Annotated in this window: 113 protein-coding genes, 1 tRNA gene and 1 rRNA gene (1 of these 115 running past the window's edge); 70 read left to right on the top strand and 45 right to left on the bottom strand. The window is 42.5% G+C overall.

Going from position 1 to position 115343, the window contains the following annotated elements; genetic code table 11:
* The 10 genes from BLT41_RS09740 to BLT41_RS09695 form a co-directional block, all read right to left on the bottom strand.
* A protein-coding gene (locus BLT41_RS09740) for a hypothetical protein (RefSeq protein ID WP_092160644.1) crosses the window boundary here: on the bottom strand, window positions 1-256 show its 5' portion. It extends 8 nt beyond the left edge of the window; only the first 256 of its 264 coding nucleotides appear in the window; the start codon lies at window positions 254-256; its stop codon lies beyond the left edge, outside the window.
* Window positions 257-318: 62 nt separating this feature from the next.
* Window positions 319-867, bottom strand: coding sequence for a hypothetical protein (locus tag BLT41_RS09735; protein WP_092160643.1), 549 nt, complete (start codon window positions 865-867; stop codon window positions 319-321).
* Window positions 867-2408, bottom strand: coding sequence for a hypothetical protein (locus tag BLT41_RS09730; protein WP_092160641.1), 1542 nt, complete (start codon window positions 2406-2408; stop codon window positions 867-869). The genes BLT41_RS09735 and BLT41_RS09730 overlap by 1 nt, the downstream gene beginning before the upstream one ends.
* Window positions 2380-2658: a hypothetical protein gene (locus tag BLT41_RS09725; RefSeq protein WP_092160640.1), complete on the bottom strand. Its 279-nt coding sequence runs from the start codon at window positions 2656-2658 to the stop codon at window positions 2380-2382. The genes BLT41_RS09730 and BLT41_RS09725 overlap by 29 nt, the downstream gene beginning before the upstream one ends.
* 45 nt (window positions 2659-2703) lie before the next feature.
* Window positions 2704-2928 (bottom strand): hypothetical protein, encoded by a 225-nt coding sequence (locus tag BLT41_RS09720; protein ID WP_092160638.1) that lies wholly within the window; start codon window positions 2926-2928, stop codon window positions 2704-2706.
* A complete protein-coding gene (locus BLT41_RS09715; RefSeq protein ID WP_342025748.1) occupies window positions 2925-3137 on the bottom strand; it encodes a hypothetical protein in 213 nt (70 codons plus the stop codon). Before BLT41_RS09715 ends, BLT41_RS09720 begins: the two co-directional genes overlap by 4 nt.
* Window positions 3127-3516: a holin family protein gene (locus tag BLT41_RS09710; RefSeq protein WP_092160637.1), complete on the bottom strand. Its 390-nt coding sequence runs from the start codon at window positions 3514-3516 to the stop codon at window positions 3127-3129. Before BLT41_RS09710 ends, BLT41_RS09715 begins: the two co-directional genes overlap by 11 nt.
* Window positions 3513-3722: a hypothetical protein gene (locus tag BLT41_RS09705; protein ID WP_092161606.1), complete on the bottom strand. Its 210-nt coding sequence runs from the start codon at window positions 3720-3722 to the stop codon at window positions 3513-3515. The genes BLT41_RS09710 and BLT41_RS09705 overlap by 4 nt, the downstream gene beginning before the upstream one ends.
* Window positions 3723-3905: 183 nt before the next feature.
* Window positions 3906-4886 (bottom strand): MDR/zinc-dependent alcohol dehydrogenase-like family protein, encoded by a 981-nt coding sequence (locus BLT41_RS09700; protein ID WP_092160636.1) that lies wholly within the window; start codon window positions 4884-4886, stop codon window positions 3906-3908.
* Between the two features lie 59 nt (window positions 4887-4945).
* A complete protein-coding gene (locus BLT41_RS09695; RefSeq protein ID WP_092160634.1) occupies window positions 4946-5698 on the bottom strand; it encodes an N-acyl homoserine lactonase family protein in 753 nt (250 codons plus the stop codon).
* Between the two features lie 426 nt (window positions 5699-6124).
* On the opposite strand from BLT41_RS09695, the gene BLT41_RS09690 reads away from it, so the two are divergent.
* The 6 genes from BLT41_RS09690 (at window position 6125) to BLT41_RS09665 (ending at window position 13875) form a co-directional block, all read left to right on the top strand.
* Entirely contained in the window at window positions 6125-6901 is a 777-nt protein-coding gene (locus BLT41_RS09690) for a DUF169 domain-containing protein (RefSeq protein ID WP_092160633.1), read from the top strand.
* 144 nt (window positions 6902-7045) lie between these two features.
* Window positions 7046-8206, top strand: coding sequence for a sulfite exporter TauE/SafE family protein (locus tag BLT41_RS09685; RefSeq protein WP_092160631.1), 1161 nt, complete (start codon window positions 7046-7048; stop codon window positions 8204-8206).
* A 98-nt stretch (window positions 8207-8304) separates the two neighbouring features.
* Window positions 8305-8952: a hypothetical protein gene (locus BLT41_RS09680; RefSeq protein WP_092160630.1), complete on the top strand. Its 648-nt coding sequence runs from the start codon at window positions 8305-8307 to the stop codon at window positions 8950-8952.
* 57 nt (window positions 8953-9009) lie between these two features.
* Window positions 9010-9972, top strand: a complete 963-nt coding sequence (locus BLT41_RS09675; RefSeq protein ID WP_092160629.1) for a phosphate/phosphite/phosphonate ABC transporter substrate-binding protein — start codon at window positions 9010-9012, stop codon at window positions 9970-9972.
* Window positions 9969-11903: an ATP-binding protein gene (locus tag BLT41_RS09670; protein ID WP_092160627.1), complete on the top strand. Its 1935-nt coding sequence runs from the start codon at window positions 9969-9971 to the stop codon at window positions 11901-11903. Before BLT41_RS09675 ends, BLT41_RS09670 begins: the two co-directional genes overlap by 4 nt.
* A gap of 19 nt (window positions 11904-11922) precedes the next feature.
* The gene (locus BLT41_RS09665) at window positions 11923-13875 is read left to right on the top strand and encodes a PEP/pyruvate-binding domain-containing protein (protein WP_092160623.1); all 1953 of its coding nucleotides are present in this window, start codon (window positions 11923-11925) and stop codon (window positions 13873-13875) included.
* Between the two features lie 17 nt (window positions 13876-13892).
* Here the strand turns inward: BLT41_RS09665 and BLT41_RS09660 are convergent, their stop codons facing one another.
* The 8 genes from BLT41_RS09660 to BLT41_RS09625 form a co-directional block, all read right to left on the bottom strand.
* Complete coding sequence (locus BLT41_RS09660) at window positions 13893-14636, bottom strand: tetratricopeptide repeat protein (protein ID WP_092160621.1); 744 nt, start codon at window positions 14634-14636, stop codon at window positions 13893-13895.
* Window positions 14637-14679: 43 nt separating this feature from the next.
* Window positions 14680-16284 (bottom strand): SpoIID/LytB domain-containing protein, encoded by a 1605-nt coding sequence (locus BLT41_RS09655; protein ID WP_244512241.1) that lies wholly within the window; start codon window positions 16282-16284, stop codon window positions 14680-14682.
* Window positions 16285-16337: 53 nt separating this feature from the next.
* Window positions 16338-18710 carry a hypothetical protein gene (locus BLT41_RS09650; RefSeq protein WP_211477660.1) on the bottom strand — a complete coding sequence of 791 codons (2373 nt, stop codon included), beginning with the start codon at window positions 18708-18710 and terminating at the stop codon, window positions 16338-16340.
* A 5-nt stretch (window positions 18711-18715) separates the two neighbouring features.
* Entirely contained in the window at window positions 18716-20875 is a 2160-nt protein-coding gene (locus tag BLT41_RS09645; protein WP_092160619.1) for an AsmA family protein, read from the bottom strand.
* 32 nt (window positions 20876-20907) lie between these two features.
* Complete coding sequence (locus tag BLT41_RS09640; protein WP_092160617.1) at window positions 20908-21828, bottom strand: hypothetical protein; 921 nt, start codon at window positions 21826-21828, stop codon at window positions 20908-20910.
* A 13-nt stretch (window positions 21829-21841) separates the two neighbouring features.
* On the bottom strand, window positions 21842-23044 hold the full coding sequence (locus BLT41_RS09635) for an S-layer homology domain-containing protein (protein WP_092160615.1): 1203 nt from the start codon (window positions 23042-23044) through the stop codon (window positions 21842-21844).
* 97 nt (window positions 23045-23141) lie between these two features.
* The gene (locus BLT41_RS09630) at window positions 23142-24251 is read right to left on the bottom strand and encodes a hypothetical protein (RefSeq protein ID WP_092160613.1); all 1110 of its coding nucleotides are present in this window, start codon (window positions 24249-24251) and stop codon (window positions 23142-23144) included.
* A 31-nt stretch (window positions 24252-24282) separates the two neighbouring features.
* On the bottom strand, window positions 24283-25200 hold the full coding sequence (locus tag BLT41_RS09625; protein WP_092160612.1) for a hypothetical protein: 918 nt from the start codon (window positions 25198-25200) through the stop codon (window positions 24283-24285).
* Between the two features lie 462 nt (window positions 25201-25662).
* On the opposite strand from BLT41_RS09625, the gene BLT41_RS09620 reads away from it, so the two are divergent.
* Window positions 25663-26139, top strand: a complete 477-nt coding sequence (locus BLT41_RS09620; protein WP_092160610.1) for a hypothetical protein — start codon at window positions 25663-25665, stop codon at window positions 26137-26139.
* A 79-nt stretch (window positions 26140-26218) separates the two neighbouring features.
* Here BLT41_RS09620 and BLT41_RS09615 read toward each other — a convergent pair whose 3' ends face one another.
* Window positions 26219-26710 (bottom strand): YajQ family cyclic di-GMP-binding protein, encoded by a 492-nt coding sequence (locus BLT41_RS09615; protein ID WP_092160608.1) that lies wholly within the window; start codon window positions 26708-26710, stop codon window positions 26219-26221.
* Between the two features lie 319 nt (window positions 26711-27029).
* Between BLT41_RS09615 and BLT41_RS09610 the strand changes: the two genes are divergently transcribed.
* From BLT41_RS09610 to BLT41_RS09600, 3 genes are read left to right on the top strand one after another with little or no spacing between them, the layout of a single operon-like run.
* Window positions 27030-28316, top strand: coding sequence for a multiheme c-type cytochrome (locus tag BLT41_RS09610; protein ID WP_092160607.1), 1287 nt, complete (start codon window positions 27030-27032; stop codon window positions 28314-28316).
* 9 nt (window positions 28317-28325) lie between these two features.
* Complete coding sequence (locus tag BLT41_RS09605) at window positions 28326-29012, top strand: cytochrome c3 family protein (RefSeq protein WP_092160605.1); 687 nt, start codon at window positions 28326-28328, stop codon at window positions 29010-29012.
* Window positions 29002-29802, top strand: coding sequence for a formate dehydrogenase subunit gamma (locus tag BLT41_RS09600; RefSeq protein ID WP_092160603.1), 801 nt, complete (start codon window positions 29002-29004; stop codon window positions 29800-29802). Before BLT41_RS09605 ends, BLT41_RS09600 begins: the two co-directional genes overlap by 11 nt.
* 101 nt (window positions 29803-29903) lie before the next feature.
* Here the strand turns inward: BLT41_RS09600 and BLT41_RS09595 are convergent, their stop codons facing one another.
* Complete coding sequence (locus BLT41_RS09595; RefSeq protein ID WP_092160602.1) at window positions 29904-30233, bottom strand: STAS domain-containing protein; 330 nt, start codon at window positions 30231-30233, stop codon at window positions 29904-29906.
* 154 nt (window positions 30234-30387) lie between these two features.
* On the opposite strand from BLT41_RS09595, the gene BLT41_RS09590 reads away from it, so the two are divergent.
* Window positions 30388-30687 (top strand): YciI family protein, encoded by a 300-nt coding sequence (locus tag BLT41_RS09590; protein WP_092160600.1) that lies wholly within the window; start codon window positions 30388-30390, stop codon window positions 30685-30687.
* Between the two features lie 3 nt (window positions 30688-30690).
* Here BLT41_RS09590 and BLT41_RS17450 read toward each other — a convergent pair whose 3' ends face one another.
* Together BLT41_RS17450 and BLT41_RS09580 are read right to left on the bottom strand one after the other, a co-directional pair.
* Window positions 30691-30861: a hypothetical protein gene (locus BLT41_RS17450; protein ID WP_170830356.1), complete on the bottom strand. Its 171-nt coding sequence runs from the start codon at window positions 30859-30861 to the stop codon at window positions 30691-30693.
* Window positions 30862-30907: 46 nt separating this feature from the next.
* Window positions 30908-31159: a bacteriohemerythrin gene (locus tag BLT41_RS09580; RefSeq protein WP_092160597.1), complete on the bottom strand. Its 252-nt coding sequence runs from the start codon at window positions 31157-31159 to the stop codon at window positions 30908-30910.
* 409 nt (window positions 31160-31568) lie between these two features.
* Between BLT41_RS09580 and BLT41_RS09575 the strand changes: the two genes are divergently transcribed.
* The 7 genes from BLT41_RS09575 to hydF all read left to right on the top strand — a co-directional run bounded on the left by BLT41_RS09575 (window position 31569) and on the right by hydF (window position 38053).
* Window positions 31569-32831, top strand: coding sequence for a [FeFe] hydrogenase, group A (locus tag BLT41_RS09575; RefSeq protein ID WP_244512270.1), 1263 nt, complete (start codon window positions 31569-31571; stop codon window positions 32829-32831).
* A 13-nt stretch (window positions 32832-32844) separates the two neighbouring features.
* Window positions 32845-33183, top strand: a complete 339-nt coding sequence (locus BLT41_RS09570; RefSeq protein ID WP_092160593.1) for an iron hydrogenase small subunit — start codon at window positions 32845-32847, stop codon at window positions 33181-33183.
* A gap of 285 nt (window positions 33184-33468) precedes the next feature.
* A complete protein-coding gene (locus tag BLT41_RS09565; RefSeq protein WP_092160590.1) occupies window positions 33469-33711 on the top strand; it encodes a TM1266 family iron-only hydrogenase system putative regulator in 243 nt (80 codons plus the stop codon).
* Window positions 33712-33726: 15 nt separating this feature from the next.
* Window positions 33727-35154 (top strand): [FeFe] hydrogenase H-cluster radical SAM maturase HydG, encoded by a 1428-nt coding sequence (gene hydG / locus BLT41_RS09560; protein ID WP_092160588.1) that lies wholly within the window; start codon window positions 33727-33729, stop codon window positions 35152-35154.
* Between the two features lie 122 nt (window positions 35155-35276).
* Window positions 35277-35849 carry a hypothetical protein gene (locus tag BLT41_RS09555; protein WP_092160586.1) on the top strand — a complete coding sequence of 191 codons (573 nt, stop codon included), beginning with the start codon at window positions 35277-35279 and terminating at the stop codon, window positions 35847-35849.
* 4 nt (window positions 35850-35853) lie between these two features.
* On the top strand, window positions 35854-36861 hold the full coding sequence (gene hydE / locus BLT41_RS09550; RefSeq protein WP_092160583.1) for a [FeFe] hydrogenase H-cluster radical SAM maturase HydE: 1008 nt from the start codon (window positions 35854-35856) through the stop codon (window positions 36859-36861).
* Window positions 36851-38053: a [FeFe] hydrogenase H-cluster maturation GTPase HydF gene (hydF, locus tag BLT41_RS09545; protein WP_092160580.1), complete on the top strand. Its 1203-nt coding sequence runs from the start codon at window positions 36851-36853 to the stop codon at window positions 38051-38053. Before hydE ends, hydF begins: the two co-directional genes overlap by 11 nt.
* Window positions 38054-38193: 140 nt before the next feature.
* Here hydF and BLT41_RS09540 read toward each other — a convergent pair whose 3' ends face one another.
* The 5 genes from BLT41_RS09540 to BLT41_RS09520 form a co-directional block, all read right to left on the bottom strand.
* Window positions 38194-38853, bottom strand: coding sequence for a PilZ domain-containing protein (locus tag BLT41_RS09540; RefSeq protein WP_092160579.1), 660 nt, complete (start codon window positions 38851-38853; stop codon window positions 38194-38196).
* A gap of 119 nt (window positions 38854-38972) precedes the next feature.
* Window positions 38973-39800 (bottom strand): DUF4198 domain-containing protein, encoded by an 828-nt coding sequence (locus BLT41_RS09535; protein ID WP_092160577.1) that lies wholly within the window; start codon window positions 39798-39800, stop codon window positions 38973-38975.
* Window positions 39801-39914: 114 nt separating this feature from the next.
* Window positions 39915-40238, bottom strand: coding sequence for a hypothetical protein (locus tag BLT41_RS09530; RefSeq protein WP_092160574.1), 324 nt, complete (start codon window positions 40236-40238; stop codon window positions 39915-39917).
* Between the two features lie 26 nt (window positions 40239-40264).
* Window positions 40265-42799 carry a ferrous iron transport protein B gene (gene feoB / locus BLT41_RS09525; protein WP_092160571.1) on the bottom strand — a complete coding sequence of 845 codons (2535 nt, stop codon included), beginning with the start codon at window positions 42797-42799 and terminating at the stop codon, window positions 40265-40267.
* Window positions 42783-43127, bottom strand: coding sequence for a FeoA family protein (locus BLT41_RS09520; RefSeq protein ID WP_092160568.1), 345 nt, complete (start codon window positions 43125-43127; stop codon window positions 42783-42785). The genes feoB and BLT41_RS09520 overlap by 17 nt, the downstream gene beginning before the upstream one ends.
* Window positions 43128-43332: 205 nt before the next feature.
* Here BLT41_RS09520 and BLT41_RS09515 point away from each other — a divergent pair, with 205 nt between their 5' ends.
* A complete protein-coding gene (locus BLT41_RS09515; RefSeq protein ID WP_092160566.1) occupies window positions 43333-44349 on the top strand; it encodes a GGDEF domain-containing protein in 1017 nt (338 codons plus the stop codon).
* Between the two features lie 31 nt (window positions 44350-44380).
* On the opposite strand, the gene BLT41_RS09510 is transcribed toward BLT41_RS09515, so the two are convergent.
* Window positions 44381-44602: a hypothetical protein gene (locus tag BLT41_RS09510; protein ID WP_244512240.1), complete on the bottom strand. Its 222-nt coding sequence runs from the start codon at window positions 44600-44602 to the stop codon at window positions 44381-44383.
* A gap of 112 nt (window positions 44603-44714) precedes the next feature.
* Window positions 44715-45146: a Fur family transcriptional regulator gene (locus BLT41_RS09505; protein WP_092160563.1), complete on the bottom strand. Its 432-nt coding sequence runs from the start codon at window positions 45144-45146 to the stop codon at window positions 44715-44717.
* Between the two features lie 204 nt (window positions 45147-45350).
* Between BLT41_RS09505 and BLT41_RS09500 the strand changes: the two genes are divergently transcribed.
* The 13 genes from BLT41_RS09500 (at window position 45351) to BLT41_RS09440 (ending at window position 57119) form a co-directional block, all read left to right on the top strand.
* The gene (locus tag BLT41_RS09500; protein ID WP_092160561.1) at window positions 45351-45674 is read left to right on the top strand and encodes a magnetosome protein MamC family protein; all 324 of its coding nucleotides are present in this window, start codon (window positions 45351-45353) and stop codon (window positions 45672-45674) included.
* A 266-nt stretch (window positions 45675-45940) separates the two neighbouring features.
* The gene (locus BLT41_RS09495) at window positions 45941-48139 is read left to right on the top strand and encodes a heavy metal translocating P-type ATPase (protein ID WP_092160560.1); all 2199 of its coding nucleotides are present in this window, start codon (window positions 45941-45943) and stop codon (window positions 48137-48139) included.
* Window positions 48126-48434 carry an HMA2 domain-containing protein gene (locus BLT41_RS09490; protein ID WP_092160557.1) on the top strand — a complete coding sequence of 103 codons (309 nt, stop codon included), beginning with the start codon at window positions 48126-48128 and terminating at the stop codon, window positions 48432-48434. Before BLT41_RS09495 ends, BLT41_RS09490 begins: the two co-directional genes overlap by 14 nt.
* 44 nt (window positions 48435-48478) lie before the next feature.
* Window positions 48479-49213: a hypothetical protein gene (locus tag BLT41_RS09485; protein WP_092160555.1), complete on the top strand. Its 735-nt coding sequence runs from the start codon at window positions 48479-48481 to the stop codon at window positions 49211-49213.
* Window positions 49213-49575 (top strand): hypothetical protein, encoded by a 363-nt coding sequence (locus BLT41_RS09480; protein ID WP_092160553.1) that lies wholly within the window; start codon window positions 49213-49215, stop codon window positions 49573-49575. Before BLT41_RS09485 ends, BLT41_RS09480 begins: the two co-directional genes overlap by 1 nt.
* Before the next feature lie 54 nt (window positions 49576-49629).
* Complete coding sequence (locus BLT41_RS09475; protein WP_092160551.1) at window positions 49630-49890, top strand: hypothetical protein; 261 nt, start codon at window positions 49630-49632, stop codon at window positions 49888-49890.
* The gene (locus BLT41_RS09470) at window positions 49887-52016 is read left to right on the top strand and encodes a heavy metal translocating P-type ATPase (RefSeq protein WP_092160548.1); all 2130 of its coding nucleotides are present in this window, start codon (window positions 49887-49889) and stop codon (window positions 52014-52016) included. The genes BLT41_RS09475 and BLT41_RS09470 overlap by 4 nt, the downstream gene beginning before the upstream one ends.
* A complete protein-coding gene (locus BLT41_RS09465) occupies window positions 52016-52729 on the top strand; it encodes a FeoA family protein (protein WP_092160545.1) in 714 nt (237 codons plus the stop codon). Before BLT41_RS09470 ends, BLT41_RS09465 begins: the two co-directional genes overlap by 1 nt.
* Before the next feature lie 217 nt (window positions 52730-52946).
* On the top strand, window positions 52947-53420 hold the full coding sequence (locus BLT41_RS09460) for a MarR family winged helix-turn-helix transcriptional regulator (protein WP_092160542.1): 474 nt from the start codon (window positions 52947-52949) through the stop codon (window positions 53418-53420).
* 25 nt (window positions 53421-53445) lie between these two features.
* The gene (locus BLT41_RS09455; protein WP_211477659.1) at window positions 53446-54105 is read left to right on the top strand and encodes a YczE/YyaS/YitT family protein; all 660 of its coding nucleotides are present in this window, start codon (window positions 53446-53448) and stop codon (window positions 54103-54105) included.
* Window positions 54106-54437: 332 nt separating this feature from the next.
* Window positions 54438-55472 carry a tetratricopeptide repeat protein gene (locus BLT41_RS09450; RefSeq protein ID WP_170830355.1) on the top strand — a complete coding sequence of 345 codons (1035 nt, stop codon included), beginning with the start codon at window positions 54438-54440 and terminating at the stop codon, window positions 55470-55472.
* 53 nt (window positions 55473-55525) lie between these two features.
* Complete coding sequence (locus BLT41_RS09445) at window positions 55526-55789, top strand: hypothetical protein (protein ID WP_092160537.1); 264 nt, start codon at window positions 55526-55528, stop codon at window positions 55787-55789.
* Window positions 55790-56261: 472 nt separating this feature from the next.
* The gene (locus BLT41_RS09440) at window positions 56262-57119 is read left to right on the top strand and encodes a hypothetical protein (protein ID WP_092160534.1); all 858 of its coding nucleotides are present in this window, start codon (window positions 56262-56264) and stop codon (window positions 57117-57119) included.
* 925 nt (window positions 57120-58044) lie between these two features.
* Here BLT41_RS09440 and BLT41_RS09430 read toward each other — a convergent pair.
* Window positions 58045-58121: transfer RNA gene (locus BLT41_RS09430), tRNA-Arg, on the bottom strand.
* Window positions 58122-58383: 262 nt separating this feature from the next.
* Here BLT41_RS09430 and BLT41_RS09425 point away from each other — a divergent pair.
* The 11 genes from BLT41_RS09425 to BLT41_RS09375 all read left to right on the top strand — a co-directional run bounded on the left by BLT41_RS09425 (window position 58384) and on the right by BLT41_RS09375 (window position 70506).
* Window positions 58384-58992, top strand: a complete 609-nt coding sequence (locus BLT41_RS09425) for a TetR/AcrR family transcriptional regulator (RefSeq protein ID WP_092160530.1) — start codon at window positions 58384-58386, stop codon at window positions 58990-58992.
* 21 nt (window positions 58993-59013) lie between these two features.
* Window positions 59014-61149: a squalene--hopene cyclase gene (gene shc, locus BLT41_RS09420; protein ID WP_092160528.1), complete on the top strand. Its 2136-nt coding sequence runs from the start codon at window positions 59014-59016 to the stop codon at window positions 61147-61149.
* A gap of 8 nt (window positions 61150-61157) precedes the next feature.
* The gene (locus BLT41_RS09415) at window positions 61158-61883 is read left to right on the top strand and encodes an acyl-[acyl-carrier-protein] thioesterase (protein ID WP_092160526.1); all 726 of its coding nucleotides are present in this window, start codon (window positions 61158-61160) and stop codon (window positions 61881-61883) included.
* Window positions 61884-62129: 246 nt separating this feature from the next.
* A complete protein-coding gene (thrS, locus tag BLT41_RS09410) occupies window positions 62130-64058 on the top strand; it encodes a threonine--tRNA ligase (RefSeq protein ID WP_092160525.1) in 1929 nt (642 codons plus the stop codon).
* Entirely contained in the window at window positions 64045-64593 is a 549-nt protein-coding gene (gene infC / locus BLT41_RS09405; RefSeq protein ID WP_092160524.1) for a translation initiation factor IF-3, read from the top strand. The genes thrS and infC overlap by 14 nt, the downstream gene beginning before the upstream one ends.
* A gap of 51 nt (window positions 64594-64644) precedes the next feature.
* Window positions 64645-64842, top strand: a complete 198-nt coding sequence (rpmI, locus tag BLT41_RS09400) for a 50S ribosomal protein L35 (RefSeq protein ID WP_092160522.1) — start codon at window positions 64645-64647, stop codon at window positions 64840-64842.
* A 72-nt stretch (window positions 64843-64914) separates the two neighbouring features.
* Window positions 64915-65268, top strand: coding sequence for a 50S ribosomal protein L20 (gene rplT, locus BLT41_RS09395; RefSeq protein WP_092160521.1), 354 nt, complete (start codon window positions 64915-64917; stop codon window positions 65266-65268).
* 2 nt (window positions 65269-65270) lie between these two features.
* Window positions 65271-66320 carry a phenylalanine--tRNA ligase subunit alpha gene (pheS, locus tag BLT41_RS09390; RefSeq protein ID WP_092160520.1) on the top strand — a complete coding sequence of 350 codons (1050 nt, stop codon included), beginning with the start codon at window positions 65271-65273 and terminating at the stop codon, window positions 66318-66320.
* A gap of 146 nt (window positions 66321-66466) precedes the next feature.
* Complete coding sequence (gene pheT, locus BLT41_RS09385) at window positions 66467-68866, top strand: phenylalanine--tRNA ligase subunit beta (protein WP_092160518.1); 2400 nt, start codon at window positions 66467-66469, stop codon at window positions 68864-68866.
* A gap of 225 nt (window positions 68867-69091) precedes the next feature.
* A complete protein-coding gene (locus tag BLT41_RS09380) occupies window positions 69092-69709 on the top strand; it encodes a TetR family transcriptional regulator (RefSeq protein WP_092160516.1) in 618 nt (205 codons plus the stop codon).
* A gap of 107 nt (window positions 69710-69816) precedes the next feature.
* Entirely contained in the window at window positions 69817-70506 is a 690-nt protein-coding gene (locus BLT41_RS09375) for a hypothetical protein (RefSeq protein WP_139167350.1), read from the top strand.
* 122 nt (window positions 70507-70628) lie between these two features.
* Here the strand turns inward: BLT41_RS09375 and BLT41_RS09370 are convergent, their stop codons facing one another.
* Window positions 70629-71828, bottom strand: coding sequence for an aminopeptidase (locus tag BLT41_RS09370; RefSeq protein ID WP_092160513.1), 1200 nt, complete (start codon window positions 71826-71828; stop codon window positions 70629-70631).
* Window positions 71829-72194: 366 nt separating this feature from the next.
* On the opposite strand from BLT41_RS09370, the gene BLT41_RS09365 reads away from it, so the two are divergent.
* From BLT41_RS09365 to pgm, 6 genes are all read left to right on the top strand, one after another.
* Entirely contained in the window at window positions 72195-72383 is a 189-nt protein-coding gene (locus tag BLT41_RS09365) for a ferredoxin (protein WP_092160512.1), read from the top strand.
* A gap of 317 nt (window positions 72384-72700) precedes the next feature.
* On the top strand, window positions 72701-73477 hold the full coding sequence (locus tag BLT41_RS09360) for a YkgJ family cysteine cluster protein (RefSeq protein ID WP_092160511.1): 777 nt from the start codon (window positions 72701-72703) through the stop codon (window positions 73475-73477).
* Between the two features lie 29 nt (window positions 73478-73506).
* Entirely contained in the window at window positions 73507-73854 is a 348-nt protein-coding gene (locus BLT41_RS09355; protein ID WP_092160509.1) for a hypothetical protein, read from the top strand.
* Between the two features lie 44 nt (window positions 73855-73898).
* Complete coding sequence (locus BLT41_RS09350) at window positions 73899-74519, top strand: tetratricopeptide repeat protein (RefSeq protein ID WP_092160508.1); 621 nt, start codon at window positions 73899-73901, stop codon at window positions 74517-74519.
* 190 nt (window positions 74520-74709) lie between these two features.
* Window positions 74710-75210 carry a DUF3795 domain-containing protein gene (locus tag BLT41_RS09345; protein ID WP_092160506.1) on the top strand — a complete coding sequence of 167 codons (501 nt, stop codon included), beginning with the start codon at window positions 74710-74712 and terminating at the stop codon, window positions 75208-75210.
* Between the two features lie 89 nt (window positions 75211-75299).
* The gene (gene pgm / locus BLT41_RS09340; protein WP_092160505.1) at window positions 75300-76949 is read left to right on the top strand and encodes a phosphoglucomutase (alpha-D-glucose-1,6-bisphosphate-dependent); all 1650 of its coding nucleotides are present in this window, start codon (window positions 75300-75302) and stop codon (window positions 76947-76949) included.
* An 86-nt stretch (window positions 76950-77035) separates the two neighbouring features.
* Here the strand turns inward: pgm and BLT41_RS09335 are convergent, their stop codons facing one another.
* The 8 genes from BLT41_RS09335 to BLT41_RS09300 form a co-directional block, all read right to left on the bottom strand.
* Complete coding sequence (locus BLT41_RS09335; RefSeq protein ID WP_092160504.1) at window positions 77036-79510, bottom strand: response regulator; 2475 nt, start codon at window positions 79508-79510, stop codon at window positions 77036-77038.
* Entirely contained in the window at window positions 79507-80574 is a 1068-nt protein-coding gene (cheB, locus tag BLT41_RS09330; RefSeq protein WP_092160503.1) for a chemotaxis-specific protein-glutamate methyltransferase CheB, read from the bottom strand. The genes BLT41_RS09335 and cheB overlap by 4 nt, the downstream gene beginning before the upstream one ends.
* A 128-nt stretch (window positions 80575-80702) precedes the next feature.
* The gene (locus BLT41_RS09325; RefSeq protein ID WP_092160502.1) at window positions 80703-82964 is read right to left on the bottom strand and encodes a hybrid sensor histidine kinase/response regulator; all 2262 of its coding nucleotides are present in this window, start codon (window positions 82962-82964) and stop codon (window positions 80703-80705) included.
* A 76-nt stretch (window positions 82965-83040) separates the two neighbouring features.
* Window positions 83041-83613: a chemotaxis protein CheW gene (locus BLT41_RS09320; RefSeq protein ID WP_092160501.1), complete on the bottom strand. Its 573-nt coding sequence runs from the start codon at window positions 83611-83613 to the stop codon at window positions 83041-83043.
* Window positions 83614-83627: 14 nt separating this feature from the next.
* On the bottom strand, window positions 83628-85184 hold the full coding sequence (locus BLT41_RS09315; RefSeq protein ID WP_092160500.1) for a CheR family methyltransferase: 1557 nt from the start codon (window positions 85182-85184) through the stop codon (window positions 83628-83630).
* Window positions 85177-85662: a chemotaxis protein CheW gene (locus tag BLT41_RS09310; protein WP_092160499.1), complete on the bottom strand. Its 486-nt coding sequence runs from the start codon at window positions 85660-85662 to the stop codon at window positions 85177-85179. The genes BLT41_RS09315 and BLT41_RS09310 overlap by 8 nt, the downstream gene beginning before the upstream one ends.
* Window positions 85663-85692: 30 nt before the next feature.
* Window positions 85693-86295, bottom strand: a complete 603-nt coding sequence (locus BLT41_RS09305) for a lytic transglycosylase domain-containing protein (protein ID WP_092160498.1) — start codon at window positions 86293-86295, stop codon at window positions 85693-85695.
* A 4-nt stretch (window positions 86296-86299) separates the two neighbouring features.
* Window positions 86300-88714, bottom strand: a complete 2415-nt coding sequence (locus BLT41_RS09300; RefSeq protein ID WP_244512239.1) for a tetratricopeptide repeat-containing diguanylate cyclase — start codon at window positions 88712-88714, stop codon at window positions 86300-86302.
* A gap of 207 nt (window positions 88715-88921) precedes the next feature.
* Here BLT41_RS09300 and panC point away from each other — a divergent pair, with 207 nt between their 5' ends.
* From panC to BLT41_RS09285, 3 genes are all read left to right on the top strand, one after another.
* Window positions 88922-89770 carry a pantoate--beta-alanine ligase gene (gene panC / locus BLT41_RS09295; protein WP_092160495.1) on the top strand — a complete coding sequence of 283 codons (849 nt, stop codon included), beginning with the start codon at window positions 88922-88924 and terminating at the stop codon, window positions 89768-89770.
* 122 nt (window positions 89771-89892) lie between these two features.
* A complete protein-coding gene (gene metK, locus BLT41_RS09290) occupies window positions 89893-91062 on the top strand; it encodes a methionine adenosyltransferase (protein ID WP_092160493.1) in 1170 nt (389 codons plus the stop codon).
* Between the two features lie 138 nt (window positions 91063-91200).
* The gene (locus BLT41_RS09285) at window positions 91201-91725 is read left to right on the top strand and encodes a hypothetical protein (RefSeq protein WP_092160491.1); all 525 of its coding nucleotides are present in this window, start codon (window positions 91201-91203) and stop codon (window positions 91723-91725) included.
* A gap of 60 nt (window positions 91726-91785) precedes the next feature.
* Here BLT41_RS09285 and BLT41_RS09280 read toward each other — a convergent pair whose 3' ends face one another.
* Genes BLT41_RS09280 through BLT41_RS09270 form a run of 3 tightly spaced genes read right to left on the bottom strand, consistent with a single transcriptional unit; the run spans window position 91786 to window position 94365 of the window.
* Window positions 91786-92256: a hypothetical protein gene (locus BLT41_RS09280; RefSeq protein ID WP_092160489.1), complete on the bottom strand. Its 471-nt coding sequence runs from the start codon at window positions 92254-92256 to the stop codon at window positions 91786-91788.
* A gap of 55 nt (window positions 92257-92311) precedes the next feature.
* Window positions 92312-93412 carry an SPL family radical SAM protein gene (locus BLT41_RS09275; protein WP_092160487.1) on the bottom strand — a complete coding sequence of 367 codons (1101 nt, stop codon included), beginning with the start codon at window positions 93410-93412 and terminating at the stop codon, window positions 92312-92314.
* Entirely contained in the window at window positions 93412-94365 is a 954-nt protein-coding gene (locus BLT41_RS09270; protein WP_092160486.1) for a ParB/RepB/Spo0J family partition protein, read from the bottom strand. Before BLT41_RS09270 ends, BLT41_RS09275 begins: the two co-directional genes overlap by 1 nt.
* Before the next feature lie 205 nt (window positions 94366-94570).
* Here BLT41_RS09270 and BLT41_RS09265 point away from each other — a divergent pair, with 205 nt between their 5' ends.
* The 14 genes from BLT41_RS09265 to BLT41_RS09200 all read left to right on the top strand — a co-directional run bounded on the left by BLT41_RS09265 (window position 94571) and on the right by BLT41_RS09200 (window position 108197).
* Complete coding sequence (locus tag BLT41_RS09265) at window positions 94571-96634, top strand: elongation factor G (protein WP_092160484.1); 2064 nt, start codon at window positions 94571-94573, stop codon at window positions 96632-96634.
* A gap of 265 nt (window positions 96635-96899) precedes the next feature.
* A complete protein-coding gene (locus BLT41_RS09260) occupies window positions 96900-97607 on the top strand; it encodes a lysophospholipid acyltransferase family protein (protein ID WP_092160482.1) in 708 nt (235 codons plus the stop codon).
* Entirely contained in the window at window positions 97600-99294 is a 1695-nt protein-coding gene (locus tag BLT41_RS09255) for a ribonuclease J (RefSeq protein ID WP_092160474.1), read from the top strand. The genes BLT41_RS09260 and BLT41_RS09255 overlap by 8 nt, the downstream gene beginning before the upstream one ends.
* A gap of 96 nt (window positions 99295-99390) precedes the next feature.
* Window positions 99391-100164 carry a fumarylacetoacetate hydrolase family protein gene (locus BLT41_RS09250; protein ID WP_092160471.1) on the top strand — a complete coding sequence of 258 codons (774 nt, stop codon included), beginning with the start codon at window positions 99391-99393 and terminating at the stop codon, window positions 100162-100164.
* A 198-nt stretch (window positions 100165-100362) separates the two neighbouring features.
* Window positions 100363-101196 (top strand): 30S ribosomal protein S2, encoded by an 834-nt coding sequence (gene rpsB, locus BLT41_RS09245; RefSeq protein ID WP_092160451.1) that lies wholly within the window; start codon window positions 100363-100365, stop codon window positions 101194-101196.
* Window positions 101197-101198: 2 nt separating this feature from the next.
* Entirely contained in the window at window positions 101199-101831 is a 633-nt protein-coding gene (gene tsf / locus BLT41_RS09240) for a translation elongation factor Ts (protein WP_092160448.1), read from the top strand.
* On the top strand, window positions 101800-102126 hold the full coding sequence (locus BLT41_RS09235) for a hypothetical protein (protein ID WP_092160446.1): 327 nt from the start codon (window positions 101800-101802) through the stop codon (window positions 102124-102126). The genes tsf and BLT41_RS09235 overlap by 32 nt, the downstream gene beginning before the upstream one ends.
* A 143-nt stretch (window positions 102127-102269) precedes the next feature.
* Window positions 102270-102998, top strand: coding sequence for a UMP kinase (gene pyrH, locus BLT41_RS09230; RefSeq protein ID WP_092160444.1), 729 nt, complete (start codon window positions 102270-102272; stop codon window positions 102996-102998).
* On the top strand, window positions 102991-103548 hold the full coding sequence (gene frr / locus BLT41_RS09225) for a ribosome recycling factor (RefSeq protein ID WP_092160442.1): 558 nt from the start codon (window positions 102991-102993) through the stop codon (window positions 103546-103548). The genes pyrH and frr overlap by 8 nt, the downstream gene beginning before the upstream one ends.
* A 4-nt stretch (window positions 103549-103552) precedes the next feature.
* Window positions 103553-104248: a polyprenyl diphosphate synthase gene (gene uppS / locus BLT41_RS09220; protein ID WP_092160440.1), complete on the top strand. Its 696-nt coding sequence runs from the start codon at window positions 103553-103555 to the stop codon at window positions 104246-104248.
* A gap of 228 nt (window positions 104249-104476) precedes the next feature.
* Window positions 104477-106198, top strand: coding sequence for an SH3 domain-containing protein (locus tag BLT41_RS09215; RefSeq protein WP_092160438.1), 1722 nt, complete (start codon window positions 104477-104479; stop codon window positions 106196-106198).
* A 24-nt stretch (window positions 106199-106222) separates the two neighbouring features.
* The gene (locus BLT41_RS09210) at window positions 106223-106435 is read left to right on the top strand and encodes a hypothetical protein (protein ID WP_092160436.1); all 213 of its coding nucleotides are present in this window, start codon (window positions 106223-106225) and stop codon (window positions 106433-106435) included.
* Window positions 106436-106439: 4 nt separating this feature from the next.
* On the top strand, window positions 106440-107552 hold the full coding sequence (locus tag BLT41_RS09205; RefSeq protein ID WP_092160434.1) for a hypothetical protein: 1113 nt from the start codon (window positions 106440-106442) through the stop codon (window positions 107550-107552).
* Between the two features lie 12 nt (window positions 107553-107564).
* Window positions 107565-108197 (top strand): hypothetical protein, encoded by a 633-nt coding sequence (locus BLT41_RS09200; protein ID WP_092160432.1) that lies wholly within the window; start codon window positions 107565-107567, stop codon window positions 108195-108197.
* Window positions 108198-108282: 85 nt separating this feature from the next.
* On the opposite strand, the gene BLT41_RS09195 is transcribed toward BLT41_RS09200, so the two are convergent.
* A complete protein-coding gene (locus BLT41_RS09195; RefSeq protein ID WP_092160429.1) occupies window positions 108283-109644 on the bottom strand; it encodes a nickel/cobalt transporter in 1362 nt (453 codons plus the stop codon).
* 245 nt (window positions 109645-109889) lie between these two features.
* Between BLT41_RS09195 and BLT41_RS09190 the strand changes: the two genes are divergently transcribed.
* The 4 genes from BLT41_RS09190 to BLT41_RS09175 all read left to right on the top strand — a co-directional run bounded on the left by BLT41_RS09190 (window position 109890) and on the right by BLT41_RS09175 (window position 113478).
* A complete protein-coding gene (locus BLT41_RS09190; RefSeq protein WP_092160427.1) occupies window positions 109890-110483 on the top strand; it encodes a TetR/AcrR family transcriptional regulator in 594 nt (197 codons plus the stop codon).
* A 40-nt stretch (window positions 110484-110523) separates the two neighbouring features.
* A complete protein-coding gene (locus BLT41_RS09185; protein ID WP_092160424.1) occupies window positions 110524-111540 on the top strand; it encodes a TRAP transporter substrate-binding protein in 1017 nt (338 codons plus the stop codon).
* 134 nt (window positions 111541-111674) lie between these two features.
* A complete protein-coding gene (locus BLT41_RS09180) occupies window positions 111675-112163 on the top strand; it encodes a TRAP transporter small permease (protein ID WP_244512238.1) in 489 nt (162 codons plus the stop codon).
* 1 nt (window position 112164) lies between these two features.
* Entirely contained in the window at window positions 112165-113478 is a 1314-nt protein-coding gene (locus tag BLT41_RS09175; RefSeq protein WP_092160422.1) for a TRAP transporter large permease, read from the top strand.
* 158 nt (window positions 113479-113636) lie between these two features.
* On the opposite strand, the gene rrf is transcribed toward BLT41_RS09175, so the two are convergent.
* A 5S ribosomal RNA gene (gene rrf / locus BLT41_RS09170) occupies window positions 113637-113751 on the bottom strand.
* 139 nt (window positions 113752-113890) lie between these two features.
* The gene (locus tag BLT41_RS09165; protein ID WP_092160418.1) at window positions 113891-115174 is read right to left on the bottom strand and encodes a diguanylate cyclase; all 1284 of its coding nucleotides are present in this window, start codon (window positions 115172-115174) and stop codon (window positions 113891-113893) included.
* Window positions 115175-115343 lie beyond the last annotated feature (169 nt).

The following is a 115343-nucleotide window of genomic DNA, read 5'->3' as shown; positions in this document are numbered from 1 at the left end:
CAAGTTTCGTCTTCTGCCCAAGCAGTGTTGCATTATCTGTCTCAGTCTGTCCGAGAACTCCCTCTCCACTTGTAAGAACTGTCGCGCTTCTACCTTTTTTAAGACGATTCAAAGTTCGCATCTTTTTCGCATTCAACGCCTCTTCACTTTTTTGCAAATCTGTATCCAGTACCGGAGGTGCCGGTGCTGCGGTTACAGGCGGCGGCGGAGCCGGCGCTACAGGTGCTGATGGTGATTTTGATCCAGATCCTCCCATGATCATTCTCCTTTCTTTTAAAATTTTAATACGCACGCTCCCTTAAACAAAGGAGCTATAAATCAACTATTTCTAACCGCACAAAAAATTGCGGCATCCACACTTTTGTCTTCTGCTGCCAGATATGCGGACTGTGGAAGTATTCCCACTTTTGAAAATCCAGACCTTTCAGCCATACGGCAAGCAAGCGGATTCATTACAGGAATAAGACCCTTAACGCAGTCCAGAATATAACTCCCTGACACGTCACGTACTGTCAGCAAATGGCGCAAAACACCTTTTCCCATCAGTAATGTTTCTTTCCCGAAAAAATCCGGCATGATGGCAAGATGGACAAAACAAGAACGCTGAGCAAAACCATTCAACCAGAACAAACCTGAAGGTTTGTCGTCTTTAAATCCTAAAAAGAAATGCTGTTCTTTCTTATCCACAAGACGTTTAAAATCCTCAAAATATTCTACGGAGCCGTCATAAAAAATAACTGGAATTTGTCCGGCGCATTGCATCACGTCCCAGAACCATTTCAAATGTCCCTCTGTAAGGCTGACTGTTCCGTCAAAATCGCGATACTTATAGAATGTAAAACCCTCCGCCGCTTCAAAGCCGTACATTATTGACCTCCTGTAAAAATATCGTAATCCATAATTCCCTGAACGGACTCCTGCTGCTGAGGTGAATTCTCCGGCCTCGGAAAAACTGCCCCCAGTGCTGGGTCTAAAATCCTCGCCATGCAATCAAGCATGTCGTCATGAGGAGCAACCGGAAAAGCCAGATATTCATCATCAATAAATTCGCGCACAAGATCTCGCTCCCGTCCCTGATGATCCATGAACCTCCCGCGCCATGGCAGCCAGAAACGCCCCTGCTCGAAAATCGGTACAAGCTTCCTAATGCGATCAGTTTTCGGAATATTTCCGCCCAGCGGCTCTATAGAGAAACGATAATTCTGTTCCCCCATCACATACTGCATGTGCTCAACATCCGCCTGCTGACCGTACTTTTCATACCCAACAACTTGAGGTCCATAAGCCCTGTGCAATCTGAAAAGAGCACGGGCACGTTCCGTCAAATTGAGACGATCGCGAATACCGTCAATCAGATAATAATTCCTGTCCGGGCCGAGACCTATGACCAGCATTACCGTGTAGTCGCTACCGACCTTCTTCTCACTCGCAGGGTCCACAAGCAGATAACGATTAAAATCCCGCCACCTTGGTTTGCCGCCCTGACCATGCTGATCCCATCTGTTAATCCAATCTTCTTTAAACCCCTGCACATCATCCGCTCTGGGGTCCTGCATCATCTGACAACCGAAAACATACGGCCCCATTTCGCGCCGTTTAGTTGCAAGCTGCTCTCTGGTTAGCAAAACCGGATCACCCTCAAGCGTTCCGTCAGCTGTTGCCGGAAATATTCTAGGAATGGCAGCCTGTCTTTTCAAAATATCACGATAGGTATCATTATAATGATAGCGGGTTCCGATATACCGTTTGATCCCTTCGCGGGTTCCAAGGTTGATGGACAACGCCCACGCCTCAGTCGTCTTGAAAATCATATCCGGCGATGAAACGGATTCACGCGTAACAACATCATCATAAATCAATCGGGAAAAATGCTTCCCCGTAGGCTGTCCGTCCACAAGCCCCCAAGCTTCTACTGTTGCTTCTTTGGGGTTGGACTTCCTTTTCACTATTATCCCGTCTTCCTCAGACCATTTAGGAGAATCTTTTTTAGGATTCGCCCACAACACATCAGAATAACACTGTTTCAAAAGTTCATTGCGCTCTAATTCCATTTTGATCTGACGTAAAAACCCCTTTGCAATCGGCCGGGTGTGGCTGAAAATTCCAATTGTGACCTCGGGATCTCGCAGAATATCCTGAACTGTCAGCGCAAAAGTTATGATGGTGGATTTGTAATGCTCACGGCTCCACAAATCGAGATGCCCGTCAGGATTACGCTGCACATCCTGACATCTCGCAAAAACCCATTCATTATTTGCATCAGCGCGACCGAGCAGACGAGTCAGTAAAAAAAACAAATCATTTCGACCAAGTTCCGCAAGAACCTGCAAGGCTTCCTTTTTCAGCTCGGCCTTACGAAGCAAGGCAGCATACCACTGGTTAGCGCTGCTCAGATCCGTAAATTTCATCAAGCTTCTCCCTTAGTTCAGGACTTATTGCAGAACTGTTTTTAGTTTTTTTTACGGCTGAAACTTCTTTTTTAGCCTCACCGATGCACCATGCTTTTCGCTCCATGTCATGTCGTTTTTGCATGATGTCGAGCTTCGCTTTCAAATCCTTAACCATGTCGGAATCACTTCCTTCAACGGCAAGTGCAAAGACTTCCCGAAATCTTTCGAGCTCCTCCTTCTGGCGTTTAACAACTTCTGATTTATTCACTTTTTCATTCTCCAAAGTTTACCTCACAGCACTAAACCGATTAGCTTAATGAACACTTTTTTCACTCAGGGTTTCGTAAACGGTTGCCTCTGCTTTTTTCATGCACTCACTGCATAGCCGGGCTTCGCGAAAAACAATTTTCCCGCCATAACGTGTCTCCATTCTGAAATATTCCAGCCGGTCGACTCGTCCGCAACAATCACATCTGTTTCCTTCAAAAGAACCACCCAACCATGACGCCGTATCTGCCAATAATGCTGAAACAATCATTTAAAAGCCTCATAAACAGTCCGGGCTGTAACTCCGGCTACAATTGTTGCTGTGCCCCAAACTGTCCGTTCAAGGTTGCGAAACTTTTCCGCATGAGTATGACACCGTCTTGCCCCGTTAATTTCAGAGATGTCCTCCTGAATAGACTTGACCCGCTCATCAACGCGAATCAGAAGATCGTGCAATTCGCTTCTTTCATCAGCCACCATTTCCCCTCCATGTTTTGATAACTTTTTCAGTGCTTCTGCCTACAACATAACCACCAAGCCCAAGCTCCATCAGCGACCAGAGTTGCGGTGGAAGTTCCAGTCGCGGAGCTTCCGCCCAGAACAAAGCCATGTACGGATACAAAAGATAATTATTCGCCACGATGGCAATAATCGTCAGCATCAGAATCGGCCGCCATGAACGCTGCAACCAGTTCCCGGACATTTCCGCCAACATGACTTTCAACCGGGACTCAATTTCAACAAGCTCGCCCTTACTTTGAAGCTCCACCAATCTGAGTTTAGCTTTCTCCCTTTCACCTGCATCCGGCCAAAGCTTGTCGATAATAGTCGACCCCAGATCCAGAATTGAACCGATCATATGCGAGCCTCCGTGGTTTCAACGAAATCGGGATGCTCCCAGCCCTTCAGTTCAGGAACAGACTTATTCCTCTTGTAGTCCGACAGTGAAAAACCAAATTCAAGCCAGTCCGGATTACCTTCAACAAACTTTGCATAGCTTTTTAGAAGCCCTCTATTTTCAAGTGGATACAAAGCGACAAGTGTGTCAGTTGAACTTTCTTTCATTTCTTCCTCCCTTTTGAATAAAGAATATCGGGGAGGGCGGACATGAAACAGCCGACTCAGGTCCGGGGGGCGAATATTTTTGAAAAAAATTATTTCAGCAGACAAAAGAAAACCCCCTCAAATAAATTTGAGGGGGTATAAAATACATACTAAGCCCACTAGCGAGCCGCTTAATAAAACAGTCTACATTCTAACGAGCACCTTTTTTGATCCTTTCCTGCACGCATGCTCAAAAGCTGAAACAAATTCATCAAAATCATACTCAGCTTCGATGAGACCGGATACATCAATCAGCCCTTGCTCAAGAGTAGAAAGAGCAAGCCCGATATCTCCGCAGCGGGAACCTACAATCGAAATTTCATCAACAACAACTTTAGCAAGATTTAATGAAGTAGGTTTATGAGATGTTGTTTTTGCCACCACAGTCCCTTCCGGACGGACAAAATCAATAGCATAAGAAAGACCGTCTTCGCTTCCGGTAGCCTCAACAACCAGATCATATTTACCCAGCTTAGATGCCAACCCGGACAATTCATCCGCACTTTCAATACAATGGGTCGCAACTCCCTGCGCAGCGGCAATGGCAAGCTTATCTGCATGCTTTCCAATCAAAAGGACATTAGGATTATACAGCTTCAAAGCTAGTGCCGTCAGTATTCCCAGCTTTCCGTCGCCAAGAACCATCACCCGCATATTACCGGTTATATGGATCTGCTGGCTGACTTCAAGACCTGCGGCAAGCGGCTCGGCAAAAACCGCCGTGTCATCAGCGACATTATCCCCGACCACATAAAGATTCTCAGCCGGAACTTTAAGATACTCAGCAAATGCGCCGTCATGGTTCACTATTCCAATCACAGTTCGATTTGGTGCATGTCGCCGGTCTCCGGAATATGATCCACCCGAAAGATTAGCATCAAGAACATTAATATCAGCAACGACCCTTTTCCCGACAAGCTCAGGACAGTCCGGGCACTCTTCAACTATCGCCACAAATTCATGCCCCGGAGTACCTTCAAAACCGTAATAACCTTTATGAAGCTCAATATCAGTATTACATATCCCGGCAATGAGAACCTTCAAAAGAGCTTCACCTTTTGAGAGTTCTGGACGTTTTTTTTCAATTAATTCTATATTCTTATCTTTAAAGTATGCTGCGCGCACAGATTATTTCCTCGTCAAATAAATTACATTAATTAGAACCGTATGCTCCAAAGCTACAATCAAGTTCCTTCAACAGTATCAACTTTGGCAAACGACGGTTCATGAAGTGGAATAAGAATATCTGCCAACGATTTCACTTGAAGCATAATATCATATGCTTTGTAAGTGTTAACACAGGTTCCGGGAGGAATTACTTCCATCTCCATACCGGTAACTTCAAGCGGAGGATAAAAATTTTCCATAATCACACAAAAACCTGTGATTGCCGCCAAACCGCCTTCAGTATCGATAAGTACAGTAAGCCCGCCTTCAGTGTGAACAGGCGTATGCATTACCCTGATACCGGGAACTATTTCACAATCAGCGTCTACAATTTCAACCTGTCCATTTTCTTCAACATCTTCAATGTAATCTTCAAGATATCTAAAATCCAAAGGATGAGGATTATGGGCATGTTCAAGCTCTTTGCGATGTGCATAAATTTTAGCATTCACACATTTATAATCATTTTCGCAATGATCATTATGCAAATGAGTGTGAACGACTATATCTATATCTTCAGGTTTTAAACCGTATTTAGCTAACCCGTCCTCAAAGGTATAAATTTTACCTCCGAGATCACGTTCACGTTCTTCCGAAATGATAGGCTGCATTTCTCCGGTATCAACCAGAATTTTCTTATCTCCGCCTTCCAAATACCAACAATAAATAGGTATAATATATGGAGTTCCATAGCCCTGCTGGTATGTCATCATACCTTTATCAAATCTCTTTGTTCCCATTACGATGGGATGAATTCTATATTTACTCATTTTTCCTCCTACCCGGATGTCATCCGCCAATGACTGATTATTTATAATATGCTAACAATACGCTACAGCCCTCCGAAAGGTAAATGATCTAAATTAGACCTAATTCGAAAACAACGTGAAAATTAACACAACACGACCAGTTTATACTTTTTAAAAGACAAAAAGCAAGTTACATAAAAAACAATCTATTTAAAAATTGACATTAAGAGTCCGATTTTATTTAATAAAATAATACTTTGTTATTTATTTCACAATATAAACATATAATCACACCTTTCAAACACGGTTGCCATGTGAAAAAGTTATTTTTTTCTCTATTTCTTTTTTTCTTGAAAATTAAGACCCGGACTTATAATTAATCTTCAGTCATAGAAGTTATCGACCAATCCGGTCGGGTATAAATTAATAAACGGACGAGGAGGAACCATGACTTACAAAGAAATGCAAGAATTACTTATGAAGGAAATGAGACTTTACCATTACCCTGTTGCAATTAAATATTTCTACGATCAGGTTGAAGTCGATAACTTCAAAGAAAAAGCAGACTTTTACGTTCCAGTTAAAGCAATGACTTTTTGTCAGTGGGAAATTGCCGCCCGCATGAAAGGACAGATTGTCTATTCTGAAAAAGAAGGCCTTGGATGCGGAAACGCTCACTACAGCTTCGGCTGGAAAGGACTTGATGCTGCCGAAATCAAAGGACACGCTAAATATACCCGCAACCCTGAGCAGGCTGAAAAATTTATTAAAACCAAAACACAGCTTCCCGACGGCCTTATCGGAATCGCTGTAGCCCCTCTTGGTTCAATCGACGGCCTTTTTGAGCCTGATACCGTTCACTTCTATGTTGACAACATGCAGGCATACCACCTTGCAGTTGACTACATGGCTGCAACAGACACTCATCCTCTACGCCCGAATGTCACCATGAATTCATCTGCATGTGGTGGTAGCGTTTACACTTACGTTGAAAAAGAATTCAACATGTGCCCAGCTTGTTCCGGCAGCTATAACGCAGGTAAAACCGAACGCGGCGAAATCAACGTCATGATCCCCGGTGAAAAATTTAAAGCTGTTGTTGAAAGATTAGTTGAACGCATTGAAGAAAAAGGAAGCGGAGCCATCACACGTCCCGGCGATGGATTCCCCGGCGCTGACGTTTGCAAAAACTGTCCGCTGATCGTTTTCAAAAAAGAAAAATAAAAAGCATATCAGACCGGAGCGTAAACCTTGGGGGACGCTCCGGTTAAACAATATGAAGACGCTGGACTTTTCAAAATATTTTCGCTGCAACGAAAATATCAATGGAAAATCCGGCAAACCAACTTTCACTTAAGGAGATACATTATGTTTAAATCCCGCAAAAGCCTTATGATTATGGCTCTGGCGGCGCTGGCTGTGGTAGCTTTTTTTGAGCCAGCCTTCGCAGACAAACTTCAAGCCGCAATTGACGCCACCCCTAAAGGGACTGGCCCGGGCGAAATCAACTCTGAACTAGCAACCGGATTCCTGGGAATCAGCGGAGCTCCATCCCCCAGCCTTGTTATCGGTTTTGCATGGGCAATTTGGGTAGGTTGGATTTTCTCAACTGTCGGCGCATTCGGTGGAATCATGGCTGGTGTCGGTCACATCACCATTTACGGATTCGGTGATTTTGCTTCTACTTTCAAAAAAACATCACCTGTAATGAACAAACTCGTTACAGACTCCATCCGCGTATCCAACCAGTGGCTTGTAGGTACATCCGCAGCGATGTCATCTTACAACTACTTCAAAATGGGACGCCTTGTTCTACCTTTAGGACTCTCACTTGCCGCAGGTTCCATCGCAGGTTCTTACCTTGTTCCTTGGCTCACAGCCGGTAAAATTTCTCTTAAAGACTACATCGGATTCTTCGGTCTTTTCGTTCTTTTCCTTGGTTGTTACCTCTTTTATGAAACCTCTCCTAAAGGACAGGCAAATAAAAAACAGGCTAAAGAAGCTGCTAAAGCTTTTGAAGCATCAATCAAAAAAGAAAAAGAAGGTTGTGCAGTTGACACTGAGTGTCTTGGCGTTAAAGTTATCAGCTTTTCTATCACCAAGTGCATCTTCACTTTCTACGGAGTAGAATTCTCCTTTAATCCTCTGGTACCAGTTGTCGGTGGTTTTGTGATCGCATCACTTGCTTCCTTCCTCGGAGTTGGTGGCGGATTCTTGCTGGTTCCTTTCCTTACCAGTGTTGCCGGCCTTCCTATGTACCTTGTTGCAGGAACATCTGCTCTTGCCGTTCTGGTTGGTATGACTACTTCTATCTTCACTTACATGGTTGTTAAAGATACACCTGTGTTCTGGCCCCTGATCGGAGTTGAACTTCTCGGAATTCTCGTCGGTTCCTTTATTGGACCACGCACTTCCAAGTACATCCCTGACGTATGGCTCAAGAGACTGTTTATCGTTCTAGCTCTTTACGTTGGTATTCGTTACACAACCAAGGGCTTCCTCGGTTACAGCATCGTGCCTCCGTTCTAAAGCCGGTACTTTTATAAGATTATAAGCACCACTACCCATAAGCCGTCCCCTGTTCCCCCACTCTTTGCAGGGGACGGCTTCACAAACGGAGTCATTAAGTGATTGATACAAATACAATTTTCGCAATTTTCGATACTATACTGATTACCCCCTACCGTATTCCAGTCCCCTCAGTTGCGGCGTTCTGGTTCGGCACAGCGGTATTTGCATTATGGTGCACAGTCGCGGGCGAAATCAGTATGGCGCTGGTATATTTATGGAACAGAAAATATTATACCGATCTCAATCAAAAAATGACCCGCATGCACAACATTTCTGTTGAAGCCATCCGTCGTCATAATAAGAAAGTTTTTAAATCGGCTAATGACTGGGCTAATGAATATTTCGGAAAAGTATTTTTCTCACACGCAGCTCTTTTTGCAGTATCACTCTGGCCGGTAGCCTTCGCTCTCGGATGGTTGCAGGAAAGATTCGGTGGGATTTCGGTTCATACCATCCCATATTTTGATTTTGGATTGGGTTATCCTTTTGTTTTCATTCTATCTTATATAGTAGTACGATATTCTTTCTCGAAAATTAGAAAATTTATTCCGTTCCTTTGTAAAGTTGACGTACTAAGAGAAGAAGATGCTCTTAGCGCCGGAGAAATGACATCATGGACCGAACTTGCACCGGAATTTAAGAAAAAGACTTCGCCCAAAAAAGATTGCCAGATTTCACAATGCCCGGCTGAAAACAACTCTTAGATCTTTCCCTTACTCGGCATACCAAGGGAGAAGGTTTTTTCTCTTACAGGAAATAAAATGCTGAAACTAAAGTTTTTAATCCCCACAGTTCTGTTACTGCTTGGCATAGCACTATATCTTCGCGGACAGGGTCTGGATGAAAACATAGTTAAAGTCGATATGTCTGTGCGGGAAGAAATAAGAGTACCCGAACCTGAACCAGCCATAACATACGCCTATCTACCCCAATATTCTCATAAAGTTTCATACCAGAGACATAATAAACTAATCGAATACCTTTCCCAAGAAACCGGTCTTTCTATCCGTCAGGTTTTTCCTAACACGTTTGAGGAACACCGCCGCATGGTTGAAAAAGGCGATATTGATATCTCCTTTTCAAACCCCGTGACTTACATACGGATAGCAAACGGCGGAGCTGAGGCTTTCGCTCGTATAATAGAACCGTCAGGCAGCCCCACTTTCAGAGGACAAATCATTGCAAGACGGGACAATCGCTTTATCCACAAAACGAAAGATTGTATCGGCAAAAGCTGGATTGCTGTTGATCCTCTTTCTGCCGGAGGTTACCTTTTCGTTCTAGGTCTTTTCCTGGATAACGGAATAACCGCCGCAGATTTTAAAGAAATAGCCTTCGCTGCCGGACCGGGCGGAAAACAGGAAAAAGCAGTTCTTGCTGTATACGCAGGAAAATACGATTTCGCGTCAATCCGTGAAGGCACCCTTGATATCGTCAAAGACAAAGTAAATATTTCAAAAATTAAAGTTATAGCCGAAACAAAACCTTACCCAGGCTGGGTCTACGCAGCCCGCAAAGATCTTGATCCCAATATAAAAGAGCTTATCGCAAACGCCATGTTCAAACTTTCCATGAACGATCCCGAACAGGCAGAAATTCTCAAACAGGCGGGAATACGCGGAATTATCCCAGCGCAAGACGACGATTATAATTCCATCAGGACTCTGACAGAAGAACTTGGGCTTAATAATTATCATAAAAAAGAACGGAGGGTTAAAGAATGATCTTTCTCTCACGTCTGCGCTTTCGCACAAAAATAAATCTGGGATTAACCTTAATTGTCGTTTTTACAGCTCTGATTATTGCTCTTTTTGTTACCAGTATGGCATCTGAAGCGCTCGTCGATCAGACCCGCAAACGAGGCAAAGTTCTTTCCGGTAATCTAGCCCTCAGAGCCGAAGACCCACTGCTTTCAACAGATCTTCTGCAACTTGAATCAATGGTTAACGAAGTAAAAGAAGCTGATGACGAAATCATCTATGCTTTTATTCTGGATGATAGAGAAAGGGTTCTTGCCAGCACCTTCAGAGAAGGATTCCCCGTACAACTCCGAGAGGCAAATTCTTCGGGTAAACAAATTAATGCGATAATGATCGATACTGGTTCGCAGAAAATTTATGATTTTGCAGCACCTATCTTTATCAGTGAAAAAAACCTCGGAACAGTCCGCATAGGACTATCCCGAGCCGGAATTCAAAGCGTTGTCCAAAATTTAATCTTTGCTATTTCTGCTCTCACGGGTGCAGTTTTGCTTGTTGCAGTCTTAGCCTCCACACATTTCGCAAGGCGCATGACATTCAGATTAGGTACTCTTCAAAAACATGCCGTTGATATTGTCCGCACACACCTCGGCCCGGAAATAAGTAATGAATCTACCCACGAAAACAATCACAACTCTTCTAAAAGAAATTTAAAAGGTGATGAGATTCAAGAGTTAACCGAAACCTTTGATGCAATGGCAATGAACCTAGAAAGCCATATCGAAGACCTTGAGATAACCGAAACAAACCTGACCAGACAAAAGGAACTTCTCAAAACTATTATCAATGTCTCACCGGACTACATTTCTTTGATAGGCCCGGCTTATACCTATCTGGCAGTTAACAAGCCTCTTGCCAAACACATAGGCAAAACAGAAGAAGAGATTATAGGACTAAAAGACGAAGATCTTTTTTCTCAGCATGGAGCTCAAATAAGAACTGAAGAAATTAGGAAAGTTCTGAATACCGGAAAGATAATTAACAAAGAAACCCGCGAACAAGATGATAATTATTCCACGGTCCGCTGGTTCCATACAATTAGAGTTCCTGTATATTCTGAAAGCAGCAAAATTATCGGAGTTCTCTCGACGTCTCGCGAAATTACCGAACTTAAAAGCTATCAGGCACAGCTTATTCAGTCCCAAAAGATGGAATCTGTTGGTAAACTGGCTGGTGGTGTTGCCCATGAAATAAACACACCGCTCGGAATTATTCTTGGATACGCGCAACTTCTGCAAGACGACATCTCTCCAGACGATCAGATTTCTAAAGATCTTAAAATTATCGAAAAACAAGCTCGCGTCTGTCGTAAAATTGTTTCCGACTTGCTCGGTTTTTCCAGACAGACCGAAAGCGAAAAAACCGAAATGTGTTTTAACAACTCTATTCTTGAAGTTGTCCAACTCGTCAGTCACACATTTAAACTTGAGCATATTGAAATAAGCACAAAACTTGATGATCGCTTTCCAATCATTCACGGAGACCCTGAAAAACTTAAACAGGTTTGGCTGAATCTGCTTTCAAACGCAATGGAAGCTATTGATGATCAGGGCTCTATCCAGATTACAACAATTTTAGATATATCAACCATGACCATCACAGCTTTATTTGCTGACACGGGACATGGTGTAGAGCCTCAAAAAATAGGCTCAATTTTCGACCCATTCTATTCGACAAAACCTGTCGGCAAAGGAACAGGGCTTGGCCTTTCCGTCTCTTTCGGGATAATAAAAGATCACGGAGGGAGCATTGAGGCAATCAGTCCTCTTCCAAAGTCAATTCTTGCGGGAATAAATGCCCCGGATGATACAGGTCCTGGAACTCTTTTCAAAGTGGTCCTGCCTCTGGATGCAATATCAGCAGTAGAACAAGTCATGAACACAGGTTCAGTTTAATCAATAACGGTATATAATTATGAAATTTCGCCAACTTTTTAATCACTGGACATACGAAACCTTCCCTCCGGGCAGACTGCTCAGGAGAAGATATAATTCGTTTAAAATGCTGATGGATCTTGAAGAAGAATGTCTTTTCATAATCTCGCGTATTGAAGACATAGGATTCGGACTGAGCGAAGTAGACTGGGCAAATATCGAAAAACTTTCCATTGATCTTGGAAATAAAGTTCAGTTAATGCTTGAACAATTACAGTCAATGAATCCAGTACGCTTTATGGATCTGATGGATTATTATAACAAAATAAATTTTTACGTGCGCATGGCGGTAACCGTGCCCGACCCTGAAATTCCAGTTCCGTTTACCATCCCCCTCTCAGAATCAACAACCCATGCCACACATGCTGGAGCAAACGCCGTAAACCTTGCCCGCATAATAACAGAGACAGATATTCCGGTTCTGGATGGAATAGTTATAGGCTCGGGTGTTTACAATTACTTCATTGAAGCCAATGACTTAAGAATACATATTGATCATATTTTAGAGTCGGTAACCACCACAGAAACGGATCAATTACAAAGCACATCCGAGGCTCTAACCTCACTTTTTATGAAAGGTCAAATGCCGGACGTAATAACCAATGAACTTGAAATTGCTGCGCTTGAAACGTCAAAAGGCGGCTACTTACTTACTCTATCAGCCAGTGTTACCCCCGAAGATAAAACCTGCATACTTCCTGAAAACAGTATCAAAGTTCAAAATGTAAAACCGCAGGATATCGTCAGCGCTTGGAAAAAGGCCGTGCTCTGTAAATTTTCACCAGAATCCATAAACGCGCGCATTAAGCTTGGCTATTCAAATAGAGAAACTCCTGTAGCGGTAATTATTCAGCCAGAGATCAACACACAGGATTCCGGTTTAATCGAAACGATGCACAACGCAGAAATCTCGCTTCCTCCGGCAGATCAAGAAATCGGATGTTCCGTAATTTTAAGTGAGAAAGACTCCTCCCCGTTTATATTTTCAAGACGAGAAAAACAGCGCATGCTTTCGCATCCTGAACAACAATCTCTGTCACTCCACTCTGCCAAAACAATTGCTGCAAGTGGACACCAAATAGAAGAAATGCTCGGTGAACCTCAAAAATGTAAATGGATTACAGACCTTCGCAACCAAGTATTTATCACATCCACGGAACCTTATCCCAATAGTGGGAAAAGAGCTGTGGACCGCATGAAACGAACTTTACAATATATTGCCGACTTGAATATTTCTGCCAAAAACACGGAAATGTTTTTGCCTGAAAAAAGTAAATCAATGTATGACCTTGTTCGCTTTGCCAACGAAAAAGCCGTTTCGGAAATGTTTTCTCTGGTTAGTAAAGAAGGACTTGGATTAGACGGGGCAAAACATCTCACAGCGCGCCAGCCTATATCACTGACAGTGCTGAACCTAGAAGACGGCCTTTTCACCACGGCTGCGGGAAAAATGGAAATAACTCCCGATGACATAAAGTCATCTCCAATGTGGGCACTATGGTTCGGACTCGGTTCCAAAAGACCGGGCTGGTCTGCGGAAAACTCCGTTGACGGATATGCTATTCTCTCAAAAACATATCTAAATATTAAACTTAAATCAGAAAAAGATTTATCAGAAATAGATGCGGTCTGTGATCCTGAAATCGAAAAAAATCATATTCACTTTAGATTTAAAGGCGGAGAAGGAACCCCGGATGAACGCATAGCCAGAATCGAATTTATTAAAAACATTCTCGCTCCTCTTGGTTTCGAAATAACCAATCAGGGTGATTTAATAGAAGCGGTGCATAAAGCCGCAACCGAACCGGAGATACAAAAAAAACTGGCAACAATCGGACATATAGTCGCCCATATTGCGATAAGCAATCCTGTTGCACAAAATTCGCAGCAAGCAATAAAAGAAGCTGTGATATTCAGCGCAGGGCTAGGCTAAAAAACTGGAAGATAACGCTAACTGATCTTTGATTTCTTATGAATCTGAACAAGAAAATGAACCAGCTTCTCTTCAATCTCCAGATCATCAACATATTCGATAATTAATTCTTTGGACTCATCCAGACTGAATTTCTGCAAAAGCTCACGCAACCGTTTTCTCAATTCAGCTTTCTTTCTATTCACAATAAGGTCTTCTAAAATATCTGTGGCATAGTCATAATCTTTTTTATTCAGAGCCTTTAGAAAACTTGTACGCATAAAATGAGAATAAACTCTGCCGGAAATCCCCGAAAGTAACATACCCAGCCAGACACCTACAACAAGCGTGACGAGATCCGCGGCCCTTTCTTTGGCAATGCCCACCCATTCGGAAAGTTCTCTATCTTTAAGCAGATCCTGAGTTTTACGCATCTCCAGAATAAGCCGTTTTGCAACCAGATTATTGGTATTAATCTCAAGAGCGTGTCTGAACTGAGTTTCTGCGGCCTCAAGATCTCCCATTTTATAATACGCCCTGCCGAGCAAACTGAAGAGCCAGTCTGAACGCGGATATACCCGCAGACAAGCTTCCAGATTAGATATCGCTAGTTCATACTCCTCGCAATCCATATATTCCTGAGCGGCCCTTCCGCAGGATAACTCAGTAATAACATCTACATTCATATCCTGTGCAGCGGCACGGCTTTCAATAATACCAACAAGAATCGTCAGCGTAACAACAAAACAGATAATCCACACAATTCTTTCAACTTTAGTCATTTATAACCTTTGCATCCTTTCAATAGCTAAAATATCAATACACTTACCATAACTGCTTAAGGTCTGTGTCGGGATAATAAAAATCCAGAATAGTACTATACTTGTCTTTCTTGCCCATTTCGGCGGCTCCCCACTGGGAATACCCTACACCGTGTCCCCATCCATGACCTGTAAATACATAGTAGTCTTTCTTCTTTTCAATCTTTAAAAGGATGTCCGGCAATGACAAAACTCTGGAACTTCCCAAGGTAGTGCGTGTGCGAACATCTTTCTGACCACCTTTATACTTAATCCTGACTTTAATAATTCTTCCTGACGGCCCTTTTTCCAGAGCTTCAATAGACTGTATCCCCGGAACAGAAATACCTATCTTTTTAAGCTTAGCTTCAATATCGCCGGATCTAAACTTGCGGTTCCATGAAGCCATCTTTCCTTTAAGACTTGCCGGATCTTTCTGAGCAATAAGATATTTTTTACCGGCACCGAAAATAGCCTTAGAATCCGCGGTGAAACCGCCGCTGTTAGCAGTATATTGTGAAAGGATAGGCTTCTTTTTATATAGAACGACCTGACCGCGAGTGTCCTTAACAGCCTTATTTGTCCGCTTATCTTCACGATCCACACCGGCGTACATCTGATCATAAGTATCTGCATAGACATCATAAAAAAGATGGGTGCGATGAAGCTTCTGGTAATAAGCATAAGTTCTTGCCGCTACGGCTTGAGCTTTGAGAGTCTCTTCCGGCCAAGAGGCATAAGATTCTGCCGGGACCACAGACTTCAAATATTCTTCAATTGAAACAATATTTAAAATCAGCAATTTTCCACGTCGTATACTGACATCGACCACTCCGCGAACTTTTTTCGATTCTTTACCGTAAGCAACCTTAAGCGGCACTTTTGAAGTAAACTTAATTCGTGTAGCAGTAACTTTTCTACCGTTTAAAGCCAGTTTATTACCGGATATTCCAACCTTATATTCAGTACCGCACCCCAGTTCCCCAGCGCAAATCTCATCATTTTTTGTCCCGACCGACACAGTCATCGAATTAACCCTGCGGCTGAGACAAACTCTGAGGTCAGGTTCTTCGCCGACCGGAGCGGGTTTAACTTCAGGCTCAGGCTTAACAGGTTCCTTCATTGTAGAAATTATAGCTTCCGCCTGATACCTGAATCGTCCCACCGGGAATTTTTTTATGTACTCTTTGAATACGGAGCGAGACTGCTCGTATTTACTCATCTGATAATAAAGAAAGCCGAGCCGGTAAAGAGAGGTTTCGGCTTGCTCTGGATACTTTTTACCAACCTCTTTATATATTTCAGCCGCTTTTTCAGGATCATCTAGAAAAGTGGAAAGCACCATTGCTTTACCAAACATGGCATGCGCGCGGGTTTTAGCTAACGGAGAATAATCAATAGCCGTGTCATACTGCTCAAGAGCTTCAAAATATTTGCCTATATCAATAAGATAGCTGGCATAATTAATATGCCACTGCGCCTGAACCTGATCTTCCAAATCCGAAGGCGAATATTGCTGAGCAGTCATCGGAATACGGGACGCGGCTGATGCTGATTCAGACAATACCGGACCGCAAAAAAGAATTGCTGCAAGCAAAGATATAAATAAAACTGAATTATACTTTTTCATAATAATATCTCTTCTTCTAATACAGATTAAAAAGCGGATTGCTTCTGCCTGCATCATTTTTCCTCAGGTTTTTCAGCCCCTTTCTTACCACCAATATGATCCAGATAATCTTTCATATAAAGCAGGCTGCTGTCTGTCGGGCTGAGAGTCAAAGCCTTTTCAAGAACTTGTCTGGCCTGCCCGATTTCGCCTTTATTAAGTAATCGCCGCACATAAAGCTGATGCAACCGCACATCATACGGAAACTTTGAAAGCCCTTCGCTCAGAACTTCTGTCAGCCGGACATCGTCACCAAGGGCCAGCAGTGTATAAGAAAGATAGAGATAAATATCTCGATCATCTTTTATCTTTAAAGCCTGTTCGAGCTTCTGATAAGCATCACCGTATTGCTGATTATGAAAAGAGAGCACGCCCTCTGCTTTGAGCTTGCTGAATCTTTCTTCCAGTAATTTCGGAGTGATGGTTTCATCATCAATCAATACGATTTTGCGCCCGTGAGGATATGGCGCATCCAGTATAGACTTAACAAGCACATCCCCGTTCACTTTCATTTTATCAGATGAAGCCGTTCCGAAATAATTCTCTTCGACCACAAGCTTCGAACGTGAAAGTATATTGATATCATTATCAAAAATATTATTTTCTCGAATATTACTGTTGCCACCGTTAAATTCAAGTCCGGTGGTACAATTACTAATACTTGAACGAACAACTGAACCGTTACCGGAACTTAATATAATCCCGGTTTTCACACCTGATATACGCAATCCCGTAAAATCATACCTTCCCATCTTTGAAACTTTCACCGCGAACTCACCGCCGCCATTATCACTGCCACGGCCGCCGCTAAAACTTGAAGATCTGATTTCGGAATATCCTCCACCGTTTGTAACGGCTCTTGAAAAACCGGAAAAATCACAAAGCGAAAGGACAGCACTACCACCTGAAAGCACATTTATGCCTTCTGTATTTGCTGATTCAAATTTTACAGGAGAACGAATTTCACCGAGCGAATTAAGCTCACCCGCAACATCCATTCGTGATCCATCACTAAATTTAATTTTTGTACCGGGAAGTATGGTAAAACTGGCGCCCTGCGGCACAGAAACAGGAAATTTTATCAAATAATTCCCTTTAACCAAAATACCTCTCAGTTCCCCGAAAAGTTCACGCTCATCAAATTGCGGAACGACTACTTTTAATAAACCGTCAGACGCGGACAAATTATCGGCCCGATCCATAGTACGAACTCTGTAATAAACGGTCCCCCCTTGCAAAACTTCGCTATCGAGAAAAGAAACACCCTGCGTTCTGCCGACCACTTCAAATAAGCCGACCGGATCAATTCCCTTTTCAATCACAAAATCTTCAAGATCTACAGCCTTCGGAACTTCCCATGTAATTTCAACACCCTCTTTGCCTGCACGTCCTGTGACAAATTCAGGAACAGGAGGCAGCTGTCCATCAACAGTAACAAGCGACCCCGCTTCAACCCACAACCTTTCTATGCCATTCGATTTCCGCATCCTGATCAAAAGAGTTTCATCTACCCCTTTATCACCTTCATGAACCACATAAAAACCTTCATAAATGCCTTCGGATGTCTGAGACAGCGGAATCTTTTTCTTAAATTCACCGATATCAAAAGAACACTTTAGACCCGGTTCAGCATCAACCCGCACGGCAATTCTTTTGCCGACACCGAAAAGTTTATTATCCACGTTAGTATCAACAGAAACAACTTGCGGAAGCTTCGGTCCTTTAGGGCAATCAGGAAGCATCTGCGCCAGATTCCAAGCCCAGTCATAAATAACCATGCGCATCTGCCGTCTGGCAGGATCAGCGAAAACCTCTTCCAAAATCGTTCCGGCAAGCGAAAAAAGTCCCGTCGGGACAGACACTCTGCGTTTGGAAGCACTCTCGCTCCACTTGCCGACAAGTTTGTCAGCCGAATTAATTATTTCAACCTCTGCGTCCAACTGAAAAAGATCAAAAGCCACGGCTGTAATCATATCCGCGCTTGAAATATTTATTATTACAATGCCGTCAGCGTTCAGAAGTTTACACAGCGTCTCACTGCTCATGGTTTTCCAGTCGCTATCTTTGCCGAGACCGGAAAGACCATTATCAACAACGCTTTTCTGTAAAGGTAAATAACCTTTACCTGCCAACTGATTATAAATTGCACTTCGGGCAATATCAGCCACAAAGGTTCTATCATCATCTACAATCAATATAGATTTATGGACTGTAGAATTTTCAGAATGCGTCATATACTGCGCAGGCAGAATTGCAATTCTATACGGAATTGCGTCCTCTTCAGTGTATTGAACGGACTGAGGCTTAGTTTTTGTTGGAATACATCCGGCCATCATCATTACAACGAGAACCGGAACCAAAATAAAAATAATCTTTTTTATACTCATATCTTCTATGACTTAAGCCTTCTGTCGATATTAACAGTATTAACAGTTCCAAGCAGTGAACGAACTTTTCCGTCTAACTTCAAACGGTTATCATTCAAAAAATAAGTTCCGTCACCCCAAGCCTGCAACAGATTGCCCTCAAGTGAAAAAGAATCAATAACGACTTTCTTTCCTGAAATTGCAGCCCGAACGCGCGCGGAATTGAAGTTCAACCCTTCACCCGCTTCCGATTTTTTGGAAACAGCATCAAGTATATCAATAAAAAAACCTAATCGCGGATCAATATTTGCTAAATTTAAAATTTGGAGACCATCAACCAAAATTGTTCCGTCTCCCTGCGCAGATTCGGCTAATTCTTTTGGCCTCTTTCCTTGCACGAAAACATTTGCGTTAAGGTACACTTTTCCACGAAGCGAGACAGAAAGGTCCTCGGCAAAGCAGGCTATAAGACTCGGAAGACTGTCGCCTCTACCCTTAACACTGCACTGCGCGGCCAACTCTTCTTTTGAAAAAACCGCATCAGCATTAAGATTGAGATGAAAAAGTTTACCACTCGCTTTTAAAACAGCTCTAGTTGCTCCGCTTTGCAAATAAACAGCAACATCACTAAAGGGCCAGTCATTATAATAGAATCTGCGGATTGATGCTTTTCCGTTCAGCGTGCCACCTAACAGAACGCTGAAATCAAAGTTTTTATCAACAGGGTCAGTATCGTTTTGTTCAGGACTGCGAATGCTTAAAGAATATAAAACAGCCTCAAGACCGGCTCGTTTATCGTAAGGAGAATTGAAATATCCGGAAGCTGAAATTTTTGTTCCTTTATTTACCAGCTGAGTGTCAAACAGCGTTTTTAAAGGACTTTTTTTTTCAGCATCACCTGTAATCATGTAGTCAAAAAGAGAGAAATCACGGGCCTCGGCTTTAAACCGGACTTGCCGCATTTCGAACGGAAAAGAAAATGAAGCTTGCAGATTACAATCACCACCGGCAACTGAGGCCACATTAAATGTCCGCACAGAAACAATAGGCTTTCCATCCTTAATCTCGATATCAGCATCAATGTCGGAAATATTAAGTTCCTGCTTCTTTCCTTCACTGGATTCCAGAATTAACGCCAAATCTTTAGCAGAAACAGTCATCTTACCGGAAAGACCTGCTGAACGGGAAGTGTTTACAGATGAAGCCGGAGACGAAAGCGAAACGGATTTTAAAATCAATTGCCCTTTAGGCTTTATTGATTTGAGCTTTGCAGAATCACACAGAGCCTGAGTTGCATTACGTCCCCGTTCACTTTTTTGAGCCATAGAATATAATTCTCCGGCATCAATATGAATTTCTTCAATTGAAATTTGATATGAACCACCCTGTCCGATATTTACTGAAAGATTTTTCCCGTTGCTCTGATCAAGAACCAACTCGCCAGCCTGAAACGACATGGTGCCCATTGCACTGTCCACGTTGAAATCAAGATTACGTGTTTCAAACTTTCCGGCATCGGCAAGCTCAGGAATGGTACTGTTGCCAAGATATCCGAATCCTGTGAGGAATCCTAAAAAAGCCGCAGGATCAATTGAACATTCTGTTGCCTGTAGCCCCAGCTTCAAAGGCGATGCGGACAGCATATCCATCTTGCCGGAAAACTTAAATCCGAGTTCAGCGATAGAAGCGCTTCTTACATTAAAAGAGAAACCGCCGGTTTCCTTCTCCATACTGGCTGAAACGGTAAGAGGGGTACCTTGATATCCATTGGTCAAAAGCAACTTACCGGAAACAACATCCAACCGGGCTGGAAAAAATTCCGGCATTTCAAATCCGGTAGAATCAGAACCGCTGCGATGAGCGGCCGTCTGAATGTCAGGATCTTGCAAAATAACATGACGAAGCTTGATATTACCAACTAACAAACTTGGAATATCCGGGTAAATCTCAAGCATGGGTATACGGACTGAATCCGTCCCATTGTTAATTTCCAGATTATGAACCAGAAGATAAGGCAAAGGGCTGTAATGGATTTCAATATCCTCCATTACAACCCCCATTTCGGTCATTTCTGAAAGCAAATTCTGCGCAGCGTCAACGAAATAGACTCTGACAAGCACGATGGAACCAGCTAAAATAATAGCCGCAACCAATCCGGCAATAAGTAATCCTTTTTTCCGTAACACGGCATCACCGCCTTCAATAAGGTTCGCAAATTCTATTTAAGAACAAAAACCACGCGAGCCTGTGCAAGTATATTGTACTTCTGGTCATAAGCGAAAACCGCTGTGGCATCATCAGAACTGACAACGGCGTCAGTAACATTTTGAACAGTCTTGCCATTAAGAATCAGCGGAGACTTACTTCCCCATGATTCAAGCAAAGCCTTGGCTTTCTGCAAATCAGTAGTATATCCGCCGCAACCTCTCTCGATAAGCACCTGATTCAAAACCTTGGAAGGATCGAAAAGCACTTCATTTTTTTCAGTAAGAATGCGGTTAACCAAAGCTGGTTTGAAATCGAAATTGCGGACATCCACAATTATTCCGTCAACAGGTACGACAATAGCAGTCTGAATCTCTGCGGCAACAGGAGGAGTGGTCTGCATAGCAGGAACGTCAACCTTTTCAGCCGGAGCAGGAGTCGGAACCGGAAGAACCGCAGGAATATTAGTCGGAGCAAACGTCGGCATTTCGCGAAGTTTCAACTCTTTCGGACTTTTAAGAATAATATCTTGAAAAGAACTGTAAACGGAATCATTTCCGTGCAGATTCAATCTAAGACAAACACGGGCATAGCCTTCAGTACGATCAAAAGCTTCACCGCAAGGAGTCGCGCCGCGAAGTGTTCCCTGAACTTTAGTTTTGATAGTTTCGCTGGAAAGCATTCCGTCACGAACAGTCGTTTTACCGCTGAGTGTCAGCCCCTGAAAAATTTCAAGCAACCTTTTCTGGGCTACAACTTCAGCGGCGCGTTTAGCTCTATAGCGGCTCTGTCCGGCTTCGGATTCACCGATAACCTGAATATACCCTTTCTCAAAAATCTGATCAGGATTCACTACTTCCACAATTTTATCTTGTGCAAAAGCGGAGCTTGCGACCATGCAAATCGCTATCAAGGCAAGTACTGTTTTTTTCATAATGTCCTCCACTCTAATAAATATTCATAACGTTGCGAAGACGCATCAGGGAGAGAATGAGATCTGCCCCATCCATATTAGCATCCGGACGGAATTCACCGGAAAGCTCAGTCTCCATCAAATTTCTGTTAACCACGGTGACGATCGCATTGTACCAGGCACCAGTGGGAGAAACGTCAGGATAAAGAGACTTGCTCTGCCCTAAATGCTGTGAAGACATAGATTCATCACCAGTCAATTTGATCAAAACATCTTCCAATACAAATGCCAACTCCTTACGAGTCATAGCCTTGTTTGGATAGAATAAAAATGCCTGACTTTTCTGATCATATGCAGGTTCAAGCCCTCTGACCTTCCACTTGAGAACAGTCATAATTTCAGGCTCAAACATATGATTCACAACGTCAGCAGGCACAAATTCAGCCTTCATTCCGTTAGCCAGTACAGGAATACGCCCTGCGAAAAGTCTGTCCAGATGAAGTTCATCCACTAAAAGAGCAGCAACATCAGCCCTGTCCACAGTTTCCTTTACGGCGATCTTCTTTGCCACATCGGTCAAAGTGTAATTGCGCATAGCAAGAACAATTTTCTGTACGCGACGTGAAAGTTCACGGGCTTTTTCATGCCACTTACCGGGAGCCGCAGCCAGAACAACTCCGAGAGCATCTTCGGACTTACGGAATTCTCCGCCTTTGAAGAATGCTACGCCCATAAAATAATCAACAGCTTCCGTGTTTCTATAATAAATGAGATTATCTTCCTGAACATCTTCCGCCATAGCTTTAGCATCATGATGAAGATCTTCCGCTCTGCTCAGCCAGCCTCTGCTTGCAAGGTGAGTGTAAACTCTGATCCCTGTTACATAGACTCTGAATTTAGTATCTTTATCCCCTGCTTCCGAAACAGCTTTATCTAATTGATCGATAGCCCTTTCTGAATCAGCAGATTTATATCCGTCGTCACTTTCAGCCTCGGCGCGCATAGCATAAACAAGCGCTTTACCGGCAATAGCAGGTGCATATTCATCATCCAGAACAACAGCTCTTTCAAATCTGGCAAAAGCTTTATCAGGCTGTCCCTGATCAATAAGTTCCATGCCCATTAAATAATGATGGGCCGGATTGTCTTCTATATGCTGCGGAGTCACTTTTTTTCCGCATCCCGCAAGGGAGAGAATTAAAAGCAGGCTCGCCAAAAATATCGCATATCTTCTCATCTTGGTGTTCCTCCTTGCTGTCTGACTAATTCAGCAACAATCATGGTTTACCTGTAAGATACATCAAACACTTAAACAAACGAGGGAAGAATTATGATTAGAAACCTTCAGGGTTCACCCAAAGGAATTTAAGATTTCTTCCATCTCTTTTACTTTTAAACTTTTCGACACCGACATCTCTCAACGTTCTCTCCAACCTGTTCATCAAGGTGTCAGAGGGAAGTGTCGACCAGTAAACCATTTCCATATTTTTAGTACTCTGGCGCTTTACATGCTTACGGACAAAACCGGGCATATCTTCCACGGCTGTTCCTATAACTGAAACATCCGGAAACCCGATAAAAGTCACTGCGTAACGGAAACCTTCACCGCGATCCAGCTCTGTTTCCATATACTCAAGCATTTTTTTAGCAATGGAAACTGATGCCCAGTAGACTTCCGGACGTGCAGCATCCACGGCATTTTCGTAACGCACAGCAGGTTTGCCGGACAAATCAACTTCTGTCGTTATAGTTTTGCGTACTTCACCGATCTTAAGTTGATCGGAAATACGAACACATGACATCAGCATGGTTGGTTTTTTATTCGGCGGCAAATCAAGGTCAACAGTAACAACATAGTCTGCCTTAAGCAGATTATTATACTTGAGAGCCTTTTTAAGACTCATGGAACCCTCAATACTGCTGAACTTTGCACGGGCAACAGGCCAGTCTATTACCTCAAACTGAAACTTCTGGCCGAAAACCTGTGCAACGGAATGAATAAGCTTTTTCATTGATTCAGCAGGAACGGAATTAAACCCGCTACCCGATCCGAAAATAAGCAACCGGGGATGACCGGACATTTTTTGGAGAATACTGATAGTTCGATAATCATCAAAAAGTAATTCCCGGTTAACATCTGCATCAATAGTAATAGTGTAACCATCTTGTGCGGTGGCGCCTTCGCTGATAACTGCAAACGAAGTCACATAACCTCTGGAATGACTAACTATCTCGTCACGGACCAGAACACCGGACTCAACAAGTGTATCCGACGCAATGGCTGTTCCGATCTCCATCTCAACCGCGGTCCGAAGTGCTGAGTTGAGCGCCTGATGACGATCAATACCTTCTCCGGTTGCCTGCACTGCCATAGCAGCAGATGCTGTAAGCAAAACCACAAGGGTCAGCGCTATCATTTGTGAGCATAATTTCAAGAAGGACATAAACAGACCTCTTTAAGACTTTAAAGCCGGATTACCAGCCGTCGTTACTCTTCTTTGTGCGCTGTCTGACGCTGTGCTGCTTAACAATCTTCAGTTCATTTCCTGAGATGTATACGCGGCCCTTCATGTTCATCTTCTGAAGCATACGAACCATATTGCGCTTCAGATGTGCGGAATCAATTGAAGATTTATACCAATATTCATGGTGAGAGGAAGTATTCAGAGCATTACTCTTAGGTCTGTGACTGTCATACCCTGTGTAGATGGTAATATAATCTTCGACATCAAGCATATCGGTATCAGTGAAACCGTCAAAAATAAGAGTCCATTCTACAAGACGTCCGGCAGAGCTTACGCCGCCAGATGATCCGCTGTCAGAAGAACCACCTTCCGGATGATACTGCTCAAGTCTGTCACCAAGGACTGCGCCCACATCAGCACCGATAATTTTCGAAAGTTTCCCGACAGCTTCAAGCACATCGTTTCTGCTGTAAGGTCTAGGTACCAGCTGGTACTGTTGCGGCTCGGATTCAAAGTTACCCATTCTTGCGCCATCCCAAACGGAGAGTAAGCGCCCTTCAACGCGGGCTGTAACCCTGACACTGTTAGCATTGGATTTTACGTTGGGATAAATACTGAAAATTACAAGAACATCAATTCCTGCATCTTTCGCTATCTGGATCAGCTCAGCATCATTACGTCTGATACGTCCCTGCACATGAGTCTGATGAGTCAGAGCAGTTTCGTCACGGACATCAAAACCGCGATTTACCAATTCATTGGAAATAGAATTCAAAACCCGTTTAAAAACACGGGAATCACGAGGGATAGTGTCATTATCAATATCCTCACCTACAATCATGACTCTAGGCAAGTCAGTTGCCAATGCCAGTGACGGCACAACAAAAAAACTGATCATTGCGATAAGAAGTAGGATTGTTTTCTTCATTTCATTCTCCTAAATTTATTTTTCTATAAAACGGCCTGACCAGCACATCAACCAAGATCACCAGCTCCGCCAAAACAACCTATTTTACAACCGGATCACATTCTCACCAAACAAACCGATCAAGGCCCAATCTTACATTAAACGGCACAGTCTAAGCAACCAAATCATATAAAAAGACATGTTCATTATAACAAAAAAAAATAATAAGTTACCTTTTATATTTCAAATTTAATCAGAAACACATCTCCATACATAAAAATATCTGAAATTAATAGCTGTTAGAACCACTTAAACAACTCAAACATGAATGTTCTGATTGAAAATTACAACTTTATATGGTTATTAAAGTTTTCCGAAACATTTTATATTTTGAATAATGATCGATCATATGGAAAAAAGCGAGGGTAAACAAATTACAATTTATCCCACGCATTATGAAAATATTTCAAAAGGCTGCCATTAATGAAAAATAAAAAGCAAAACACAGCGACTGAAACATGGGAAATTATGCAATGTGCAAAAGAATCTTTAGGGGCAACCAGTCTGCAAAAAATATTTTCCAGAGGACAAACCCAGATAAACCGCTATTGCTCAACTCCAATTAATGAAGATCACCAACGAAATCCGTTTGATCGGTTGCACTTGCTTTTTACTTTGCTTGATGAAGCCGGCGAAAGAGAACTGGTTATAGCTGCTCTTAACCACCTAAGTAGATCAGTAGGCTGTAGAACACAGGATACCACTGAGTTTACACCGGATAAAGTAACTGTTGCCGAAGAATGTTTAGACGATTATCCTGAAAAAGTTGAACTGGACAGACTCATTAACATCAACGCATCTCCGGAAATAGTCCGACGGCAAGGTGAACAAACCTGCCGGGAAATAATGGAAACCGTCACCAGCTATGAAATGCACAATGCAGAGCAAAACAAAAAATAAGAACAAATAAAAAACCGCCTGAAAAATGCTCATAAAAGCATCTCTCAGGCGGTTTTATTAATTTATTATCTTAAAAAAACTAGCTTTTCATATTTACAAACTGAAAAGGCATATCCAGATCACATTCTCTGACAAGACTCATAACTGCCTGAAGATCATCTATCTTCTTTCCGGTTACCCGGACCTGTTCATCCTGAATGGCAGCCTGAACTTTTATCTTACTGGCTTTAATCATCTTTACGATCTTTTTAGCAGTATCTTTATCAATTCCCTCTTTGAGCTTAATAACCTGTTTGAGCTGCCCTTTCGAGGTAGGCTCAACTTCACCGTACTCAATTACTCTGGAATCGACTTTACGTCTTGTGAAATGAGTGATCAGCATGTCCCTGACAGCTTTAACTTTCATATCATCGCCGGTTAACAGATTGATCACTTTATCTTTTTTATTAAAAGAAAGTTCTGTTGAAACCCCGCGAAAATCATATCGAGTATCAATTTCTTTAATCACATTATTTACGGCATTATCTACTTCCTGCAAATCAACTTCACTGACAACATCAAGAGACGGCATAAGATATATCCTCCATATCATTAAAAGACTATTTCATATTAATAGATTGAGTACTGCCCTGTTATTTACCAATCCAATTAAGAGAGTCAAGTGGATTAAAAACAGAATTCATACCGCTCCGAACAATATCAAATAATACTGCTTACAACAACAAGCTGTCTACCTCTGTCAAATCTCCCTGAGTTAACAGACCTTTTCATGAAAACCTGCCCCACCCCGCGCTCACATATTTTAAATCAGAAAAAAAACCCAAACTACAAAAGGTATGTATAGAGATTATAAGGTGTGATTATTATGAACCGTAACAGGAGCAGGGCAAATGAAGAGACTCTATAAACTGTTAATTGTAGTTGTGACATTAATGACCTTTGGGGGATGTACAACAAATGAGCCTGTGGTCGATGTAGCCAAAATAACATCAGAACCCAAAACCTTCGTTGGATCAGAAACCTGTAAAACCTGTCATCTTGAGCATTATGACTCATGGAAAGCAACCAATCACAGCCGCATGGCTCAAAATGCTAAGAGCAATGTAGATGCCTTTATCGTTGATATTAATGATAAAGTCATTAAGGCCGATTTCCAGAAACTCGCTGATGCGGGTAAATTAAAAGCTCCTGTAGATCAGATTTATTTCCCTACAAAAAACGATATTTTATACACCCTCGGCAACGAGTGGAAACAACGCTATATTGTTAAGAAAGATGGCATTTTATACATTTCCCCCATCCAGTTTAATACCGAAACAGGTCGCTGGGTAAACTACCATGAAGCAGATTGGGACAAACGCCCATGGTTGCTCAAATGCGGTGGATGCCACACAACCGGAACAAAGCTGGATATGGACGATATGTCCAAAAGCACCTTCACAGAACCGGGCGTAGGTTGTGAATCCTGTCATGGAGCCGGTTCATGGCATGTGGCTTTGCCAAAAACCGCAGTATTTGAAAAGCGTGACACCATCGTGAACCCTGCAAAGCTGCCTCGCGGAGTAGCCGTACAAATTTGCGGAAGCTGTCATAACAGAGGATCATCCACTATGGCGAAGGGAGCTGGCTGGCCCGTAGGCTACACCCCCGGCAAAGCCCTCGAAACATATTATACCTCAACCTCATTCGCAGCAGGTGACAAAAAACATATGTACCCTAATGAGTTCTCTAAAGGACATCACCAACAGTACATTGACTGGCTGAAATCTGAACATCGCAGAGAAGGCGTAACCTGCACATCATGTCATTTTGTTCATCAACTAGGAATGCCTTCGACCCGTTTCCAGACCAAGGGTCAGGGATCTTCATCCTGTCTTACCTGTCATAAACCGGCAAACCAAAACATGGCACATTCGATTCATTCATTCGCAAACTGCATCGGCTGTCATATGCCGAGAATTGCCAAGAGTGCTGAATCAAGAGACATTCATAGCCATGTTTTCAAGACATTATTACCATCCGGCACTCTTGAAAATCCGGCAATTCCGAACTCATGTCAGAATTGCCATCGCCACAAGGATGAAAATCTTGCCGAGTTGCAAAAACGTTTCAAGATTCTGTCTTCAGTGCCTAAGCCTCAAGGCAAAGTCGTGGAGCCCATGAACGCCTACAAATAGGGGGTGGTCATGCAACGTAAACTGATATTATACGCCCTGCTCCTTACGGGACTTCTCCTCGCTGCGCCTTCATGGGCGCAGGAGGAAGTCACGTCAGGTTCATACCGTTACCAAGACAGAGAATCCAGCACGGGCTATTACAATGATGAATATGAAGTCAGGCCGGGCCGAGGTTCTCCATTTATTCAATGGAACAAAATACCTGAGGATGTCATTGGATATTCCCAAGGAAATGTGGATATAAATCGACCGGGAAACGTCAGTTTCAAGGTTGATGCACATGCCGGAATACCAGACTACAGATACAAGCGCTGTGCCGATTGTCACGTGGTGGAAGGCAAAAACAATCGCCATGTAACCAAAGCGGATATCACTTGCCGGCAATGTCATGGAGGGGAACCGATTTCGGGAATAAATTATTATTACTCGCAACTGAACCCGATCCGCAGACATGCCTATGTGTGTGCCAAGTGTCATATCGGTGCCGGTGCATCATTCGCCAGATATCTGGTGCATGAACCTAACCCTTTTGCCAAGGCGACTCTTTCGGACTTTCCGAAGTTTTACTACTCGTCATGGGCAATGCTGTTATTGGTGCTGATCACTCTAGGATTCTTCCTGTCGCACACCGGGATATGGGTGATACGAGACCTGTTCACCAAGAAGCCTAAAAAGGAGGTGGATGATGAGGATTAGACGATTCACTCCGATTCAGAAAACCTTCCATTTGCTTCTTATAGTGACATTCATGATTCAGGCAGTAACAGGCATGTCCAGAATGTACTCCACGACTTTGTTCGGCAAAGCTCTCGGAGCGCCATTCGGCGGCTACGTGAATTGTCTGGCGATACATAAGGTAGTCGGCGTTGCAATGCTGCTGCTGTTTATCTGTCACATAATCTATGCGCTATTCTTAGTACTTGCCGGAAAAGTAGAAAGGCAGGATTCCCTTATTCCGCATCTGCGGGATTTCAAGGAGTTCTTCGGGCATCTGCGCTGGATGATAGGCGGCAAGCTGCCGAGATTCGGTAGATGGGCATACTGGGAAAAATTCGATTATTGGGCCGTATTCTGGGGAATGGTTCTACTTGGGCGAACTGGTCTTTTACTGTTCGATCCGGTTGAAACAGCCAGATACATAGACGGTTCAGAACTCAACATTGCACTTTGGATGCACAGACTGGAAGCAATTCTGGCCATGGGCTACATATTCCTTATTCATTTTGGAGTTGTTGTCCTGCGTAAGCACAGCTTCCCCATGGATCAGGCAATGTGGGGCGGAGATGCCGACTATGAAACAGTTCAAATAGAACGATCTGAATGGCTTGAAAATCTTGAAGCCAGTGGGCAGTTGGATAATCTTATCATAAAAGATTCAAATACCGTACTTACAACCCTTTCTTATCTGGTTGGATTAGGAGGAGTGACACTTGGAGTTTACTTAGTGATCGGCGGACTTATGAATGCCCACCTGATTCCTTGGTAGTGACAATAAATACTACAAATTAAGAATATTAGATTAAAAAAAAGAAGCCCTGAACAAGTTCTATGTTCGGGGCTTCTTTTTTAATAAACTTCATAAAAAAGCTAATTCTTCAAAGCCTCTTCAACCGAGGGATATATGTCAAAAATACTGTCCAGCTTGCTAAGATTAAAGAGCTGTAGAACCTTTGCAGTAAGGCCTACTAAAAAAATATTACCATTACCGGCAAGAGAGTGAACACTGGGAAGAAGGCCAGCAATTCCACTCGAATCCATAAATCTCACTTGAGAAAGATTTATTATTAAATTTCTTTCGCCCTGCGCAATAATATCACCAAGTGACGATTTGAGATGTGTAAAATTTGAAGAGTCAACGCGAGGCTCGTTGACCGCTATAATCAAATAACTCCCTGCTCTTTCGTGAGATAAATTCATTATCTTCTCCTGAATATGAACCGTAGTGCAAACCTAAAATTGACAAAACTCACAAAAAAAATAATGTTTATAACATCTTGACAATAGCTAGAATAAATCTAGACTTTAAAAGATTATTTCACATATCATTTATAAAGAAAGAGATCAACACACAATGTATATTTTGAGCCTTAATTACATAAAACCTTTGGATGAAGTAGATACGTTCATTGATGAGCATGTTGAGTTTTTAGAAAAACAATATAAAGCTGGAATTTTTGTCATGTCAGGCAGGAAGGTTCCACGCACCGGCGGAATAATTTTAGCAAAAGCTGTAACACTTGAAGAGCTTGATACAATTATAAGTGAAGATCCTTTTCACATAAACGGCATAGCAGAATATAACATAACTCAGTTTATCCCGACGATGATGCTGGAAGAGCTTGCGGGACTGAAAGAGGACCTGACGAAATAAAGTTTAAGCACTCGTCCTCTTTTTTTTACGTTGCTCCAGAATAAATTCAGCATAAATTGAATCTTGCTTCACAATATGTTCTGCCCACCAGTTGGCTACATAATCTGCCATGTGAGTTAAATATTCGGCCATAGCTACGTTTGTATCTTCACCGTCTTTTTTCTTTTTAAGCAAAACCTTGAACTCTTTTTCAAAGTTAATCATCTTTTCTAAATATAAATTATGAAAAGAAATATGATGTAAATACCCAGGGAAAAGCATACTTAAGCAGTAATTCTTCTTCTGTTTTAAAATGCAAAAAAGCGTATGTCCGCAAAGCACCGATAGCCTGAATAATTTTTTCAACTGAATGAGCCTCACTCACAGTTTCCGCAAGTTGAACAATCCGCCCTGTCATTTCAAAAAACATTTTGTGCTGCTCATCGATAGTATCTAGATCTAGTAAATATTCCTGCTTCCATATATTAATCATGCCCTTCTCCTTGTAACGATTGGATTTTAGAACTATTTATATAGCATTATATCTATTCAGCAATCAATGCTTACAACTTTTTCCAAGATCTCCATTTTTTCACAAGCTCACCAAAATCAACATAATATACTGCTTTTATTTAATAATACACCTATAAACAATCCAATAAAATTGAGCTTACACCTATCAAAACAAAGCGTGTTCTTTTTTAACCCACACTTTCGGATACAACTATTTTATAATAATTGTTGATTTGTGTTACTATTTTACACTATGTATCCCCTAGTTCAGACAAACTGTACATTAGTTTAACTAAGGAGGATATCCTATGTCAGGATGTACGCCCAAATCAGGACCGGCTGTGGCTCCGGCTGATCTATCTGCAATTCACTCGGATGTGGAGGGAAGTATGAGGCTTATTGAAGGTGTCATGTATCGGAATTATGCTCCGCCGAAAGGAGCTGACCCGGACAGAATTACTTTTGTAATGGTTGATGCCGACAAATGTCAGGCTTGCGGTGCATGTGAGGAAGTCTGTGCCACAGGTGCAATTCAGTCTATCAACGACGAAGGAATTCATCAGATAGTTGATCCCGTTGCCTGCATGAACTGCGGACAGTGCTTGACCAATTGTCCTTATGGGGCAATTAGTGAAGGCGTTTCTTTTGTTGATGAGCTTTTTGAGAAGCTCAAAGATCCCGATACGGTTGTTGTTTCTATGCCCGCCCCTTCTGTACGCTATGGTCTCGGGGAATGTTTTGGAGCTTCTACCGGCACATATGTCGGCGGAAAAATGCACGCGGCTCTTAGAAAACTCGGATTCAACTACATTTGGGATACTGAATTTGCTGCCGACCTTACCATCATGGAAGAAGGCACTGAGCTTATCCACCGAGTGAAGGAACAGGGACAGAAAGATGCTCGTCCTCTGCCGCAGTTCACTTCCTGCTGCCCGGGATGGATAAAGTTTGCTGAAACTTATTATCCAGACCTGATGCCCAATCTTTCAAGCTGCAAATCTCCAATTGCTATGCTTGGGCCTCTATGTAAAACATACGGCGCTAAAGAAACCGGTACCAGTCCGAAAAAGATTTATACTGTATCAATTATGCCTTGTATTGCCAAAAAATACGAAGGCATTCGTCCTGAATTAAATGACAGCGGCTTCAGTGATATTGATGCCACAATCAACACCAGAGAACTGGCATATATGATTAAAGCTGCCGGTATCGACTTCAACAATCTGCCTGATGAAGACCCTGATCCGGTTTTAGGAGAATCAACAGGTGCTGCTACTATTTTCGGAAATAGCGGCGGAGTTATGGAAGCTGCGCTCAGACTTGCCTATGAAGAACTGTCTGGTGAAAAGCTGAAGAACCCGGATATTAAAGTTGTACGCACTCACGAGGGTATCAATACGGCTGATATCAAAGTTCCTAATTTCGGGATTGTTAAAGTAGCAATAGCAAGCGGACTGAAAAATGCTGCAAAGTTGTGTGATGAAGTAAGAGCTGGAAAATCTCCTTATCACTTCATTGAAATCATGACTTGCCCTGGTGGCTGCGTGAATGGAGGAGGTCAGCCTCTTGACCCTGAAATTCAGGCTTCATTGTTCAGAAGTACTGTTGCTCAGATTAATAAGCGGTTCAGAGTCCGCAAAATCAAGGCATAAGGAGAACTGAGATATGAAAATGAAAAGACGCAGTTTTTTAAAAGCTTGTGGTGTAATGACCGGTTACGCAGTGCTCAGCATGAACATTGCGACCGAAGCTATGGCCTCGGTTATGAGTTTTGTAGGCTTAAGACAGAAATCTGTTTACGCAGCAGATGCAAACTCTAAAATCTACAAATATAGAAAATCTCAGAACAACCCTATGATTGCAAAAATCTATAACAAAAAAAATGGATTTCTGCATGATGGTCCGTGTGGACATAAATCGCATGAGTTGCTTCATACTCATTATATAGATCGCAGTGCAAAACTGAGTGCCCTCAAAGCAAAAGGGTATAAGTTTAATTTCTAATTTATAAAAAACAGCGTTTGCCTGCGGCTAGGAAGAATCTGCTCCAAGGGTCGGCGCTTGCTTGTAATAGTTTGTATGAACACTGCACTAAGTTGTATTCAATAAATTTTCAGTCGAAGAGTCTGCCTGCGGAAAGGGTTTTTCCTGATCCCGGGGTCGAGTCTTCTGGACTATGCCAGCTTCAAGCCGGTTTACCGCCCAGAACACCCGCCTTCATAAATCATTGCAGATTACTATCTGAAATATTTCTCTACCTGCGACTCATTGGTAGATCGGAGAAACTGCATGGATAAACGGCTAGGAATCATTGGAATAACCGTTAAAAACAGATTTAAAGCTGCACCGAAAGTAAATCAGACTCTCAGTGAGCATGGTAATATAATTGTTGGCCGTATGGGGCTTCCTTTCCGTGAAAAAGATGTAAACGTTATCGGTATCATTATAGAAGCTACCACCGATGAAGTTGGATCATTGACGGGAAAGCTCGGTATGCTTGAGGGTGTTAAAGTTAAATCACTACTTGTTTAAAATTAGGACAGAGTCATGAAAAATAGTAATAATTCAGGAAACGATTTGAAATCTTTTATTGATGAAGAACTTATTTGGTCTGAAATGGAAAAAGCAACCAACCCCGCCCCTGCTCAGGTTCGGGATATTCTTGCCAAAGCAAAAGAAAGAAAAGGTCTTACGCCATTTGAAGCGGCAGTGCTGCTTAAAAATACAGATAAAGATCTGGATAATGAAATTTTTGAGACTGCCATGGAAGTCAAAAAAGGAATCTATGGTAACCGTCTGGTGCTTTTTGCCCCGTTGTATATTTCTAACGAATGCGTCAACCAGTGTGCTTATTGCGGATTCAACGCAAAAAATACAGACCTTGAACGCAGAACACTAAGCCCCGAAGAAATTCACAAGGAAGTAGAAGTTCTGGAAAAAATTGGTCACAAACGGCTTCTGCTTGTTTACGGAGAGCATCCAAAATATAATGCAGAATGGATAGCTCAAACCGTGCGCGATGTTTATTCTGTAACATCAGATAAAAGCGGTGAAATTCGCAGGGTAAATATAAACTGCGCCCCTCTGGATGTTAAAGGATTCAAAGCTCTCCATGATGTCGGCATTGGTACTTATCAGTGTTTCCAGGAATCATACCATCAGGAAACATACAAAAAAGTACATATAGCCGGCAAAAAAACAGATTATTTGTGGAGACTTTATGCCATGCACCGCGCACAGGAAGCAGGCATAGATGATGTAGGAATGGGCGCACTGTTTGGCTTATTTGATCCTATCTTTGAAGTCATGGGACTTCTTTATCACGCTAAACAACTTGAAAAAGACTGCGGAGTCGGACCGCACACTATTTCATTCCCCAGACTTGAACCGGCTCAGGGTTCAGATCTGGCTTATAACCCTCCTTATCTGTCTTCCAACCATAATTTTAAAAAAATCGTAGCTGTACTTCGCCTTGCTGTTCCTTATACCGGGCTTATTCTGACCACCCGTGAAAATGCCGAATTCCGCAAAGAATTGCTTGAAGTAGGTGTTTCACAAATATCAGCCGGTTCCAGAACCTACCCCGGAGCTTACAGCGACCCTCAATATGACCGCCCTGATGTTCAGCAATTCTGCGTTGGCGACAGTCGTAGTCTTGACGAAGTTATCCGCAGCCTTATCAGTGGTGATCAGAACTATGTCCCTTCATGGTGTACGGCCTGTTATCGCCTCGGACGCACTGGTGAACATTTTATGGAGCTTGCGAAAACAGGTTTTATTCAGAAATTCTGTCTGCCTAACGGGCTGCTTACTTTCAAAGAATATCTGGAAGATTACGCCTCCGAAGAAACAAAGAAAATAGGTGAAGAACTTATCCGTAAGGAGCTTGAAAGTTATGCCGACCCCGACCGGAGAAATTTGCTAACTGACAGAGTCACTCGCATGGAAGCAGGCGAAAGAGATCTTTACCTGTAAAAGCGAAACCGGAACTTAAACCAATATGAACTTATAGAAGGTGAGCGTGCGGCGCTTAAAATGTCCACGCTCAACCTTCTAATCACGGCTTCATGCCTGATGAACTCAGCAGGATTAAAAAAATGAAAATTTTTGCAGGAACTGACGGGTTGAATATTCCTGACCTTTTTTATTCAGCCTCCCGCAGGATAATTCTTAATGGTGCGGTTTACGGCCCCTTTGCAAAATCTGAACGGCATCAGGCAGGACTGGATACAGCTCTGAATAAACCGGAATTCCAGCGATTTGATATTATTGCCATAGAACCGGAACTTAATTTCAGTTGGAAAGAATCATTTCTCGGCGCTCTAAGATTTGGCATTTCACGCCAAGCGACGGAAGAAGAAATTAAAATTTCACATACATTTCTGACTGATCTTGAAAAAAAATACCCGGATAAAATACGGATACATCCGGCTCGGAACCTGCCGTGTACACCTGTAATCGTCGTGGATGATACAATCTGTTTCGGCCAATATGCCCACGCAGAACCTCATGCACCCGAAGGTTTCTGGGGGATGGTTGAAGCTGATGTGGAAAAACTGATCGAATGGACAAAATCAGGCAGGCCTCCATCCTCTTCAACAAAGAAAGAAATTGCCGCATTCCGTTTAATAAATGAATGTGCCCGATCAATGAATCTATCAGGATCATAGTTATATGTATGCACTCAGCGAACTAAAAATTCTGAACTATCTTAACGGTCAGAATGATGATGAACTTTTCGAACTTGCCGATCAGGTAAGGGAGAAAGTCTTTAAAAATGAAGTATATCTTCGTGCAATTGTAGAATTTTCAAATGTTTGCAACAAAAAATGTTTTTATTGCGGGCTCAGAGCTCCTAACTCAAAAATCAATCGTTATCGACTTGATCTGCCTACAATTCTGGAAGCATCTGAAACAGCCGCACTAAACGGCGCGCGGACAATTGTTTTACAGTCTGGCGATGATTTCAGCTATTCAAAAGAACAAATAGGTGAACTGATTAAAGAAATAAAAAATCGACATGATGTTGCTGTGACTCTGTCAATCGGAGATCGCGACCTTGATGAATACGGTTATTGGTTTGAGTGCGGGGCTGACCGCTGCCTGATTAAAATAGAAACTTCAAATCCTGAATTATACAAACAAATCAGAGACGGAGAAAAATTTAATGAAAGGCTTAACAGAATAAAATCATTACACGATATGGGATACGAAATAGGGTCCGGCATCATTGTAGGACTGCCGGATTCTGATGTTGAATCTCTTTTGCAAGATATCCTTTTTCTGACAGATCTTAAGCTGGACATGATCGCAGCCGGACCTTTTGTTCCTCATCCGGATACCCCTTTTGCCGAGGCTGTCCCCGGAGACTTATTGCTGTCTTACCGTGTAACTGCCCTGCTCCGCATTTTAAATCCTGAATCCAATATTCCAGCCACATCGGCTCTCGATTCTTTTGACGCGAAAGGTAGAGAAATAGGACTCAGCAGAGGATGCAATGTAATAATGCCTTCTGTCACACCTTCCGCACATCGCGCGGATTACAATATTTATCCGGGTAAAAATTCAGTGGCAATCGATGTCTCCGATTCGCTATCACAAGCTGAAAACACAATCAGATCTTTAAACCTCATCCCTTCATCTTCAAAAGGCTTTTCTAAAAGGAATAACAATGTCCAATAAAGCACCACGCGGAGTCAGGCTGGTTATAACTCTGGCAGGAAGGCGCAATGCCGGGAAATCTTCTCTGATAAACGCAATTGTGGATCAGGACATATCTATTGTTTCGGATCAGCCGGGAACGACTACAGATGCAGTTGCCAAGCATTATGAACTGCTGCCGCTCGGTCCGGTAACCTTCTACGACACAGCAGGTCTTGATGACTCAGGAGAACTGGGCGAACTCAGGATCAAAGCTACACAGAAAGTCCTCTGGCGGTCTGATGTCGCAATTGTTGTAATCGGCGAAGAAGGAATCACTAATTACGAAAAGAATATTATAAGTGAAATCTGTGAACTAAAAATTCCGTTCATTACTCTTTTCAACAAAAACGATCTTAGACCTCCTTCCACTGAAGATATCAGTTATTGCCATGAAAATAATTTTCCGTTTTTAGAAGTTTCCGCGACAAACAGCTTCAACATTCAAGAAATAAAAAATGCCATCATTGACTTGGCTCCTGATGAAATGAAACGTGATCCTGTTCTTGCGGGTGACCTTTTCAGTGAAGGAGATTGGGTTGTCTGCGTGGTTCCGATTGACCTGTCTGCGCCGAAAGGCCGTCTTATTCTTCCACAAGTTCAAGTGTTACGTGAGGTTCTGGATTATAACGCCGTCGCGGTGACTATTAAAGAACATGAAATTGAGAAAGCTTTACAAAATTTAAACAGCAAGCCTGCGCTGGTCATTACGGACTCACAAGTCGTTCTCAGCGTTGCAAACGATGTCCCCGACGAAATCCCGTTAACCACTTTTTCAACCTTATTTGCCCGTTACAAAGGCGACTTACCAAGCCTCATTAAGGGCGCCGATGCCATTGATACACTGGAAGACGGAGATATTGTTCTTATAGGTGAAGCGTGCTCTCATCACCCTGTAGAGGACGATATCGGACGGGTTAAAATACCACACTGGGTCCGTCAGTACACAGGTAAAGACATTAACTTCGAAACTTACTCAGGACATGATTTCCCGACTGATCTTGAAAGATATAAGCTTGTAGTTCACTGCGGAGCATGCATGCTCAACCGCACGGAAATGCTGCGACGAATTAACGAATGTAAACGCAGAAACGTCCCAATAACAAACTACGGTGTTGCCATTTCAAAAGTACAAGGTGTTTTGGAACGGATTATCGCACCGTTTAATTTATAGATAGATAATTACCAGATGAAATATCAAGGACCGAAACAAAAAAGGTTAGCTATTAATTTAGCTAACCTTTCTTGTTTATATCGTTATAATTCTGCCCACTCAGCAGTTATCAGGATAACTCCGGCATACTCTTTAATGTTTCAAGATTTATCTGTTGTGGGATTCGTATCCATATATATATCTTGCAGTTCCGAGAGTTGATCCTCTTTAATATCTAAAAATCTAACATTATACCCGCACAAACAACTTCCGCCTGAAATAGATCTGCAAATACCTGAATATATGGGAAGTCTGTTTGCCAGAGATTCAATCTTTAAATAAAGAAAATCGTAATTTGTAAGATCTTCATCGGTATGAAAAGTACATCCTCTTTCACATATATCATGGATAATTCCGGCAACGGGTTTTGCCATTGCCGGATCATTATCGAAACTTATTTTTACGGGAAGACTAACAGTAATCGGGCAGGATGGTCGGGAGAGTAAGCAGCTATGTTTTTGGCAACTGCATTTAAAAAGATCCGAATCATCTATAAAAATTGGGGACTCCCCTCTCTCTATAGAACGCATAGTGGGAAGATCTGCCGATAAAGATAAAATCTTATTTCTTTCGCAACACGGAGTTTTCATTACTTTATGCATATTCAGAATAATTCCGGAATAATTATTCTTAAGCATTGCACTGAAAAAACTGTCCACGCAGGAATAATGTTCAATATTTAAACCGGAAATCTGTTCTGAATCATTATAAAGAGTATGATCGTCAGTAAGAGCTATAATTTGATTGTTATTTTGAATCATTTGACAATCCTTCTATAAAAATAACGACATGAATAAAAAGGCTTTGCGCCCTGACAAATATGCGCCCGAAAAGAAAATCTTCTTTTCGGGCGCATGAATTTACAAACTTTTATACGATACTACTTCATATCAACAGCTTTTAACCAGATTACAGCATCCTGAGAGAGTTCTTTGCCTTTAAACTCTTTGTCTGGACCGGAACCAAGGGCGCAAAATCCCCACCAGCCGGCTTTAGGAACTGCAAATTCAATGTAACCCTGAGCATCTGTTTTAATACCCATTGTCACAAAAGCATCCTGTGGAGCTTCGGCATTTGCTTTTTTAGCAAATCCGTTTTTCTTCATTTCAGGAGCATGATTCATGTATTCCACTTCAACATCGGCATTTGGAACAGGCTTTCCGCTTGACAGAAGCTGAGCTTTAAAGGTCATGCCTGTCCACATAGCGTAAGGCTTTACAAGAGGAATCCATTCAGTCTTAAGTCCGGCTGGAACAGACCAGTTACCAGGCATTCCACCGACATTCATGTAAGTTTTAGTAATCTGCTGAATGTAAACATCTTCTTCAGACTCAAAATAAGGAGCAGGAACCAGAACCAAAGTATAGTCACCCATGGAGCGGACAATTTTCTTTGGCAGATTTGCTTCATAAGCCTTGCCGGAGTTAGTCAAACTCTTCCATGTGATCGGTTTGAGATAGGATTTAAGATCAACTTTTTTAGTTTTTCCTTCTTCCCCTTTCTGATGCAGCATGTAGAATTCTTCAGGAACTCCCATATCCATGGTATGTCCGGCCTCAAACGGATGGGTAAAGACCAATTTGAGCTGAGCATTATCACCCTTATTTACTGCAATTTCCGGGGTATATACCATCTGAAAATGAGCGAAAGCGGGGACAGCAAATGCAATAATTGCCAACAGATTTAAAAATACAACTTTAAACTTCATTCATCACTCCTGATTATGATTCTGACTCTCTTTATCAGTAGAGAGCTTTTAAATTTACAAATAAGATCTAATTCACATATGCCGATTAACTAAAATAAGAACAATTTTTTTGGTTTATTCAATAATATCCGCCCCATCTATTTCAATGGAATGTCCTTCACCCCCATCAAAAGTTACTGTGTATGCCCCTTCAGGCTTGTTGAACTCAAACTCACTACTCTCATTCATTACCCCTTTAGTAATAACAACTTCGGATTCATTTTTAACGTACATCCTCACTCCGGACGCTGTAGATCCGTCTGAAAAACCACCTTCACAAAGCACTGTGCCGTCACCATTATCAAAGCAACTGCAAAGTGGTGAATGAGCAAACGCTGCCGAAGCGGACAAGACAATAAGACCTGCCATAATAATAATTTTAGCTGTCATTTTCCTCATAACATTCTCCTGATTCTTATTTAAAATTATGCCTGATATACGTGGCGAGTTGCTATCTTATCCGAAGAAAGTTTATTCTCCAGAGCTATCAAAAACGCTATCCCAAGGCAGACAAGGTAAAATCCTTTCATCATGACTATACCGCTGGCCCCCACAGCATTCCCCAAAGTGAAAACCGCTGAAGCTGCTGCAAAACCAATCGTCGTGGGGAAAACAATGGAAAATACCATCCATTTCCATGATCCGGTCTGAACTTTGACCATAATAGTAGCGGCAAGGCATGGAGGGTAAAGAGCAAAGAAGATAATAATTGCGAGTGCATGCAGTGGAGTCATTCCAGAAGACTTACTCTCATTATCCATTCTCTGTTCAAGGGTCTGATTCTCATCCGCCCCTTGCTGATATAACACTCCCATTGTTGCCACGGATGATTCACGGGCGGCAAAAGAACTGATCAAAGCAATATTAACCTTCCAGTCAAATCCGGCAAATTGAGTTACCGGTTCAAGAGATCTTCCAATCATACCAAAAAAAGAACTCTTAATTTTCTCTTCCTTTATTCTACGGCGTAAACGTTTACGTGTGGATGAAACCTTGCGCAAAGCACCGTTAACGATCTTTGCATCTTTATTTCCACGCGGTTTCAGCAAAGTGAACCATTCTGGATTATCAGCCTTGAATTCAGCATTAACTGAAGCAGCTCCACTTTTACCGAATGAATTCATTCTGGCTCGTTTGTAATCATCGTAGAAATTAAGCAGAGCAAGCATTTTTGCAGACTCACCCACAGCGGCATAGTTAGTAGCCGAAACTTTGGCATCAAAAACAGCCACAGCTTTGCTCATTTCTGCATCATAATAATCCATGCGCTCTTCACTAAGCCCCGGGAACTGCAACAATGAAAACACACACAAAGATACGGCTACAACAATGGACCCGACCTTTTTGATATATTCCCATGTACGCTCAATTGAACGTTGCGCCACACCGAACAATGTAGGGGCATGGTAATTAGGCATTTCCATAATAAACGGAGCTGTCTCACGTCCCTTAAGAATTGTTGAGGTCAAAACCTTGGCAATAATCATTGCCATTATGATTGTAATGGTAGCGATAAAAAACATTGCCCATGATTTATTCTCGGCAAAATATATATTCACCAACAGGGTATAAAGAGGAATTTTTGCCAGACAATTCATAAACGGAACCGTCAAAATCGTTGCCAGCCGCGACCTTTCATCGGGAATACCTTTGGTAGACATAATCCCCGGAACAGCGCAGCCTCCGGCAAATACTCCACCCAGAATAAATGGAAGAGTTGATTGCCCATGCAAACCGAAACTATGAAATATACGGTCTAAAATAAAAGCAATTCGAGCCATGTAGCCGGAGTCTTCCAGAATGGCTATTAGCGCAAAAAGAATAAAAAAGATCGGTACATAGTTTAAAAGAGTATTGGCACTGTCCACCATCCACAGCCCCATGGACCTGAGCAAGGAATCCTCAATCAATCCTGCCGAAGGTAAAAAACTGGCGATAATATCCCTGAATTTTGCCAGCAAGGGCCAAGTATAAATAGTAAGCTTATACCCCTGAACAATCGAAAGTTCATAAATAGTAAAAACTGTAGCAAGAAGAAAAAACGGAGCCATTGCACGGTTAAGTACCCATCTATCAATGCGTTCGGAAATAGGTTGTTTCGAACTGTCCTCCTTCTGGACACACGCATCTACAATCTCACCTGCAACCCTGTCACGACAGGCTACAATGTAATCTCCGGTATCAATATCCAAGGCTTCTTCAAAACTATCACGGCGTGAAATAGAATCTTCAATTATTTCAGACCCTTTAAAATGTTTTGATTCAACAAGCCTGCATACTTCAGGATCATTTTCAAGCAACTTGATTGCCAGCCAGCGTAACGGATAAAGCCCCCCTAAAAAGGCATCTTCAGCCAGCTTCTTTTCAAGTTCCTGCAAATGCTCTTCAAGCTCACCGTAATCAATTGCAACAGGACGGTTATACGCTTCCTGATTGACTGATTTACGAATTGCGGCTTTCAGAGCCTGCTTCCCTTTACCCTTACGTCCCACAGTGGCGACAACATCCACCCCGAGCCGGGAACTTAGTTCCTGTAAATCAATGGTTAACCCCTGACTTTCAGCAACATCCATCATATTCAAGGCAATAGTAACCGGAAAATCCATCTCCAGTACCTGAAAAGTAAAATACAGACTGCGTCGTAAAGCTGTTGCATCTACGACGTTAACAACAACATCAGGCTTTTCCTCAAGAAAAAAATCACGTGAAACCCTTTCCTCGAGTGAAAACGAAGTCAGACTGTATGTACCGGGAAGGTCGACAATCTCATAACGAGTCTTTCCTTCACGATAACTGCCGACTTTTTTATCAACGGTTACACCCGGATAATTAGCCACATGCTGATTGGCTCCGGTAAGCATGTTATACGTTGTAGATTTACCGGCATTTTGCTGCCCGGCCAGCGCAATAAGGAAATTATCTTTAGCTGCCTTGCCTTTGCTATTAACCTCTGAACTCATCTTCCACCTCAATTTCATAAGCCTCAGTACGGCGCAGAGTAACGCAATATCCGGCAACCTTAAGCTCCAGCGGACACCCGAGGGTTGCAACCCTAACAACTTCAACTTCACGGCCGGGAATAAAACCCAGATCAAGCAGACGCTGCCGGACTGCGCCGCATGAAAAATGTCTCCTTATTTTAGCCTTACCACCCACAGCAATATCCAGAACACTCTTACCGCGCATAATGCATTTTTTCCCGGGCCCGCCTCTGCCACCATGCCTGCGCCGCTGCTCTCTCTTACCGGAAGAGATTCCGCCGTTAAGAAAATCGAACTTATTAAACATTTTTTCTCCGCCTCAATCTTGCTTTGATGATTATGAGAATGAATTTCGAAATCAACTACTAGCCAGCTTGATTTTTCTTGTCAACAATAAAACTCAAATTTATCACTACAAACTTTCACTTGATATTGATTATTAATTTCATTAGACCAGCCAATAAGAACAACTGGAAACACGATAGAGAACAATTATACGCGTAGGATTTGCAATGAATAATATATCTTATAAAGAGAACCTAAGATTTTTAAATAACATACTGACAACCTTGAAAAATTCCATCATTGCAGGCTACCTGCTCCGAACTGGATCAAAGTTTACAAAAGCCAGTTTAAAAAATCGCGCATTAATTGCTATTTTTTTACTTTTAATCCTTCCAGCCGGATTTCTGCTGGTCCTCATAGAATTTGCCGACAGAAAAGAACTGCTCATGTATATGAGCCTGCACTTCAGCCTCTGCATTGCTTTTTGTTCCCCAATCGCCAACTGGCTTAATGAGTGGCTGGTTAACAGAAAACTGCGCGAAATGAATAAATTCTGCGTGGACCTCAAACGTGGAAAGCTAAATCACCGTATGGATTTTTTCGAAAAAAACAGCAGTATCACGGGAGATGAACTTATACGGCTTCAACAGAACCTCAACTGGCTGGCGCACTCTGTTGCCAGAAGAGAATACAGTCTAACCAAAAGCCTGACAGAAACTTACAAAGATAAAGAAAAGCTCAACCTGCTGTCATATACTGACTACCTGACCGGACTATTCAACAAACGTTTTTTTGAACTTAAAATCGTTGAATCCTGCTCTAAGTGCATATCCTGCAAGACCCCCCTGCACCTTATGATGATTGACTGCGATCACTTTAAAGAAGTTAACGACCAGCTGGGCCACATGGAAGGAGATAGGCTGCTGGCTCAGTTAGGGCAAATTATCAACTCATCAGTACGAACAGGAACGGACTTCCCCTTCCGCTTCGGAGGAGATGAATTCGGTGCAATTCTCGTGGGTATTGATTCATACCGCTGTGAACAAGTAGCTGAACGAATACGGCTAAGATTTGCGGAATTAAGTATTGGCAGAAGCAGCCTCAGTATTGGTATTTCCAGACTGAATCCTCAGGCCAAAGACCCGGAAGCCGAAGCTGTTCGCCTTGTAGAAACCGCTGACAAAGCCCTCTATTTCGCAAAAAACACAGGAAGAGACAAAGTGATAAGCCCTGCGCGAATATAAAAAAAAACCTAAGCACACCGAATGATCAGGACTAAGCCCCTTCAGCCATATCGGCCTTAGCCTCATCTACCAGCCGTGTGACCTCTTGCTTTGCGCTAACATACTTTTCTGCTGTCCAGTCCCCTGCTTTGATAGTCCCTTTAACGGCTTCTATCATTGCAGGCTTAACGCCGCCCGCTTTAAAAATAGCGTAAGCGGCAACACCTACAATCGTCGCGGTTGTTGAAACCAATAAAAATCTACCTAAATTCATACCAATATCCTCCTACTATTTAGATTTTATGATCAATTCATAAAAACGTTACTACATATTCCGTAACTATTATTGCAAACATCGCAATTGAAAATTAATTGCACAGCCAACGTTAACTATCACGACAATCGGAACAAATTCCAAAAAGAATCATCTTGTGCCTTTTTATACTGAACCCATGCTTTTCAGCCAGCAACTCCTGCAAATTTTCAATACTGTCATCGACCACTCCTATCTTCTTACCGCACTTTGTACAGACAAGATGATCGTGGTGAGGCCTGTTATACCTGCATTCATAACGAGTAATTCCATCCCCGAAATCAATGGCCTCGGCAATACCGCATTTATCAAGAAGTTTGACTGTTCTGTAGACCGTTACCGAACTTATACTCGAATCTGCTTCGCGGACCTGAATATAAAGCTCTTTATAAGAGAAATGACCTTTGCTCTTCAGGAAAACCTCAAGCACAACCCTGCGCTGTTCAGTTGCAGCCATCCCTTTTTTTGATAAATATTTCAAAAAAATATGTTGAGGACTTGTCATATCTCCCCCTTCTTGTTGAGAATGAGATTCATGACTATTATCAAATAAAACAAATTGTCAATACCTCAAAAAATGAACTCACAAACTCAAAACAGCATTTTAATTTGTAATTGATACTCAATTGAACTGTTTTCCAACCTTCTCTGTAACTAGTAATATTTAATCCGGATAATTAATTCATAGATCTTAACAAAGGAGATAATCATGACTACTCCCGCAACAAGAATACTTCCTATCGCAACAGCCTCCATGGCGGCCACCGGAGCTTTGATAAGCGGAACTGTAACCGCTGTACGCGGAACAATCGCAGTAAAAGAAGGCAAAATGACAAGCCGTGAAGTAATAAAAGCTGTAGCAACAGAATCAGCTGGAACTGGACTGGCTACAGGTACCGGAATCGCCATCGTAGGATTACTCGGAATTGGCGGACTTGCCGGAATTATAGGCTTTACTGCAATAGCCACAGGAACAAAAGTTCTGTGGGATAAATCTATTGGATCAAATTTCACAAAAAAAATTCAATCCTGAATATAAAAAAACCTGCGTTTGAAATTCCAATCAGCGCAGGTTTACTCATTCCCTCTCTTTAAAATCCGAATAAAGCCACCTATCCTCAAGACTAACCAGCCTCCTTACTTATCTAAAATTAAAAAAGCTTTGTTGTATTAAAAATAAATTTATCGTTGACAAAGAGATTCTGTATTTGTATCTAGCCCTTCTGTGAAGTTGAGTTTCATTTTCAATCTCAAACAAGGGCAGTCAGATTTTTTCCGACTGAAAACAGGACCTGACAAGTGAAAACAAGACACAATAAGACAAAAGTACAACACTCGATACCGGGAAGAATCCGACTGAAAATTTCGATTCTGAAAAATAACCATCTACTTTCCAGTTCTCTTGAAAAGAATCTTGAAAATCTTGCAGGTGTCAACCACACAAGAATCAACAAAAAATGTTCCTGTTTAATTATAAACTACAATGACCACGTTCTTTCTCCGGAACTGCTAACCAGAACCATTCATGATCTCCTTGGAATTAATCACAAAAATAATTGCTCAGTAAATAGCAAAGAAAAAGCTTACTGCCCCGAAGTCCGGAGTGCTTTAAGATCTTTCTCCTTCATCTCAGCAGTAGGTGGAGCTGTATTAATAAGCGAATCCCTACTGGGATTGACCATTGCTCAAACGCTTTTAAGTCCTCTGGGATTTATCACGATCTTTGCGGCCGCCCCGCTGGTAAAAGAAGCATTCAAAAAAATCAAAGACAGAAAATTCGGACTTGAAGGTATTCTTGCCGGCGGCATTATTGCTGCGGTTGTGGCCGGAGAAGCAATGACTGCCTTTGAAATACTTTGGATCAATGCCGGAGCAGAACTTCTGACCGCCTGGATTACAGAGCGTTCCCGCCGTGCTATTTCAGGCATTCTTGATAAAACTTCACATCACACTTTTGTGCTGAAAGACGAGGTGGAAGTTGAAGTTGAAATAAATCAACTTCAAAAAGGAGATGTGGTTGTCCTGCACACCGGAGAAAAGATCTGCATTGACGGGCTTATTGTGGATGGTCAGGGATTAATAAACGAAGCCCCGATTACTGGAAGAGCCGACTTTATACACAAAAAAGCCGAGGACAAAGTTTTCGCCGGAACGTTCGTGCGTGAAGGCGTCATCTACGTCAAAGCAGAAGAAGTTGGAGACAGCACTTATCTCGCTAGAATCCTTCATAAAGTAGAAGATTCACTTGAAAATAAAACCGACATTGAATTAGTAGCAGACAAACTTTCAGTACGTTTGGTCAAAATAGGTCTGGGAGCGACTATCGGCACCTTGCTGCTGACCGCCAGCCCGTGGAGAGCATTCACAGTGCTTCTGGTCATGGCCTGTCCATGCGCCACCGTACTATCAGCTTCAACTCCTATCAGCGCAGCCATCAATACTGCGGCAAGACACAATATTCTCATCAAAGGAGGAAGGTATCTTGAAGAAGTGGGACATTGCGAAATTGCCTGCTTTGACAAAACCGGAACCCTTACCGGAAACGAACCTTCCCTTGAACATATTTATGCGGTCAAAGGCACTTCCGAAGATGAAATTCTAAATTATGCTCTTTCAGTCGAAACTCACAACCACCATCCGCTTGCTCAGGCAATCAAGAGTGCTGCGCAAAAAAGAAACATATCTCCCCTGACTCATACCGTCTGCGAATATTTCCTAGGTAAAGGAATGCGGGCAGAACTGCCCTCTGCTGTCGGAGCTTCAACTGAAATATTGGTCGGTAACAAAAAACTCACAGAACAATTTGATGTACGCATCGGCAAACTGAGCAGCCATGTTTCTACTCTTAAACGCAAAGGGCTGACTGTCATTTACGTTGTTAAAGATAGAGAACCTGTCGGTATTATGGCTTTTGCAAATACAATCAGACCCGAGGCGGCGGCTGCTCTTAAATCCTTAAGGGCGAATGGGATTGAAAAGACTGTTCTTGTTACCGGAGACGAACCAGCAACAGCCGAACACTTAGCAAAAGTTCTACACATACCGGAAATACATGCCTCAGCCATGCCCGAAGAAAAAGCAACATTGGTGCGCACCCTTCAAGATAAAAACAAAAAAGTGCTGATGGTCGGAGACGGTATAAATGACGCGCTGGCACTCGCACAGGCGGATGTAGGAATAGCCATGGGAACTGGAGGCGCCGAAGTAGCAGTTGAGGCCGCGGATATAACTCTTGTTAATGACGATTTGAATGGGCTGACCTTTGTGCATCAACTCAGCCGCGACACAGTAAAAATTGCTTACCAAAACTTCTGGCTGGCAACAGGCTCAAACATAGTCGGAGTTATCATGGGAGCCAGCGGAGTACTTACTCCAGTCATGGCTGGATTCCTCCATATAGCTCACACAATGGGAGTTATTGCCAACTCTTCAAGACTTCTGACCCACTCCCCCAAACCATTAATGATCGAAGCAGGAAAAACGAATGAACTTTCATAAGCTGATTGATCTCGAAAACTATCTGGATGTGGCTCACCACGTTCCGGGTCGCATAAGGGTGAAATTCAGCCCGATGATTCTTACCAAACCTGCGGCATTAGCAGCCATGAAAGAACATCGGGAACTACCAAAAGCAATTCTTGCCGCAAGAGTGAATATGACCGCGAGGTCTGTGGTCATCGAATACGATACAGAAGAAATATCTCCTGAAATCATTGAAGAACTGATTCAGGGAAAAGACAAAAGTAAAAAGGTTGAGATTATCACCGGTCTTTACGGAAAACTGATGAACTAAGCCTCATATTAAAAATAATTAAAAGAATAAAACAGGAGAAAACAATGACTACAGAACAGACTATTCAGCCGGCACCGGATCAGCATTCACATGAAGAAACAACCATTCCACAGCAGCCCTACACCGCACAGCCGGTAATGGGACCGGACATGGGACAGCCTCATTATTCCTACACTATGCCCGGTGATCCTTATCAGGGAGCTCCTGTATCAACCGGATATGCTCAGACAGATATTCAGGGACAACCAATTTATAACCCTGTCTACGCACAGCCAGTCTATGGACAACCAATCCAGCAGCCTGTTTACACACAGCCGATCCAGCAACCTGTCTACGGACAACCTATTCAGCAGCCTGTTTATGGACAGCCCGTATACCAGCAGCCAATGTATGCTCAGCCTATTCAACAGCCCTACCAGCAACCTATTCAGCAACAGGTTCCACTTTCCACCCCTCCCGCAGCAGACGAGCAAATCAAACAATTTGTAAATCTGGTTAAAGATACCGCTGACGGCAACGCTGACCCTTCAAGCTTTCTCAACTTTTTCAACGGCATTGATGACAGTTTTTGGAAAGGGCTGCTTGTTGGAGCGGGAATTACCTTTGTATGCACAAGCGAAACAGTCAGATCCGTCTTCACTTCAGGCGTAGGCAGTATCTTCGGAAAATCCGAAGAAATGTCCGCTGAAGAACTGGAAAAACAAGAAGATCTCAAAGCAGAACAAGAATACAAAGCAGCACAAACAGCTAAAACCAAAGAAGATAAAGGAACAGTCTAATGAGTCAAGATTACAACAGCGATTACACATACTATTATCAAGCCCCGCCTCTGACAGCTTACCCCAATCAGGTTGTTCCTGTTCAGCCTGCTCAGCAGCCAGTTCAGCAGATTCAGCCCGTTCAACCAATTCAGGCTGAAAATGCACCCTCCCGCCTGAAAAGCTGGGTAAACGTCACGGATTCCCGCTACCTTAAAGGGATTGCGATCGGAGCAGGAGTCGCTCTTGTTGCCTCAAATCCCAAGGTACAGAAAGCAGTAGTTTCAGGATCAGTGCGGATATGGACTGCTATCCAAGGTGGAATTGAAGAAGCAAAGGAAAAAATTCAGGACATTAAAGCTGAAGTCAGCCAATCTAAATAGTATAAATATATTATAAACTTTCGGGTTCCGCTTAAAGCGGAACCCGAAAGAACAATGGAAATCATGAACACAACACCTGCAAAAATTAAGAAAATCAAAAAGCGCCCATGCGGAGATAGCTGTCCTCTGGAACCGAATCTATCCAAAACGGCCGCTAAAGTCGGAATGGTTGCTTCACTGGGAGTAACCTTCACATCCGGCATTCTAAAATTCAAAGGAGCCAAGCCCTTGCACATCTGGGCCTCTGTTGCTTTTGTGGGATTCACAATAATGCATTGCGCGGCCTATAAAACTCCCAAAAGGATTACAAAATGACTCGCATGCCGCTCAGGACCAGCCGTTTTGAAATTGTCCACGAACTTCCCTATAGAATAAGACTGCGTTCAATCATGATGCTTGCCCCCGATCTGGACCTTAACTACCTGCAAGCCGGAGTGGAATCTCTTTCCGGAGTTACAGCCGTAAGAGTCAACGGTCCCGCATTTTGCATAGTCGTTGATTACAACGGAACCGATTCTACCAGAACATCAATTATTGCGGCACTTAAACAAATACCGAATGAAGCTTTCTTAAATCGCAACGAAAAAGGTCACAGCGTTGATCTCTTCGACATTGGAGCTAAAACAGCGGTCGCAGCGGCTATCCCTATACTTCCCGGCCCCGTACAGATGGCTACAAGCTGGGGTCTTGCAATTCCGGGAATTGTTACCGCAATCCAAACCCTGTTCACCCGCGGTGTCAAAATTGAAGTTCTGGATGGAACAGTAAAGACTCTCTCACTACTTCGCGGAGAATATTTCACATCCAACTCTATAGGAGCTTTGCTTAGTTTAGGTGAATACCTTGAAGACCAGTCTGAGCAAAAATCAACCGATCTATTAAAAACGCTCCTCAAGCCACAAATAGAAAAAATATGGATTGAACGGGACGGACGGGAAATTGAAATTAATTTTACAGAACTGCAAGTCGGTGAAATTGTAGTCTGCGGTCCCGGAGAAATGATCCCCGTGGAAGGAACCATTGTAGAAGGTGACGGATCAGTTAATCAAAGCTCCATCACGGGAGAATCTGTTCCTATACACCTGCAACCCGGTGATGCCACCCTTTCCGGCACAGTGGTTGAAGAAGGTACTCTAAAAATCAGAGCGGACAAGGTCGGCTCCGAAACGGGTATGGCACGGATCAACCGTTTTCTGGAAACATCATTACGTTCGCAATCCAAAACACAGCTTAAATCCTCAGAACTCGCGGACAGGCTTGTTCCGCTCACCTTCGCTCTAGGTCTGGGAGTATATGCTTTCACACACGATGCAGCCCGGGCCGCGGCAGTTCTCACAGTTGACTACTCGTGCGCTATCAAACTTTCCACTCCAATTGCCACCAGAACAAGCATGTATACAGCTAGTCAGGCAGGAGTTCTGCTAAAAGGAGGTCAGGCTTTAGAAAATCTAGCAGCCATTGACACCCTTGTCTTCGACAAAACCGGAACCCTGACCCAAGGAATTCTTAAAATTACCGATATTGTGCCTATACCTGCTTTTTCTGAAAAAGAACTCCTTTCGATTGCTGCCGGAGCTGAAGAACATTATGCCCACCCCGTTGCCAAAGCGGTCGTTAAAGAAGCGAAGGACCGCGACATATCACTACCGGAAGTAAGCGGAGTCGACTTTATTGTTGCCCACGGTGTTTCCGCATATGTAGACGGAAAAAGAATACTTGTCGGAAGCCAGCACTTTATAGAAGAAGATGAACTCATAGACTGCGCATCCATGAAAGAAACAGCACATCAGTTACGTGATGAGGGTAAAAACCTTCTATTTGTAGCAATGAATGAAAAACTTATCGGAATCATCGCCATGCGCGATGAACTCCGCCCCGAAGCAGCGGAAACCCTTGCAGGATTCAAAGCCGCTGGAATCAAACATATCGAAATTCTTACCGGAGACCATCGGTCGACAGCATTGGCACTTGCAGCACAACTTCCCGCCGTTGATTCTGTCCACTGGGAACTTAAGCCCGAAGACAAAGCCGCCATTGTAAAAAGACTCAAAGACCGCGGTGCAAAAGTAGGATTCGCAGGAGACGGAGTCAACGATACTCCTGCATTAATATGTGCGGATGTAGGAATATGTATGCCCTCAGGGGCCGACCTTGCGCGCGAATCCGCACAAGTCGTCATGATGGATGAGGACATGAGAACTCTTTTAAAAGCCCGACTTATTGCGATCAATAACCGCGACACTCTCACCTCCTGCCTGTGGTCGACTGTTGCTATCAATTCCGCCACACTTCTTCTGGCCGGAACCGGTAAAATATCGACACTGACAGCGGCAATGGCTCATAATTTAAGCACAGTGGGAATTCTAGGATATGCAGCCCTGAAAACATCATCTTCACCTTGCGAATCCAAACCCAAAGAACCATTAAACGAGGCGCTATAATGTCCACCCCACTCACTGAAGCCCCCATTGAAACACCGTTGATTCTGAAAACTATCACTAGAGAAAATCTTAAAAACCGACTCGAACGCATGGGGCTGCGCACAGGCTGTGAACTGAAAATCATGTCTGAAGATTCTATACTTTGCCCGGTAAGAGTCAAAGGCCCGAAAGGTGAAGTCCTGCTTGCTGCCGGAATGGCTTCAAAAATAATTATTCATCACGATGACGGACATAAAACTCCGGTATTTGAAATGAGAAAAGGCGAAAAAGGCCACATTGAAGGACTTACAGCTGCATCCTGTCTGGAAAACAGCCTTAAAACTTTAGGATTAAGTGAAGGGGATAATATTGAATTTATCCGCTGTCTTCCTTCTATGGATTACCACATAGTAGTGGATGGAAAAAGTACTCATATAACTGAAGGCATGGCTGCTAAAGTATGGGGAGTATGCGGCAAGGAAGAATGTCAGCTTGCAACCTGTGGAAAAAGAGAGATCTTTGAAACAAAATCTATCCTCGGCAGCCCCAGAGTTGCGGAAAAATTATCATTCTTCGGAATCAAACCCGGAATAAATATCAGACTTGAAAACGTTGAACCGGCAAAAGATTTCCGCATGAGCCACAACGAGCATATAATTATTCTCAGCAATGAAGGTTTGCGCCTACACTTACGTTCTGATCAAGCCGAAGCTATTCTTGTTGAGACTGCATAAATAACTGAAACCACAAATAATAAGGTTTACACTCATTTGAGTATAAACCTTTTTCTTTCAAACTATTACCACATCATTCCAGTTTCATCTCTATCGATAAAAGACAAAACGTTATCTCCCCTCTTCTTCCCCCAAAAACAATCAAGCTCCTTGACAACTAAGGCAGCAAAATTTATTGACCAGTCAACAATTGACCTGTCAACTAATCGGGGTACCCATGGCTTTAGAACAAATAAAAAAGTTTGACCAAAATTCACCAGGACGAAGATTATCCATAATACATCGCCTTAGTATGACCTATCTATCAGGGCCGTTGTCTCAAATAGATATAGGACGAGGTAAAATCCCTTTCTTAATGAAAATACTATGCAACGAAGGGATTGTTCAGGAAGATTTAACAAATTATCTACAAATTGATAGGGCTGCAACAGCCAGAGCACTGCAAAATCTTGAAAAAGAAGGACTGGTCTACCGCAAAGAAGACCGAGAAGATCGTCGGCGAAAGCTAGTTTATCCTACAAACAAAGCCAAATCTTTACAGGCTAACATTATAGGTATCCTCAAAAACCATAACGAAGTTCTTTTTAAAGACTTTGATGAAAAAGAGCGGCTATTGTTTATGGGGATGCTTAATAAAATGGTAGACAATTTATATTCTCATATATCTGCCAACGAACACAAAGACACTTAATCTTTTGTTTTTTTGAGATAAATACATGTCAAAAATTAATATCGTCAAAAGATTTTTCATAGCAATCTTAGGGATTTTTATAATGGCGCTAGGCGTGGCTTTATCAGTCAAAGCCAACTTAGGAGTTTCTCCTATATCATGCATTCCATATGTATATAGTCTACAATCCAACTATACTCTGGGCGAACTGACCATTCTCATGAATACTCTTTTCGTTATCGCGCAGTTTTTAATTTTACAAAAAAAATTCACTCTTCTGCATTTTTCACAACTGATAGCAGTAACCATCTTCGGGTTTTGTATTGATTTTGCCTTATATCTTATATCAGGACTCAATGCTTCAACCTACGTGTGGCAGATTCTATGTAGCTTGCTTAGTTGCGTTGTCATTGCGTTTGGGATTTTTCTATTGGTAAAAACAAACCTTACATACCTTCCCGGTGAAGGATTAGCACTTGTAGTTACTGATACTTTCAAAAAAGAATTCGGCAAAATCAAAATAGGTCTTGATAGCTCAATGGTCATCATCGGGATAATAAGTTCCTTTATTTTAATGAACAGGCTGGAAGGAATACGTGAAGGAACAGTCATTGCCGCCCTGTTAGTAGGCTATCTGGTTAAATTCTATAACAGCAAAATTCATATACTTAATTCATGGTTAGGCTCAACAAATAAGACGAAATAAAGACGGAAAGACAAAAAAAAGTTTACACTCAAATGAGTATAAACCTTTTTATTCATATGGTGACCCCGGTAGGAATCCAAAGTTTAAGTTCAACCGCAAAACAAGGGTAGGAAAGGTCGGCTGGTATTATACGCCTCTAAGAAAAACTGACGACTTTTCAATAAATAATAGGCCAGCCCTTCCACAGAGGGGCTGGCCTTTCTTTGTGTCTGACTTATCAAAAAATTATGTAAGTTTTGCGCTACCTTTTCTGTAGGGATTGCGACCTCCACAAATCGATGATAACTCTTGTCATAACATCACATTATGCATTTCAAAATGTAGGAGTCCTTATGCCCACATCATCCTTTGCCCTATCCCCTGAAGAGATCAAAGAACTGGCCGAAAAAACATACTCCAACGCCCAAACCATCCCGGAAAAGTTCGTTTTCCTACAAAAAGATGAAATTATTCACGGATTCACAGATGCCTTAAAGGGAATCCAAAGTCTGAAAAAAAATCCGGAAATCGTTTCCCAGTTGACCAAAGCAGAAGAACTGCTCGGAACCGGAAAACCGGACAGCATGATCGACCTGCTCACCGGTATTGCAAAAGAGAAAGAAACCACACACAAGGGACAAAACCCCGAGACTTCACAAATTTACCGCTGGCTTGGCTCCATTGTTTTCATCAAAGACCTCGATCTGGCCCGTGAAACGTATGAAAAATGCGTACAGTTCGGCCCCGACGACATATACGGCTGGCTGCAGCTTGGCCATATGCAAATGGAAACTGAACACGTCAGCGCGTCCCAAAAATCGTATCGAAAAATGCTAAAAATTCAGGACGCCAAGGCCCTTGAATCCTCGGCTCGACAAATTTGTGGGAAAAATTCAGACGAAGCCATCGAAAATTTTCTTAAGGCTGCTGACATTTATGAAGAACATAACTGCAAACATTGTCTGGCGGAAATTCTCAATCTCGCCGGGACAGAACAACTGAAACAGGAAAAGCTCGAAGAAGCTGAACAGAATATTATTAAATCCATGGAACTGTGCACGGAGCTGAACCTGATGGGATTTGCGGCGCTGAACGCAAACAATCTCGGAGCCCTCTACCAGAGAAAGCAGGATCATGAAAATTCAATCAACTATGGAGAAAAAGCAGTTGAATTTGCAAAGAATTCTGGAAATCCCATTTTAATGGCGGCCTTTACGTTTAATCTGGCTATGAATCTCGATAAAATGGGCTACCTTAAAAAAGCAATTACCATCTCCGAAAAGGCTGTGGAAATTTTCAGAAAAACAAATGACACCGGGAACCTTGAATCCGCGGAAAGGTTGTATAATATGCTGTTAGCCAAGCAGAAGGATCAACAAGAGCAATAAAAAAGGGATGATCACCGCTTAAATTTGATAATACCTATCAGGAAAGAAAATTTATGAATAATGATGAAAAAGAAACATTGAAAACCCTAATGGCTATAGCTCAAGAAAATGGACGAATGGCAACGGTATATTCATCTGATAACGAGACTTACACTTTGATAAAAGACAACATTAAATCAATATCTATGAAAAATTTCACAGTAAATAATTGCACTGTAATGCTCATAAACTTTTACCGTATAGAGCCAGAAAAAATTAACATCATATTTGACGAAGAATTTATTTCCGAAGGGTCTAAAATCAATTTTAAGGCATAACACTTACCCTTTTGTAAGAGTACACCTACAGATCCTGCAACCGACCTTCGAGGCTCTACACTTCACCTTCGAAGTCGCTGGGTGGTGTGCTATATTTCGCGTGTAGATTTAGTGAAATACACACAGGTACGTTAAATTATGATTCATTAGCTTACGCTGTAACATCAATGATATTCCCGTCTTCGACAGCTTGTTTCCGTGTATATGCGTAGATAAGATTAAATATTGGATCGCTATTATTAGCCATCCGAATCTTTTTTTAATTTAGTATTTTGTTAGGGGTGATTCTTCGGTTAGCCGAAATTGGTGATGACGTGTTAGTGACTATGCGAGTTAACTTCAAAATAGATCACACACCATGAAAAACAAACCTAAATATTGACGCACAAACATATAACAACTAAAGAATAAACTTGGAAATAACAGCGCGACTATTAGCCATCAAACTGCCATTAAAAATTGGAGTCCTCGCATGAAGGGAATTGACTATCACTTTACAGGTCCCGTATTTGAGAATCATACAGTTAGCCTAGACATACTGACAACGACTCTCGATAGTCTAAATAGGGCACTAAGCAGAGCATATCTTGACGTTCATAGACATGGTGGAGTTATTAAAAATGCCCAAATGAATAAGTTTGAAAGAGAAAATTTTATATTCACTGCAGAATTACCTCTTGGGCAAAGTTGGTTTCAATCTATTAGAGCGGGAACTTTAAATGCAGAAAAAACTGTAGAGCGATTTATGAGTTCGATTTTGCCTCCATATGAAAAGGCAAAAGAAAGAGGCTTAGAAAGAAGCATTAGTCTTGCACGACAAGCACACACTGTTAAGGAAAATATATACAATGAATCTCTAACAGCGCAACCATTTGAAAATTTCTTACAAGACGGCGATACTTCAAACAATTTTGGACAAAAATCAATAGCCAAGTATCAATCGAAAATGGTTTCACCTATGATAAACTTACCACTTGACAACAAACTTGAATTAACAATGCATGGAAATAAAACTCATACACTAGAATTCGATGGAAGAATAAGTAAAAATTTTCATACATTAATATCGAGTAGAGACATAGGTAATCCCGTTATATTCCAAGGCAACATTCAATTCATCCATGCAAATAGACATAGCGGAGATTTTTACAACACCATAACTCATAGAACATCAAGTCTAAGAGTTACATCAAATGAAGATTTTATGGAAATTCATCCCTATACAAAAGGACAAACAATACAATTCATTGGTGCTCCAGTTATAGAATACGGGACTATTGACAGGATAGCAGGAGATATTTATTTTATTAAATTCTTGAGAGAACTATAAAATTGATTAATAAAAAAATTTACGACCTATTTAAGGATGAAAGTAGGTGTTCCACATATGCTGTACTAGCCCTAATGATAATTTTTATATCTAGCTATACAGTTGCCAACAAATACAATACAGAGATCCTCTTAGATAATAAATCAAATTCATCAGAAACGTACATATCGACACCTATAAATATCAGCTTAGGCTTCACAGAAAAAATACTATATATAAAGATTAGAGACCTAATTTCATATGAAAATGGAGCTGTCGGAAATTTACAAACATACCATATATTGATGGCCATACTACAATCATTATTTGCATATTATCTACATAGAATTATCAAAAATGGCATATACAAAATAATACTCAGCAGAATTGATCTTGATGACTACAAAAAAAAGCTTTCTAGTATATCCTTAACGACACAAAATTTAGATAACAAGACCAAACTCATTCTTTCTGAGGAATATGTTCAATCGTTAGAAAAAATCACTTCTAAAATTAGATTTTACTCATTTACTTCATGCATTTCATTTGGTCTACTCATGGCAATACTAATATTTGGGTCATTAACTGACAAAATTGACATTCTCTCTTCAATTATATTTATTACGTTAATATCAGCATGTACAATATCGATCCAAAATATTTTTATTTCTAGCTTCATGCCAATTTATATACAAATTAACACATTAAGAGGCAAAAACATAGATGATATATTTAAAACATTAAACGAGTAAAGTTTATCTAACCTCAACAACTGAAGCTTTTAAAGATATTATAATCCAATTAACCTCTTCAAGAATTAATAGATAAGCAATGCTCTTATAATTAAAATTCCAAGATTTTCCTAGCTTAACATCCCCGATTGACAACCCCACACAACACAAAAAAAGGTTTACACTCAAAAGAGTATAAACCTTTTTTATTCATATGGTGACCCCGGTAGGAATCGAACCTACGGCACCAAGATTAGGAATCTTGCGCTCTATCCGACTGAGCTACGGGGCCACTTTATATGAAAACAGGCCGGATAAGGTTATTACCCGCCTGAGCTGAGAAGATATATACAAGTCGGTTTTCTATTGCAAGATTTTTCTTATATTATTTTCAACAAGCCTCAAACTGCGCCACATCTTTTAAATAGTTCAAAATACCGACATAATTCTCATATAAAAAAGTGATTATCCATTGTTACATTTTGTTGACAGCGGTATTTTTTCATGCAAATGAAGCAGCAGCTTAACAGTGTTAAGTAATGGAGATTTACTAGATGACAATACATGCAACGACATTAGAAAGCCCTCAGCTTCCGCTTAAAATGCTGATACTTGATGCGGCGCGAAAACTCTTTGCTGAGCACGGCTACGCGCAGGTATCCATGCGCAAGCTGGCGACAACTATCGGCTATTCGCCTACTACTATATATCATCACTTCAAAGACAAAAAGGAATTATTCCTGTGTCTGACTGAAGAAACATATCGGGAATTTTTGCAGGCAATAAACGAGATTCTTTCCGTTTCGAAATCTCCGAAAGCTGCACTGAAAAATATTTTGCACACTTTCGTAACAATGGGACTTCAAAATCCTAACGCTTACAGAGTCGGATTTATGATGGAAACTGATCTATGGAATGCCAAAAACTCACACTTTGAGCATAATCCTCTGGGCAAAACCATGTACGACCGCATCAACTCGTGCGTGAAAAAATGTATGCCGCCAGGTTCGTCAGAAGAAGATATTCTTGTGACATCAAACTCAGTTATAGCAGCAGCACACGGACTTACCGCCCTGCTGGTAACATACCCGAACTTCGAATGGGGTCCGGTTGAAAAATTAAAAAGACAAGTCATCGACTCTGCAGTAGACGCAATCGTCTAATAGAATAAAAGGATTTATCAAATGAACAAAAATAGAAAGACACCAAAAAATAATGTGAGCAAAAAAAGCAACAGAAGCCGTAATCAGGTTGTAGCGCTATTGCAACCCAAAGAAGCTCTTAAACGAGTTGTCAGCCGCTTCCGCTCGCTGCAAAGTCCTGACGGATATTGGGTCTTCGCTCTTGAAGCAGATGTAACTATTCCATCAGAATATATAATGTTCCAGAGATTTTTGAACCGCAAAATGGACCCGAAAGTTGCTGAACGACTCGGTAACTACATCCGTTCCAAACAGATGCCTGACGGCGGCTGGCCCCTTCATGATCACGACGGCCCTGTTAACATCAGTGCCTCCGTAAAAGCCTATATGGCTCTTAAGGTACTTGGCGATGACAAAGAAGCTGAGCACATGGTGCGTGCCCGTCAGATAATCCTTGCTAAAGGCGGCGCGGAAACCGCAAATGTTTTCACACGCATCTGCCTTGCAACCTTCGGACAGCTTCCATGGCACTGCCCTCCGGCTATGCCCATTGAAATTGTGCTGTTGCCAAAATGGTTCTTCTTCCATTTGACCAAAGTTTCCTACTGGTCAAGATCGGTTATTTATCCATTGCTTATTATTTACGCAAAAAAACCTGTATGCAATCTGCGCCCGGAAGAATCAGTCCCTGAACTTTTCTGCAAGCCACAGGAAGAATTAATTTATATCGACAGATATAGAGATAAGGCACTGCGGAAGAATCTCTTTATCCTGCTTGATAGAGTGATGAAAAGGACAATACATTTAATACCGGAATCCATTCACAACAAAGCCCTTAAATACGCTGAGAACTGGACCCGTGATCACATGGCCGGACGCGGTGGTATAGGTGCAATTTTCCCAGCAATGGCAAATGCCGTAACAGCTATGAGCCTGCTCGGTTATGATGAGTCAGACCCGGATTACGCACGCGGCCTGCAAGCCGTTGATGACCTCATGGTAGACAGATTTAATGTAAGTGAAGAATCCCCTTGGGAATTCACAGTCGTAACAGGAGGCCGTGAACTTTCCGCAGCGCCCGAACTTGACATTTCTCCGAACAAAGGGACTGCCGAGAATCTGGAGCAGTGCATGTGCCAGCCTTGCAACTCACCTATATGGGACACTTGCTTGACTCTTTCCGCCATAGTCGAGGCCGGAGAAGACATAGACAGCAAACTGGTTCAGAGCACAATTAAATGGTTGTTCGACCAGCAGATATTCTTCAAAGGTGACTGGATTTCTAAAGCTCCAAGCCTTGAAGGCGGCGGATGGGCTTTCCAGTTCGAAAATACTTTCTACCCGGATCTGGACGACACAGCTATGGTCCTGATGGCGATGGCTCGTGCCGGAGTTCTGGAAATGGAAGAACATCGCGAAAATTTCATTAAATCTGTAAACTGGCTCATCGGAATGCAGTGCACAGGCGGCGGTTACGCGGCGTTTGATATTGATAACGACGCTCTTTACCTGAATGACATTCCATTTGCCGATCACGGAGCACTGCTTGATCCGCCTACATCCGACCTGACAGCTCGCGTACTCGAACTGCTCGGAGTTATCGGATACGATAAAAGCTTCCGTCCGATTAAAGAAGGAATTGAGTTTCTAAAAAAAGAACAGGAAGACGACGGTTCATGGTTCGGACGCTGGGGAGTTAACTACATATACGGAACTTGGTCTGTCCTTTGCGGACTGCGTCAGGTCGGTGAAGATATGAACTCTTCATATGTCTGCAAGGCTGTTGAATGGTTTGAAAATCACCAGAATAAAGATGGTGGATGGGGTGAAACCTGCCTAAGCTACAATGATCCCCGCTATGCAGGGATGGGCGAATCAACACCATCGCAGACATCATGGGCCCTGCTTGGGCTGATGGCTGCACATAAAGTAAATAGCAAAGCCGTAAGTAAAGGTATCCGCTACCTGCTCGACACCCAGAAAGACGACGGTAGCTGGGATGAAAAATATTTCACAGGTACCGGCTTTCCTAAAGTATTTTACCTGCGTTACCACGGATACAGCCAGTACTTCCCCATGTGGGCATTAGGTGTATACGAACGATTCTCGGCCGGAGAAGATACTCAGCAAATACTGATGCGTCTCTCATCCCCCTTGGATCTCGGCAAAAAGTGGTAGAAACGGCGATGAATGATACCATGATTATAAGCTCTGTCGTCCCGGCATATGAAACAGGGCCGGACGACAGAATGCATTACCATTGGCTGATGTGCCGATTACAGGAAGCAGCGACCATGCACGCCGACCGTGAAGGGTTCGGAGTAGCGCAGTTAGGTGATAAAAACTGCTTCTGGGTGCTGACATCCATGCGTATTGAGATAAAAAAACTCCCGCGTCGGGAAAAAAACTTTTCTCTCACAACATGGTCAAAGGGCGCGAAAAGGCTCAGAGCATTTCGTGAGTTTTCAGGATGCGATGAAAGCGGAAATGAAATTGTCCGCGCAAGCTCGGAATGGATGATATTAGATTCCGAAACAGGAAAACCCTTGAATATAGATTTATTAGGCTTAGACCTTCTCCCGAAAACTAAATCCATATTTAAAGATGAACTAAAAAGAATCCGCCCCGGCAAACCTGAAAATGAACTTAATAACTTCCGCATCCCCTACAGTTCACTTGACGCAAGCGGTCACGTTAACAACACCGAATATCTAAGGTGGGGTATGGATGCCCTTCGGACCTACGGCGCTGCCCCGAAAAACATTAACTCGATTCGTATAGCTTTTCTTTCCGAAGTTTTTGAAGGTAACACTCTTAAAATCCTGAACTGTGAAAAAAATCAGCAAGGATTTGAATTAGTGGGCTTTAACGAAACCGAAAATAAAACGGCCTTTGCTCTTCAAGTGCAATGAAAAGCAGTAGATGCGCCGCATACAGCTTGACTTATCAAATCTTATTAGATAAAAATACCGCCTTCCATGTCATATAAAAAATGAAATATTTCAGTTCAACGCTGATCTTTTTCTTTTTTTTCTTATGACAAGCTAGATCAAAACAATATGTTGCAAGATGCAGTATATTTAATGAATTTAAAGTTAAGATTTTATCCCCGCCAAACGGGATCAATATAAAACGTCTTCCGCAGAGAGAGAGTTGTTATGCTAGTTGCAGGAAATGAAATTGAAGTAGAGCAAGGCGCCACAATCGGCGAAGTGCTCAAAGAAGCCCTGTCTAAAAAACAGTTCAAGAGTGCTGTTGCGGCAAAATGCTGCGACTCATTTATTGACCTTTCATCCCCCGTTCCTGCGGACTGCACAACGCTTGAACCCGTCATGGATACGTCTGATGAAGGAATTGAAATAATCCGTCACTCCACAGCTCACCTTATGGCTGAAGCTGTTAAAAAACTTTTCCCCACAGCAAAAGTGACCATCGGCCCTTCAATTGCCAAAGGTTTTTACTACGACTTCGAATACGAACGCCCTTTTACACCTGAAGACCTTGAGACTATTGAAGCCGAAATGCTTCGCCGTGTAGGTGCTAACGAAGAATTTTCAAGAGAAGAGCTTTCCAGCGCAGATGCCAGAGAAAAATTCGACAAAATGGGTGAAGCCTACAAGGTAGAACTTATTGACGACCTCGGCGCTGAAACTGTTTCTATCTATACAAACGGCGATTTCTGCGATCTTTGTCGTGGACCTCACGTTGCCCGCACAGGTATGCTCAAAGCTTTCAAGCTCCTATCTGTTGCAGGAGCCTACTGGCGCGGCGATGAAAATCGCGCCCAGCTTCAGCGTATATACGGAACCGCTTTTGCGGATGCTAAAACGCTGAAAAAACACCTTCACCACCTCGAAGAAGCCAAAAAACGCGATCACCGCAAACTCGGAACTCAGCTGGATCTTTTTTCAGTGAACAACGAAGTCGGCGCAGGAATGATCATCTGGCATCCGAAAGGAGCTCTCATCAGAGCTGTCCTTGAAGACTTCGAACGCAAAGAACATCTGAAACGCGGTTATAGTTTTGTTCAGGGTCCGCTTATTCTCAAAAGAGAACTATGGGAACGCTCCGGACATTACGACAACTATCGTGAAAATATGTATTTTACTGAGATTGACGATCAGGCATACGGCATCAAACCTATGAACTGTCTTTCTCACATGCTGGTTTTTAAATCCAGAATTCGCAGCTATCGCGACCTTCCACAGCGCTATTTTGAGCTGGGAGTCGTACATCGCCACGAAAAATCAGGTGTTCTGCACGGATTGTTGAGAGTGCGCTCCTTTACTCAGGATGATGCACACATTCTCTGCCGTCAGGATCAACTCAGAGATGAAATTATCGGCGTAGCAAAATTCGTCGGTGATATAATGAAACTTTTCGGATTTGACTATGAAGCTGAAATCAGCACCAAGCCTGAAAAGGCTATCGGTTCCGAAGAAGATTGGGATAAAGCTACTTTTGCACTGAAAGATGCACTCGATACAATGGGCATGGAGTATTCAATTAATGAAGGTGATGGTGCTTTTTACGGCCCCAAAATCGACATAATTATCAAAGATGCGCTTGACCGTCGTTGGCAGTGTGCTACTATTCAGTGTGATTTTACCTTGCCAGACAGGTTCGACTTAGTATATGTGGGCGAAGACGGTGCGAAACACAGACCAGTAATGCTACATCGCGTCATCCTCGGCTCCATTGAAAGATTCATCGGAGTCCTGCTCGAACACACAGGTGGAGCAATGCCCGCTTGGTTATCTCCTGTTCAGGCAAAAATACTTACTGTTACTGACACTCAGAACGAATTCGCCGAAAAAGTCTTGCGATTTCTGCAAGAAAAGGGCATTCGTGCTGAGGTTGATATACGCAATGAGAAATTGGGCTACAAAGTACGGGAAGCTCAATTAGAAAAGATCCCGTACATGTTGATAATCGGCGACAACGAGGTCGCAGCGGAATCGGTCAATGTAAGGGCCCGCGACGGGGAAGACCCGGGACTCAAGCCTCTTGATGAAGCGGCAGAGCTTATTTCGACCGCCATCAACGAACCATTCAAACGCGGAGGCATGAGCTATAGCTTTTCATAAAGACGGCAGGCGCCCCTATCGCAGGGAAGACGGAGCCCGACGAAACGAACGTATTCGAGTTCCTCAGGTTAGAGTTATTGATGATCAAGGCGAGCAGTTGGGAGTAATTTCAACAGCTGATGCGCTTGAACTAGCTATGAGCCGAGGACTTGATTTGGTAGAAGTTGCAGAAAAGGAAGATCCACCTGTATGCAAGATTATGGACTATGGTAAGTTCAAGTATCAGCAGCAGAAGCGCAAGCAGGAAGCCAAAAAGAAGCAAACTGTCATCCAGATCAAGGAAGTAAAGTTTCGACCAAAAACCGATGAGCACGATTACCAGACAAAGCTCAAGCATATTCGCCGTTTCCTTGATGACGGTGATAGATGCAAGGTCACCATATTTTTCCGAGGACGGGAAATCGTCCACAAGGACAGAGGGTTGATTGTCTTGGAACGCGTCAGAGAAGATACTAAGGATATCGCCAAAATGGACCAGGCGCCTAGATCTGAAGGCCGCACCATGAACATGATGTTGGCTCCTATAAAAAAATAAGGTTTTGTCCGACGCTCTAAGTTGTCGGTTATATCCCAAGGAGGATAGAAAATGCCAAAAATGAAAACTAGAAGAGGCGCTGCAAAGCGTTTCACTAAAACTGGTACTGGAAAATTCAAGCGCCGCAGACAGGGTCTTCGTCATATCCTGACAAAGAAAAATGCAAAGCGTAAGAGCAGATTAGGTCAGAGCACACTCGTTGACAGCGCCAATATTGGTCAAGTCAAACGCATGCTCCCCTACGCATAAAGCTCTTTTTTAAATTAATAGTATTCCTACCCGTGCTTAGATGCATACGGGTGGCCTTTCGGAGGATTCGGAATGAGAATTAAACGTGGTATGGCTGCTAAGAAGCGGCACAAAAAATATTTAAAGATGGCCAAAGGTTTTCGTGGTTCCGGTAGCACTCTGTACCGTACCGCTAGAGAACGTGTAGAACGTTCGCTTTGCATGGCTTACGTCGGACGTAAAGTTCGTAAACGTGAAATGCGGAAACTTTGGATTCAGCGTATTAATGCCGCCGCTCGCTTGAATGATATGTCTTACAGTCGTTTCATCAATGGCCTTTCCAAGGCCGGTATTGAACTCAACCGTAAGATTCTGGCTGACCTGGCCGTAAGCGACACTGTTGCTTTCGCCAAGATCGCTGAGCTAGCTAGAGCACAGGTAAGCTAAAGATGTCGGACGCAAAGTCCCTGCTACAGGAACTGGAAAGCCTGGTCCCGGAGTGTAAAGCTCGTCTGGACCAGGCTTCTTCTTTATCAGATCTGGAAGAACTCAGGATTGAAAACCTTGGCCGCAAGGGTCGCCTTGCCAAGATTATGTCCGGTCTTCCCTCCCTCTCCAGTGAAGATAAACCCGTCGCAGGTAAAAAAGCCAACGAAGTCAAAACAGCTCTCACAGAACTGATAGAGGGAAGGCAGTCCCAGCTTGAAAGAGCTGCCATAACAGAGAGCTTATCCCGTTTCGACCCGACTATGCCCGGTCGCACTCCTCACAAAGGATCACTCCATCCTGTCACTTTGGTGATGGATGAAATTTGTGATGTGTTCGTCGGACTTGGTTTTGAAGTCGTAACCGGACCGGAAGTCGAAAACGACTGGTACAATTTTGAAGCCCTGAACATTCCGCCTGAGCACCCCGCAAGGGACATGCAGGATACTCTGTATATTTCAGACTCTATTCTGCTGCGCACGCATACTTCACCTTTGCAGATTCGCACCATGAAGGATAGAAATCCTCCTTTGGCTGCTATCGCTCCGGGTAAAGTATACCGCCGGGATTCAGATCTTACCCATACCCCTATGTTCCACCAGATCGAAGGCTTTCTGGTAGATCAAAATGTCAGTATGGCGGATCTCAGAGGCACGCTTACCGCATTCGTTCATCAGCTTTTCGGACCGAAAACAGAAGTTCGTTTCCGTCCAAGTTTCTTTCCATTTACCGAACCTAGCGCGGAAGTTGATATTTCCTGCGTTATGTGCGGCGGAAAAGGACATATCGACGGTAAACCTTGCCGAGTCTGCAAACAGACAGGCTGGGTTGAAATTCTTGGTTGCGGAATGATGGACCCCAACGTCATGGAAGCGGTCGACTACGACACCGAAAAATATTCCGGTTTCGCATTCGGACTAGGTATCGAACGCGTTGCTATGCTGAAATACGGCATCGGCGATCTGCGTATGTTTTTTGAAAACGATATCCGGTTTCTAGAACAGTTTTCCTAACCCTTGCTAAGGGCTTGCAGGACAGGATTTTTTTATCCTGTCCTGCAATATTATTTTAAAGACTGTTCCCCTTTCACGAACATATTCATAAAAATTTTCTGGTCCGTGCACCTTACGAGGTAAAACCGGACCGCCGGAGGCCCCCAATGCTTTTAAGCATGCAATGGCTACGCGATTTCGTTCCTTACGAAGGCGAAATTCAGGAGCTTGGCGACAGACTGACTATGCTCGGCCTTGAGCTGGAAGAAATTTACAATCCTTTTGAAGCTATCTCTCCCATAGTTGTCGGACACATTGTTGAATGTGGCGCGCACCCTGAAGCTGATAAACTTTCAGTTTGTAAAGTTGATGTCGGAGAAGCTGAACTTCTGGATATCGTCTGCGGCGCATCCAACGTTGCCAAAGGACAAAATGTCCCCGTAGCAAAAGTCGGGACAATTATTCCCGGCGGCCTTAAAATTAAAAAGGCTAAGCTTCGCGGTATTAAGTCTCACGGCATGATCTGTTCCGAAAGAGAGCTCGAACTTTCTGATGCCCATGAAGGCATCATGGTTCTTCCCGAAACATTGAAAGCTGGACAGAATTTTGTTGAGGCGATGAACCTCGAGACAACAATTCTCGACCTTGGAGTCACTCCTAACAGAGCTGACTGTCTTTCTATTTTGGGTATCGCCAGAGAAACAGCTCTCGGCTTCAACCTGCCGCTTACCATGCCCAAGCTCAATCTTATTGAGTCCGGCGGCAACGCAGCAGATATGTTGAAAATTAATATCGACGATCCAGAACTCTGCCCTCTTTATCAGGCCAGAATTCTTGAAGGCGCTGTTATCAAACCCTCCCCTGACTGGATGCGTTTCCGCCTTCTTTCAGTCGGAGTTAGACCCATCAGCAATATCGTTGACGTTACTAACTATATTCTTTTTGAACTTGGACAGCCTCTGCACGCGTTTGACCGCGATCTGCTGAAAGGCAATTCCATCAGAGTCGGACTTGCTTCCGAAGGACTTAAGTTCTCCACTCTTGATGAGCAGGAACGGACTCTTAAAGATGCCGATCTTCTTATCTGGGACTCTGAACGCCCGGTAGCTCTTGCCGGAGTTATGGGCGGCATGAATTCTGAGATCAGCAATGAGTCAAAAAATGTAGTCCTTGAAAGCGCAGTTTTCAGACCCGGATTAATCCGTAAAACAGCCCGCAGACTATCTCTGCCTTCTGAGGCTTCTTACAGATTCGAACGCGGCGTAGATCAGCAGCTTAATACTTTTGCAATGAACAGAGCAGCTCAGCTTATGAGTGAACTCTCCGGTGCAAATGTTATTTCAGGAGTTGCCAAGAACGAACCGACACCTTGGCAGACCCGCACTCATGATTATCGCCATGCCCGCTGTAATTCATGGCTCGGACTTTCACTTGATCCGGAATTCAGCAAGAATGCGTTCACCCTCATGGGACTCGAAGTAAATGACTCCGACGCAGACCGCTGGAAAGTAACCACTCCTTCATTCAGACTTGACCTCGAACGTGAGGCTGACCTTTACGAAGAAGTTGCGCGTTTCTTCGGTATGGATAAAATCCCTTCCGTTCTTCCACGCATTTCCAAAACTTTTGATTCAGCAGTACTAGCCGATACACCTTACGGCTTCTTCCGCAGAGTTAAGCAATGGGGACGCGGTGTAGGCCTGCATGAGGCTATCAACTACAGCTTTGTAGGTGATGAAGATCTGGATCTGCTTGGACTTCCCACCGAAGGACGAGTTCACATAGCAAACCCGCTAAGTGAAGATCAGAATGTACTGCGTACCGAGCTTGCTCCGGGAATGCTGAATACTGTCCGCCATAATCTGGCACAGGGCAATACTCATATCAGAATTTTTGAAATCGCTAAAAACTTTGTGGAAGATACTACGTCCGACACAAACACCCGTGAGCAGACCAGAATAGGCGTCATGCTCACAGGACAGAGAAATGCTGCTGAATGGCCGCATGAACACGGCGACGCCGACTACCTCGATGTTAAAGGGCTTATTGAACATCTTATTTGTGACCTTAAACTGGAAACTCCTGAAGTTTCTCTCGTTGAAGACCACTCATATCTTGAACCTTGCATCAAAATTGAATGCGGCAACGACGAAGTTGGATTCATGGGTATGATCAAACCTGATATCGCTGACAAATATCATGCTAAAAAGGAAATTTGGATGGCAGACCTCAATGCCGAGCTCCTGCGTGAAAAAGTCATGAATCATGATATCCAATTTGCTCTGCTCCCGGTTTTCCCTCCTTCAAGAAGAGACGTAACCGCAATAGCCCCTGTCTCCCTTCATGCTGAGGCAATCCAAAAGGCAATTCTCGGACTGAAACTGCCACTGCTTGAATCAGTCGAACTGGTTACTGTCTTCACCCCGGAAGGACAGGACAAAGAACGCAATATATCCTTCCGCCTGACTTACCGTCACGCCAAAAAAACTCTGAAGGATAAAGAAGTAGATAAGGAACATGCAAAAGTGCTTTCCGCTCTGGAAAAAGCGCTTCCTGTTCGTTTCTAATACGACACCATTAATAGAAACTTAATACCCGTGTGGATTTATCCACGCGGGTATTTTAATTTTCATATAAAAATAAAAAAGCTTTCAAAAAAAAATCAAATTGAACTATTATCAATTTAAGATACTGACAAAATTCAGCAGGATGACAAATCCCTCCGAGTCTGTAATAAAAGATAATTATTATGTCAGTGACTAATTTTTATATACATATAAACGGGATGAATTATGGCGCGTAAGACCAAAGAAGAAGCAGAAAAGACCAGACAAGCCTTGCTCTCGTCTGCTTTTAAAGTATTCAGCACTAAAGGCTATGCTAAAACAACACTGCAAGATATTGCTGAGGATTCCGGAGTCACCCGGGGCGCAGTCTACTGGCATTTTAAAAATAAAACCGACCTGTTCGAAAAACTGCTTGATCATGCTTTTCTTCCCGTTCAAAGCATTATTTTTTCTAAATTTGATGACAAATCCTCCCCAGAAGAAATTCTTGTCACCCTTATGAAAATATGGCTTAACCATGCCACTTCTGACAAAAATTTTCGCACAGCATTTGAAATAATTTTCAATAAAACCGAATGGTCAGATGAACTTATGCCCTTCAAACTCAAGTATAAAAATGAAGAGTTTAAGTTTATCAAACAAGTTGAATTGATTTTTGAACGGGGAATTAATGAAGGCGTTTTCCGTAAGGATTTAAAACCGGCGGTAGCCTCAGCATTTTATTACTCCAGCCTTTTCGGGCTCGCGCAATATTCTCTTTTTTTTGAAGAAGAACTTGATATCAACAAAGAAATTGACATGTTTATAAACATGTTTTTACACTCATGCCTATGCAAAAAATAATTACATTTTTCGCACTTTTCATTCTATTGCTGGCAAGCTCAGCAAGTTGCGAAGAAAAACCATTATTCCCGACAAACGAGTTCAAACTTGGTTATCAGGGAATGTACATGTATTATGATGAACCAGATATAATGCACGAAAAAGGCATTATGAATGGCGGATTCGGATCATGGACCGGCTATTTCACGGAGCACCTGATTATGGTGAACGTGGAAGCTGAAGGGGTTGTAGGTTCGCTTAAATATGACGGACAGCGCAGTGACGGAAGCAAGCTTAAATGCGATACTGATGACTATTTCATCAGTGCCAGAGCTACCGTAGGTAAAGGATTCGACTTCGGAGATATCGGCCTGACTCCTTATACAGGGATTGGCGGAAGATATTGGTACGACAAGATAAAAACCACCGGCGGATACGAAAGAGAAATTAAACAGCTCTACGTGCCTGTTGGTGTAAACATCATAGCAAAAATGGATGATGACTGGTCTGTCGGCGGAACACTCGAAGGAGATCTCTTTCTCGGTGGAGAAGTTAAAAGCAAACTGTCTCAAGCCGGTTCTGGATACTCAGATGCCAAAAATACTCAAGAATTTATGAAAGGCGGTGGAGGAAGGGTTTCCATGTTCATGGAATACGACCTTGATTCTTATTCCGTCGGAGTTGAACCATATTTCCGCTACTGGCAATTTGCCAAATCAAAATCTGACACTGTTCAGTACGGAGGATCAATGGCAGAAGTTGTTGAACCTAAAAATAAATTCTATATGTCAGGACTCAGAGTTTACTTAAAGTTTTAGTTTAAATTCTAAACCTGACTTTTCAAGATCTATTTACAAAATTTGATCTTAATTAAAAAATCCCTTGCAAAGTATAAAACTCTGCAAGGGATTTATTTTTAACAAAACACTGTAATATATTGTTAAAGCTGGAATTCACCTTTAGCATAGATTACAACTTCGCGCCCGTCTTTAAGCTTGGCATATACTGTTTTATCAAGAGTATTTACTAAGTCCCAATGTAGCGCGGAGCTATTGTAACCCAGCTTTTCTTTCAACTCAGCATCAAGTTTAGTCTGATCTCCTGCATAAGTGTCGGCATATGACGCGCCGACAGCGACATGGCTGTTTCCAAACTCTCCGCCATAGTTTTCATCATAGAGAGTGTTAGCCATAAATTTATCAATTCTGGAGAAGCGACGATCCGTCAAAGAAAATTCTCCGAGACGTGAAGCTCCCGGGTCCATAGCAATCTGCTTTTTAACAAAATCCTCGCCCTCTTTCGCAGAAACATTAGTAACAACACCGTTTTCAAAGGTCAGCTTAACCCCTTCAACATAGTTGCCGGATCTGAATGAAGGCTGGTCAGCATAAAAAACACCCGAAGTGCCACGCCAGTCCGGTGATATGAATAATTCAAAGCTGGGGATATTATGACCGGAAACACCTATCCACTGCCTCATTTCTCCATGCAGGACTGTCAGGTCCATTCCTTCGGAAACAATACGGTAAGACTCAATATCCAGCCCGTTAAGCCAGTCTTTAACTTCAGTAGCCTTATTAAAAACGCCCTTCCAACTGGCAGCGGGATCTTCATCATCCAGATAACAAGCTTTTACAATCTGAGCTGTAAAATCTTCGATTGAAAGCCCGGCTGATTCCGCCATAGCTTTGGTCGGATAAGAACAAAGCGTCCAGCCGAGTTCTCCTTCCTGCTCACGGATATCCATAATATCCCGAATAAACTTTCTTGCCACTGCAGACTTTCCGATACGTGACGGGTCAACATCTGCCAGATGAGTTAGAGAAGAAGGTGCAAGAAGCACGATAAGCCCGTTAAGCTTTTTAGTTAATTCTTCATCTCCGGGCGCAATGAAAGTAACCTGATCATCATTTCCCGAACCGTAAAAACTTTTTTCCATAGAAGGAGTAAGACTTAGTCTCGATACAGGATTCAAGCCTTCGTCTATAAGCCTCTTAAACACGACCTCAGCAAGAGGCAAGGCTTCGGCTTCGTAACGGATCATAATAACGTCGCCCTTCTCGTAGGGCTTAGTTCTGGCGGTAGTAAGGCCCCACCATAAGGCTTCAACATATTTTTCAAGTTGCTTTTCAGTCAACATAATATCTCCTGATTACTTTACTCTATTAATTTTCGGGACAGAGGAACTGATCCCTGCGTTTACGTGCATTTTGGCGAACATTTGAGATGGTAATTACATTAAATAAAAAAGCAATAACATTTAATTTTTTATCCAAACGAACTAAAAGAATATCCTCGCTCCACAAGGTTTCTTGCGTTTTTCATCAATGGCTCCTTGACACGGGAGAAGCTTGTGGCTATCCAAATTTCAAAAGCCCTGTATCGGGGTGTAAGTTGAATTACTAAATTCAGCTCGACCATTATGTAAAAGACTGCGCAGCCATTATGGCATATTTTAGTGCAGACTATCAGTGGCTAAAAATTCAATCTTTTGGAGGGTAACACCATGGGCTATACTATCACTATTGATACAGACAAATGTAATGGCGACGGTGAATGTGTTGATGTTTGTCCTACCGAAGTTTACGAACTTCAGGACAACAAAGCCGTTGCAGTAAATGCAGAAGAATGTCTTGGTTGCGAATCCTGCATCGAAGTTTGCGAACAGGGCGCTATCACTATCGAAGAACAATAGACCGTTCTTTGTCTTGACAAGTTTTAAAGGCGGGAATCAGGGTTTACCCGGATTTCCGCCTGCTCTTTAAAAAATTTTGAGATCACAGTACACTCAGTATAAATTACCCGATGGAACTTAAATTTCTTTTTTGCTTCCTTTTGATCTCACCGCGCAGATGGACTCTCTCTACAGATTTTAAATCTCTGCCAATTACCATTAAAATGCACTTTTTTCAGCCAGAAGATTGACTGCTGAAATTAAAGACTTAGTTAATATGAGTTTAAGCGGAATCAATTCGCAACTCTTTGATTAATATATTCTACGGAGGTTTAGCTTTGGACTTCACCAATATTTTCGAAAAATATGAAGCCCTTGTTGCAGAAGTGGACAAGGCTTTCAAAACAGTATCCGAACAGACAGATGACGGCATCAAATGCGGAAAAGGTTGCAGCGACTGCTGTCACGCTCTTTTTGACCTAACTTTGGTTGAAGCTATTTACCTGAATCGCAAATTTAATGAAACTTTCCGCGGAATGAAACGGTCAACTGTGATGCAGCGTTCTGACGTTGCCGACAGAAGCATTCATAAAATTAAAAGAAGAGCCTTCAAAGCCAGTCAGACAGGCACATCTGCACAGGAAATCATTAAAGAAATTTCACTTGCCCGCGTCAGATGCCCGCTTCTGGGTGACGACGACCTTTGTGAACTATATGATTTCAGACCTCTCACCTGCCGCATATACGGTGTTCCCATGAACATTGGTGGTGAGGCTCACTCGTGCACCAAGTCCGGTTTTTCATCCGGCAAGTCCTATCCGACAATCAACATGGATATTCTTCAGACTAAACTCGTTGCACTTAGTACCGAACTGACTGAAAGTATCAATTCCAAACTCAAATCTCTGCCTGAAATGATTGTTCCTGTATCAATGGCTCTTGTCACAGACTACACTCCTGAATATTTAGGAGAAAACACAGGCAATGCCAAAGAAGAAGTTGAAATTCCGGTAGCAGCTCCTTCCGAAGCATGCAGCACCTGCTCTGAAGACAAAAGTGCCTGTGCCAACTGTAATTATACAGTTTCACTCGGTGACGCTCCAGAAGCTGAATAAATCAGTCAAGATTCCGAGGAGGCTATATAGTGAGCAAGATAACGTTTGAAGAAATAGAAGAACAGAAGAAGATGATGTACGCCAAGCTTTCGCCGCGCAGGCGCAAGTTTGTCGATAAAATTGGATACGATGAATGGGACCCCTTCCAGCTCCCGATGGATCCCATTGACTTGCGTAAAGACATTACCGGCAGAACTTCTCAGCAGCTTTGCGAAGAGTTCCTGCAAAATGTTCAAGCAAATAGAAACTCCGAATATGCTCAGGCTGCCTCGGAGTTCGGCGTGACTCTAGTAATGAACTTTGAACGAGTCAGACCTATTTTTGACTTTTGTGTTTGGTATAACGAGCATCTTGAAAGAGAAGGAAAAAAGGCCTGATCTTATCAACTTCAAACCTTTTTCGAAACTAAGAGGATACTCCTGTGCAGAAATTTGATAATATTGATGATTACATTACTGATCTTGAAGATAAAAAAGCAAAAAGCCCGAATTGCAGTAACACACGCTACAACCTCGGAGTTGCATATCTTTCCAAAAGAGACTTCATGGAAGCTGAGCGTGAATTTTTAGCTGCTATTGATGAGTCCCCAAAGATGGCTGAAGCATATGTTCAGCTTGGCGGAATTGCTTTCCAGCGCGACGACCTCAAAGGCTGTCTCAGCTACAACATCGCGGCTACACAGCAGCGTCCTTTCTTTGCTGTTCCCTGGGGAAACATTGGATTCGTATACATGCAGCAGGGTGACGTAGAAAAAGCCATCCAAGCTCTAAAACGCGCAATCAAGTACGATCACAATTTCGTTCAGGCTCTTTCTACACTTGGAAGTGCTTACTACCATCAGGGTGAAGTCGAAGACTGTATTGAAGTTTGCGAAAAAGCTGTAAAACTCGCAGACACTTTCGGTCCCGCATGGAACAATTTGGCTCTATGTTACTCCGACAAGGGAGACTACGCTAGAGCTGTTGAATGCATAGACAAAGCGATTGCAACCGGATTCGAAGTTCCTGCTGACTTCCTCAAGGAAATTGAAGCACACCGCTAATCCGTTCATATAAAAATATTCATTAAAAAACCTTCCGCCCTTAATTGGACGGAAGGTTTTTTTATTTGCAGATCATTTTTTTTAGAAGTAAAGTCGATCTCGAAAAGCACAATTATCTGTGCTATTATTCTCAACAAGAAAAGTAACACCACCACTTTTTCTCACTGCAACCACATAAAAAATATATCAAATGCCATCTAAAAAAACAGACAAACCTGAAATAAATAAAAAATCTATAGTGGAGATTGCTCCGCGTCACTTAGTCGCTCCCTGCGGGCTTGATTGTTCCCGCTGCGTCGGCTGTGCTGAAGGCAGTGTGGCAGAACATGCGCTTGCAATAGCAGAAACAATGGGAAATAATTTTCAGACCTATGCTGACCGCTTGAAAACATTCAATCCTGCTATGAATGAATATTCATCTTTCCGTACTCTGTTAGACTCTCTTGCAAGCCCGACCTGCGGAGGATGCCGTTCCGAAAACAGAACTTGTCTCCCTTCTTGTAATATTTCCAATTGTGTAAGTGAACAAAACATCGAATTCTGTTTCGAGTGCATCGATTATCCTGACTGCGAAAAAACCGGACTGCCCGAGTCTCTTTTAGAACGCTGGAAAACAAACAATAACTTAATGAAAAATATAGGGATCGAAAATTTTATCAAAGGGTTGGCAGAAAGACCCCGCTATCCATAAAACAAAGATCTTGAAAAAAATTTCTTAACGGTTGTATTTTTATATTTCTTTGATATTCTTCAGTTACAGACACAAACTTGGAGGACAAAATGTCACTCAGTCATCTTGCAGGAAAGCCCGCTCCACCTGAAATACTTGAAAATATTCCTAAACTGGTATCGGCCTATTACACTATAAAACCGGACCCGTCCGTGCATTCGCAGTTGGTGGCTTTCGGAACATCAGGTCACAGGGGATCATCCTTTGACGGTTCCTTTAATCAAGAACATATCTGGGCCATAGCGCAAGCCATATGCGAATACAGAACTTCAATGGGCTACACCGGCCCCTTGTTCATAGGAAAAGATCCGCACGCTCTTTCCGAGCCGGCACAAAGTTCCGCACTAGAAGTTTTTGCTGCCAACGGTATTACCGTCTTTGTAAATGACAAAGGCTACACCCCTACCCCGGCAATTTCACACGCTATTCTTTCTTACAACAAAGGAAGAAAAGACGGATTTGCAGATGGAGTAGTAATCACACCGTCTCATAACCCACCCCGCGATGGTGGATTTAAATATAATCCGCCCAACGGCGGCCCGGCCGGCACAACTTCCACCAGCACTATTCAGAACAGGGCTAACGAAATTCTAAAAAACGGTCTTAAGGATATTAAACGCATTCCTTTGAATCGTGCATTTTCCGCTGACACAACCCATGAATTTGATTTTGCGACTCCATATATAAACGACCTCGGTAATATCGTGGATATGGAAGCTATTGCAGCAGCAGGACTTAGCATAGGTGTTGACCCGCTCGGTGGAGCTGCAATTGATTTCTGGGAACCCATTGCTGAAAAATACGGCCTAAATATCAGCGTAGTAAATAAGAAAATAGATCCGGCCTACTCTTTTATGCACGTAGATAAAGACGGCAAAATTCGTATGGACTGCTCTTCCCCCTACGCAATGGCAGGGCTGATTGAACTCAAGGATAAATACGACATTTCCTTTGCCAACGATCCGGATACAGACAGACATGGCATTGTTACCAAAAGCCGCGGCCTGATGAATCCGAATCATTATCTCGCTGTCGCAATCGAGTACCTATATACAAACAGACCTCTATGGAAAAAAGATCTGGTTGTCGGAAAAACTCTTGTTTCAAGCTCAATGATAGATCGTGTTGCAAAATCCATTGATCGCAAACTCATGGAAGTTCCGGTAGGATTCAAATGGTTCGTGGAACCACTTCTTGCTGGAACCTGCGGATTTGGAGGAGAGGAAAGTGCAGGTGCATCCTTCCTTAGAAAAGACGGAACAGTCTGGACCACTGATAAAGACGGTATCATTATGAATCTTCTCGCAGCTGAAATCACTGCGAAAACAAATAAAGATCCCGGCGAACACTATACCGACCTTGAAAAACAGTTCGGACACCCGGTTTATAAACGGGTTGATGCCCCCGCGACCATGGAGCAGAAAAAAGCTTTCAGCATACTGACGCCTGATATGGTTAAGGCAAAGACCCTTGCCGGAGAAACTATCGAAGCACGACTAACCGCAGCCCCCGGTAACGGAGAAGCTATCGGCGGACTGAAAGTTGTAACCGAGAACGGCTGGTTTGCAGCCCGCCCCTCAGGTACAGAATCAATATATAAAATTTACGCCGAATCATTCAAAGGACTGGCTCACCTTGTAGCTATTCAGGAAGAAGCCGGAAAAATTGTTAATGAAGCCTTTGAACAGGCTCTTAAATAAAAGTCATCAAAAAAAAATTCAAAAAAAAAAAAATGAGCAACCCATCACATTAGGGTTGCTCATTTTTTTAACTTTTTTAACTATAGTTAATTCCTCAGTTCAGCCCCCACCTTTTCCGACTCAACTGAAAATTTCTCAACAAAACTGTATACAGCCTCTGAATCTTGACAAAGCACCGCTTTTTCCAATTGCATAGAGATTTCACATGCACGGGTTGCACAAATCGCAGCACAACTGCTTTTAAATGTATGAACAATTCTCTTAGCTGTTTCATGATCATTGCTGAGAACAGCATCATTAAATTTTTTGATTTCTTGTGGAACTTCAACTATAAACATATCGCAAAGTTCACGATAAAGAGCCTCATCACCATTATACATTTCAATAGCTTTTTCTCTATCAAGAACTAAACTTACACTACTCTCAACACCTACCTGCATTTGAATCGATGAATTATCAACATTTACAACTTTTAAAATAGCATCTTGTAAATCTGAATACTGAACAGGTTTAGCAATATAATAATTCATTCCAACCAATTCACATTTTTCCTTCACTCCAGCCATCGCATGGGCAGACATTGCAATAATGGGAATTTTTTTATGAGATTCACCAGCCTCGCCGCTACGGATACGCCTGGCAGCTTCAAAACCATCCATTTCCGGCATCTCAAGATCCATCAGGACAAGATCAACGTCTAACACGGCTAGTTTGCTTAGAGCCTCAACTCCGTTCGAAGCAACATAAACACTATGCCCCATTTTCTGCAAAAGACTGCTCGCAACCCTAACGTTGATAGGATTATCCTCAACAACTAAAATTCGACATGCTATTTCTAAACTTCCAGCCAAATTACTGTTTCCATCTATATTCTCTGAAGTAAGCTTCGCAGGGTCGCCATGTTGTAAAATGACATCAAAAGTAAAAATACTACCGTATCCTTCAGAACTTCTTACTCCTATTGAACCACCCATCATTTCTACAAGCTCACGGGATATAGCCAGCCCCAAACCGGAACCGCCGAACTTTCTTGTAGTGGAGTCATCAGCTTGCCTAAAGCTTTGAAAGATAAGAGACTGCTTGTCTTCGGGAATACCTATCCCGGTATCTCTTACTGAAACTTGAAGAACAATACATTCATCATCATCTATGCTCTCCAAAGCTGAAATCTGAACAAACACACCACCCTGCTCAGTAAACTTCACAGAGTTACCTACAAGATTATATAAAATTTGCTTAAGTCTTGCTTCATCCCCGCAAACAACATCAGGAACTTCTTCATCAATATCAATATTAAGAACCAAGCCACGACTCAAAGCTTGAGGTTCCATACTTTTAATAACAGCACGAAGGGATTCACTGAGGCGAAAATCTTTCTTTTCCAACGTGAGCATACGGGCCTCAACCTTTGAAAGATCAAGAATATCATTTATTAACGTAAGCAGCTGATCTGCTGAAAGACGAACAATTTCTAAATTTTCAGTCTGCTCATCCGTTAAATCAGACCGCAAAGTCAAATCAGTCATTCCGATTACCCCGTTTAACGGAGTCCGAATCTCATGACTCATGGAAGCGAGAAAACGAGATTTTAAACCATTAGCTTTTTCAGCCGTATCACGCGCCTTAATAAGTTCGCGCTCCATTTCTTTACGACCGGTAATCTCAATAAAGGAGGCAACAGCTCCGCCGGACCGGCCTCGCATAGGAGTAACCTCCAGCATATGCCAAAAACTTTCCCCTTTTTGTTTACCTTCAATAGAAAACTCAAGCGAATATCGATTTGTCTCGCCGCTTACAACCGAACCAACCCCTTCAAGCAATAAATCAATGTCTTTAATAAGACATCCTGATGACGCAACAGCTTCCCTGAAATCCAGTCCCCCGAGATCCACCTCCGAACGTCCGGGCGCAAACAAATCACGCCACGATTCATTAGCAGCAATCAATTTTACGTCAGTATCAAGAACAGCAATTTTAGCTGACATTGAAGCCAAAACGGAACTTAGCTGTTCCTCTCGGGCAATTAACTTCTGGTTAGCAATGTCAAGTTGACGCGATTGCAACAGCGTGTTTTCGTAAGTGGCAAGAAGTAAATGAAAAACCTGCCCGAAGTCAGCCTTCAGTGAATGTTTTTCACCGTGAAATTCAAAATCAACTTCCTGCATCATCCCTTGATCGGAATCAAATGGACCATGCTTAAAAACAGATTCTATTCTGGAAAGCAAAAAATCTTCATCATAAGGCTTGGTAACAAAATTTGTAGCCCCGCTTTTAAGACCTCTGACAATGTCTCCGGGCTCGGAAAGACTTGTCAGCAATATGACAGGAACAGTTTTATACACAGGATTGCTGCGAATATGCTCACACAGCTCATATCCATCCATCCCCGGCATAACAACGTCACTGATTACCAAATCAATTTTTTTATCGGCAAGAATATTGAGAGCCTTTTCACCATCAGAAGCAAGTGAAACGCTAAAACCTTTCACGCAAAGAAAGTATTCAAGTTTAACAGCCTGAGTAAGACTGTCTTCGACTACAAGAATATGGTAGTTACTCAACGCTCTTCTCCGTAACTTTCAAGAACATAGCGACTGATATCTTCACCTATCTTTTCGAGAGGCAAAACCGACACTGCTGCTCCTAATTTAACAGCTTCACCGGGCATACCGAAAATAATTGAAGTTTCTTTATCCTGCGCAATGGTATATCCCCCCTTACGCCGAATATCCAGTAAACCGTCAGCCCCGTCACGTCCCATTCCGGTAAGCAACACTCCGACAACTCGGTCTCCAAGATTTTCGGCAGCAGAACTGAACAGCTCAGCTATTGTTGGACAAATCCCGTTGACGGCAGGTCCTTCTGAAAGGCTAACTCTTCTTTTAGATGATATCTGAATGTGGTGGTCTTCTGGAGCAAAATAAATCACGCCAGCTTGTAATATTTCATTTTGAGCAACAACTTTTACATTATGCCCAGTATTCTCACGCAGCCAATTAACCATTCCCTCTAAGAATCCGGTAGATATGTGCTGCACAATCAAAACAGGTACATTAAAATTATTCGGCAGAGACAAAAGGACCTGTTTGACAGCCTGCGGACCTCCGGTTGATGCTCCGATACAGACAATCTTCGCCGCCGTATTTTTTCCCTTATACTCAACAACATCGGGAACCTCAGGCAAACTGAGAGCATCCTTTTTTTTCAATTTAATCCGACGACGAACAACTTTTACTTCAGACATCAGACGAACTGACATAATAATTTCAGCCATCTTCTCGTTAAAAAATGTATCATTTATGGCCGGCTTATTATGAAAAGCAAGCGCTCCGGTATCAAGCATTTTAAAACCGAGTTCCGCATCGGAAGCACTGTAGACGGCACTGATAATAACGATAGGTACAGGATTCTGTTCCATAATAAGACGAGTAACCACAAAACCGTCATAGTCTGGCAGATTAACATCCATTGTAACAACATCAGGCTTCAATTTACGAACCATCCGGAGAGCCGATTCTCCGTCCTCAGCACACCCCACAACCTCAAAATCAGGCTCACGCGAGAAAAATTCAGTAAAAAACTGACGGACAGAAATCGAATCGTCCACAATTAAGATTTTAATCACTGCAACTCCACTTTAAATTTAAGCAAATCAACGTACTAAATAATATATATTGCATTATATGAATGCATTGAAGTCACAATCAAAAGACATAGAAAGGAAATAACATATCAAAAAAGACTCAACGCAAATTAAGCTAAGCGTTGAATAACCTCAAGCAAATTACCCTGATCAAAACTAGACTTGATTATATAAGCATCTGCACCAGCCTCAACCCCTTTTTCGCGGTGCTCCTGTGATCCTAATGACGTTACCAGAACTATCGGCAGATTAGCACTGCTGGACATTTTTCTAACTTCAGATGTGAGAGTAAAACCGTCCATATGCGGCATTTCAACATCAGTAACAAGAAGATCCGGCAACTCAGCCTTGATTTTATTAAGTGCATCAAGACCGTCTACAGCTGTAAGGACTCTATACCCTGCGGCTTCAAGAACATTTTTAAGAAGCGTACGCGAAGTAATGGAATCCTCTGCAACAAGAATTGTTTTGACCTTTTTTTCACCTTTTTGATGTGAAAAGGTTTGCGCCTTAGCGCCGGAACTTACACCAAGAGCAGTGCGAATCATATCCGGAGCATGTAAAATGGGCACAAGTCTTCCCGATCCAAGCACGCTGAACCCAGAAACATTACGCACTCTTTTCAAAAGCGGCCCCATAGCTTTGGCCATAACATCTTGTTCGCCATAAAGCTCATCCATACTTACAGCTACAGTCTTTACTCCTTCCCCCATTATAAAGGCTGGAAATGTATTTTTTTCAACTTTTCCGGAATCAAGTTCCAGCACATCGGAAAGACTAATGATAGGAATTGGCCGGTCGGAATAAATAATTGATTCTCTGCTGCTGACTGATTGAATATCTTCCTGCCGGACCAGCACAACCTTTCTCACCCCGGATTTCGGAACAACAAATTTTTGCCCGCACGATTCAACAACAATCCCTCTGAACGAAGTCAACGCAACGGGGATATTCAAAACAAACCTTACCCCTTGTCCCAAAACACTCGTAACCGCGACACTTCCACCAAGAGACTCGACTGCGTCGCGGACGATGGCCATCCCAAGGCCTCTTCCTGAAATATCTGTAATAATATCACTGGTGGACATACCGGAAAGAAAGATCAACTCCAATACAGATCGACGGTCCAACTCAGAAGCTTCTTCTTTACTGAACAGCCCCTGCTTCAATGCAAGTCCCTTTATTTTTTCTGAGTCAATTCCCCGCCCGTCATCTCCGATTACAATTTTGACGACATCCCGCTCAGTCTGCGTAATATCAATAAACATTTTCCCGGCAGAAGGCTTTCCTTTTGCCAGTCTGTCTTTGGGAGTTTCAATACCATGACCAATCGAATTACGCACCATGTGCATAAGAGGATCATGGAACATATCAAGGACTCTGCGATCAATCCTAACATTATCACCACTGACTTTAAATTCGCATTGCTTACCCGTCTCCGCACTAAGCGTTCTGACTATCCGGGGGAAATCATCCAACAAAGAAGAAAAAGGTAGCAGCATAGAGCTCTTGAATTCACTTAAAAGCGTATCCACTTTAGAGGATAATTCCCAATGGGCTTTGTGGGAGACAGAAGCAAGCTGACCGAGTCTTTTTGAAAACGACTCAACATTTTTCTCCATCTTTAAATAAAAAGAAGCTTCATTTTCATCCGAAGAGCTTTTCTTTTCTGCAATAATCTCTTTAAAAAATTTTGAAAACTCTGAAAATTTACTATTTAAATCATCCGTTTCCTGAGCTCGTAATTTTTGAGAATTTCGAGAAGAAAGCAGATCTTCTGTCTGCAACAACAAACCTGTAAGAAATGAAGAACTAATCCTGACAGTCTCAGTCATGGACATCCGGGCCGGAGTAGCCGTAATTTCAGCTAAGTCACAGCTTGAATCAGGATCACGCTTAGTTACAACTTCAGATTTAGATTCAGAATTGTGAGAATTTACTAAGCAGGAAATAAGAGCGGGAGATTCAGTAAATTCTTTCATTTTTGCAAGAGCGACAACTACAGGAGCAGAAGAAAGGCTAGCTTCGGAGCTATCTTCTTTATGAATAAGATCTTCAAGGATATCGAGCCAACCGATCATTGAACCGGCAACGTCCTTTGACGGAATAAAACCACTTTTCTTAAGAACAGAAAAAAAAGATTCCAACGTCTGGCAGAAACGCTCAACAGCGCCAAGTCCGACAGCTCTTGCAGCCCCTTTCAAGCTATGAACTTCACGATATGAAGATTCGATCAAAAGGGCTAATCCCTTTGGATCTCCTCCTTTTTCCAACTTCATAAAATCAGAAGAAAGAACCTGCAGCCGTTCTCTGCACTCCCCTCTGAAAGCTCCGAGAAGCCTTTCGCGTAAATCTCCGTCGATCTTGGACATTTATCTTATCCGAATAGTTTGTAGATCTTACTGATGATCTGATTAATGAAGCACTCTACTAAAAAGAAACGACATGTTACGTATTACGTATCGACCCGCCGACGACCTCGTTTACGATCAAAGCGGGATCGACCAAAATCTTCGAACCATCCAATACAACAATTCTTTCGTTAATTATCCCTACCGAAAATCTATCAGAAGCCGCATTGCTGACAGAAAGAGGCTTAATATCTTCATCCAAAACAGAAAAAACATCCGTTATTTCATCGATTAAAACACCGAATCCCATCTCAGATGAGGACAAAAAAAGCACCTTATTTCCTGACGCTTCATCCACCCGATTATCCCTGCCGGGGAGTCCTAAAAAAGAGCATAGATCAATTACCGGACATATATGCCCGCGCACGCTTACAACACCCTTAATAAAGTCGGGAGTGCATGGAACAGCTACAATTTCTTCAGGCTCAAGAACTTCCTTTACTATGGAAGTATCAAAAGCATAGGCATCACTCCCCAAGTTGAATTGAACATAATCCCGAAAGCTTCCGCTTCGATTAGTATCCGTTTCTAATTCAGCTAAAGTTATTTTGCGGGCAAGTTTTATTGCTCTTTCGTTGAGCAATTCCAGAGCATTTTTATTTTTTTTCATAATTTTGCCGTTATTCAAACAATATTATTTTTTACCAGCTTTATCATTTCAATAAGCCTTCCTGCTGTGGCTCTATCAGAATGAGGAACAGGCATATCCTTGTCAATCTTTTCAAGCTCTTGCAAAGAAATACGAAAATGACGCGCAGCAGCAGAATTATCCTTTTGAGATAAATAAATATTTCCGAGAACAAAATGAGCCATGATAAAACTGCCATCAAGAAAAACTGCTTTACGAATTTCACATAGAGCTGCATCAAAATCACCCTCAGCCATTCGGATTTGCCCCAAAAGGAAATGAGGATATGAGGCAACCCTGTCTGCCTCAATCGACTTATTGCACCAATGAGCAGCTTCATCCAACAAACCGGAGTCAGCCTTTATCTCAGCAATAGCGAGAAGGACTTCAGCCGCAGTACTACGCGGTAAATTGTTATCAAGCGATCTTTTTAACAGAGACAGGGCCGCGGCGTAGTCTCCTTTTTCTCTAAGAACACAAGCCTCTTCAATCGGGTTTAAATTTTCGAGGGATACAAAATTCTCAGCAGGACCGCTAACAGGATCAGAAGCAGCATATGGTTCAATGCGGTCATGAGCGAGCGGATCAGGTTCAGGATCGCAAAATATATAATTATCGCTGTCAAAATTTAACGCATCATCAAGGTCATCCCCATCTGACAATTCATTAAATTCCTTTTCATAAAAATTATTCAGAACTTCATTGAAATTTTTTGATAAATATTCTTTGTTCTTTCTAAAAACTAAAACAGAACCGATACTTACAGGTTCAAATTTACCATGAGCAGTAACTAATGCAGACTCACTGGGTGTAACGACTAACCATCCGTCGGAATTAAGGCTTTCCCATATCTTATCCAGAACAAGCCTGACTCCGTCTTCTGAAAAATATATCAGCACATTCCGGCACAGAACAACATCCATACCCCATAAATATGTAGGAAGCGCATCGCCGATAAGGTTCAGCCTTGAAAAGCGAACCATGTCTTTAATTGATTGGTCCAACTGAAAAAAATTGGGGGTGTCCGACTTGAAATATACATCTTTAAAATTATTGGATTCGATGCGAAAAGACCATTTGCGATAACTCCCTTCAGCCGCTTTAAGCAGAGCTTCACTATCAATATCTGTCCCGAATATCTCTGAACGCACATTCGATCTACGGCACATCATGGCAACAGTGTATGGTTCTTCCCCTGTGGCACAGGCCATGGACCAGACTCGGACTGCGCCATATCTACCGCTTCCAGTGCCACTTATTTTCAGCAGAATATCCCGCTCTAAAACTCCCAGCGTTCCGGGATCGCGGAAAAAATATGTTTCGCCGATAGTAAGCTGATTAATAAAAAGTTCGAGATCTTTTTCACCGACTTGAGGCGACAGAAGATAATCAAGGCACTCGTCAGCTGATTTAAATTTACCGAGCTCACGTCCGGCTTTTACAACAGCAGCTTTTAAATCATTCCACCTGTCAGGAGAAAATTTTAATCCATAAATATCTCTGACCATTTGTGACAGAAGATCAATTTTTTCATCGGAAATAAAATCAATCATCCGTATCAATCTCTCCCTGCTTTACAAATGCTTCAAGAGCTTCAGACAAAGTCTTTTCCTGTTCTGAATTCAAAATAGAATTGAGATCCTGCACCAATATTATATCTTCCCCCATACCGGCGAAAGATTTCAAATAAAAAACTCCGGGCCAAATCTGGTTTGATTGCTGAGACATGCCGGGAGGTATCTCAATTACATCATTCACTTCGTCTGCAAGAATGGCAATCTTCCTGTTCCCTAATCTGCTGAAAAGTAAGCGGTCGGAAAGAATAACATCCCGCTCTTCATTGCCGATCTTTCTGCGCACTCCGACAACCGGAACAATTGTTCCACCGTCACTTACAACTCCTAAAACAGGATACGGAGCATCTGGTACAGGCGAAAGCGAAACCGCCAGCTCGACCTTATCGACAAGAGAAGAAGACACAGCAAACTTACAGGAGTCAACTTTAAAGACAACATAATCATGTTCATTCATAGACAACTCCTCCGCAATGATAACAACGAATTACTTCTTGTTTGACTGAGATTTATCCAATAATTTTTTATACTTTTCCATAACCCTGACAGCGTATTTTTTTGAACGTACCGGAAGATTATCCGGAGAGCCTGTATGATATGCACCTATTGCCCGCCAGTTATACCCATAGCGATCAAGACAATAACGCAATATCCATGCTCCGAGTCTGACATTTTCTTCAGGATCAAGAGCCTTAGCAGCACTGAGATTAAATTTCCTAAGCCAATAAGAATTAACCTGCATCAAACCGACATCATAACTTTTAATCTTATTTTTTTTCAGTACAGCCAAAGCCTCATCCTTTGAATCAGGATAAATGCTCCGCCCTTCGATATTCAAAGCCCATGGATTGTAGCCGCTTTCATGATCGGCAATAGCACGTAAAATTTCCGGTTGCAGAGCAAATTCCTGCGCTACCTGATTAAAAAGAGGAGCCACCGAAATGCGTTCTCCACTTCCTAATTTTACACGTTGCTGAACATCGTGTCTGAATGTCTGCGAGAATTCTCTTTCTTCATTGATCGGAATAAACATAAGGAACGCAATAGTACCGCATACAATAAGGTATAATGCGATTAAAAATCTTGGCACAGTCTTAAAGTCTTGAGCGAACCTGCTCAGCCTCTGTATTTTTACCTTGAACTTCAAGTGCCATAGCAAGAGTTTCCCAGAATTCTTCTTTTCCGGGTTTAAGAGCAGCACTCTGACGGGCAAGAACCTCGGCAATCTGAGGATCTTCTCCACTTTCCAGATAGAGCCGGGCCAAAAGATTCATGGCATAGGCATCGTTATGATTGGCGTTCAGAGCCAGATGAAGATATTCGCGAGCTTTTTCCATATCTTGACGTGCATAGGCAATTCTCGCGAGATGTCTCATGGTGAGAGAATCTCCGCCTTTAAGTTCCGAAGCTTTCAGATAGAACTGCTCCGCCTCATCAAGTCCGAGATCCTGCTCTGCCAGCACTCCGAGCCTTACAAGGCTGAAAACATTACCCGGTTCCAGCTCGAGGCAGCGTTCGTAGGCATCTCTTGCTGTTTCGCGATTCCCAAGCATCTGACATGCCCAACCAAGATTATAGAGCGCCATAATATTGCTGGGTGTTATTTCGAGAACCTGCTCAAACTGCTTGCGCGCCTGTTCCGGCTTACCGAGCTGGGCATAGCATATACCGAGTGAATTCCGAGCTAAAATATTATCAGGATCAGCCAGAAGAGCCAGTCTGAACTCTTCTACTGCGCCATAGATATCACCATCGACATAAAGCCTGTCAGCAGCAATATTAAGCGAAACAGAATCAAACTGTGCGACCATGGGCTTTTCCATCATCATTGCATGGTCAAGTCCCTTACGGCAGTTATCAAGAATTTCGCTGCGTCTGTAATTCAGGAACGGAAATGACGCCAGCCCGGCGGATAAACCTATATCGAAATCAGTTTCACACTCTCTGACAAGTTTCAGAATCATTTCCATAACAAAATCAGAATCCTGTTTCGGAAAAAAGTAAATCAGACTGTTCAGGCTATACCGGCCACCTGTATGAGAAACTTCAAAAACGTTCTCAGCTCTTGATGCAACCTTCTGAACTTCGGCATCGGTAAGTTTCTGAAAATTGCCGCCCTGATCAGCTGGTCCGGCTGCAAGCCTAAGCACTGCAACAGAAAAGTTATCCATATTCTGCCGCAACCGGCTGTAACGTCCGATAAATTCTTTATAGCGAAAAAGCCCGGTCACAATATCCCGCTGGGGAGTCGCCGAGGACTCAGGTCCGGCCTGTGCATCAAAAAAGCTATCCTTCTCATCAAGCAAAGTAAGCCTGTCACCGGCAGTTACAGGCCATGCAGTATCACTCAAATGGAGAATTTCAGCGAATGCAATCTCTTCCTGTACTTCAATGACAACAACTTCAGCCTTATACATAGTAGGATAAGTGCCGGATATTCTTTCATCTTCAGTAAGTTTAGCCTGAGCTCCAGACTGAAAATCAGGAGACCACACGAGAAATCTTCCGCCCTCACGGGTATCAACGCTCTGCCCGATGCTAAGAGCAAGACGTTGCAACGGGAGCACCTCAAGAACTTTACCGCCCTTCTGTAAAATATCGGAATACGCAAAAACACAATTTCGACCAGAATCTTTCGCAGTCGCAACGGCTTTCGCAGCCTTACGCATAAGAATTCTGCCCTGCTCAGTTGCACTCCGCTTAAAATGAGGCCCTGAAAGACTTTGAGGATAGTTTGCAAATCCGGCGCTTGTACTGATCTTTAAAATATCACCTGTCACAGGGTCCTCGACAGGAATACGCTCGACAATCAAGCGCATCTTCTCAGCAAGCTGTGCACAGACTTTGGGTCTTCCGTCAGGAATAAGAAACGCGAATTTATCTTCGAAAAGGCGGGCACAAACAACGGACTCGAAGGCAGCTTCGCTGACAGCTTTACCGACTTCTGCCACAATAGAATCACCTAAAGTATATCCGTAGCGGTCATTAATGCGCTGAAAATTATCAAGATCAAGAACAACAACTCCGACAGAACCGCTGAAAGTAGGAATTCCAGGATCTTTACACCCACCCGGTGCCGGCATCATGCAATTTTGAATCAGATCCAGCTCTTTGACCAGCTTGACCATGAAATGTTCACGGGTAGCCATTCCGGTGAGGCTGTCTGTAATTGAGGTTTTATAAAGTAAGATTTTTTCAAGAGCGCTTGTTGCTAATGCCTCAAGATATTGAGGCGCAGTCTTCGGCGCTTTGATGTTAACGCCTCTGGCTATAAAATAGCAGAGATCGCGCCCTTGAAGCTTCAAAGGAAGCATTAAATGCTTCTCTTCCAGATTATAGCGCGTGACAAGAGGTTGCTGCGCTTTTCCGGCTACAGGCTTAGGAAAATAAAGGCTGTAGGAGTCAAAAGGCAGAAAATCATAAATCAAATCCTTTAATGTATGCTCATACCGGATCAGATCTTGCGGAGTCAGACATATTCCATCTTTAAAAAGGCTGTCCTTGTTCATAAAAAAGGCAATACCCCGCAACGGGCTTCAATACAAGCAGCTATTTAAACCGTGTGGCAGAATATTTTCGAAATATTGTCTTTTAGTCACCAAAATCACCCTCAAACTATGGACAGCCTAAACTGATAAGAGTAACTCAAAATTCCTGCCTATCATTGTCTACAAAATTAATTTTAAGTATAAGCAACCTGCAAAAGGTAACCGAATATGATCATAATTAAAGATCCAAAAGAACTGCAGCAAATGAGCATTGATCTGCGCCGTCAGGGAAAAACCATCGCTCTGGTCCCAACAATGGGCTATTTTCATGAAGGACACCTAAGTCTGATGGACGCTGCTAAAAAAAGAGCTGACAAAGTTATTGTATCTCTTTTCGTCAACCCTACACAGTTCGGTCCAAATGAAGACTTAGACAACTATCCGCACGACCTGCAAAAAGATTCCGACCTTGCTCGCGAAAGAGGTGTTGATATCCTTTTTGCACCGGAAAAGAGTGAAATGTACTATCCCGATCATTCCACATGGGTCGAAGTTCCCGGTCTAGCCACAAATCTATGCGGAAAATCACGCCCTGTGCACTTTCGGGGAGTAACCACAATTGTGACCAAACTTTTTATGACCGCACTTCCGGATATTGCCGTTTTCGGAGAAAAAGACTGGCAGCAACTTGCTATAATCAAGCGAATGGTAAGAGATTTAAATATTCCGGTTGAAGTCGTAGGACATCCTATCGTCCGTAACTCTGACGGATTAGCTTTAAGCTCCCGCAATGTATATTTGACCGACGATGAAAAAAAACTTGCTCCTCTGCTCCAGAAGGGACTAAGGACAATGAAAGACCGTGTCGATAAGGGTGAACATGATGCCGAAATACTCATTAATAAACTCACTGAGTTTTATAAAAAGATGATACCCGGCAGTGAGATTGATTATATACAGATCGTACACCCCGAGAATATCACGGTAATTGAAAAAGTAAGCGGCCCGGCATTGTGCGCTGTGGCTGTCCGTTTCGGAAAGGCAAGATTATTGGACAATTTGCTCATTAAACGGTAGCGTGCATGGGCTATTTGGTCCTGTTAATAAAAACAGAACGTAAGCTTTATAATTTATTAAAGAGTATTAACGGAAAACGTTTCTGTTAAACTCAGTTTCATTTCACTTCAGGAGGAACTTTAATGATCTGCAGCAAAGGCAAGTACTTTTTTACCTCTGAATCCGTAACAGAAGGTCACCCAGATAAAGTGGCCGACCAGATTTCAGACTCAATCCTTGATGCCCTGCTCACGCAGGACCCCAATGCCAGAGTAGCATGTGAAACTCTGGTAACCACCGGTATGGCTTTCATCGCCGGCGAAATTACTACAAGCGGATATGCCGACTTTCAGGCAATCGTCCGTAACACTATCCGGGAAATCGGCTACGTCAACTCAGACATGGGTTTTGACGCCGACACTTGCGCGGTTATCTCTTCTATCGACAAACAGTCTGTAGATATTGCTCAGGGTGTTGACCGCAACTCCCCTGAAAATCAGGGTGCCGGCGATCAGGGTATGATGTTCGGTTTCGCATGTAAGGAAACTGACACACTCATGCCTGCTCCTATTTACTGGGCACACAAGCTGTCCCGTAAACTTGCAGGTGTCCGCAAAGAAAAAGTCCTAGACTACCTTCGCCCTGACGGAAAAACAGAAATATCCTTTGAATACTTCAACGGCAAACCTGTCCGTATTGCAGACGTTGTTATCGCTGCCCAGCACGATGACGGAATCGAACAGCAGCAGATTTATGAAGATATCAAAAGAGAAGTAGTTCTCGCAACTCTTCCTGCTGATATGATTGACGAAAAAACCAAAATATACATCAACACCACTGGACGCTTCGTAATCGGCGGCCCCATGGGTGACTGCGGCCTTACCGGACGTAAGATCATCAATGACACCTACGGTGGAATGGGTAATCACGGCGGTGGCGCTTTCTCCGGAAAAGACCCATCCAAAGTTGACCGTTCCGGTGCATACATGGCTCGCTACATTGCCAAAAACATCGTAGCTGCAGGCCTTGCAGAACGCGCTGAAGTTCAGGTTGCTTACGCTATCGGCGTGGCTGAGCCTGTTTCTGTTCTGGCAACTTCTCACGGAACCGGTGAGGTTGACGATGAAGTTTTGACTAAAGCAGTCAAAGACGTATTCGACCTACGCCCATGGTACATCTCTCAGAGACTTGATCTCAGACGTCCTATCTACAAAGATTCCGCTTGTTACGGTCACTTCGGCCGCAACAACCCCAACTTTACTTGGGAACAGACTGATGCAGTCGCGGACCTCAGAACTGCCTGCAAAATCTAGCAGTAATCTGAATTTACTTTGTTATAAAAATCCCCGGAGACCATTATTGGTTTCCGGGGATTTTTTTTACACTTGAGGGTCTGGCTCGAACCATGTAAAGGACTCCTTACAAATTGAAAACAAGCAAGGAGATAATATATGAACACTCTTAAAATATCAGAAATTAAAGCCACACCGGAATTCAACATATTTTATTTTGCTGAATTGAACGGTTCCACCCGGGTCGAACAATCCCTGATGGAAAGCCTTGAAGAACATTGGAACAAATGGCTTCCATTTCTAAAAGCATACAGACTCGAAAAACCTAAGAACGGAAAAGGAACTGATTTTCTGCTCTTGTTTCTCGATAAAGACGTTGAAGATGCTGTTGAGGAAATTTGGCAGGAAACACCTACAGAAGGCCTTGCACATCACAACCTTGCAATCACACTGATCATGTCCGCTGCGCAGAGCCTGCTTCCAGAACTGGAAGAAGGTAAATGTGCTCCGCTGCCTAAACCGGGCGAAGCAGCCCTTGCAGCTTTCAAATCACTGGGACTCGAATGGAATCAGGAAGGAACTGTAAGCAGACAATACGCAGTATTCACCCCTTATCCTTATTCCGGAGGATGTGAAGTCTGTTATCTTGAAGAAAATTGCCCTAAAAGTAAGTTACGTAAATAAGCAACACCCCGCCGAAACAATTGTTTCGGCGGGGTGTCTTTTTTTACTATATATAACTTGCTAGTCTGTGAAAGCTACTGACTGCAAAAGAGTTCGCTCGCCAAAAAAATTATCAAGCTTTTCACGTTCCGAAGAAAGTATCTGCATATCCGAAAGCCCGATATCGCCGATTACCCCGCCATACATCTTAAGCGCCTGATCAATAAATTCCGCTTCTACAAAACAAGCGCTCAAAGCATAGGTGCGCCCGTCCCATTTAAGTTTTATTTTTATCAGCGGATTACGGGTCTCTGCGGCAGAAACTATATTCCCAGTTCTAACCAGAGTATCCCGCACATTTTGTTTAAGCATTACACTGAACTTACTTAAATTTTCTGTAAATGAAGGCTCGAAAGCCACATAATAATAGGGGTCTACCTTCAGCGCTATAGACTTGCCCGGAATATTAAATATGAAAGGATTCTCGGCAAAAGCCTTACCAAGCCCTTTTTGCAACCGATCTATGCGAGTCTGATAATCTTGTAAGGACATATAATCCCCCTTTGAAAATCTTAATACATCAACTTTACCAGTATTTCAAAGTATTTTAGTCTCCAAAAGCCTGTTTCATCAGATGCTTTCCAAGTCCGCCAAGATCCTTCGGAGTGTAACCGAACACATCCTGCCAATTTTCTGTTGATTCCATACAGAAATACATCTGCTTATCCATTCCATGCTTGCGTAATCTATCAACTATAAATTTAAACTGACGCACACGCAATGGACGGAGCAAACGCATCTTATTATCATTTCCGATGATGAACTCATCATAAATATAAGTTGTTTCAGGGAAATTACGCTCTATAATAGGCTTTAAATGAGGCATGTGCCTGAAAGATCCTATGCTCAGATAAGCTATATTCTCGGGTTTCAGATAATCAAATATCATATCAACAATTTCAGCATAACCTTCACGCCAACCATCAAAACGAATCATCGGATCAAAATGGAGACACACTTTAAATCCTGCATCAGCGCAAATTTTTGCAGCTTCCAGTCTTTCCTTCAAAGTCGACACACCAAATTCTTCGTGTTCGTTCACAAACGGAGCATTCAGTGACCATGCCGGTAAAATTCTATCGGTTCTTTTTACTACATCCATCCATGAAAGATCTATCACCTTGGATTTAAGTTCAAGGCAGACATTAGGATAATCTCCTAAAAACTTAACAAGGTCGCGGCTGTATCCTGTGACAGCTTCAAGGGCCAGCGAATCCGTATATTCTCCGGTTCCAACGCGGAAACGCGCATCCCGATCAACAGAAAAAGATTTGCCGAGTTCATCAAACAGATCTTCCTGATTAGCCCAGACTTTTAGAACCTTGTCATGAAAATATGCCTGCAATATACAATATGAACAGGCCATAGGACAATTTTCGCCGATATGAATAATGCGATATCCGCAACAATGATAATAACGAGTGCCGGGGCAAAACTTTAAAAATTTACCTTTATACTCTTTAAGGTAAAGCGACTGCCCTTCCCCCAAAGCTTCGTGAGGGAAATTTTCAGGATCGACAACTTCAACCGGAATGTGAGGAATACGACCAGTAACTCTTTCCGTTAAAGGAGCTTCGACCATGCTCCGGTCCACATAAATTTTTTCTATCCCTGCAAGGTGTGATGGAACCTGAATCTTATTTTCCATTATTTTTCCCTGCCAATCTCAAAAAGCTTATCCCAGCCGTCAGATTTCTGGATAGAATCCAAATCTTCAATAGCCTTCTGCATAACATCCCGCGACTTAAAACGCGTCTGGAGCACAACTTCACCTGTTTCAAAGTTACCTACCGATTCAACCCGCCACTTTGTACCGACGCAGATTTCACCGACTATATTTTCCTTAGTTTTAAGAAGATCGCTGAATACCGGAAAACGAAGCATTTTAGCAGCCTTGCAAAGCCGAGCCACTCCATCTTTGGGAGATTCATTTTCCTTTGCAGGAGAAAGCCCATGCTCCGAAATAAGAGCAGACACAGACTTCATGTCCCGTCTGGAGGTCTCATAAAGCCAAGTAAGAAAATTTACAGCATTGGAACGGGACCAGCCTAATTTTTCAAAATAAGGCAGTATCGCTTTTTTATCCTCATCAGAAAATTTAGAAAAAACCGAAACAGCCGCAAGGGGGAAATTGCCGCACTGAAGAACTCCGTCAAAATCCTGCGGTAAAGTCAACCATTCGAGCCAGAGTTTCAAATCTCTAGCCTTAGGCTTCATACCGAGAAGCGGTGCGACTCGCTGCGAAAGATCTTTTTCAGCTATACGCGTATGGAAGAACCTGAAAACATTCAGCTTAAGCGCATCATCTGCAACCCGCGCCCGGTTTTCTTCCATATGAATAAATGCCCGTGAAACCTCATCCTCGGCATCCACAAAAATACCCGACACTTTCACGCCGAGTTTTTCAGCAGCCAAAACACGCGACCGTCCGGCAACCAGAATAATTTTATTCCCGTCCTTTGCAAAAAGAACAGGCACAAGCTGTCCCACTGTTTTTATAGAACTGATAAACCCTTCATCAAATAAAGAAGGATAAAGCAACCATTCGCCTGAACAGTCTATTTCAGCAGGGTCAAAACTGTATATTTGAGCATCAGTCACCTTAATTACCTCCGAATCAATTCATTATTTTTATCTTGTTTAACGGATACCTGCATAGCAACATTCATCAGTTCTCTATGCTTGACATGTTGGCGCTGGTGTCCCAATATGTGTCAACCATGTAGAAGTATAAGTTGCACAATCGTACTGGAAGCAGGGACTTTTTGTTCCGGCTAGTTGAACATTCAGAGAAACGGAGTTGTGAATGTCTGAAGCCTTAAAAAACCAACGGACTTATGCACTTGTAGGACATAGCGGTTGTGGTAAAACATCGACCGCAGAAATGCTACTTTTTAACACAGGCGTCATTGATCGTCTCGGCAAAATTGAAGAAGGAACAACAGCCCTCGACAACGAACCGGAAGAAATAAAACGCCGCGGATCAATTCAACCAGGATTTGCCGGTTACAAATGGAAGAAGAATAATCATTACCTTATTGATACTCCGGGTGATCCTAATTTTTGCGGAGACCTTCCATACTCTTTAACAGCGTCAGACGGTGTTATCTTTACCATTGACGCAGTAGACGGCGTCAAGCCTCTTTCCCGCAAAGTATGGGCGGCAGTCGAAAAAGCCGAACTTCCTACCGTAATTTTTATCAATAAAATGGATCGTGATCGAGCGGACTTTGACTTCTCTTTTAACAGCCTGAATTCAGCGCTCGGGATCAGCCCCGTACTGCTCCAGTATCCAATAGGAAGCAAGGAAAATTTTAAAGGCATTGTGGATATGCTTTCCGGCACAGCCTACATGTTTGAAGAAAACGGTAAGATGTCCAAGGGCGAAATCCCTGACGATATCGCAGAAGAAATAGAAATTCTGCGCGAAACCATGATTGAAAACATCGCTGAAAGTGATGAAGAACTCATGGAAAAATACCTCGAAGTAGGCGAACTGACCCCTGACGAAATTACTCAGGGACTCTCCTTAGGTGTAAAAAACCGTACTATTTTCCCTGTCTGCCTAGGTTCAGCGATTGAAAATAAAGGGGGATCTTTCTTACTTGATATGGTTCAGACCTACCTTCCTTCTCCGCTGGAACACCCGGACTGGAAAAGTGAAGACGGCTCAACCAGAGCTTCTGACCCGGATGCACCTGTTGCATGTTTTGTTTTCAAAACTCTGGCAGATCCATTTGCCGGACAGCTCACCCTCTGTCGCGTTCTGTCAGGAACAGTATCCGGTGACCTTACCCTTATCAATCCCGGCAGAGAATCCAAAGAAAGACTCGGCACCATTCAGTTACTTAACGGTAAAGACCAGCGGCCCGTGAAAGACCCCGTCGGCCCCGGTGCAATCATAACCCTTGCCAAACTCAAGGAAACATTCACCGGCGACACTCTATGCGATGAAAAATCTCCTTTTGAAATGATAAAACCGAACGTCGCCCCCCAACTGATAACATTTGCTTTAGCTCCGGCAGAAAAAGGCGAGGAAGATAAAGTTTTCCAAGCTATTATGAAACTGCTTGTTGAAGATATTAATTTGACACTTTCCCGCGACGAAGAATCCGGAGACATTCTTCTTTCCGGCATGGGACAGAATCATATTGAAATTTCAGTAGAAAAAGCTAGGCGTCGCTACAAGACCGATATCATTCTTAAAACACCTAAAGTGCCTTACCGCGAAACAATTAAAGGGTCAGCCGAAGTTCAGGGGCGTTATAAGAAACAATCCGGCGGACGCGGGCAGTTCGGAGATTGCTGGATCAAACTTGAACCTCTGGAAAAAGGTGCAGGCTATGAATTTGTTAATGCAATCGTCGGTGGAGTAATCCCGAAACAATATATTCCTGCCGTGGACAAAGGAGTTCAGGAGAGTGCGGCAAAAGGAATCCTTGCAGGTGCTCCTATCATTGATTTTAAGGTCACCCTTTATGATGGAACATATCACGCTGTGGATTCATCTGAAATGGCTTTCAAAGTTGCAGGTTCAATGGCTTTCAAAAAAGCATGCGAGACTGCGGGAATATCTCTGCTTGAACCTCTTATGAATATACTTGTTGAAGTTCCTGATGAATTCATGGGAGACATTATAGGCGACCTTTCCAGCCGCAGAGGAAAAGTCCTCGGTTCCGGCTCAACATCGGGAGTCACTGAAGTTAAAGCACATGTTCCCATGTCAGAGATACTGCAATACGCACCGGATCTGCGGTCAATGACCGGAGGGCAGGGAACCTTCACAATGGAACTTTCCCACTACGAAGAATGCCCGTCTCAGATAGCAGAAAAAATTATATCAGACCGCGAAAGTCCGGCTGATGCTTAAAATTAGTCTGAATATACTTTAAAATTATAAAGGCCGCTCATTTTTATGAGTGGCCTTTATAGTTTCATGAGGCAACATCGTTACACATTTAACTTTTTACTTTTTAGGATCTGCTCTTGTTTCCCGTGCCAAATTACACTATCAAGTTAATTATCGAAGAGAGCAGAACTCCTGACCGCATAATTAAAAATTAAAAAACATCTTCGCTTTGTAAAAACTATAATTTCTATAAACTTCTAACCCCCAAAAAGCTAACGACTAAAACATGTTAAGACTCATATATTTCTACATATTATTATTACCGCTTACTATTTTTTACTCCCTCGTAATCATTTTTTCAAAAACACAAAAAAATTTCCACTGGAGCGAACGATCCTGGGGAAAGGCCGTACTGGATGCCAGTGGTTGCGAATTTGATGTTGACCTTAGCGCTCTTGATAAAAATCAAACTTACGTTTTTATGGTCAACCATCAGAGTTTTTTCGACATTCCTCTGTTGTTCCATTTTTTGAGCCCTTGGCAGTTCAAATTCGTTGCCAAAAAATCTTTATTTAATTTCCCCATATTCGGACATGCAATGGCAGCAGCAAAACATATTTCAATAGACAGAGACAACAGCAGACAAGGAATGAAAGACATCCAGCATGCTGTTGAAGTAGCAAACAGCGGACACTCTCCGTTAATTTTTCCTGAAGGAACACGTAATCCTGATCCTAATAAACTTCTGCCTTTTAAAATTGGCGGCATGATTCTGGCTTTAAAATGTCAAAAGCCCATAGCTCCTATTTTAATGGTCGGACCGGAAAAAGTTCTGTACAAAGGCAAACTTATCATGAGTCCCTGCCAGAAAATTAGAATTAAAGCTCTCCCCCCCATAGATACTACCAAATATACTTTGAAGGACAGAGAGAAAATAAAAGAAGATTTACAGGAAATTATGAACAAAGCTTATGCGGAGATGAGGCATGAGTGAGCACCAGTTAACGGTATGCCCACTCGGAGGACTTGGAGAAATCGGTCTTAACTGCATGATGCTCAGCACTGAGGAAACTGTCGTTGTTGTTGATTGCGGATTAATCTTTCCCGACAACGCTCTTTTCGGTGTAGATATTGCCATCCCGCGCTTTGACCATATTCTTGCTCTGAAACATCGCCTCAAAGCGATTGTTTTAACGCACGGACACGAAGATCATATCGGAGCTCTGCCGTGGCTTCTTCCTTATATTAATGTACCTGTCTATGGTTCAAAATTTACTCTTGGACTTGTTGAAAACAAACTGAAAGAACACAATCTCATTGATTATATAGATCTGCATGAAGTTAAAGCTCATGATAGAGTTCAGTTCGGTGATTTGTTTTTTAACTTTTTTCCCGTCTGCCATTCTATAGTAGATGGTTTTGCACTCGGGATTGAAACTCCTGTCGGACGAATAATCCACACAGGTGACTTTAAGATCGACCGCACTCCTCTTGACGGACATAAAACAGACCTTGATGGCATCAGCAAATTTTCCGAGCAAGGAGTCACCCTGCTTCTCTCAGACTCAACAAATGTCGAACAGGATGGGCATGCCCTGACTGAAAGAGACATCAAAGGGTCCATGAGAGGAATTTTTGAAGAAGCTGAAGGACGAATTTTAGTTACTCTTTTTTCAAGCCACATCCAGCGCATGCAGGAAATATTCGACCTTGCAGTTGAAACTGACAGAAAAGTCGGAATCAGCGGACGAAGCCTTGCAAGGAATATCGATCTGGCGCGCGATCTGGGGCAACTACATGTTTCATCTTCTACAATTATCGAGATAGAAGACCTGCCGTATTACGACGACCATGAAGTCGTTCTGCTTGTCACAGGCTCGCAAGGGGAACCTCTTGCTGCACTTTCAAGACTGTCGACCGGGGAACATCGCCAGCTCAGGATAAAAAAAGGTGATCTCGTCCTGATGTCTTCCCGCTCCATTCCCGGCAATACAAAAGCCATTACACGGGTCATCAATAGACTCTACAAGCTCGGAGCTGAAGTTCTTCATGAGCAAAAACACGGCATTCATGCATCAGGCCACGCGTACAAAGAAGAACTGCGGACCATGCTTGAAACCGTTAAGCCGAAATATTTCATCCCTGTTCATGGTGAATACAGACATCTGGTCAAGCATTCCAGACTTGCTGTGGAAACAGGAGTTGATCCTGAAAAAGCTTTAGTTATAGAAGACGGCGAGCCTATCACTTTTCTGACTCATGGAATACGTGTTGAAAAGGTTATCCCAGTTCAATGCACACTCGTGGACGGCAAAGGGGTTGGAGATGTCGGACAGACTGTCATTAAAGAACGTCAGCTTTTAGCCGGAGAAGGGCTCGTCATCGTAACCATCGTGATTGACGTTAACACCGGAGAAATTCTCCGAGGACCGGAAGTAACATCCAAAGGGTTTGTTTTTGAACAACAATACTCACATCTTCTCGAAGACGCGAAATGCATTATTCTGGATGTTTTTGAAAATATACCTCCGGGACAGACTATTAAATTAAAAGAAAGAATTCGTTCCGCATTACGAAGATTTTTCCGCAAAGTACTAGGCCGTGACCCGGTAGTTATCCCGCTCATTATCACGCTGACCGGAAATGAAGCTCAGGAAATAGACTCCCGATGCGATGTGTAAATAAGTAGTATTTACCCCAAAAGACTTATATGAATTTTATAACAAATTGTGCTACGTTGTCACAATTATAATTAAAAAACAGCTTAAAGGGTTAAAATGAAAGTATTCAGAATTAAACATAACGGGGCTATCTTTTACGCAACATTTGAAGAGGGAGATGTTTTCAAGCCGCTCCTGTCAAAAAATGGTAACCAAAACGCATTTCCGATATCTGAATGCACAATACTTCCGATTGCTGTCCCTTCAAAAATAATATGTGCAGGTCTTAACTATAAAGAACATGCACGTGAACTGAATATGGACCTCCCGGAAGAACCCCTGATATTCCTTAAGCCACCATCCTCAGTAATAGGTAACGGCGGTAAAATCATCATTCCGGCCATGTCCGAACAGGTTGACTATGAAGGCGAACTGGCAATTGTAATAGGTCAGGCCGGGAAAAACATACTGCCTGAAAATGCAGCAAAGCATGTATTCGGATATACTTGCGCCAACGACGTAACGGCTCGAGATCTACAGAAGAAAGATAAACTTTTCGCACGGGCTAAAGGATTTGACACTTTTGCCCCGATAGGCCCCTGTATCGAAACAGCAGTTGCCGATCCTAACTCTTTAACACTGAGAACCAGTGTTAACGGTAAAGTCAGGCAGGAAGGAAATACATCAGATATGATATATAGCCCTTCGGAACTTATCAGTTTTATTTCGCATGTCATGACTCTCACCCCGGGCGATGTTATTTTAACAGGCACCCCGCCGGGAATCGGAACTTTATCAGCTGGAGACTCGGTCGAAGTCGAAATTGAAGGAATAGGAATCTTAACCAATACAGTGGTAAAAGATGAGTCGATCCGGACTCCTGTTCAATAATACGAGGGCTTGGGTAAAAGGGTTAAACCCGACAGTTTCAAACTATTTTTTTTTTGCTCGCACCAAGGGTTGATTTCAAATCAATTTTCCCGTAGTTGTGCGTAGCTAAATTCGCACATTCCGGTCGAATAAGGGTGCTTCACAATTGTTGTGAAGTCTGTTGATGCCGGGATGGAAGAAAAACCCAGGAGAATTATTATGGCATATGTAACTATGAAACAGATGCTGGAAACAGGCGTTCATTTCGGTCACCAGACCCGTAGATGGAATCCAAAAATGCGTCCTTACATCTTCGGCGCACGTAACGGAATCCACATCATGGACCTCCAGCAGACTGTTAAGCTTTTCCGTAAAGCTCACGATTTCATTGCTGACTCTGTCGCAAAAGGTGGAAAAGTTCTTTTCATCGGTACTAAGCGTCAGGCTCAGGAAGCAGTTGCAACTGAAGCTACCCGTGCAGGTATGTTTCATGTAACACATCGCTGGATGGGTGGAACTCTTACCAACTTCCAGACAATCAAACGCCGCATTGATCGCCTTAAAAACCTTGAAGAAATGTTCGAAGACGGTTCCATCAAACGTTTCCCAAAAAAGGAAATCGTAATGATGGGCCGCGAGGTTAAAAAACTTACCCTCGCACTCGGCGGCATTAAAGACCTTAACGGTGCTCCTGCTGTCGCATTCGTCATTGACCCCAAGCGTGAACATATTGCTATTCTCGAATGCCGCAAACTCGGTATCCCTGTAGTTGCTGTTGTTGACTCAAACTGCGACCCGGACATGGTTGATTATATCATCCCCGGTAACGATGACGCTATCCGTGCCATTAAGCTTTTCGCAGCTCACATGGCTGATGCTTGTCTCGAAGGCGCTGCTCGTCGTAAAGAAGACAACGAAATTGCAGAAGAAAAAGTTAAAGCAACTGAAAAAGCTGTTGCTCCTGAAACTAAAGTTGAAGAAGCTAAAGCTGAAGCAACTAAAGCTGCCGCTCCTGAAGCTAAAGCTGAAGCAACTACTCCGGAGGCTGTTTAGTCATGGCTGCTGTTACTGCTCAGATGGTAAAATCCCTGCGCGAAAAAACTGGCGTAGGCATGATGGATTGCAAAAAAGCTCTTGCTGAATGTGATGGAAATGAAGAAAAAGCTATCACATACCTTCGCGAAAAAGGACTTTCAAAGGCAGCTAAAAAAGCTGGCCGTGCTACAAGTGAAGGACTTATCGGTTCTTACATGCACAGCAACGGCAAACTCTCCGCTATCGTTGAAGTTAGATGTGAAACAGACTTTGTTGCTAAATCCGACCAGTTCATTCAGTTGACCAAAGACGTTGCTATGCAGGTTGCTGCAACCAGCCCTCTTTGTGTCAGCCCCGATGAACTTCCTCAGGATATTCTTGAAAAAGAAAAAGCAATTTACCTGCAGCAAGCAATTGCTGAAGGCAAACCTGCTAATATCGCTGAAAAGATCGTCGTTGGACGTATTCAGAAATACTACAAGGAAGTCTGTCTCCTTGAGCAGCCTTTTATTAAGGATGACAAGAAGACAATCAAAGACATCCTGAACGAAACAATCGCTATTCTCGGTGAGAATATGCAAATTGGACGATTTGCCCGCATCAACCTTGCTGAAACAGCAGATGGTGCAGCAGAAGAAGCCGAAGAAGAATAAGACGGAATATAAAACGGGCCGCAAGGCCCGTTTTTTTTGCCCGATTTTTAAAAACTCGGCAGAGCTCTTGCCGAAGGACGAGATTGGTAGAAAACTACTTCCCTATATTGCCTTAAAACCACGCAGGAAACACCCGAACCGGAAGCCAGCACAATCCGGATTTATGGAGATATCAGCGATGGAAAATATTTCAGCTCAAATTCAATACGAACTAACAACCCGTAAGAATTTGAGTTTTTTTAGGGAACAATTTTACCATGCCGAGTTTATTGAAGCAGATTCTCTGTTATCATAAAACTCATACAGATTTTTTAAAGCAATAGTTAATGCTAACCGGAAGCATTAGCGGGGAACTCTTTCCCTCTGCTCAGAATTAGGCTTATCCGGATCTGCTTCTACTCATAACCGGACAAAGTCCGCGGAAAAACGGGGTAAACTATGGACAAATTGCACTATTCACGAGTAATGATCAAACTCAGCGGTGAAGCTCTCGCCGGAGATCAGCAATTCGGTATTGAGCCAGCAGCAATCAGCAAATTCTGTGGAGAAATTGCAGCTGTAGCCAAAACCGGAGTACAGGTCGCTTTGGTTATCGGCGGAGGTAATATTTTTAGAGGTTTATCCGCTTCCGCTAAAGGAATGGATAGATCTTCAGCCGATTACATGGGAATGCTTGCAACTGTCATGAATGCCCTTGCTGTTCAAGACGCACTGGAAAAACTCGACTGTGACACACGAGTATTATCCGCAATTCCAATGCAGGCTGTTGCCGAACCATATGTCCGCCGCAGAGCGATTCGCCATCTTGAAAAAGGACGCGTAGTTATTTGTGCTGCCGGAACCGGAAACCCCTTTTTCACAACGGATACAGCCGCGGCTCTTAGAGCAATGGAATTAAAAGCTGAAGCTATTATCAAAGCTACCAAAGTTGACGGTGTCTACGATAAAGACCCTATGAAACATTCAGATGCAGTAAAATTTGAATCTATCACCTATATTGAAACTCTTGAGAAAAGACTCGGGGTTATGGATTCCACAGCTATTTCATTAGCTATGGATAACAACCTGCCCATCATTGTCTTTAACCTTTTTGAAGAAGGAAACATCACAAGGGTAGTTAAAGGTGAAAAGATCGGAACAATAGTCCATGGAGGAAATAATGATTAAAGAAGTTATGTCAGATGGCATTAAAAGAATGGAAGGCGCTCTAACCAGTCTCAGTGGAGACTTTGTTAGACTCCGCACAGGAAGAGCTTCAACCGGACTGATTGATCATATTATGGTCGATTATTATGGAACTCCTACTCCAATCAACCAAGTGGCTTCAGTAGCTGTACCGGACTCCCGTACCATTACTATTCAGCCGTGGGATAAAGGAGCTTTTGCTCTGATTGATAAAGCTCTGCTTAAATCAGACTTGGGCTTGAACCCTGTTAACGACGGAAAAGTTATTCGTATCTGCATTCCGCCTTTGACAGAAGAACGCCGTAAAGAACTCGTCAAGGTCGCTAAAAAATTCACTGAAGATTCCAAAATAGCCATCCGCAATGTCCGCCGCGACTTGAACGACAGCTTTAAAAAATTGGAAAAAGATAAAGACATCAGTGAAGACGATTTGCATAAATCTCAGGATGATGTGCAAAAACTTACAGATGAATTCATCAAAAAATGTGATGAACTCTTTTTAGCAAAAGAAAAGGAAATTCTGGAAATATAACATAATGATGCCCCGACATTTAGCCATCATAATGGATGGTAACGGTAGATGGGCAAAGGCTCGTGATCTGTCGCGCAGCGAAGGTCATAAAGCCGGCACTGAAGCAGCGAAAGCTATTGTCACCCAATGTCGCAGACTCGGCATTAAGCATCTGACTCTTTACACCTTCTCCAAGGAAAACTGGGCCAGACCTAAGGATGAAATAGCTCAACTCTTCAACCTGCTGACAGTTTTTTTGAAAACTGAACTGGTTAACCTGTGTGAACAGGATATACGCCTTAAAATTTTAGGTGAACTTTCAGAGTTTCCCTTCGGCGTAAAGCAGGTTGTTGCCCATACCATAAAAAAGACTCAGCATTGTAGCTCGATGACATTAAACCTTGCATTGAATTATTCAGGCAGGGATGAATTAGTGCGGGCTTGTAGAAAAATGATATCTTCGGGACTGAGAGAAGATCAGGTAACCGTTGAAACCCTTTCTGATAATTTATATACAGCCGGGCAACCGGACCCTGATTTAATTATCCGCACCAGCGGAGAAAAACGGCTTTCTAACTATCTATTGTTTCAGGCCGCATACTCCGAACTGTATTTTACTGATATTTACTGGCCGGACTTTAATTCAGAGGAACTGGATAAGGCCCTGGCAGAATTCACTAAAAGACAGCGTAGATTTGGTAAAACCGGCGAACAAGTGTAAATATATACCTTAAATATAAGGTTTATAGCCCCTCACAGTTTAAAAACTATGAGGGGCTTTTTCTTTTATAAAAACTATCCTCAAGACTTAAAAAAAAACTACACCTCTTTATTTTATTCATAAAATATGCGAAATTAAAAGCCAATCTAGGAAGATTTTTTTACATTTAGATTTTCTTTATAAAGCCTACCGTAACTATAAAACAGATCTTTTCGGGGAGATTTTTTTATGTGTTTAAAAATATTGACCAGCATGATAATTTCTTTCAGCCTAATTTGTTCCGGTTGCATTCCCCAGCAAAAACCTTCACCTCAAAACTCAATTCAGAGCCAAACAGCAACGCAGACTGTAATAATTACACCTATAGTAACAGGTACCGCTGTTTTAAAAAGTAATGTACGAGAAAAAGCGGCTTCAGAATCGCCTGTAGTGGATATTTTGCCGAAAGGAACTCAAGTTGAACTCATCGGTAAACAAAAAAACTGGTATCGAGTTAAACGCACAGATAATTCTAAATCTCCTGGCTACGTCTTCCACAAGCTCATTAATCTTGATTTTGAAAACTACCTAGGAACAAGAGGGAGAAACAAAGAAGCTGTATCAATCCACAACTCCCCGTCAACACACTCAAAAACAGCTTTGGAATTAGCACCGAATACTGAATTTGACATCTTGGGTGTCGAAAATAATTTTTACAAAATTAGAGGCGATTATTTTGAAGGGTTTGTAATTGCAGAACTATGCGTTGCCGACCCCGAAAACCCAATCGCAAAAACTGAAACAATCAGTCGCAGCTCTTCAACCGGCACTAAATCCAAAACGATATACAGCACAACTTCAACGACTCAAAAAAAACCCACGACAACCTACAATTCTTCTCCCCACCCCAAAAAAACAACTAAAAGAACAACACAAAGTTCAAACAATGCCCTGAATCTTTTCGGAGCTTTTGCGGCGGCTCTGACCGGAACAGCCCCCGACCGAAGAACTTCGACTCAGGTAAAAAGTGAGGATGATGCTTTAAAAGAAATTCTTAAATCCGTGAGTACTTCAAAAGAACTTGCTAAAAAAACTGTAGAAATCAGAGAACAGATGCTTCGTGCACTAAATGAGACCAGAGCTCTTCAGTCACTTGTCGGTGCTACAGTTTCCACCATGAATCAAAATTATAAAACAGCAATAGATACAGCTCAAGGTGTATGCTCAACAGGGATGGAAAAAATTTCTATCAAGGCATTTATTAATGACTTATCTTACGAGCCGACAAATTCAATTGAAGGCGCTTCCGTAAAAATAGCTGAAAATGCTAAAATGCTCAGCAGCTTGGAAAGACAGATTAAGGTTGAAGCTGATTCCTTCTCTAAACTTAATGCGAGTCAGATTCAAAATATGGACTCAATAATTAAATCATTTTCAAATAACCTTCATGCGTCAAATGCAATGTATGATTTCAGTATTGATAAATCCGGCAACGTTATTCTCGGGATAGACAGAGCCGTTAACGCTTACGAAGAAAAATCCGGCCCACTGACTGTGGAAGCTACCAAACAGATTGGAATTCTTACTATTTCTGGAACTCAACTAGTAGCGCAAATCAGTAACGCTCAATCTAATCCAGTACAAGCGCTCACTGTTCTGCCACGCATGATGGAAATACAAGAAGAGTTATCTGATTTGACCACCCTGCTTTCTGACTTCAAAAATGATTACGATTACATTGAAAAAAATTCAGCTCTTATTGCTAAACAAGGGGCCGACATAAGTAGAATTATTATGACAGCCCGTCGCAAAAACACTCAGATAACAACAACACTTGAGTCTTATTACGAAAAAAAATTAGCACTCAGCAAAAGATTAAAAGATTCTTATTCGCGCCAGACTCAGGAAGGATTTAAGATGGTGGAAAAGAAAGCTGACTCTGTAGCATTGGCAGAAGATCTTCTTGATTAACTAAAAAAGACCAAAGAGGTTAACATGAAAAAAATTACACTTATTATTCTATGTATGGCTACAATGTTACTTCTCGTCAGCTGTGGATTCAAAAACGCTGACACAGCCCGAAACTCGATGCGTGATGTGAACAGTTCCGCAGGTGAACTAAAAAATGAAACGGAATCATCACAGCAGTGTACCGAAGAACTGAAAGAAAAGGAAAAAAGTGATTCAATAGAAGAGCACAAGTGGTAAGAGTATGACTCGTAAACTATGCTATGTCCTTGCTCTGCTTTGTATTTTGCTACCCTCCTCGCAGGTTCAGGCAAAAGATCTCTATTTAATGGCTCCAGCCATCGGCAAAGTTAAAAACAAAGAAAAGGACAGGCATAAAGATGAGCTGAACAAGATTCTTAGTAATAAAGATTTCAAAAAAGAACTTAGAAAAGGCATTTTAGGATTTCTGAAAAGAGCCGCCATCAAAAACGATGGCATCAACATCAAACGAGCGGGTTTCGATACTAAATTCGATGCCGGGGCCATCCTGATTCCATTATTATTTGTAGATAATGTTATCTCATTTGTTGATGAATTTGGTTCTGCGGAACAAAATCTCTATAAGGGAACTGTTTATATCGGCATAAATTTTCTAATTTTTCAAGCTGAATCCGAATCCCTTGTATACTCTGTCCCGTTGATCGTGTCTGTTCCCTATTTAAACAAGACAAAAAGTTTCAGTCTTGAACCTCTTGCCGGGCAGATACGCTCAGCAATAGTGACCTTCTTTACTGACCGCAAAACACTTAAACCGAATGCACATGAATCACTGGTGAACTGCCTTGCAGACATGGAGTATCTTTTTACAACAAAAACATGTTCCGTTTCCGGCATAAACATTTCGCAAGGAACTCTCAAAAGAATTGAAAATTCAAAAAAATATTCTGCTCTCGCGGAGATGCTTACAGCACAGGCTCTCTCCGAAGAACATCTTGTACTACCCGCGAAATCAAGATTTCCGGCTATACGCAGAGGTCTTCATGCCGCAGTGTCTATGTTCGGAGTATCATTTCAACAAGGGACCGAAAAAGGTTTCTCTGAACGCGACAATGTCTATCAGACAAAAATGCGTATGCCTAAACCGGAAATTAAGTATACGCTGACCATCAAAACCGGAGTGAAAGACGTGGATCTAGGTCCATACACTGAGCGCAATTACACCACAGCTTGTTACCTCGAAGGCGGAGGAGATAAAATTAAATGTATAAAAGGGATACAAATACCCGTTTCCAAAAGACACACCAAAGTCTCGGACGTACATTTCTACAACAGCCTGATCAATGCTTTGTCAGACATTGATTCATGCACACGCTAAGGAACATCTTTTATGAAAAAAACACGCTTTGTCATATTCAACATTACTTTCATACTGCTGCTATTCACTGCATCATGCGCTTTTAGCGGACAGGACGGCTTCAAGGTTTATGAAAAATCCGGCAAACCGACTATTGTTTTTTCCTTGGTGCCTAGAATAAAAAATGAAAATCTTTCACTCCAAGAATGCGATAATCTCATTCGAAACCTGAATAAATCCCTGCAACAAGAATTTAATGAAGCTGGATTTGAAACCCACAGGGACAGAATGATCACGGGATTTCTTTTAGATTCATGCAAAAGATCCTACGCCACGCAACAACAAACCGTAACAGAAGATGAAATTATCGCCATTGCACGGGATAACGCGGTTGATTACGTAGTTATCGGGCTTTCAGAAATTTCTATCACCTTTGATGAAGATTACGAGCAGTACACAGCTCTTGTCGATATCAATGGAGATTTTCTCGGAGTTGAAAATGATCCCCCGGTTTCATATGCAATGAATCTTACAGGTGAATACATGCATCCTGATAAGGATCGGCTCATAAAACTTGCCCTGATCGACATCTCCAGAAAAATTTCCAGACTCAGAACAATCGATACAGTGCTGAAACACTGGGAACGCAACGCTAAGAAAAAATAGCTGATTCTGATATTTATGATTATAAACCGGGCTTGCTTTTAAAAAGACAGCCCGGTTTATTTTATGCGAAATTACACAATAAATATTATGGGAAAAATTTCAAAATTCCGCCGGCGTGTAGAGCATTCAGAGCAATTGCTATTCCTGCAACCATAACGAGCCCTGCACTTACAACTGGCAAATTTTCAATCCATCGGCGTGAACCTGCGAACTTCTCAGATAATTTTGAAGCCTTAACCGTTAAAATTCCGATAAAAATAAGTACGGCAGCAAGACCGAGACTAAATGCCGAGATCAACATAAGCCCGAAGGCAATACGCCCCAATGCAACCGCCGCAAGCAATACAACAAGAGCAGTAGGACAAGGAACCATACCTCCCGCAATTCCAAGGCTTAACATGGACCACCACGATAACGATTCACTTCCCTCTTTCGACTCATGATCATGATGGTGATGATGTCCATGCAAAGCTCGTTTCGCAAGCATCAGATAACCCACCAAAAAAACCAGACCTCCTGAAAAAGCTCCTAGCCAAGGATACAGATCACCCGGCAAAAAATACCTTGATAGTAATAAAGCTATCAATCCTAGCACGATAACACTGGCGACATGGGTAATGGTAACAATTATGCCCAGAGTAAAAGCATCTTTAATTTTGCCACTACGACCGATCAAATAGGCCGCAACCATAGCCTTACCATGTCCGGGACTTAAAGCGTGACCCATTCCTAAAACGAATGCCAGTCCGAGAGCAAACAAAGCCGCTCCGGTTCCTAAATTTTCTCTTGAAAGATATTCCCGCAAAGCAGCCTGACTTGAATCTTCCTTCGGTTCCGGCGCAAGCCCCTTATCTGAACCAGGATTATTGCCGGAATTCAGAATAGATTTAGATCTCTCATCGCCTGTTGCAACACTTGTAAAAATAAAGTTCAAAGTTCTAGAATTAGCGGAGGTAGCAACTTTGCTGACACTCGGATCTGCCTGAACAAACCACTTCAGCCATTTAAGCTCTCCGGCCTTAAAATTATTATCTGAAACTTTTAGTTCATGACTCTCTGAATTATCCTCAATCGCAACGGAATAAATCATATTTGCTCGCAAACCATTATTATATCCTCCGGTCGCTGGTGCTACGGAGTCATAATAAAGATCCATAACAACAGGCTTACCGTCTAAAATAACTTCTATATTCGGATACAGAATTTTATGAATTGCCCGCGCCAGCTCAGCTTCTTCCGAAGAAGTAACTTTACCATCACGATCAGAATCAGGAACAAGCGTTGCTGTTATGGATGGTCCAATAGCCGTTCTATAAATGATTAAAATACGTGTCCCTTCATTCTGAATAGTAGTCTCTTGCACAACCTCGCCAAGCGGATGCGCTGAAAGCGAAAAAGGAGCCAGACACATAACAAATAGCACAACACTCAACCAAACAAATCTCATTTAATTTGAACCTCATTTTTATCGCTAATATATGAAATCAAACATAACAGAATAATTAAAAAGAAACGAACTGCGTTTAACTGACAAGTCAATAGATAAGTAACTCATTATCAACCACAATAGTACACCAGAGAACTCTGACGAATACCCTTGACAGCTTTGTACCTCAAAGCTATACCTCGTAAAACATGACCAACGGTCATTTTGTGACCATCGGCCGCAACAATGTTTGTGGAGAAAGCCAAATGGCTAGAAAACAACAAGAAAAATCTAAACAAACCAAAAAAGAATTAATGGATTCTGCCGAAGAACTTTTCGGATTAAAAGGATTCATAGCAACAACTGTAGCCGAAATTACAACTCATGCAGGCTATTCAAAAGGAAGCTTTTACCGGCACTGGGTGAGCAAGGATAAACTGTTCTTAGAAATAGTTGAAAACAAACTCGCAGCATATCGAAGCTCAAGAGATAACCGGCTGGATGAAGCTCAAAGTCTTGAAGAAGTCATGCACATTATCTGGGATTTTTTGGAAATAATTGTACGCGATTATAATTGGGCAAAAGTTTTTCTCGAATTTACAGTCTATGCCTCACGCATCCCGGAATTACGTGATGATTTAGGCCTCAGTCAATATCGATTATCTGAAACAGTTTTTGCGAACTTGGTCGGAAAATTCATTGAAACAGACTACCCGCCTGAAAAATTAGGTGCATTCAACACCGTTCTTTTTGAGGGCTTCATGGTTCAGAATGCTCTTGAAACCGGAATTGTAAATTTGAAAGATGTTCGCGAGGCAGCTGTTACTCTTGCTTTAGCAAATGGACTTAAAAAAAATTAGCAGCTTAAATTTAAAGACAACCGCTCTTCATGGAGAAATCATGAAAAAAATACTCTTTTCGATCATAGCCTTAGTCATCGGCTTTTCCGCACTGCCGCTATCAGCGAATGCAGAAACCATCACCCTCACCTACTCGAATTTTTTCCCGCCTACCCACGTTCAGTCGAAACTTGCTCAGGCATGGTGTGATGAAGTTGAAAAACGTACAGACGGCCAAGTTCGAGTCTCTTACTTCCCGGGTGGAACTCTCACCAAAGCGAAGCAGTGTTATGATGGTGTTGTTGAAGGCATCTCCGACATCGGGCTTTCAGCTCTCGCATATTCACGCGGACGTTTCCCCGCAATGGCTGCCGTTGATCTTCCATTAGGTTATAAATCCGGCGCGGCAGCAACAAAAGTCGCCAACGAAGTATTCGAAAAATTTACACCAAAAGAATTTGACGATGTTGCCCCCATGTACTTCCATGCACATGGCCCCGGACTGCTTTTCACTGCAAAAAACCAAGTAAAGACTTTAGAAGATATAAATGGATTAAAATTACGCGGCACAGGCAACTCTGGAAAATTAATCAAAACTCTCGGCGGCGCACCTGTCGCGATGTCCATGCCGGACTCTTATCAGGCCATTCGTAAAGGCGTTGTAAGCGGCGGGATGTATCCGATGGAAAGCAATAAAGGGTGGAAAATGGCAGAAGTCGTTGATTATTGCACACTTGATTTCCCTGTTGCATACACTACAACCTTTTTTGTTGTTATGAACAAAAGCAAATGGAACTCAATCCCAACTGACCTTCAGCAAATTATCACTGAGATCAACAAAGAATGGGCTGTTAAACATGGTCAGGCTTGGGATGAAAGTGATGCAGCCGGTAAAGAATTCTTTGTTTCTAAAGGCGGAAAGTTCATCACTATGAGCGAATCTGAAGGCAATATTTGGAAAGAAAAAGCTTCCCCAATGATGACAGAATACATCAAAAAGACTGACAGCAAGGGACTGAAGGGAAAAGAAATCCTCGATTTCACAGTAAGTTCACTCGCAAAATGCAATAGCAAATAAAGCATTCTCATATAAGAAAGTTATATTATTTTAAAGAAATAAAAGTTCAAGACCGCACACCATTAATGTGAGGTCTTGAACTTTTTTACAGAATAAAGAACATAAAGCCTTCCACGTTTATAACGGAGAAACCTGTGAGCGAATTAAAAATTTCAACCTTTGTTAACAAGCTTGAGGGCGTACTGAAAAATATTGCAGCCTTTTGCCTTATCAGCATGGCACTGCTGACGGGGGCAGACATTATATCCCGTGGAGCATTTGGCTCTCCTATTTTCGGGGTTGAAGAAATCGTTGCGGTGTTAGCGGTGTTAACCATCGGCCTTGCTCTGGGATACACCCATTCGCAGAAAAGTAATATCGGTGTGGAATTCTTAGTCAGCAAATTTAATAAAAAACTCCGCCATAATATTCGCTGTGGAACCAATATTACAAGCGCTATACTTTTCGGAGTGGTTACGTGGAGACTGGTTCTTTACGCTCAAAGCCTAAAAGCCGCGGGTGAAGTTACCATGACTCTGGAATTGCCCACCTATATGATAATCTACGCGCTCTCGTTCGGATTTGCCTGCTTCACTCTGACTCTACTTAAAGAAGTAGCCGAACATCTTCTGGGGGAAAAGTAATATGGAACCGAGTACTGCCGGAATCATCGGAGTTCTAGTAATGCTGGCACTTTTTCTAACCCGCATGCCAGTTGCCTATGTAATGACACTCGTGGGTTTTAGCGGATTTTCAATCCTCATATCTATGAAAGGAGGATTGAATTTATTATCCAGAAGCTTTTACGACTCATTTTCTTCATACAGTCTAGCTACAATTCCTCTTTTTATTTTAATGGGGCAGCTTGCTTTCAATAGCGGCATAAGCCGCAAGCTCTACCGGGCAGCTTACCATTTCCTCGGAAATATTCAGGGCGGATTAGCAATGGCAACAGTGGCCGCATGTACTGCCTTCGGAGCTGTCTGCGGCTCAAGTCCGGCCACAGCGGCTACAATGGCGACTGTTGGTATCCCTGAAATGAAACGATATGGATATGCAAATTCCCTCGCAGCTGGCTCAGTAGCATCAGGCGGAGGACTTGGAATGATAATGCCGCCTAGTGTAGTTCTTATCGTTTACGGTGTTCTGACCGAGCAATCTATCGGCGCGCTGTTCATGGCAGGAATAATTCCATCATTTGTTCTTACCGTACTTTTTATTATCGCAATAGCTATTCAGTGTCACAAAAATCCTGATCTCGGCCCTAAAGGTGAAACATTCACTTTTGTTGAGAAGATGCGCTCACTTGTCGGACTTGCTGACACTTTCGCAATATTCGGGTTGGTAATCGGCGGCATGTTTTATGGATTTTTCACTCCGAACGAATCTGCCGCAGTCGGTGTTCTTGGTATCCTCGCTCTTGGAATCATCAAACGACAGCTGACATGGCAGGCTTTTGTGAATTCTCTTCACGAAACACTACGAACATCCTGCATGGTTCTTCTGCTAGTAGCCGGAGCTGTTATATTTGGTAAGTTTTTAGCTGTTTCAAGAATCCCTTTCAATGTGGCAGAATGGACAGCGTCGTTTGACCTGCATCCACTTATCATCATGACCATGATCCTTAGCATATATTTCATAGGCGGATGTTTCATGGATGCTCTCGCCCTGATAATGCTCACAATCCCTGTTTTTTATCCTGTAGTAATGGCACTTGGATTTGACCCGATCTGGTTCGGAATAATCATCGTTCTGGTAACACAGATAGGAGTTATCACTCCGCCAGTTGGAATTAATGTCTATGTAGTTTACGGAATGGCGCAAAAGTTTGAACCATCAATTACTCTTGAAGAAATATTTAAGGGAACCATTCCATTCCTACTAGCTATAATAGTTGGACTTATTCTGTTCGCTATCTTCCCGCAAATTATTTTGTTTTTGCCGGAAGCTATGTATTAAAGACAAAAACCAGCAGCACGGTTCATTAACCGCTTAGAATAAAAACAAAAGGGTTTCTCACTTCAAATGAGAAACCCTTTTTTAATGCTTAATCGAAAAAACTTTACAACAAAAAACCCGGTACATAAAATATGTACCGGGTTTTTCTAAAAAAAAAGTCCTTGCGACGACCTAGTTTCCCACCAGCTACCTGGCAGTATCATCGGCGATGGAGGTCTTAACTTCCGAGTTCGGAAAGGGATCGGGTGTGGCCCCTCCTCAATGGTCACAAGGACAAATATCAAAAATATTTGTAATCACCATGAAGGTGTTTTTCTTAAAGAACGCATCTTGCTGAAGCAAGAGAGCAATAACTATAGAAAGCGCTGCACTCTGTCAATAACTATAAAATATTCTTTGAAAACAAATCCTCTTAATCACTATAAGACACCTGATTACGTCCACTGTCTTTGGCATCATACAACATCTTGTCAGCAACAAGGACCATTTCATCTAAAGAAGGCATCATCGTGGAGCAAACACCGATACTTACTGTTACAAAAATTTCATGCTCACCCACTTTTATGATTTTATTATCGATGTCATCCTTAACACTGTCAAAGACATGCTTAATTTCCTCAGGCTTCATATCTGCACACAACAAACAAAATTCATCGCCACCGTAGCGAGACACAACATCTCCCTTACGAAAACGACTAGCCAACAAATCAGCAACATCTTTAATGACTTCATCCCCGACAATATGACCATAAGTGTCATTACAATTTTTAAACTCGTCAATATCGATCATGGCAGCCACCATAGTAGCCCCGCTGCGCTGCTGCTGAGAAAAAAGCTTTTCACCAAATTTAAAAAATGAACGCCTGTTGCAAATTCCGGTAAGATAGTCGATCTCAGACATTTCTTTTATTGTGCTGATATACTCGGAATTTTCAATATTATGAGAGACTCGGCAGTAAAATTCTTCAACAAGAAACGGTTTATGAATATAATCATTAGCCCCGGCTTTCAAAAAATAAGCTGAAGTGGTAGCCCCGCCAACCCCGGACAACCCAATTATAGGAAGAGCTGACTTTGAAAATTTACGACGAATCTCTTTTACAAGAGTCAAGCCATCCATTATCGGCATATAATGATCAGCAATGACGAGACGAATCTCATTATCAGAATTAATCAAATCCAAGCCCTCTTGCCCGTTCACAGCTTCGATAACCTGAAAATTGCAGACATCGAGTAAGGCTCGACAAAGATTTCGGCTAGTACTGGAATCATCTACGACAAGAACCTTGGTATTAATATTCTTTCTAAGCCTGTCCACTAAATTTATGACATGCTCAATGTTTCCGAAATTTTCCTTGGGTACATAGTCAACAATACGTTTGGCCCACATGATATCACGTAGATCATCACTAAGTTCCCCAGTAAACACAATAGATGGTATATTCTTGCTTACAACCAGATCAACAATCTCTCCGTTGGGAGCATCAGGTAAGTTAATATCCAGCAAGGCTGCAAAAAATTCACATTCATTATTATTAAGAAATTCTTCAGCACTAGCGTAATCACCAAACACTAAACTTTCAACGTTCAGACTAGATTTTATGCATCTTTTAAGAATACCAGAAAAAGTCATGCTATCTTCGACTATAAGAACTTTCATAGGCCGAGAAGAGCACTCAATTATTTTTTTAGCCATAACTCCCCTGTATAGTACTATTGAAAACACGCAAACTATACACTCAAAAACATTCAATCACAAATAAAAGAACATACCATAAAAATATATTACCGACATTTTGCGCCTTCGCCCCCCCCCCAATCGACGCACGCAAAAAGACCCGTACATTAACATGTACGGGTCTTTT

The organism is Maridesulfovibrio ferrireducens, from assembly GCF_900101105.1.
GTDB lineage: Bacteria > Desulfobacterota > Desulfovibrionia > Desulfovibrionales > Desulfovibrionaceae > Maridesulfovibrio > Maridesulfovibrio ferrireducens.
The sequence above is the reverse complement of the archived record's forward strand: the minus strand, read 5'-3'. Positions and strand labels throughout refer to the sequence as shown.

Bases quoted from the DNA above. Each gene is read 5' to 3' on its own strand.
- BLT41_RS09590 (WP_092160600.1), top strand. From the start codon at position 30,388: ATGTATATTTTGAGCCTTAATTACATAAAACCTTTGGATGAAGTAGAT.
- rpsB (WP_092160451.1), top strand. From the start codon at position 100,363: ATGGCATATGTAACTATGAAACAGATGCTGGAAACAGGCGTTCATTTC.
- metK (WP_092160493.1), top strand. From the start codon at position 89,893: ATGATCTGCAGCAAAGGCAAGTACTTTTTTACCTCTGAATCCGTAACA.
- thrS (WP_092160525.1), top strand. From the start codon at position 62,130: ATGCTAGTTGCAGGAAATGAAATTGAAGTAGAGCAAGGCGCCACAATC.
- pgm (WP_092160505.1), top strand. From the start codon at position 75,300: ATGTCACTCAGTCATCTTGCAGGAAAGCCCGCTCCACCTGAAATACTT.
- BLT41_RS09710 (WP_092160637.1), bottom strand. From the start codon at position 3,516: ATGATCGGTTCAATTCTGGATCTGGGGTCGACTATTATCGACAAGCTT.
- BLT41_RS09285 (WP_092160491.1), top strand. From the start codon at position 91,201: ATGAACACTCTTAAAATATCAGAAATTAAAGCCACACCGGAATTCAAC.
- tsf (WP_092160448.1), top strand. From the start codon at position 101,199: ATGGCTGCTGTTACTGCTCAGATGGTAAAATCCCTGCGCGAAAAAACT.
- hydG (WP_092160588.1), top strand. From the start codon at position 33,727: ATGAAAAATAGTAATAATTCAGGAAACGATTTGAAATCTTTTATTGAT.
- BLT41_RS09205 (WP_092160434.1), top strand. From the start codon at position 106,440: ATGACTCGTAAACTATGCTATGTCCTTGCTCTGCTTTGTATTTTGCTA.
- BLT41_RS09715 (WP_342025748.1), bottom strand. From the start codon at position 3,137: ATGGTGGCTGATGAAAGAAGCGAATTGCACGATCTTCTGATTCGCGTT.
- pheS (WP_092160520.1), top strand. From the start codon at position 65,271: ATGTCGGACGCAAAGTCCCTGCTACAGGAACTGGAAAGCCTGGTCCCG.
- BLT41_RS09635 (WP_092160615.1), bottom strand. From the start codon at position 23,044: ATGAGAAGATATGCGATATTTTTGGCGAGCCTGCTTTTAATTCTCTCC.
- BLT41_RS09520 (WP_092160568.1), bottom strand. From the start codon at position 43,127: ATGTTTAATAAGTTCGATTTTCTTAACGGCGGAATCTCTTCCGGTAAG.
- BLT41_RS09625 (WP_092160612.1), bottom strand. From the start codon at position 25,200: ATGAAGAAAACAATCCTACTTCTTATCGCAATGATCAGTTTTTTTGTT.
- BLT41_RS09575 (WP_244512270.1), top strand. From the start codon at position 31,569: ATGAGGCTTATTGAAGGTGTCATGTATCGGAATTATGCTCCGCCGAAA.
- BLT41_RS09215 (WP_092160438.1), top strand. From the start codon at position 104,477: ATGTGTTTAAAAATATTGACCAGCATGATAATTTCTTTCAGCCTAATT.
- hydF (WP_092160580.1), top strand. From the start codon at position 36,851: ATGTCCAATAAAGCACCACGCGGAGTCAGGCTGGTTATAACTCTGGCA.
- BLT41_RS09320 (WP_092160501.1), bottom strand. From the start codon at position 83,613: ATGAAAAAAAATAAAAATGCTCTGGAATTGCTCAACGAAAGAGCAATA.
- panC (WP_092160495.1), top strand. From the start codon at position 88,922: ATGATCATAATTAAAGATCCAAAAGAACTGCAGCAAATGAGCATTGAT.
- BLT41_RS09165 (WP_092160418.1), bottom strand. From the start codon at position 115,174: ATGGCTAAAAAAATAATTGAGTGCTCTTCTCGGCCTATGAAAGTTCTT.
- BLT41_RS09630 (WP_092160613.1), bottom strand. From the start codon at position 24,251: ATGTCCTTCTTGAAATTATGCTCACAAATGATAGCGCTGACCCTTGTG.
- BLT41_RS09440 (WP_092160534.1), top strand. From the start codon at position 56,262: ATGAAGGGAATTGACTATCACTTTACAGGTCCCGTATTTGAGAATCAT.
- BLT41_RS09735 (WP_092160643.1), bottom strand. From the start codon at position 867: ATGTACGGCTTTGAAGCGGCGGAGGGTTTTACATTCTATAAGTATCGC.
- BLT41_RS09415 (WP_092160526.1), top strand. From the start codon at position 61,158: ATGAATGATACCATGATTATAAGCTCTGTCGTCCCGGCATATGAAACA.
- BLT41_RS09300 (WP_244512239.1), bottom strand. From the start codon at position 88,714: ATGAACAAGGACAGCCTTTTTAAAGATGGAATATGTCTGACTCCGCAA.
- feoB (WP_092160571.1), bottom strand. From the start codon at position 42,799: ATGAGTTCAGAGGTTAATAGCAAAGGCAAGGCAGCTAAAGATAATTTC.
- BLT41_RS09540 (WP_092160579.1), bottom strand. From the start codon at position 38,853: ATGATTCAAAATAACAATCAAATTATAGCTCTTACTGACGATCATACT.
- uppS (WP_092160440.1), top strand. From the start codon at position 103,553: ATGATGCCCCGACATTTAGCCATCATAATGGATGGTAACGGTAGATGG.
- BLT41_RS09370 (WP_092160513.1), bottom strand. From the start codon at position 71,828: ATGTTGACTGAAAAGCAACTTGAAAAATATGTTGAAGCCTTATGGTGG.
- BLT41_RS09530 (WP_092160574.1), bottom strand. From the start codon at position 40,238: ATGAGGAAAATGACAGCTAAAATTATTATTATGGCAGGTCTTATTGTC.
- BLT41_RS09470 (WP_092160548.1), top strand. From the start codon at position 49,887: ATGACTCGCATGCCGCTCAGGACCAGCCGTTTTGAAATTGTCCACGAA.
- BLT41_RS09565 (WP_092160590.1), top strand. From the start codon at position 33,469: ATGGATAAACGGCTAGGAATCATTGGAATAACCGTTAAAAACAGATTT.
- BLT41_RS09325 (WP_092160502.1), bottom strand. From the start codon at position 82,964: ATGTCCAAGATCGACGGAGATTTACGCGAAAGGCTTCTCGGAGCTTTC.
- BLT41_RS09445 (WP_092160537.1), top strand. From the start codon at position 55,526: ATGAATAATGATGAAAAAGAAACATTGAAAACCCTAATGGCTATAGCT.
- BLT41_RS09705 (WP_092161606.1), bottom strand. From the start codon at position 3,722: ATGAAAGAAAGTTCAACTGACACACTTGTCGCTTTGTATCCACTTGAA.
- BLT41_RS09175 (WP_092160422.1), top strand. From the start codon at position 112,165: ATGGAACCGAGTACTGCCGGAATCATCGGAGTTCTAGTAATGCTGGCA.
- BLT41_RS09615 (WP_092160608.1), bottom strand. From the start codon at position 26,710: ATGCCGTCTCTTGATGTTGTCAGTGAAGTTGATTTGCAGGAAGTAGAT.
- BLT41_RS09200 (WP_092160432.1), top strand. From the start codon at position 107,565: ATGAAAAAAACACGCTTTGTCATATTCAACATTACTTTCATACTGCTG.
- BLT41_RS09460 (WP_092160542.1), top strand. From the start codon at position 52,947: ATGGCTTTAGAACAAATAAAAAAGTTTGACCAAAATTCACCAGGACGA.
- hydE (WP_092160583.1), top strand. From the start codon at position 35,854: ATGTATGCACTCAGCGAACTAAAAATTCTGAACTATCTTAACGGTCAG.
- BLT41_RS09190 (WP_092160427.1), top strand. From the start codon at position 109,890: ATGGCTAGAAAACAACAAGAAAAATCTAAACAAACCAAAAAAGAATTA.
- BLT41_RS09610 (WP_092160607.1), top strand. From the start codon at position 27,030: ATGAAGAGACTCTATAAACTGTTAATTGTAGTTGTGACATTAATGACC.
- BLT41_RS09195 (WP_092160429.1), bottom strand. From the start codon at position 109,644: ATGAGATTTGTTTGGTTGAGTGTTGTGCTATTTGTTATGTGTCTGGCT.
- BLT41_RS09695 (WP_092160634.1), bottom strand. From the start codon at position 5,698: ATGAGTAAATATAGAATTCATCCCATCGTAATGGGAACAAAGAGATTT.
- BLT41_RS09670 (WP_092160627.1), top strand. From the start codon at position 9,969: ATGATCTTTCTCTCACGTCTGCGCTTTCGCACAAAAATAAATCTGGGA.
- rplT (WP_092160521.1), top strand. From the start codon at position 64,915: ATGAGAATTAAACGTGGTATGGCTGCTAAGAAGCGGCACAAAAAATAT.
- frr (WP_092160442.1), top strand. From the start codon at position 102,991: ATGATTAAAGAAGTTATGTCAGATGGCATTAAAAGAATGGAAGGCGCT.
- BLT41_RS09595 (WP_092160602.1), bottom strand. From the start codon at position 30,233: ATGAATTTATCTCACGAAAGAGCAGGGAGTTATTTGATTATAGCGGTC.
- BLT41_RS09640 (WP_092160617.1), bottom strand. From the start codon at position 21,828: ATGAAAAAAACAGTACTTGCCTTGATAGCGATTTGCATGGTCGCAAGC.
- BLT41_RS09275 (WP_092160487.1), bottom strand. From the start codon at position 93,412: ATGGAAAATAAGATTCAGGTTCCATCACACCTTGCAGGGATAGAAAAA.
- BLT41_RS09620 (WP_092160610.1), top strand. From the start codon at position 25,663: ATGAAAAATAAAAAGCAAAACACAGCGACTGAAACATGGGAAATTATG.
- BLT41_RS09655 (WP_244512241.1), bottom strand. From the start codon at position 16,284: ATGAAAAAGTATAATTCAGTTTTATTTATATCTTTGCTTGCAGCAATT.
- BLT41_RS09365 (WP_092160512.1), top strand. From the start codon at position 72,195: ATGGGCTATACTATCACTATTGATACAGACAAATGTAATGGCGACGGT.
- BLT41_RS09580 (WP_092160597.1), bottom strand. From the start codon at position 31,159: ATGATTAATATATGGAAGCAGGAATATTTACTAGATCTAGATACTATC.
- BLT41_RS09465 (WP_092160545.1), top strand. From the start codon at position 52,016: ATGTCCACCCCACTCACTGAAGCCCCCATTGAAACACCGTTGATTCTG.
- shc (WP_092160528.1), top strand. From the start codon at position 59,014: ATGAACAAAAATAGAAAGACACCAAAAAATAATGTGAGCAAAAAAAGC.
- BLT41_RS09310 (WP_092160499.1), bottom strand. From the start codon at position 85,662: ATGAATGAACATGATTATGTTGTCTTTAAAGTTGACTCCTGTAAGTTT.
- BLT41_RS09500 (WP_092160561.1), top strand. From the start codon at position 45,351: ATGACTACTCCCGCAACAAGAATACTTCCTATCGCAACAGCCTCCATG.
- BLT41_RS09380 (WP_092160516.1), top strand. From the start codon at position 69,092: ATGGCGCGTAAGACCAAAGAAGAAGCAGAAAAGACCAGACAAGCCTTG.
- BLT41_RS09675 (WP_092160629.1), top strand. From the start codon at position 9,010: ATGCTGAAACTAAAGTTTTTAATCCCCACAGTTCTGTTACTGCTTGGC.
- BLT41_RS09250 (WP_092160471.1), top strand. From the start codon at position 99,391: ATGAAAGTATTCAGAATTAAACATAACGGGGCTATCTTTTACGCAACA.
- BLT41_RS09280 (WP_092160489.1), bottom strand. From the start codon at position 92,256: ATGTCCTTACAAGATTATCAGACTCGCATAGATCGGTTGCAAAAAGGG.
- BLT41_RS09515 (WP_092160566.1), top strand. From the start codon at position 43,333: ATGAATAATATATCTTATAAAGAGAACCTAAGATTTTTAAATAACATA.
- BLT41_RS09475 (WP_092160551.1), top strand. From the start codon at position 49,630: ATGGAAATCATGAACACAACACCTGCAAAAATTAAGAAAATCAAAAAG.
- BLT41_RS09455 (WP_211477659.1), top strand. From the start codon at position 53,446: ATGTCAAAAATTAATATCGTCAAAAGATTTTTCATAGCAATCTTAGGG.
- BLT41_RS09210 (WP_092160436.1), top strand. From the start codon at position 106,223: ATGAAAAAAATTACACTTATTATTCTATGTATGGCTACAATGTTACTT.
- BLT41_RS09255 (WP_092160474.1), top strand. From the start codon at position 97,600: ATGAGTGAGCACCAGTTAACGGTATGCCCACTCGGAGGACTTGGAGAA.
- BLT41_RS09490 (WP_092160557.1), top strand. From the start codon at position 48,126: ATGAACTTTCATAAGCTGATTGATCTCGAAAACTATCTGGATGTGGCT.
- BLT41_RS09660 (WP_092160621.1), bottom strand. From the start codon at position 14,636: ATGACTAAAGTTGAAAGAATTGTGTGGATTATCTGTTTTGTTGTTACG.
- rpmI (WP_092160522.1), top strand. From the start codon at position 64,645: ATGCCAAAAATGAAAACTAGAAGAGGCGCTGCAAAGCGTTTCACTAAA.
- BLT41_RS09375 (WP_139167350.1), top strand. From the start codon at position 69,817: ATGTATTATGATGAACCAGATATAATGCACGAAAAAGGCATTATGAAT.
- BLT41_RS09315 (WP_092160500.1), bottom strand. From the start codon at position 85,184: ATGATTGATTTTATTTCCGATGAAAAAATTGATCTTCTGTCACAAATG.
- BLT41_RS09480 (WP_092160553.1), top strand. From the start codon at position 49,213: ATGAGTCAAGATTACAACAGCGATTACACATACTATTATCAAGCCCCG.
- BLT41_RS09685 (WP_092160631.1), top strand. From the start codon at position 7,046: ATGTTTAAATCCCGCAAAAGCCTTATGATTATGGCTCTGGCGGCGCTG.
- BLT41_RS09555 (WP_092160586.1), top strand. From the start codon at position 35,277: ATGAAAATTTTTGCAGGAACTGACGGGTTGAATATTCCTGACCTTTTT.
- BLT41_RS09570 (WP_092160593.1), top strand. From the start codon at position 32,845: ATGAAAATGAAAAGACGCAGTTTTTTAAAAGCTTGTGGTGTAATGACC.
- BLT41_RS09650 (WP_211477660.1), bottom strand. From the start codon at position 18,710: ATGAGTATAAAAAAGATTATTTTTATTTTGGTTCCGGTTCTCGTTGTA.
- BLT41_RS09425 (WP_092160530.1), top strand. From the start codon at position 58,384: ATGACAATACATGCAACGACATTAGAAAGCCCTCAGCTTCCGCTTAAA.
- BLT41_RS09265 (WP_092160484.1), top strand. From the start codon at position 94,571: ATGTCTGAAGCCTTAAAAAACCAACGGACTTATGCACTTGTAGGACAT.
- pyrH (WP_092160444.1), top strand. From the start codon at position 102,270: ATGGACAAATTGCACTATTCACGAGTAATGATCAAACTCAGCGGTGAA.
- BLT41_RS09235 (WP_092160446.1), top strand. From the start codon at position 101,800: ATGGTGCAGCAGAAGAAGCCGAAGAAGAATAAGACGGAATATAAAACG.
- BLT41_RS09600 (WP_092160603.1), top strand. From the start codon at position 29,002: ATGAGGATTAGACGATTCACTCCGATTCAGAAAACCTTCCATTTGCTT.
- BLT41_RS09185 (WP_092160424.1), top strand. From the start codon at position 110,524: ATGAAAAAAATACTCTTTTCGATCATAGCCTTAGTCATCGGCTTTTCC.
- BLT41_RS09730 (WP_092160641.1), bottom strand. From the start codon at position 2,408: ATGAAATTTACGGATCTGAGCAGCGCTAACCAGTGGTATGCTGCCTTG.
- BLT41_RS09720 (WP_092160638.1), bottom strand. From the start codon at position 2,928: ATGATTGTTTCAGCATTATTGGCAGATACGGCGTCATGGTTGGGTGGT.
- BLT41_RS09510 (WP_244512240.1), bottom strand. From the start codon at position 44,602: ATGAATTTAGGTAGATTTTTATTGGTTTCAACAACCGCGACGATTGTA.
- BLT41_RS09505 (WP_092160563.1), bottom strand. From the start codon at position 45,146: ATGACAAGTCCTCAACATATTTTTTTGAAATATTTATCAAAAAAAGGG.
- BLT41_RS09450 (WP_170830355.1), top strand. From the start codon at position 54,438: ATGCCCACATCATCCTTTGCCCTATCCCCTGAAGAGATCAAAGAACTG.
- BLT41_RS09260 (WP_092160482.1), top strand. From the start codon at position 96,900: ATGTTAAGACTCATATATTTCTACATATTATTATTACCGCTTACTATT.
- BLT41_RS09485 (WP_092160555.1), top strand. From the start codon at position 48,479: ATGACTACAGAACAGACTATTCAGCCGGCACCGGATCAGCATTCACAT.
- BLT41_RS09345 (WP_092160506.1), top strand. From the start codon at position 74,710: ATGCCATCTAAAAAAACAGACAAACCTGAAATAAATAAAAAATCTATA.
- BLT41_RS09665 (WP_092160623.1), top strand. From the start codon at position 11,923: ATGAAATTTCGCCAACTTTTTAATCACTGGACATACGAAACCTTCCCT.
- BLT41_RS09605 (WP_092160605.1), top strand. From the start codon at position 28,326: ATGCAACGTAAACTGATATTATACGCCCTGCTCCTTACGGGACTTCTC.
- pheT (WP_092160518.1), top strand. From the start codon at position 66,467: ATGCTTTTAAGCATGCAATGGCTACGCGATTTCGTTCCTTACGAAGGC.
- BLT41_RS09535 (WP_092160577.1), bottom strand. From the start codon at position 39,800: ATGAAGTTTAAAGTTGTATTTTTAAATCTGTTGGCAATTATTGCATTT.
- BLT41_RS09690 (WP_092160633.1), top strand. From the start codon at position 6,125: ATGACTTACAAAGAAATGCAAGAATTACTTATGAAGGAAATGAGACTT.